Consider the following 113,720-nt stretch of genomic DNA (forward strand, 5'->3'; position numbering starts at 1 on the left):
GTAACGCGGATCGGTCGGCGGCAGCCTGACCTCGCCGTAGTTGTTCGCGATCGGCTTCATCGCGGCGAACCAGGTGCGGGCGGGCTCGTTGCCGCCGAACAGGTCGCCGTACCCGCACTTGCGCAGCGGGAACGAGCACAACTCACCGGGTGCGGTGGAGTCGTCGTAGATGTAGTTGCCCGCCGCCAGGGTGTTGGTGAACCCGAGGAACGCCGAGGAGCGGTGTGCCTCGGTGGTACCGGTCTTGCCGGACATCGGCAGATCCCAGCCGACTGAACCGGCCGCGGCGGCCGCGGTGCCGGCGCCCTGGTCGTCCTTGCTCATGGCGTTGGCCAGCGTGTTGGCCAACCCCTCGGGCACGGCCTGTTCGCACGTCTCGGTGGTCACCGACACCTTCTCGCCGTGGCGGTCGATCACCTCGGCGATCGGCGTCGGCGGGCACCACATCCCGCCGGAGGCCAGCGTCGCTCCCACGTTGGAGAACTCCAGCGCATTGATCTCGAAGGGACCCAGCGTGAACGAGCCGATGTTCTGGCGCTTGATGAAGTCGGCCAGGCTCTCGTTGCTCTCCGGGTCGTAATCGCGCGCGGTGCCGGGCAGGGCGTAGGAGCGCAGGCCAAGGCGGACCGCCATGTCGACCGAACGCTGCACGCCGACCTGGGAGATGAGCTTGGCGAACGCCGTGTTCGGCGAGGTGGCCAATGCGTCGGTGATGTTCATCTGACCGCGGTAGCCGCCTGCGTTCTTCACGCACCAGGTCGCCGGCGGGCAGCCGGGGCTGTCACTGCTGCCGAGGCCCTTGGCCTGGAATTGGGCGGGCACGTCGAGTTGGGCGTTGATGCCCATGCCCATCTCCAGGGCCGCGGCGACGGTGAACAGCTTGAACGTCGACCCCGCGCCGTCACCCACCAGCGAGAACGGTTGCGGGTGCATGGTCTCCCCGGCCTCGAGGTTCAGGCCGTAGGTCCGGCTGCTGGCCATCGCCACCACCGGGTGTGACTCCTTGCCGGGCCGGATCACGCTCATCACGCTGGCGACACCGTCGGCGTCGGGGCTGGCGAACTGGTTGACCGCCGCCTTCACCGGGATCTGCACGTCGGGATCGAGCGTGGTCCTGATCAGGTAACCGCCCTTGGAGACCTGCTCCTTGCTGATGCCCGCGCGGGCCAGGTACTCGAGTGCGTAGTCACAGAAGAACGCGCGGTCCCCGGCGGCGATGCAACCGCGCGGCAGTTCCCTGGGCTGCGGCAGCACCCCGAGCGGCTTCTCCTTGGCCGCCCGCAACGCCTCGGCTTCCTCGGGGATGTTCTCGATCATGGTGTCGAGCACGACGTTCCGCCGGGCCAGCGCACCGTCGGGATTGGTATACGGGTTCAGGGTGCTGGTGGACTGCACCATGCCGGCCAGCAGCGCGGCCTGCTCCCAGCTCAGTTCCGAGGCGTTGATGCCGAAGTACGTCTGCGAGGCGTCCTGGACACCGAAGGCGCCGTTGCCGAACGACACCAGATTCAGATAACGGGTCAGGATCTCGGGTTTGGTGAACGTCTTGTCCAGGGTCAACGCCATGCGGATCTCGCGCAGCTTGCGCGCGGGCGTGGTCTCGATGGCCGCGCGCCGTTCGGCTTCGGTCTGCGCGCTCACCAGCAGTTGGTAGTTCTTGACGTACTGCTGCTCGATGGTCGAGCCGCCGCGGGTGTCGAGATTGCCCGACAGATATCCCGAAAGGCCGGTCAGCGTGCCCTGCCAGTCCACGCCGTTGTGCTCGGCGAAGCGCTTGTCCTCGATCGAGACGATCGCCAGCTTCATCGTGTTGGCGATCTCGTCGCTGGTCACCTCGAAGCGGCGCTGGCTGTACAGCCAGGCGATCACGTTGCCTTTGGCGTCGACCATCGTCGACACCTGTGGGATCTCACCCTCCACCAGTTGGGCCGAGCCGTTGGCGACGACGTCGGACGCCCGGTTGGACACCAGACCGAAGCCGCCGACGACGGGAAACATCAGGGCAGCGGTGATCACACTCGCCAGGAGAACGCACCACGCGAGCTTGATGACCGTCACCGCGGTGGGCGGCCGGATCGGGTCACTGTCGGGCATGCCCTACAGACTAACGACGGCGCAAAATGGCAGCCTCGGACGGTCGATTGCCAGAGTTGAATACCGTGCTGAACGGCATGGGCGTCGATTCCGGACGCTGACGGCACGGTCGTCCCAAAAAAGTGGGGTTCAACGTATTGCGCAGACCGCCCGTGACCATCTAATTTGGTCGAACAGTGCGATGTAGGTCACACTGACCCCTCGCAATGTGGCGTAGATCGCATCAGCGTTCTACACCGGAGGACTACGCCGTGCCGGTGTTGGCCGGAGGGCGGCTGGAACGAAGGGAACGCTGGTGTCAGCTACAAGGCCCGCGGCGCGCAGGACCGCAATGACGTCATCGGCTCAAAGCATCGTCCACGGCGCCGAAGCCGAGGCTCGCATCGCCTGGGTTTCGCAGGCCCGCTGCCGCCAGGCCGATCCCGACGAACTGTTCGTGCGCGGTGCGGCCCAGCGCAAGGCCGCCGTGATCTGCAGGCACTGCCCTGTCATCGCCGAGTGCGGCGCCGATGCCCTCGACAACCGGGTGGAGTTCGGCGTGTGGGGCGGCATGACCGAACGCCAGCGCCGCGCACTGCTCAAGCAGCATCCCGAGGTGGTCTCCTGGGCCGAGTTCTTCTCCGCCCAGCGCAAGCACCGCAGCGCCGGCTGAGCCAGAACCGCCCAGCCGCTAGGCGGCCGATACGTCGCCGGTGATCTGATCGGCGATCGTCCGCAGCGCGTCGAGGTCCGAGACGTCGAACGGCAGCGAGGGCACACCCACGATCGGCACATGGGGGTTGGCGCCGGTGAAACGCGACAGCAGCCGGATCTCCCGTCGAGACGTCATCGCGCGGTCGGCGTGCACCTTGAGCACCGCGCCCGTCAGCGAATCGGGGTCCCTCTCGGCGATGGCCTCGGCGGCCTCCACCGCCTTCTCGGCGTGCAGGTCCGAGAGCATCGGATGCGTGCGGTTGAGGATCAGCCCGGCCAGCGGCATGTTCTCCTCGGACAACCGGTCGACGAAGAACGAGGCCTCGCGCAGCGCGTCGGGTTCGGCCGCCGACACCACGACGAACTGGGTGCCGCGCCGCTTGAGCAGTTCGTAGGTGCGGTCCGCCTTCTCGCGGAATCCGCCGAACGTCGCGTCCAGTGACTGCACGAAACCCGCTGCATCGGACAGCATCTGGGATCCGAGGATGGTCGACATCGCTCGCATCGCCAGGCCCATCGCGCCGGTCACCAATCGGCCGATGCCGCGTCCGGGTGCCAACAGCATCCGCCAGAGCCGGCTGTCCATGAAGCTACCCAACCGTTTCGGGGCGTCCAGGAAGTCCAGCGCGTTGCGTGACGGCGGGGTGTCGACGACGACGAGATCCCACCTGTCCTCGGCGAGAAGCTGCCCCAGCTTCTCCATTGCCATGTACTCCTGCGTGCCGGCCAGCGACGTGGCGACGGTTTGATAGAACTGGTTGTCCAGGATTGCGTCGGCGCGCCCGGGCCCGGAGTACTGGACCACCATCTCGTCGAACGTGCGGCGCATGTCGAGCATCATCGCGTGCAACTCGCCCTTGACCTCCGGTGCGAGCGGGACCCGCTGTGGGGTGTTGCCGAGGTCCTTGATGCCAAGCGCCTGGGCGAGGCGTTTGGCCGGGTCGATGGTCAGCACCACCACGGTGCGGCCGTATTCGGCCGCCCGCAGCGCCATCGCCGCGGCGGTCGTGGTCTTGCCGACGCCGCCTGCGCCGCAGCACACCACGACCCGGTTCGCGGTGTCGGCCAGGATCGCGCCCATGTCCAGGGCAGGTGGAGTGACGCTCATCGGTGTTGTCTCCTCTTCGCGCGAGCGCTCATCGGTGCTGTCTCCTCTTCGCGCGAGCGCTCATCAGCGAACACCCTGACGTTCGAGTTCTTCGGCCAGTTCGTAGAGGCTGCCCAGGTCGACCCCGTCGGCGATCTGCGGTAGTTCCAGGCGCGCCACGTCCAGCGCGTCGAGTTGCTCGGCGCTCTCCGCGCGCGCCTTGATACGGGTGGCGTGCTGGATGGTCTCGGTGAGCAGGCCGGCGAAGTCACTGTCGGACAACGTGATTCCCGCTTCGACGAGTTGCTTGCGCACGGCGTCGGCGTCGATGCCACCTTCGGCGGCCTTGGCCAGGTCGTCGGCGGGCAGGCACGCGGGGATGTTTCGGTTGACGATCACGCTGCCGATCGGCAGGTCGAGTGCGCGCAGTTCGTCGATGGCTTCCAGCGTCTCCTGGATCGGCAGCGCCTCGAGGAGGGTGACGAGGTGGATGGCCGTCAGGTCGGAGTGCAGCACCTTTACCACGCTCTCGGCCTGCGCATGCACCGGGCCGCCCTTGGCCAGATCCGACACCGCCTTGGTGACGTCGAGGAAGCGGGCGATGCGACCGGTCGGCGGCGAGTCGACGACGACGGCGTCGTAGACCGGTTGCTTTCCCTTCTCGGCGCGGGTGACGATCTCGCGGATCTTGCCGGTCAGCAGCACGTCGCGAAGCCCGGGGGCGATGGTGGTCGCGAACTCGACGGCGCCGATGCGGCGCATCGCGCGGCCGGCCAGCCCGAGGTTGTAGAACATCTCAAGGTATTCCAGGAAGGCCGCCTCGGTGTCGATGGCGAGCGCGTTGACCTGCCCGCCCCCGTCGGCGGTGGCGATCTTGACTTCCTTGTACGGCAACGGCGGCACGTCGAACAGCTGTGCAATGCCTTGCCGCCCTTCGACTTCCACCAACAGCACTTTGCGGCCGCCGGCAGCAAGGGCGAGCGCCAGCGACGCGGCGATCGTCGACTTACCGGTACCGCCCTTGCCGGTGACGAAGTGCAGGCGCGCTTTGGTCAGCCGCGAGGGCCAGCCGACGGGTCTACCGCCATTGGTAGTGGAAGCCACGACTGCATGCTAGCCAACGCCGGTTCGGCGCTCCTCGCTTCTTCGGCCAGGGATCTGCTCCCGATAAGCTCGGCACATGAGCGAACCGACCCGCTGGGAGTACGCCACCGTCCCGCTGCTGACCCACGCCACCAAGCAGATCCTCGACCAGTGGGGCGAGGACGGCTGGGAATTGGTGTCGGTGCTGCCCGGCCCGACCGGTGAACAGCACGTCGCGTACCTCAAGCGACCGACGTGATCCGCGGACGCGAGGAGCACATATGACCCCGTCGGCGCGGTTGACCGAACTCGGTATCGAGCTCCCTGCGGTGGTGCCGCCGCTGGCGGCCTACGTGCCCGCGGTGCGCACCGGCAACCTCGTCTACACCGCGGGGCAGCTGCCGGTGCAGGCCGGCTCGCTGCTGCAGTCCGGCAAGGTCGGCGCCGCGGTCACACCGGAGGAGGGCAAGGCGCTGGCCCGGGTGTGCGCGCTCAATGCCCTGGCGGCGGTGAACTCGCTGGTGAGCATCGACTCGGTGACCCGCATCGTGAAGGTCGTCGGATTCGTCGCGTCGGCTCCCGGCTTCAACGGCCAGCCGGGGATCGTCAACGGCGCCTCGGAGTTGCTCGGTGACGTGTTCGGCGATGCCGGGGCGCATGCGCGCTCGGCGGTCGGGGTGTCGGAGTTGCCGTTGGACGCGCCGGTGGAGGTCGAACTGATTGTCGAGGTCGCGTGAGCGACGATCGGGCGGAGGTCGCGTGAGCGACGATCGGGCGGAGGTCGCGTGAGCGACGATCGGGCGGAGGTCGCGTGAGCGACGCGGTGACGCTGGAGCATCCGGCCTACGGCCGCCTGCGGCCGGTCACCGCGACGGCGTCGGTGCTGCTGTGCGAGAACCCGGGCAAGATGACGCTCGAGGGCACCAATACCTGGGTGCTGCGCGGGCCGGGCAGCGATGAGATGGTCGTCGTCGATCCCGGCCCCGACGACGACGGGCATCTCGCGCGCATCGCCGACCTCGGACCCGTCCCGTTGGTGCTGATCAGCCACAAGCACGAGGACCACACCGGCGGCATCGACAAGATCGTCGAGCGGACGGGTGCGGTGGTGCGCGCCGTCGGCAGCGGTTTTCTGCGGGGCCTTGGGGGGCCGCTGCACGACGGTGAGGTCATCGACGCGGCCGGACTGCGGATCACGGTGATGGCAACGCCCGGCCACACCGCCGACTCGGTGTCGTTCCTGCTCGACGATGCCGTGCTAACCGCCGACACCGTGCTCGGCCGCGGCACCACGGTGATCGACAAGGAGGACGGCAGCCTCGCCGCGTACCTGGACTCGCTGCAGCGGCTGCGCGGGCTGGGACACCGCGCGGTGCTGCCGGGCCACGGCCCCGACCTGGAGGACCTCGAGTCGGTCAGCGACATGTACCTGACCCACCGGCAGGAACGGCTCGAGCAGGTGCGTGAGGCGCTGCAGGTGCTCGGCGACGACGCGACCGCCCGCCGCATCGTCGAACACGTCTACACCGACGTCGACGAGAACCTGTGGGACGTCGCCGAATGGAGCGTGCAGGCGCAGCTGGACTACCTGCGTTCCTGAGTGATCTGCGCCGCGCTCAGCCCGGCCGGATCGGGGTGACGCTAGCGTGCGCGGCGGGCCAGGCGCTCGGAGTCGGAGATCAGAACGCTCTTGCCCTCCAACCGAATCCAGCCACGGTGCGCGAAATCGGCGAGCGCCTTGTTGACGGTTTCCCGGGATGCGCCGACGAGCTGGGCGATCTCCTCCTGCGTCAGGTCGTGCGTGACGCGCAGCGCGCCGCCCTCCTGCGTGCCGAACCGCTGGGCCAGTTGCAACAGCTGCTTGGCGACGCGGCCGGGCACGTCGGTGAAGATCAGATCGGCCAGATTGTTGTTGGTGCGGCGCAGCCGGCGAGCCAGCACACGCAGCAGCTGCTCGGCGATCTCCGGACGGTCGGCGATCCAGGCGCGCAACGCATCGCGGTCCATCGAGACAGCGCGAACCTCGGTGATGGTCGTCGCGCTCGAGGTGCGCGGGCCGGGGTCGAAGATCGACAGTTCGCCGAACATGTCCGACGGGCCCATGATCGTGAGCAGATTCTCGCGCCCGTCGGGCGATCGCCGACCGATTTTCACCTTGCCGGAGATGATGATGTAGAGCCGATCGCCGGGCTCACCCTCGGCGAACACGGTGTGTCCACGTGGGAAGTCGACGGGCTGCAGTTGTTTGGTCAGCGCGGAAACGGCGCTGGGTTCGACCCCCTGGAAGATTCCGGCCCTAGCCAGGATCTCGTCCACGTTGCCCCTCTTAAGCTGTTGGGTGAAGCCGACCTCTATCGGTTAGCGAGATCAGTCTAGAGTTACCCGAATTCGTGACCAGCTCACGCTACACACGATCGGCATGTCGGGTCGGCCGAAATTCGGTATTCGCCCCGTGATGGGCGTACACCAGAGTCGGCAAACCCGAACCGCGGGCCGCGGGAGGCGGGGCGGCGTCGCGGGCGTGCTGGCGCTGCCGCAGTCCGTCCAGCGCACGGCTCATCCCGTCGCGAGCCAGCGTGCTGACGTCCGACGGCTCGGCGTGCTCGAAGAACTTCGCCACGTCGCCGGCGGAGACGGTGTCGCGGTGGAGGCCGGCTTCCAGTCGCTGCAGCCCGATTGTCACCACCATCAACAACCCGGGAATCAGCGCCACCAGCAACCACGACACAAGGCAGAAGTAAACACGGCGAATGTCTCAGCGGGATCACGAAATGTCACCGGTCCGAACCTCGATTGTCCGGGCGCGTCAGTACGCTGGCCCTCGTGACCGTGGGTGAGAAGTCAGCGGGGAGGCCGGGCGTACGCGGCCGCGCCCGCAACTGGGACGAGGAGACCCGGACCGGGCTGGTCCGGCGGGCGCGGCGAATGAATCGCACACTGGCGCAGGCCTTTCCGCACGTGTATTGCGAACTCGATTTCACCGACCCGCTCGAGCTGACCGTGGCGACAATCCTGTCGGCGCAGAGCACCGACAAGCGGGTCAACCTGACCACCCCCGCCTTGTTCAAGAAGTACCGCACCGCGTTGGACTACGCGCAGGCAGACCGCACCGAGGTCGAGGAGCTCATCCGGCCCACCGGGTTCTACCGCAACAAGACGAACTCGCTGATCCGGCTCGGACAGGAGCTCGTCGAGCGCTTCGACGGGCAGGTTCCCGCCACCCTCGATGAGCTGGTCACCCTGCCCGGGGTCGGCCGCAAGACCGCCAACGTCATCCTGGGCAACGCCTTCGGCATCCCCGGGATCACCGTCGACACCCACTTCGGCCGGCTCGCGCGGCGCTGGCGGTGGACCGCCGAGGAGGATCCCGTCAAAGTCGAGTTCGCGGTGGCCGAGTTGATCGAGCGCAAGGAATGGACGGATCTGAGCCACCGCGTGATCTTCCACGGCAGACGGGTGTGTCACGCCCGCAAACCGGCCTGCGGAGTATGCGTGCTGGCCGCGGACTGCCCGTCCTACGGCGCGGGGCCGACCGACCCGATGGTCGCCGCACCGCTGGTCAAGGGCCCGGAGACCGAGCACCTGCTCGCGATGGCCGGGCTGTGACCACGTCCGACCGTTGACCATGCGCGCCTCGACTCGGTGGTCCGTCGCGGCATTGGTCGTCGTGGTGGCGCTCGTGGTGGCGATGGTGGCGCAGTTGCGACAGGACGTCCCGGCGCCGGGGCCGCAGGGCACCGATCTCGCACGTGATCGTCGGGACGCCGATACGGCCCAGGCGCTGGCGGGGCCGCGGGCGAAAGCGGACCTGCCGCCCTGTCCCGCGCCGGGTGTCGGTGCGGGGCCCGAAGAGTTGCGGGGCATCACGCTCGAGTGCGCGGGCGATGGGTCGACCGTCGACGTCGCCAGAGCCCTGGCGGGCCGCACGGTGGTGCTCAACCTGTGGGCCTACTGGTGCGGGCCGTGCGCGGAGGAACTGCCCGCGCTGGCCGAGTACCAGCGCCGGGTCGGGCCGCAGGTGACCGTGCTGACCGTGCACCAGGACGAGAACGAGACCGCCGCGTTGCTGCGACTGGCCGAACTCGGTGTGCGACTGCCCACGTTGCAGGACGGTCGACGCCTCGTCGCCGCAGCGCTGCGGGTGCCCAACGTCATGCCCGCCACCGTGGTGCTCCGCGCGGACGGTAGCGTTGCCGAGATTCTGCCGCGCGCATTCGCCACCGCCGATGAGATCGCCGCAGCGGTGAATCCACAGTTAGGAGCATTCGGGTGAGCTGGGCGAGCGAGGGCAGCGGGCTGGTTCCCGACGCCGCCCCGGCCTGGCTCGAGCCGCTGCTCGTCAATGCCCACGACGTCAAGCACGCCTACCGCCGACGGGTGCCGCCCGAGGTGTTCGCCATGGTCGCGGCCGCCAGCGAAGCCGCTGCGGCGGTCGTCGCAGGCCGTGATGCCGCTGTCCTGGTGCTGTTCTCGGGTCCGGCCGACTCGTCGTCCGAACTGCCCGACGACGTCGACCTGCTGGTGACGGTCCGGGCGTCGACGTTGCGCCACCATGCCGGCCAGGCCGCCTTCCCCGGCGGTGCCGTCGAGCACGGCGACCACAGTCCGGTGCAGACGGCACTGCGTGAGGCCAACGAGGAGACGGGGATCGACGTCGGCCGGCTGCATCCACTCGCCACGCTGGAGCGATTGTTCATCCCACCGTCGGGTTTCCACGTGGTGCCGGTATTGGCGTACTCGCCTGATCCCGGACCGGTGGACGTCGTCGACGCCGCCGAGACCGCGATCGTCGCGCGGGTGCCGCTTCGGGCGTTCATCAATCCCGAGAATCGAATCATGGTGTACCGCAACGCGGCCAACCGCCGCTTTGCGGGCCCGGCGTTCCTGCTCAACGAGATGCTGGTGTGGGGCTTCACCGGCCAGGTCATCTCGGCGATGCTCGACGTGGCCGGGTGGGCCCAGCCGTGGGACACCGACGACGTACGGGAGCTGGAGGAGGCGATGGCGCTCGTCCAGTGCCCGGACGGTTACGGTGGTGCTCAACCATGACATCGTCACAGTGGGTGGACCTGGTGGTCCTCGGTATCGCGTTCGTCGCGGGCATCTCGGGCTGGCGCTCGGGTGCGCTCGGCTCGATGCTGTCGTTCCTCGGCGTGGTGCTCGGCGCGGTGGCCGGGGTGCTGCTCGCCCCGCACATCGTCGCCAACATCGACGGCCCGCGCACCAAGCTCTTCGTGACGCTGTTCCTCATCCTGGCGCTGGTCGTGGTCGGCGAGATCGCCGGCGTGGTGCTCGGCCGCGCGGTGCGCAGTGCCATCCGCAACCGGTCCCTGCGCGCGGTCGACTCGCTGGTCGGCGTCGCGATCCAGATCGTCGCGGTGCTGGTCGCGGCCTGGATGTTGACCTACCCCCTGCAGACGTCGGACCAGCCCAACCTGGCCGCCGCCGTGCGTGGCTCGAAGGTGCTCAAGCAGGTCGACGATGCGGCGCCGAGTTGGCTGCGGTCGGTGCCGACGCGGCTGTCGGCCCTGCTGGACACCTCCGGCCTGCCGGATGTGCTGCAGCCCTTCGGTCGCACTCCGATCGTCGCGGTCGATGCCCCCGACGCCGCGTTGGCCGCCGATCCGATCGTGACTGCGACGCGGCCCAGCGTCGTCAAGATCCGCGGCGTGGCACCCGGCTGCCAGAAGGTGCTCGAGGGCACCGGCTTCGTCGCCGCGCCCGACCGGGTGATGTCGAACGCCCACGTGGTCGCCGGCTCGGAAAGCGTGACCGTCGAGATGGACGGCCAAACGTATGACGCGTACGTGGTGTCCTACGACCCGCAGGCCGACATCTCGATCCTCGACGTGCCGAATCTGCCCGCCGCGCCCCTGCAGTTCGCCGAGACACCCGCGGCCACCGGTACCGACGCCGTGGTGATGGGCTACCCGGGTGGCGGCAACTTCGTGGCCACCCCGGCGCGGGTGCGCGAGATCATCGAGCTGAGCGGACCCGACATCTACCGCACCTCAACTGTGGAGCGCGAGGTGTACACGGTCAGAGGCAGTGTGCGGCAGGGTAATTCGGGTGGACCGATGATCGACCGCGAAGGCCGGGTGCTGGGGGTGGTCTTCGGTGCCGCGGTCGACGACGCCGACACCGGCTTCGTGCTGACCGCCAGCGAGGTGTCCAATCAGATCGCCAAACTCAACAACAGCGAGCGAGTCGCGACGGGCGCCTGCATCACCTAGTACACCTGGCGCAGGAAGCGGGTGAGCTGCTCGGTCACCGCTTGGGGGGCCTCCTCGTGGCCGTAATGGCCTGCGCCGGCGACCGATACGTATCGGCCGTGCGGCGCGTACAGCTGCGTGCGGTACACGGGATCGGCCAGCACGTACGGGTCGGCATCGCCGCGTAGATGCAGCACCGGAACGGTGATCGGACGCTTCATCGACCGCATGAAACGGCGGCCCTCTCCGCGCAACTGGCTGCGCACCGCCCAGCGCTGGTACTCCAACGCCGAGTGCGCCGCGCCGGGAATCCGGATGGCACGTCGCATGTGGGCTATGGTCTCCGAGAAGTCAGCGGAGGCAAGCCATTTCGCGCTCGCACGGCTGCGGACCAGGCGCTCGAGTCCGTCGGCGTGGTTTCGCGTCAATGCGCGCTCCGGCCACATCGGCACCTGGTAGCGCAGCATCGATGGCAGCAGCGCGCCGCCCTGTGCGCGGCGGCGCATCACCGAGGCGCGCAGTGCGACCGGATGCGGAGAGCTCACCACAGCGATGGCCCGCACCGCCCGGGGATGGAGCACCGCGGTCCCCCAGCACACCAGTCCGCCGTCGGCGTGCCCGACCAGGGTCGCGTTCCTGTGCCCGAGCGCGCGCACAAGTCCGGCGGTGTCACCGGCCAGTGTCCACCCGTCGTAGCCGCGTGGCGGCTTGTCGCTGGCGCCGTAGCCGCGCAGGTCCACGGCAACCACGCGCGCACCGGTGAGCTCCCGAAGCTGATGGCGCCACGACCACCAGAACGATCCGAAGCCGTGCAGCAGGATGACCAGCGGGCGGTCGGTATCCGTCGTCGCGCCGCTGGATTCGGCTTCCACGACGTGGAAGCGAATGCCGTTGGCATGCACCTCGAGATGGCGCCAGGGTCCGTCGATGCGCACGACCGACGGAGCCGGCGGATGCCTGCCGTCGCCGCGGGGCGCGGACATTTACCAGCCTGAGGGATCGGCCGTCGCGCCCGGCTTGCCGTCGGCCGACGCGAGCCCCTTGGTCTTGTCGTGGCCCGGCGTGAGCGCTTCCGGGATCTCCTTGACCGATTCGATCGTCTTCTGCGGACCGCGGATGCGGCGCACCTTGAGATAGCCCAGCAGGGCGAACACCGCGGTGACCACCACCATGATCCCGAACACGATCAGGAACGCCGCCCAGCGCCAGATCCAGTTGTCGAGCAACTCTGCGACGAAGAAGAAGAAAAAGAAGGTCGAGTAGAACAGCACGACCAGCGCCAGGATGAAGAAGACGCTGCCGGTCAGCCCCTTCTTGACATCGCGGGTGATCTCCGCCTTGGCCAGTTCGACCTCGGCCCGCACCAGCGTGGAGACCTGCGCGGTGGCGTCCTTGACCAGGTCACCGATGGACGGGTCCGGTTTGGGAGCATGGGGGTCGACCAGCGGTATCGACGTCACGGTGGTCGGCACGCCATTCCTGCGATCGCTCACGGACAGTTCCTCCCGGGGTGTCGGTTGCGGTTCATGTTGCCATGTGGCGTGCCGTCGAATCGATCCCGCCCGCGGATAGACTGTCCGGGTTCGTGGCAGGCAACGTCGTGCGCGTCGATGGGAGACTTTCCGGTGAGGTCCAGCGGCCGCCTGCGTTGCGCCGCGGCGGTCGCCGCGCTGTCCGCGGCGCTGTTCGCGCCGGCGGCCCCGGCTTCCGCTCAAGGGCTCGTGACGCTCGGCGGCGGGTCGGGACTGGTCGTCGATGGCGAGACGCTCTGCACGCTCACCGCCATCGGTAACGACGACCGTGGCAACCTGATCGGCTTCACCTCCGCACACTGCGGGGGCCCGGGTGCCCAGGTCGCCGCCGAGGACGCGAAAGGCGCCGGGGTGCTGGGCACCATGGTGGCCGGAAACGATGCGCTCGACTACGCGGTGATCCAGTTCGACCCCGCCAAAGTGCGTCCGACCAACGACGTCAACGGTTTCCGGATCGACGGTCTCGGGCCGGATCCGATGGTCGGCGACGTCGCGTGCAAGCTGGGCCGCACCACCGGTTACTCGTGCGGCGTCACCTGGGGACCGGGTGAGCAGCCCGGCACGTTCGTCAACCAGGTCTGCGGTCAGCCCGGTGACTCCGGTGCGCCGGTAACCGTCAACAACCGCCTGGTCGGCATGATCCACGGCGCCTTCTCCGAGAAGCTGCCGACCTGCATCCTCAAGTACGTGCCGCTGCACACCCCCGCGGTGAACATGTCGTTCAACATGCAACTGGCGGACATCACCGCCAAGAACCGACCGGGAACCGGCTTCGTCCCGGTCGGCGCCGCCGCCTGACGCGGTCCTGCTGGGGTCTATGTCTCGGCTTTACTGGCCCGGATCGCCTCGAACACGTTGGGATCCACCAGCGTCGAGGTGTCGCCGAGTTCACGGCCCTCGGCGACGTCGCGCAGCAGCCGACGCATGATCTTTCCGCTGCGGGTCTTGGGCAGCTCGGGCACGACGTGAATCTCCCTGGGCCGGGCGATCTTGCCGATGTCCTTGGCGACCTGTTCGCGGAGTTCGGCGGCCATCTCGTCGCCGTCGCGGTGCTTGGCGTGCGATTCGAGGATGACGAACGCGCAGATGCCCTGGCCGGTGGTGTCGTCACTGGCGCCGACGACCGCGGCCTCGGCGACATGCGAGTGCCCGACCAGCGCGGACTCCACCTCGGTGGTCGAGATCCGGTGCCCGGACACGTTCATCACGTCGTCGATCCGCCCGAGCAGCCAGATCGAGCCGTCGGAGTCGACGCGCGCTCCGTCGCCGGCGAAGTACCAGCCCTTGTCGGCGTAGCGCGACCAGTAGGTCTCCTTGTAGCGCTCCGGGTCACCCCAGATGCCCCGCAACATCGCCGGCCAGGGCTGGTCGAGAACCAGGTAGCCGGTGACGTGCTCGGCCTCGTCGGCGCCGGGCACCAACTCGTTGCCCTCCTCGTCGACGATCTTGGCCGAGATACCCGGCAACGGCCGCATCGCCGAGCCGGGCTTGGCCGCGGTGATGCCGGGCAACGGCGAGATCATGATGGCGCCGGTCTCGGTCTGCCACCAGGTGTCGACGACCGGAGTCTTGTTGTTGCCGAAGGTGTCCCGATACCACCGCCAAGCTTCGGGGTTGATCGGTTCGCCGACCGAACCGAGCAGACGCAGGCTGGACAGGTCGTGTGCGTCGGGGAACTCACGGCCCCACTTCATGAACATCCGGACCAGCGTCGGTGCCGTGTAATAGACGGTGACGCCGTACTTTTCGATGACCTCGAAGTGTCGGTGCTCGTTGGGCGAATTCGGTGTGCCCTCGTACACCACCTGTGTGCAGCCGTTCGACAGCGGACCGTAGACGATGTAGGTGTGCCCGGTCACCCAGCCGATATCGGCGGTGCACCAGTACACGTCGGTCTCCGGCTTGATGTCGAAGACGTTGTAGTGGGTGTAGGAGGACTGGACCAGGTAGCCGCCGGACGTGTGGATGATTCCCTTGGGCTTGCCGGTGGTGCCGGAGGTGTACAGCAGGAACAACGGGTGCTCGGAGTCGAAGGCCTCAGGCGTGTGCTCGGGGGACGCCGCCTCGACGGTGTCGTGCCACCACAGGTCGCGGCCTTCGGTCCACGGAGTGTCGATCCCGGTGCGCCGCACGACGAGAACGTGTTCGATGGACTTCTGTCCGGCGCATGCCTCGTCGACCGATTCCTTGAGCGAGACGGCCTGCCCGCGGCGGTACTGCCCGTCGCTGGTGATGACCATCTTGGCCTCGGCGTCCTCGATGCGGGCCGCCAGGGCCGACGCCGAGAAACCGGCGAACACCACCGAGTGCAGCACGCCGAGGCGGGCGCAGGCGAGCATCGCGACGATCGCCTCCGGAATCATCGGCATGTAGATGTTGACCCGGTCGCCCGCGGACAGCCCGAGGTCGGTCAGCACGTTGGCGGCCTTGCACACGTCGCTCTGCAACTCGGCGTAGGTGATGTCGCGGCTGTCACCGGGTTCGCCTTCCCAGCGGATCGCCACCCGGTCTCCGTTGCCGGCCTCGACGTGGCGGTCCACACAGTTGTAGGCGACGTTAAGCTTGCCTCCGATGAACCACTTGGCGAACGGGGCCTCCGACCAGTCCAGCACCTCGGTGAACGGGGTGTCCCAGGCCAGCCTGTCGGCCTGCTTCGCCCAGAACGCCAGACGGTCGGCCTCGGCCTCGCGGTACATGTCCTCATTGGCGTTGGCATGCTCGGCGAATTCCGCCGAAGGCGGGTAGACAGACGGTACTTCGGTGTGCGTCTCGCTCATGGCTGTGAGCCTAGTCACCGAAACCGCGCCGGACGGCGGCATGTCACACGTCCCTCTGCGGGTGGGCCCTCCCGCGCGCCGAGCGGTCGGCTAGCGTCGGCTGGCGTGACCGACCCGCTCGCTCCGCTGGCCGACCTGCCCGGTGTCCCGGACGCAGGCGAGCAGGCGCGCGAGGCGCTGGGCCGCGCGCACCGCCACCGCGCGAACCTGCGCGGCTGGCCGGCGACCGCAGCCGAGGCGGCGCTGCGGGCTGCCCGCGCGTCGTCGGTGTTGGACGGGGGTGCGCTGCAGTTCTCCGCGGACAGCGCGCCCGATCCGGTGCTCGCAGGCGCACTGCGGGTATCGGAAGCACTCGAAGGCGGCGAGACGTCGCTGGTCGGGGTCTGGCGACGGGCGCCGCTTCAGGCGATCGCGCGGTTGCACGCGCTGGCGGCCGTCGACATCACCGACGACGAGAGCCTCGGCCGTCCGCGCGGTGATACCGCCGTCGGGCCGCGGTTGACGCTGCTGGCCGATGTCGTCACCGGCAGCCGGACGCCCGCGCCGGTGTTGGCCGCCGTCGTGCACGGTGAACTGCTGGCCTTGGCGCCGTTCGGCACCGCCGATGGTGTAGTGGCGCGCGCGGCGGCGCGGTTGGTGACGATGACCACCGGTCTGGACCCGCACGGTCTCGGCGTGCCGGAGGTGTACTGGATGCGCCGCTCGGGCGACTACCGCGCCGCGCTGCGCGGGTTCTCCTCGGGAACGCCCGACGGGCTGACGGCCTGGATCCTGATGAGCTGCCGCGGTCTGGCGGAGGGCGCCAGGGAGGCGTTGGCCATCGCCGAGGCCGCCTCGTCGTAATCGCCGCCAGCAACGCAAAGCGGGCGACGTTCCGAACTGATTTCGGCTCGTCGCCCGCTAGCACGGACACCGGTTACCAAGCGTGCTCTGGTGGGTTGCGTGGGTGGCCTCGGCGTCTTGTCGATGCGCTACGAACCCGACCCCACCCAAAGGGTCGTCATGGTTGTCCGCTCTTCGCAAATACGCAAGCCCGCAACACTTTTGCCTATTCCGCGGCATGTGCTCCGCGTGGGTGCCGGGGACCGTGCTGGGGAGCCTGGGTCGGGAGATCCGAGCCTTCTCTTCCGGCTCGGCCTTGGCCTCACCAAGCTTCCGTGGTTCCTTTGTACCCCGTGACCAGCGTCACATCAAGGCCCAAACCGGGCGTGAATTCAGATCGTTACGCCGGCGCCGGCTACCTCACGAAGAGTCGGTCAAAAAGCGAAGCGCCGCAACAGCGAATAGGTCAGCGCCCCGGCCGCGAGCGCACTGACGCCGACCGCCGCCGTGGTTGCCACGGCAGCACTGGACGGCGCCGGGATGCGGTCGCGCAACGACACCGGTTTGGAGAAACTCAGTACCGGCCATCCGCGGGCCGCCGCCTCTTTGCGCAACGCGCGATCGGGGTTTACCACGGCCGGGTGGCCGACCGCTTCGAGCATCGGCACATCGGTGCTCGAATCGGAGTAGGCGTAGCAGTGCTCGAGCGCGTAACCCTCGCGGGCGGCCAGTTCGCGGATGGCCGCGACCTTGCCCGCGCCGTAGCAGTGGAACGCGATCTCGCCGGTGTACCTGCCGTCCTCGACGACCATCCGACTGGCCATGGCGTGGGTTGCGCCCAGCGCCCGGGCGATCGGCGCGACGATCTCCTCGCCGGAGGCCGAGACCACGACCACGTCACGACCGCACAGCTTGTGATCGGCGATCAACTCCGCCGCCTCGGCGAACACCAGCGGATTTACGATGTCGTGCAGGGTCTCGCCCACGATCGACTTCACCTGTTCGACGTCCCAGCCGGCACACATGTTGGTCACATAGGACCGCATCCGATCCATCTGGTCGTGGTCGGCGCCGGACATGAGGAACAGGAACTGTGCGTAGGTCGACTTCAGCACGGCACGCCGATTCATTAGCCCCTGCTCGAAAAAGGGTTTGCTGAACGCCAATGTGCTGGATTTCGCAATCACGGTCTTATCGAGATCGAAGAAGGCCGCGGTGCGCACCGGTCGATCCGTCGGGGCAGTCGTTTGCGGAGTGGTCGACCTCTCGGCCGCCGACTCGGATGCGGTCACAGCGCCAGCATAGGGTCGGCCGAGTGACAGTTGGCGACAGAGTGTACAAACTGGCAGGTTACGACACCTGCGGGTAAGTGCCGACTTCTCGGATTTCGTGCTGATTTCGTTAGCAACGAGCACTTGCGCCGTGACGGACTGGCGTGTGTATAGTGAGCGTTACCCGGCTTATGCTGGGTGTGCATCAGCCCGACCCCCCGGGGCTGATTCACGACGACCTCCGCCTCCTCCCCCCCTGGCGGGGGTCGTCCCCTTTTCGGGGTTCTTCGCAATCCGGATACATCCGCCATTGTCGCGGGGTTGCGGAACGCGATTTTCGCCTATCCCGGCATCGGGCTTATCCCCAGTACCTGGTCCATCCACAGAGCGGTCAGCGGTCGTCGCGCATCGTCGGTCGGGCACCGCAGGGTGGACGCCATGGCTTCGTCGAGTGGATATCTCGCGCTGATCGCCGATCCTGCGTTGCGCGACGACGTCGACCGGGTGTGCGCAGCGGCGGGCGTCAGCGTGGTGTACGCGGGCGAGCCGTCCAGTCGCAAGGTGTGGACCGGCGCGGCGGCGGTCCTGCTCGACACCGCGGCGGCGCAACGGTGTGTGCGCAGCGCGCTGCCGCGCCGCCCGCGGGTGATCGTGGTCGGGCGGGCCGAGCCGTGCGCCTCCGACTGGCAGACCGCGATCGCGGTGGGCGCTCAACGGGTGGTCACCCTGCCTGCGCAGGACGACGTGTTGATGGCCGAGCTCGCCGCGGCCGCGGACGAGGCCGACGAGACCGGACGGCGAGGTGCGGTGGCCGCGGTCATCGCAGGCCGCGGCGGCGCCGGAGCGTCGGTGTTCGCAACGGCCCTGGCGCAGTCGACGTCTCAGGCGCTGCTGATCGATGCCGACCCGTGGAGTGGCGGCATCGACCTGGTGGCGGGCAGCGAGGCCGAGTCGGGACTGCGCTGGCCGGATCTGCAGCTGCGCGGTGGCCGGCTCAGCTACGGGGCCCTGCGCGAGGCACTGCCCCGGTGTCACGGGGTCAGCGTGTTGTCGGGCGGTCGCGCCGGCGGCGAGGTGGAGGCCGCGCCGTTGGGCGCGGTGATCGACGCGGGCAGCCGCGGCGGCGCGACCGTGGTCTGCGACGTGCCCCGACGCTCGACCGCGGCCGCCGAGACGGCGCTGATCGCAGCGGATCTCGTCGTCGTCATGACCCCCGCCGACATCCGGTCCTGCGCGGCGACCACTGCGGTCGGGCGCTGGGTCTGCTCGCTCAACGCGAATGCGGGCGTGGTGGTGCGGGGGCCTGCGCCGGGCGGGCTGCGCTCGGTCGACGTCGCCGCGATCGTCGGTTTGCCCCTGCTGGCCGGGATGCGGCCACAACCGGGCGTTGCTCAAAGCCTGGAACGCGGAGGTCTGCGGGTCGGCACCCGCTCACCGCTGGCGGTCGCGGCGCGCAAGGTGCTGACCACTCTGCACCGGCATCCGGGTGCGGACCGATGAATTCGCCGCTGATCGACCGCGTCCGCGAACGCCTCGCCGCGGAGTCGGCACCGCTGCGGCCCACCGTCGTCGCCGACGCGATCCGGGCCGAGTCGGGTGGTCTGCTCGGCGACACCGAGGTGCTCAGCGGTCTGCGGGCACTGCAGACCGAGCTGACCGGCGCCGGCGTGCTCGAGCCGCTGCTGTCCGCCGAGGGCACCACCGACGTGCTCGTCACCGCGCCGGACGAGGTCTGGGTCGACGACGGGACCGGTTTGCGCCGCAGCGCGGTGCGGTTCGCGGACGAGGAGGCGGTGCGACGGCTCGTTCAGCGGCTGGCGCTGGCGGCCGGTCGCCGGTTGGACGAGGCGCAGCCGTGGGTGGACGGACAGCTGACCGGCGTCGGCGGCGGTCAGTACACCGTGCGCCTGCATGCGGTGCTGGCGCCGATCGCCGCGACAGGAACCTGCCTGTCGCTGCGGGTGTTGCGGCCCGCCACCCAGGATCTGGACGCGCTGACGCGGGCGGGCGCCATCGACCCGAGCGCGGCCGGGCTGCTCGCCGACGTCGTCGGGGCGCGGCTGGCGTTCCTCGTGACCGGCGGAACGGGCGCGGGCAACACGACAACCCACCTATGGCACCGCAACTAGTGCGACAAGGGGCGCGCCGGTCGGCTTACGCTCAGGCAATGCGGGACCGCAACACGATCGACTCCGAACTGAGGTTGGTCGCGGCGGTGCGGCGCACCTGCTCCGAACTGGGTGCCCCGAATCCGTCGACTACCGTCCTGGACGAACTGCTCGACGAGCGCAACGCCGGCAGCCGCAATGCCTCGCTTTGAGCGCGGGCCGGTCGCCGGCAACGGCTAGATTTCGCTCCACGAAAGTTCGTTGCCGGGTTCGTCGAGAAACCAGCAATACGTCCCGCTCGCAATGTCTTTCAGCCGCCGGCGGATGGTTGGAGCGTTGCGAGATGCGAACGCGGACAGGAATTGCAACTGCTCCGGTGCGATGTACTGCTCGACCGCCCACTCGGTCAGGTTCTCTTTGCGCGTCTCGTTGATCTCGCCGTCCGTCGCGACTGCTTCGACGATCCAGAACGTCGCCGGCGTGACGCCGACATCGACGACGATCGCGTCGGGCAGCACGGACGAGACGTTGATCGAAATGCCGATCTGAGCCAGCACGGCCTGATCCGCGACGTACAGCTTGTCGCCGGACTGGCTGATGGCGAGCACTACCGGCGTGGCAAGCCGTGCGGGTGCCCACTGTTCGATCACGCCCTTGAGGATCATCGACGACACGCCGGGGTCGAGCACCCGTTGTCCGTATCCCGGAAGCTGGACGGTGACTTCGTGCTCCGCTTTCGCCAGGGCGCTCGCGTAGTGCAGTTTCAATTTCGCGCCGGGGTTCAGGTGCGCGTCCTGCCAGTCGGCGATCGCCGCGTCGAGCGCGTCGCCGTCGAGCGCGGGATCGAACAGGCCGGCGAACGAAGCGGTCAGCGCCCAGCGGGGCAGCGAACTGCTCGTCGCGATGCCCGCACGCAGCCGCGCCGCGCCGTTCTCGCGCCACTTCGGCCAGATTTCGTCGCGCAGCGTCTCGCGGGTGGTGTCTGCGTACCAAGGGTGGTGACTGTCGCCCCACTCCTGGACCAGCGTCTCTATCCGCCGTCGGCCGACTGCCGCGGCGGCAGCGTAGGCCAGGCGCTCGTCGTCGCTGGTGTGAGCGTGGATCGTGTCGGACATCCACAGCACTGTTGACGGCCTGCTCCACACGTTCTCCGGTTCGGGGGCGCCCTCGTCGTCGACCACTGCGCCGACGTAGATCATCGCGGCGACGCCGGCCGCGGCTAGCGGGTTGGACAGCACCGCGTCGAACGCTTCGGGCGGGAAGATTCTCACCAGTCGTTCGCGAACGTGATCGCGGTCGACGACGGGCCGCAGCGTCATGCGCTCACCGGCCGATACGCGCGAGCGACGGCCGCGTCGAAGTCGGCCGCGCCGAGGTCCGCCCATCCGGCTATGACGTCTGGCTCAGGCAGCGGCAGGGCCTCAAGTTCGTAGGCGCTCACCGCGACGCTGCCAGACAGGCAGCGCAGAACCCGATCGGTCGTGACGGTGGCGAGTAGGCGTGCGAGCAGGTCGGCCGGCACCGCTTGCGACTGGCCGCGGGCGGCGCGGATGACGTTCACATGGTTCTCGACGACGACGCGACCGCCCCATTCGGCGAGGACGTCGGCCGTCAGGTGAGCGGCGACCAGCCGGCGCGTCTGCTCGGGCGCCGTGGTGCGCTGCACCAGGACGGCCGGTTCGGTCAGCACCATGACGTGTTCGTCGTTGCCGCGCAGTTTCAGGTAGCGCGTCGAGTCCCGCGCTGCGTCGCGATGGACCTTGCCGCCGTCGATGTCAGCTGCCCACAGCACCGGCACCCGGCCGGCGCCCGGTCGCGACACAAGGTCCGCCTTGCGCCGATTCCACACCAGCGGACCCGTCGACACGCGCCAGCCGACCGACCGGAGATTTGTCCGCATGCCGATCGCCGCCGCTGCGGTCGGTGCGTCGTCGGAGTGACGGGGCAGCAGCCACGGCAGGACACCGCGCGGCGATCGCACGGTGGCGACCTCGCTGGTCTGCGGCCCGATCGTCGAGATAGTGACCCGCCGGACCCGCTTGCTACTGAACGTCGCCAGGCACGTCTCTTGCAGGACGCCGCCGAACGATCCGCTCCGGTCGGCGACGAACGCAATCTCGCGAAGCGGCGCCTGGTCGGCGAGCACCCGCCGCAGGTTCTCGAAGTACCGGCCGGCCAGGAACGACGTCGGGACGAGCGCGGACAGAACGCCGTCGCCGGCGATCGCGTCGAGGCCGGTCGCCATGAACAGGCCGTACAGGTTCGCGTGGCCGTAGAGCGACTCGGCGAAGCGCTCGCGCTCGGCCGATCCGAGTCGGACGCGGCCATACGGCGGGTTCATCACGGTTGCCAGCGTCGGCACGTCAGCCGGTGCGAGCCCGTCGCCGACCGCGGCCAAGGCGGGCAGCGGGCGCCGGCGTGCTCGCGGCGTGCGCGCCAGAATTGGCAGCATCTCCGACGCGAGCAGGACGTTCGCGAGCCAGACGGCGTTCTCGTCGGTGTCGGTGCCGGCGATGACGTTCGGCAGGCCGGCGAGCGCGAGTTGCGCGTCAACGCGCGCGGCGGCGCCCAGGTGCTCGCGCAGGATAGGCAGCAGCAGGGCGCCGGCGCCGCACGCCGGGTCACGCACCAGCCCGCTCAGAGCTTGCGGGCGCTTCCACCCGAGAGCCCGCTTGGTCATCGCCCACAGGGTGTCGGCGAGCACCTTGGACGTGTAGTGCCGGCCGTGCTGCGCGCGGTCCTTCGGGTCAAGCTGGGAGACGTAGAGCATGCCCAGTTCCTCGGCCGTCGTGCCGGCCAAGTCGACGGCGGCAGCGTCACCGGCCCAAGCTGGCATCGGAGTGTCGGCGATCGCCCAGTCGACTTCGAGCCACTGCCCGGACAGGCCGGCCGCGCGAGCGCGCGTTGCCCACCACGCCGGCACGCCGGCCAGGACCGACGCCGCGGCCGGGGTGATGGCGTTAGAAGTGACAGGAGTCGACGAGGTTCGATTCGTTCGGGCCGACCGCGCCGGCATGGGTTCCGGCAACGCTGTCACCTGTCACCCCCGCGCGTCACATGTCGTATCTTCGCAAACGGGTCCGTCAGCCGAGCGTGCTACGCGCCGTCGCGGTCCTAGTTTCTGCTCACGGCTTCGCGGTATCGCGCCATCGCCGGCCCGGTCTCGACGCGGACGCGCAGCATCCGCATGTACCCGCGCATCCACAGCTGCGGCAGCACCAGCGACTCGCCGCCGGCGTAGGGGTTGCGGTCGCCAGGCTCGGCGAGCGAGCCCGAGTAGAGCGCGAACATGTACTCAGCGCGCCTGCTCACCCGATCAGGATGCAGGCTTGTGCGCCCGGAACGTCGGACCCACGCCGACGACGAGGGCCAGGACCACGACGGCGACCAGGCCGGCCGGTCCGCCGGCGCTCACGTCAGCGACTCGTCGGGCGTCGCGGCGACCGCTTCCCGCACCTTCCGGCCGTACCGCGAGCGCAACCCGGTCCCAGTGCGCCTGCGGTACTCAGCGCGATACACCCGAGCCCCCGCCGCGGCCCACGCGCGGCACTCGTCGCAGCGGCAGCCCTCCCGCCGGTATCCCGTCCGCGTGCCGTGCTCCCACGGCGCCGCGTCGGCCGTCACGCAGCGCCCGCACCGGCGCCGGCCGGCCGGCGCGCTATCGGGGTACGTCGGCACCAGCCGGCCGCACCTGATGCACGGCACGTCAGCACGGCGGGGCATCCTGCGTCCTTCCAGCGGTTTGTTTTTTTGGGGAAAGCCAGGGGGGGCGACGCCTAAGCCACGAGGGGCGGCGTGGGGCGGGGGTGGGGGTTACCCGCCCTGGGTGGTCATGGTTGGTCGTCGCCGTCGGCCGCGGCCAGGTCGAGCAGTTGGCCGGCCTCGGCTACCAGCCGCGTGATGTTGGCCGGCTGCGATCCGGCGCGTGGGTAGACCTCGACGTGGCCCAAGCGGTCGCCGGCGTTGTCGACGGCCTGGACGCCGACGATGAGCACGGCGTCCACTGGCACGGTGTTCTGGTCGGTGTCGTCGTCGTGTGCGATCGCGAACGCTGCGTCGATCGCTTCGTCGAGCAGCGCGAACGCCTCGCGATCTTCGTGGACTGTGCTCACGTCCTGGTCCTCGTCGTCGTGGTGGTTGGCCGTGCGGCCGGCGCGCCCCTCGGCGTCCCCATTGGGCGGCGCCATGGCGCTCCCGATGCGCCAGCCGCACGGCTGCTTGTGACCGGCTAACTAGGTCTGAGCGACCCGCTGCTTGCGTTGCTCGGCCTGCTCGGCTTGGGCGGCTTCGCGTTGCCGCTCGTAGTTGGCGACACGTTCGGCGAACCCGGTAATCGTGGCCAACTCGACTGGGATGCCGTGCTGCGCAAGCAACCACGGCGTCACTTCGGTTCGCTCGCGGAGGGCCTCGTCGCGGATCGACGCGAACTCGAGAAGGCCGATGTCGGGCGTGATGGCCAGCACCCGAGTGTGGCTTGAGAACCTCTGCCCTGCTGTCTGCACCAGGGCAATGAAACCTCGCTCGGCAGCAGCCCAGAGTTTCACGGCGATCTGAGCGTTACTCAGGTGCTTCATGCCCTCGACGGTGAGCGTCGCGACCTGATCGGTGTTGGCCAGATTGTGACCAGGTAGGGCTTCGGCGGCGTCGGCCAGGGCCTCGGCGTGCGGCGTCAGAAACTCTGCCCACGAGGCCAGGATGTCGTCGGCGTAGTCCAGGAGCGCGGCGTGGCTGATTTCCTTTCTGCGCTGGTCGGCGTCCATTTCGATGCCGCCGGCGGTGAGGTTCCGGTCGAACATCATCCGCTGCACGGTTGTGTCGGTGTGGACGTCGCGGCCGGCTTCGATCGCGTCGAGGACGGCGGCGTTGAGTTGGCTCGCGGAGGTTTCGCGGAATCGGTCGGCGCCGGCGACGATGGCGCGGGCTCTGTCGAGTTCGGCGATGTATGCGGCGGGTAGTGAAACCCCAAGTGTTTCAGCGGTTTTGGTGACGACAGTCAGGGTCGATCGGAGGGTGATGTCCATGGTTGTGGGCTGCCTTTCGGGTCAGGTTGTTTGGTCGGTGTTCGGGGGGGCGGGTGGCCCGCCGTGCGCGTTGCTCAGCAGTTGGCGAATGAATGCGCGTCCGTCCTCGTCGCCGTCGCCGGCCGACTGCGCGGCGCCTAGCCGGTCGAGCGTTTCGGCCAGCCAGCTATTCGGCTTCGACGACAGGCGACGCAGGAATTGCCGCTCGTCGTCCGTGTCGCCGGCCTGGTCGTCGCCGTCCTGGCCCTCGGCGTCGTCGGAGGGGGCGCCGGCGCGGGCGCGCAGGGCGCTCAGTTCGTCGTCGGTCAAACTCGCGATGAGTCGGGCCTGCTCTCTCTGGTCCATCAGGTCCTTTCCAGGTGCTCTCGTAGTGCCGTCTCGTCGACGAACCAACGTCCGCCGGCCTTGCGGCCGGCCAGCTTCGGTGCGATCCGGCGCGCGTGCCTGGTCGAGATACCGAGACGTTCGGCAGCGTCTTCGAGCGGCACTGTCGGCGCGGTCGGGTGCATGTCCGCAGTGTCGCGGATCGCGGTTTCGGACCTGACCGTTTGGCCGCCGGCGGACATGGCTGTGGACATGGCGGCGTGTAACTCCGCAGCTAGACCCTCAAATTGGCCGGTTGGTAGCCCGGACATGCGGCGGTGCTTGACCGCGATCAGGGCCGCTTGAAGCGTGGTCCGCAGGGCTGGCCCGGTGAGCACAACGGCGCCGGCGCGGACTAATCCCTCGGGGGGGGCGGACGGCGGTTCGCCACTCGCCGTCTTCACGCGCCGCGGTCATCTTGTCGCCTTCTGGGTGTCGTGCCGGTGCCGGCGGCTACGGCCGGCGGGGTGGCCGGCCGGCGTCCTGGTGCTCGACGACGGCCGGCCGTCGCTGGGCTTCGTCGTGGGGTCGACGGGCACGACGCTGTGAACGCCGATACACAGCGTGCCGCACGGCGTGAGTTCGGCCTGGGCTTGTCGCGCTTCCTCGACGTCGACCCAGTAGGTCCATTCCGCGGCGAAGTCGCCGCTCTGGGTGCGGTAGCAGATCAGCACGGCGGCGCCGCCCACCTTGGGGCTGGTGGCGTCGACCTGCTCAGTGGCTCTGTGAGCGTTCGAGGACGCCTTTCGGACTCCTGAATCCCACGGATGTGATTCGGTGCATCCTGGGCGCGGCTGGGCGGCGCGTTTGGCGTCGTCCTGGTCCTCGACGACTGGGCGGCGACCCTCATCGTCGCGACGATGCGTCCGCGTCGGCGGCGCGCTGGTTGGCGTCGCGGTCTTCAAAGGCAGCCCGAGCGACCCGACCACCTGGCCGGCTATGACCCCGCGCGGACGCTGCGCGGCCGGCAGGCCTTGAAGGTACGCGCGGCATTGGTGCAGGGCCGGACACCCGTTGTTGCAGAGTCGCAGGGCCTCGCGGCGGGCGTTGTTGAGTTCTTCGGTCGTGGTTCGGCCGGCGGCGCGGTGCTCGCCGATGGTCGATTCGTAGAGGTCGGCCCTGCCCTTGCACCGCGCGCCGTGCAGGGCGGGGATGCCGGCGAGCAGCGCGCGCGCGCTGTCCCAGGTGCTCACAGCACTACGACCGTCGCCCGGAGTTGCTGCGTCGCCGGATCCGTGCTGATGTCGAACAGACCGGTGGAGCGGCCTTCGCTGTCGTTGGGTAGGGCACCGCCGCACGACAACGGCTTCTCTGAGGCGGGATCCGGTAGCCACACATGGCTGGCGTCGTGTAGGCCGGTGCCGGCCGGCTTGAAGTCGGCGCTGGACCGGACCCGCCGGCCGTCGGCGTAGTGCTCGGGATCGTCGCCGACGTCGGTTTGTTCGAGCACTTCGAGGACGATGCCCAGCTGGCCGGCGGGCTCGGCGTCGCAGAGCAACAGTCGCAGCTTCGCGGCCGCGAACTTGACCGCATCGTCGGGGCGGATCGGGGCGGTTGGCATCTGGGTCTACTCCTGGGTGTCGTCGGGCTGGTGAATTGGCTCGGTGATGTCTCGAACCGGGGGTGGTGCCGGTGGCGGTCCGTGCGTGCAGCGGACGGCGGGCTCTATCGGGGTCCGATCGGCCGCGAGCTTCCAACCGCAGGGGTCACAGCGGCGGCACTGGCGAATCGCGGATGCGCGTTCCTCGCGCGCGGCCCGCTCGACGGCGCGACGGCTGCTCACGCTCGACCACCCCACGGCTGCGGTCGCCCGCGTGCCGCGCTCGCGCGCGCGTTAGTACCGTTCCCGATCAACGCGACGACAGGCTGCCGCCCTCGCTCCGCTCGGTTGCCACGTAGCTGCTCCTGGTCACTCCATGTGGGTGGTCGCTTGCGGCTGGTCGCGTCGCGGCCGAAGGGTTGGCTTCCTGAGTTGGTCGGCGCGTGCGGGCGGCGGCAGACATCGGAGAGCGACCAGGAATCGGATACGTGGCAAGGGGGCGGAGCCCCCGCGGCAGCCTGTTTTCGGGACTGGACTGTCGCGTCGTGAACGCGGCAGGGGTTACGTCTGCAAACTGAGCGCTGACACAAGCCCGCGTCGGTTCGAGACGTACCCATAGTGTCCCGGTGGGACATCGACCAATCTGCGCAGGTCACAGACGGTCCACCTGTAGCAAGGTCTGAAATGACCGATACCTTGTCCCAACAGGTGTCCCGCTGGGACATGCTCTGTCCAGCAAACACATTCACCACCCCCCGTCGGGGGTATCGGACGGCCGGGGCGCGCGCTGCCCACGCTTGCGGCTGGTGTCTTTCAGCCGGTTCTCGTAGAACGCTTTCGGCTTGTTCTGATCGCGCAGATACAGGTATCGGTAGCCGCCTTGGACGGCTATCCAGATGCGGGCCTCAGCCAGTTGCTTGGCCTCGCGGGTCGCCTTCCAGTACCTGATTTGGCCGTCGGGGATGAACCACGAATCCAGGTCGCCCAGCACCGTCTTGGAAGTGAGGAAGTCTCGGCCGCGGGTCTGGTCTTTGGCCCAAGACAGCGCGGTCCAGTACAAGCCGCGCGCGGCCATTCCGACGTTGTTGAGCCAGTCGTTGTCCCAATCGTCGTCACTCATCAGAATCCACATTTCGGGTCCGCACGGCGACTGTTCGTTGGCTGGCCCGCTACCGGCTGTCAGATCCGCGTAGGTCGTGAGGATGTCGAGGGCGCGTTGCAGGACTGCGCGGCGCGATGGTCTGCCCCGCCGAGGGGACCGCACCGGCGGACCCCACAGTGCGAGTTGTCCGCTCATGAGGACGTCGCGCCCATCAGCCCTTCGCGATAGTCGCGGAGCGTCCGCAGCGCTTCGGCGTCGAGCGGATCGGTTTCGGCCGCTGGCGCGGCCAGCCATTCGCAAGCCTCGCGCCGGCCCGCTTCGTGAAGCGCTTCGCGGTCGCTCGACGAACAGACCTCGCGGAAGTTGTCGACGTAGCGCCGGCCGGCGCCGCCAACGAACAGGCTGGCGCCGACGTACATGCCCGCGGCTTCGTCGAAGTTCGTTCCGAGCCACGGCGATAGCGACGGTGCGAGCACTTCGAGAACCGCGCTGGCGAAGTCGCTCATCTGCCGGTTTTCGCCGGCGGATTGTTGGCTCACTCGCAGTTGCTCGCGCAGTTCGGCGAGTTCAGCTTCGAGGCGGTACGCCTTCGCCCATCCGGCCCGCCTGCTCGCCTCCAGAGCGCCGATCGCGACGTCGACAGACCCGCTACTGATTGCCGCGGTCACGCCGCACCGCCTCGGAGGATCGCGACTATGCGGTCGCGCTGCTCGTCAGAGAGAGGACCGGCTTCGGCTACGGCCTTCTGGATGTGCGCTTCGAGCTTGGCTGCACGCAGGTTTCGTCGGGCTTCGGCCAGGTCGGGATCGTCGGGTGTGCGTTCGCCGGCCTGTACGCGCCGGGATAGGGCGGCAACTCGCGCTCGTTCTTGTGTCCATGTGGCCACGCGGGACTCCGGGGGTCAGTTCAACCGCCCTGCTTCTGGGAGGGATTGACCCCCGGCCGTATATTCCGCGGCCGGTCGCCCACCGAAGTGGGTACTAGTGGATAGTAGCACTCCGCAGCTTCGCCAGAGTTGCACTCGACTCGCCTTGTGCTGCAAGCCTATTCAGCACGGCGTCCGCTGGCCGCGGGACCGATTGGCCGCACAGCTTGCACCGGAGGTCGTCGGCAAACCCGGATCCGGGTGTGCCTCGCTTTCGCAGGGTTCCGCGGGAATGCCAGCGGCCGTCGATCCGGATGAACTGGTCGATCTTGGCGACTTTGCCGCGAGCGTGCTTCCGGCTGTCACACACCACGACGACGACGGTCGGACCGCCACCCGTTTCGCCGATGTCGGGCACGCTCACGCCTTCCATTCGATCTGGACGTATTCGGGATCGAACCCGCCGCGGGTGCGCGGCGCCGGCAGGACCGTGACGGTCATCAGCACGTCCAGGATCGCGCGCCGCTGGCCGAGCGTCAGACCGTCGGAACGGTCCTCGACCGTGCCGAACCACAGCGCGCGAAGATCCTTCGCGCCGGCGAGCATCTGCATCGGGTTGCGCCGGCCGGCCGAAGCGAGCGCCTTCGCGAGTTGGTCCTCTTTCGCGGCAAGCTGCTCGGTGCCGACCGCAAGTTGACGCGCGGTGATCTCGCCGGCGGCGAACATGCCGGCTAGTTGGTCCTGGCGCTCGCGCACGGCCAGCAGTTCGACGCGCGTCGCAGTGGTGTCCTGGTCAGGGTCGGCCGCGAGGAACCGGTCGAGCAATCCTGGTTCGGACAGCCGCCGCACGATCACTTCTTCGATGTAGGCGTCGAGGCTGCCTGCCTCGCGGGTGACGTGCCCGCCGCCGTCGCGGATGTTGCGGTTCCCGCAGCGGTAGGTGTTCCGCTTGACGCTGCCGCCGGTGCCGACGCGCAGCTGCGCTTCGCCGCAGACGCCGCACACGTACAGGCCTGAACCGAGCCAGCGCACGGTTCCGCCGCGACCGCCGTTGGTTCGGCGGGCCGGATCGGACAGGATCGAACAGGCAGCGCGCCAGGTGTCCTCGGGCACGATCGGAGGCCAGACCGCCGGCCCGACAATCTCGCCGCGGTACGACGACAGGCCAGCCGTGCGCGGTCGCATGATCGTGTCTTTGAGCGCGACCGACGTCCACGGCCCGCGGGCAGTCGCCGTCGGGATGCCGCGCTCGTTGAGGTCGCGCACCAGCGAGCGCAGCGACACCCCGGACACGATCGCTTCGGTCGCCTTCGCAATCTCGGCGGCTTCCGACGGCCGGATCGTCACGCCGTCCTTCTCGAAGCCGTAGGGGCGGATCCCGCCGTGCCAGCCGCCGGCCTTCGCCTGCTGCTGGCGCGCGCGCCGGATCCGCTCGCCCTTGTGCTCGGACTCGTACCGCGCCCAGGCGCCGAGCGTGCGGGCGACGGCGCGACCCGAGGGGGTCGACAGATCCCACGCGCCGGCCTGGACGGTGTGCGTCTGGATGCCGAACCGCTCCGACAGGTCGATGTACGTCTCTAGTTCGAGCGGGGAACGGTGCAGCCGGTCGGGGTGCCACGCGAGAACGACGTCGAGCGCGCCTGCCTCGACGTCGGCGAGCAGCGCGTCGTACTGCGGTCGGCGCTTGCCGCTGTAGGCCGATATGTCGTTGTCGACGAGCACACTGCGGACGTCGAGCCCGAGACTGCTCGCGAGCTTCCGACAGTCCTGCTCTTGGCGCTCGACGCCGAGACGGGTGCCGTCCCGGTCCTGGCTGATTCGCACGTAGATCGCTGCCCGAACTCCCATGCCTGTAAGTGTGCCACAGGTTGAGAGTCGGGAAGACGACGCTACTGGCCGCCGTCCTGGCTGCCGTGGCCCCCGACGAGCGCATCGTGTGCATCGAGGACGCCCCGGAGCTCGCGCCGAACCACCCGCACCTGGTCAAGCTCGTCGCGCGGCGCCCCAACGTCGAGGGAATCGGTGAGGTGACGGTGCGGGACCTGGTCAGACAGGCCCTCCGGATGAGACCCGACCGGATCGTGGTCGGTGAAGTCCGCGGCGTGGAAGTGGTCGATCTGCTTGCGGCGCTGAACACCGGCCATGACGGCGGAGCCGGCACCGTGCACGCGAACAGCCCGGCGGAGGTGCCGGCCCGCCTCGAGGCGCTGGCCGCTGTCGGCGGTCTCGACCGTGCCGCGTTGCACAGCCAGCTGGCCGCGGCCGTGCAGGTGATCGTCCACGTCACCCGCAACCGCGCGGGCCAACGCAGTCTCGACGAGATCGCGGTGTTGCGGCCAGGACCGGATGGCCGGGTACACACCGCGACCGCCTGGCACATCGACCGCGGCTTCGGTGAGGGCGCAGAGCACCTGCGGAAGCTTGTTACGCGGCGGGACCGCTGGTGAGCGGCGCCGCCATCACGCTGGCGCTGGCGTTGCTGGTGGCGCCGGGACCGCAGCGACACCGGGCACATCGGCAGGCGGCGAGCGCGCGATCGCGGCCGCGGATACCTGTCGTGGCAAGCCTGCTGCCTGCGGTGCTGGTCGTCGCGGCCTTGGTGCCGACGGGCGTGGCGGTGGCCGTGGGCATCGTCGCCGTGACCGGTGCGCTGCGTCGCGGTCGACGGCTCGGGCAGCGCCGTCGCACCGCCGAGGCGACCCTGCTGCAGGGCGCGCTCGACGTGCTGGTGGGGGAGTTGCGGATCGGCGCGCACCCGGTGGCGGCGTTCGACGCGGCGGCCAGGGAAGTCGACGGATTCGTCGCCGAGTCGTTGCGGACCGTGGCGGCGCGGGCCCGCATGGGCGCCGACGTCGCGGCGGGCCTGCACAGCGTCGCCCGGCGGTCGTCGCTGCCCGCCCACTGGGAGCGCCTCGCGGTGTGCTGGCAGTTGGCCCACGCGCACGGTCTGGCCGTCGCGACGCTGATGCAGACCGCGCAGCGCGACATCGCCGCGCGCGAACGGTTCTGCGCCCAGGTGGCGGCGGGCATGGCGGGCGCGAGAACCACCGCAACGGTTCTCGCGGGGCTGCCGGTGCTCGGCATCGGACTCGGCCAGCTGATCGGCGCCGAGCCGGTGCGCTTCCTGCTGTGGGGCGGTGCGGGGCAGTGGCTGCTCGCCGTCGGCGTGGCGCTGTCGTGCGCGGGCCTGACGTGGTCGGATCGCATCACCGGCCGGGTGATGCGATGACGCTGGCCGCACTGCTACTGGCGGTTGCGCTTCTTATTCGTGTCCATTCGTCACGGTCGCGGCTGCGCACCGTCGCGGCGTCCGGGGGTGCCTCAACCGCCGCAGCGCGCACCGGCGACCCGCTGGCGCTGGCGTCCACGCTCGATGTGCTCGCGGCCTGCCTGCGCTCGGGCATGCCGGTCTCGACGGCCGCCTCGGCGGCCGTGTCGTCGGCGCCGCCCCAGCTGGCAGGACCGCTGGACCGGGCCGCACACCTCCTCGCCCTGGGCGCCCACCCGTCAACGGTCTGGTCGAGTCCGGCCGAGACCGCCGACCGCCACATCGAGGCGTTCATGCGGCTGGCGCGGCGATCGGCCGCCTCGGGCATGGCGCTGGCGCAGGGGATCGAAGAGTTGGCCGCGCGCTCGCGTGACGACGCCGCGGACGACGCCCGGGCCGCCGCCGAGCGGGCTTCGGTGTTGATAGCGGGCCCACTGGGCGGGTGCTACCTGCCTGCCTTCGTATGCCTGGGGATCGTGCCCGTGGTCGCCGGGCTGGCCGGCGACGTGCTGCAGTCGGGACTGCTGTGAGCGGCAGTCGGGAAGGAAAGATGGAATATGTTGCCGAACAGGCAGATTCGCGCTCTTCAAGCTCGGCTGACGATGTTGATGATGGAGGAGGACGGGATGTCGACGGTCGAGTATGCGATCGGCACGATCGCCGCGGCGGCCTTCGGTGCGATCCTCTACACGGTCGTGACCGGCGACTCGATCGTCAACGCGCTGACCAACATCATCAGCCGGGCGCTGAAGACCAATGTCTAGCCGGAGACACCGGTGCGGCCACGGTCGAGGCGGCGTTCGCAGTGGCGGCGCTGGTTGCGGTGCTCATCTGTTGCGTGGCCGGGCTCACCGCGGTGTCGATGCAGCTCCGGTGTGTCGACGCGGCGCGTGAAGCGGCGCGACTGGCTGCCAGGGGCGGCGACGGAATCGGTGCGGCCCGCACCATCGCTCCGGACGGGGCGAACGTGCGCGTCGACGCCGACGCCACTTCGGTCGTCGCCACTGTCACGGCGCGGTCCCCGCTGCTGCCAGGCCTGGCCATCGCGGCGCGGGCGGTGGCGATGGTGGAGCCTGGCCTGCCGTGACGAGGGGTCGGCCGCCGTGGTGGCCGTTGCGATGATCGGGGTGCTGATGGCGACCACCGTCGGCGCCGGTTATGTCGGCGCCGCGGTAGTCGCCCGGCATCGTGCGCAGTCCGCCGCCGATCTGGCCGCGCTGGCCGCAGCGGGTCGTCTGGCCGGCGGTGCCGGGGTGGCCTGTGGGCAGGCCGCCGTGGTGGCTACGGCGATGCGGGCGACCGTCGTGCGATGCGACACCGACGGCCTCGATGTGGTTGTCGCAGTAGCGGTTCCGGTGGAGCTGGGGCGCTTCGGTAGCGGGCCGGCGCATGCGGTGGCACGCGCCGGACCTGCCGCGGCGGACGGCTAGCGCCTTGGCGTGTCACTCAGCTCGGGAGATGGTCCGGTACTGTCGATCGCCGCGGCGGCGAGCTCGTCGGCGCTGGGCCTGCGCAGTGTGGCCAGTCCGGCGTAGACGTCGTCGTCGATCTCGACCCGGTTGAGGGTGACATGCACCGGCGTCCACTCGCCGTCATGCCCGCTCGGCATCCGCAGCACGCCCGACGCCGTGCCGGTCGCGAAATCGTCGACCATGCGGGCCATCTCGGGGCGGTCCGCGGAATGCACCACATGTTCACCTGCCAGGCCGGCGCGCCAGTCGAAGAACGGCGCCGGATCGTCGAGCCACTTCAGCAGCGTCCAGTTCGACAGGTCCACCAACGCGCGGTGCACCCCTGGTTGCGCCAGCCCGTTGAGTATTCGTTGCGCGAGCTGATCCGGCGAGGACGCCGACTCTTCGGGCTCGCCGCGCCAGTTCATCGCCCGGCAGAGCAGCCGTTCGGCGCCGTCATCGGTGGCCTCGAGCACCGTGCGGGCGACGAACCCGACCGTGATCGGCTCGCCTCGGTAGTCGACCACGTCCCATGAACCGCACAGCGTCGTACCCGGTTCGCGCCTGATCGCCATGGCGAGCACCTTGGCTTCGCTCGGGTTCAGTTCGCGCTTGGGCAGGTCGTCGGCGAAGGTGCGGTTGCGGGTCGGCGCGTGTGTGGGGTCCCAGCCGCTGTTCTGCAGGGCCTCGGCCGTATCGGTGGCGATCCCGGTGTCCAGATCCCACACCAGCGGACCGGGCACCGGCCGGTCGGGTGGTTCCATGTCCGGCAGCCCGATCCACAGGTGAACGCCGTGGATGCGCCCGTCGGTCATCGGCACCACTTCCGTGCGGATCACGCGGTCGTTCTTCGGCGTGATGCTGCTGAGCCCCTGACCGGCGCGCACAGTCTCCCCGATGGCGGTCTGAATGGCCATCAGGTGGGGATTGCGCCTCAGAAACACCGTGATCGGGATCAGATTCTTGGTCCGCCGACCCTGGGCGACCAAGGTGGGCTCAGTGCCCAGCGTTTCCACGAGCAGCCAGTCGTGGTTCATGACCGGCATTTTACGGTGGACCGATTTTCGCCGCGGCGTCTACGAGAGGCTGCGGATTCCGTCGATTCCATACCAATGCCCGGTTTGTCGCGGGTGGCGGACAAGCGCCGAGACTGTTGCGATCAGCCCGTTGACGCGGTACTTTTCGCCTGCACCCGGCTTTTCGGGATTGGGAACGGATCGCGTTGTCCGGCCGTTCGCCGCGACGATCTGTGTGCTCGGCGCCTTGCGCGCCCCAAGCCGCGGGTACGCGTGGGGGCGACCGTCGAGGGGTCGGTCGCCCCTATTCGCGTGCTCACCGCGATTCCCTTGCCAGCTCATCGATCACCAGTCGCAGCACCCTCACCGCGCCTGCCTTGTCCAACGGGTCGTTGGCGTTGCCGCACTTGGGCGACTGCACGCACGACGGGCAGCCTGCCGGGCAATCGCACGCCTCGATGGCATCGGCCGTCGCGGTCCACCACGTGTCGATGCTGCGGAATCCGCGGTCGGCGAAACCGGCCCCGCCCGGGTAGCCGTCGTAGACGAATATCGTCGGGAGCCCGTCGACGGGGCCGACGGCGGTGGAGACCCCGCCGATGTCCCCGCGGTCGCAACTGGCCACCAGCGGCAGCAGTCCGATGGCGGCGTGTTCCGCGGCGTGCAACGCGCCGGGAACGCGGAGCATCTCGATGCCGTTGCGGTGCAAGGCCTCCGGCGCGATAGTGCACATCACCGCTGTGGTGTCCAGGGTGCGGGTGGGCATGTCGAGTTCCACGAAGTCGATCACCTCGCCCGTCAGACGCCGCCGCAGGTATCCGATCACCGTGTTGGTCACCGAAACCGGGACCAGCCCAACTGTCACCGGCCCGAACGTCTTTCGCTCGCCTTGTCCGGTGACCGCGATGTCGGTCAGTTCGCGGGCCGAGGTCGTGTAGCCGGGGTCACCCTCATGGACGAACGCGACGCCGTCCTCGAAGTCGAGCTCGTCGACCACGTAGCTCTCGCCCTGATGCAGGTACACCGCGCCGGGATGCACCGACGCCGGCGCCTGGCCGGCCCCAGTACTGCCCAGCATCCGTCCCGTGCCGGCCTCCAGGATCGCGATCTGTCCACCCGAGGAGCCGCGGATGTCGACGGCCGGATGGGGATCAACGCCCGGCGCGGGGAAGTAGCCGTTCGCGCGCCGACGCAGCAGACCGTTGTCGACGAGTGCCTCGGCCACCGCCTCGGCATCCCACAGCCGCACCTCGGCGTCGGTCAGCGCAAGCTCGGTCGCCGCGCACAGCAGTTGCGGGCCGAGCACGTAAGGGTTGGTCGGATCGATCACCACGCGTTCGATCGGCTTGTCCAGCAACGCCGCTGGATGGTGCACCAGGTACGTGTCGAGCGGGTCGTCGCGGGCGATGAGCACGATCAGCGCCCCCTGGCCACGCCGGCCGGAGCGGCCGGCCTGCTGCCAGAACGACGTCACCGAGCCGGGGAAGCCGGCCAGCACCACGGCGTCCAGTCCCGCGATGTCGACGCCGAGTTCGAGCGCGTTCGTCGTCGCCAGCCCGCGCAATTCGCCGTCGGACAACGCCCGTTCCAGCGCCCGGCGGTCCTCGGCGAGGTAGCCGGCACGGTAGGACGCCACCCGGTCGGCGAGGTCGGGGGCGAGTTGCTCGAGTCGCGCGCGGGCACCCAGCGCGGTCAATTCGGCACCGCGACGCGATCTGACGAACGTCAGCATGCGGGCGCCTTCGGCGACGAGGTCGGCCATCACGCTCGCTGCCTCCGCACCCGCCGAACGGCGTACCGGGGCACCGTTTTCACCGACCAGATCGGCGAGCAGCGGTGGCTCCCACAACGCCACCGTGCGGGCGCCGTGCGGCGACCCGTCGTCGGTCACCTCGGTGACGGTCTGTCCGATCAACTCAGAGGCGGTCGCGGCGGGCGCCGCCGTCGTCGCGCTGGCGAAGATCACCGCAGGCGACGATCCGTAGCGGGTGCACAACCGCAGCAGCCGGCGCAGCACCATAGCCACGTTCGACCCGAAAATGCCCCGGTAGTAGTGGCATTCGTCGACGACGACGTAGCGCAGGTGACGCAGGAACACCGCCCAGCGGGCGTGGTTGCGCAGCAGCGAGAGGTGGATCATGTCGGGGTTGGAGAAGATCCACCGTGACCGCTCGCGGGCGAACCTTCGCACGTCGGTGGGACTGTCCCCGTCGTAGGAACTCGGCGCGACATCGGCCAGTGGCACGGCCTCGGTCAGCGCGACCGCGGACCGAAGTTGGTCGTGGCCCAGCGCCTTGGTGGGCGACAGGTAGAGCACGCGGGCGCGCGAATCCGTCTTCAGGGCGGTCAGTATCGGCAGCTGGTAGGCCAGCGACTTGCCCGACGCGGTACCGGTGGACAACACCACGTGGCGTCCGGCGTGGGCCAGGTCGGCCGCGGCGCGCTGATGCGACCACGGACCCGCGATACCCCGATCATGGAACGCTCGCACTACATCTGGATGGGCCCACGGTGGCCATGCCTGGGGGCGGCCCTGACGGGCCGGCAGATCGGCCACGTGGCGCAACGGATTCTGCCCCCCGCTCGCCGTGCCTTCGACCGCGCAGGCGAGCAACTCGCGGCCGAAATCAGCCATCGGATGCCTCCCACAGACCGGTTGTAGGGGAATTGTTCCCCACTTGCGTGCCTCCAGACTGTCGCCGCAGCCCGGAACATGATTGACTAAGCGCGGTCGCAGCTTCTGTGTTCGTGTATAAGCACTCGCAGGAACGACGTTGCGATCGCGGTTCCTGCGAGGGTTGTAGGTCGGGTCGAGTTCCGAACACTCCACGAAGGTATGGCGGTCGGAACCGGCCCGGTGCACCGATACGCGGTGGACCGCACCCGGTGAATAAGAGAAGGAAAAAACAGGAAATGCCACAGGGAACTGTGAAGTGGTTCAACGCGGAGAAGGGCTTCGGCTTCATCGCCCCGGAGGACGGCTCCGCTGATGTGTTTGTCCACTACACGGAGATCCAGGGGAACGGTTTCCGCACCCTGGAAGAGAACCAGAAGGTCGAGTTCGAGGTTGGCCAGAGCCCCAAGGGGCCGCAGGCCACGGGCGTCCGGACCATCTAGCTAGACCCCGATCCAAGGCAACACCCCGCGTACTTCCGATTCGGAACGGCGCGGGGTGTTCGCATTTGTCGGCGCACTGCGGCCCGCCGGGGACGCAGTTGCGCCCGACTGGCCTACTGTCGATCTGTGAGCCAGCTGTCGTTCTTCTCGGCTGAATCGGTGCCGCCCGCGGTCGCCGATCTCACCGGGCTGCTCGCCGCGCCGGGGCAGGTTGTGCTGGTCGGCGGGCCTGAAGAGCAGGGTGCCCGGCTGTCGGTGGTCGTCGATGCGGTGTGGCGCGCCGAGGGACTGGCCGAGATGATCATCGACGCCGGTCTGGAGCCCGAGGTCTCCCGGACCGACGAGAACACGCCGCTGGTGCGCACCACGGTGGACGCACGGTTGGTGCCGATCGCCCGCGACTGGACGCGCGGCGCCGTCAAGACCGTGCCGCCGCAGTGGCTGCCCGGTCCGCGCGAACTGCGGGCCTGGACGCTGGCCGCCGGCACCCCAGAGGCCGACCGGTATCTCCTGGGGCTGGACCCGCACGCACCCGATACGTACTCGCCGCTGGCGTCGGCGATGATGCGGGTGGGAATCGCACCGACGCTGATCGGCACTCGCGGCTCGCATCCGGCGCTGCGAATCAGTGGCCGGCGACGGCTATCGCGCCTGGTAGAGAACGTGGGGGAACCGCCGGGTCACGTGGAGGCGTTCCACCGGTGGCCGCGTATCTGAGGGTCGTGAACAGGGGGGTCAGTTTGCGTCGGCCCGCGGGGGATGCGAAATTGTCTGTTGCCGTCCACGTCGGCGGGCCGCCTCGGTGCGGTTCCCGGCCTGGTGGGCGGATGAAGAAGTGGAGTGTACTGACAGGTGGCTGACGGGGACGGCAGCAAGAGCGGTCGCAGCGGCAACGTCCGGCGGCTGGTGATTGTCGAGTCGCCGACCAAGGCGCGCAAGATCGCCGGCTACCTGGGCTCCAACTACATCGTCGAGTCGTCTCGCGGGCACATCCGCGACCTGCCGCGCGCCGCGGCCGACGTGCCCGCGAAGTACAAGTCAGAGCCATGGGCACGTCTCGGGGTGAACGTCGACGCCGACTTCGAACCGCTCTACATCATCAGCCCGGACAAGAAGAGCACCGTCGCAGAGCTCAAGGACAAGCTCAAGAACGTCGACGAGCTGTATCTGGCCACCGACGGTGACCGGGAGGGCGAGGCCATCGCCTGGCATCTACTGGAGACGCTCAAGCCGCGCATCCCCGTCAAGCGGATGGTGTTCCACGAGATCACCGAGCCCGCCATCCGCGCCGCCGCCGAGGATCCGCGCGAACTGGACAACGACCTCGTCGACGCCCAGGAGACCAGGCGCATCCTGGACCGCCTGTACGGCTACGAGGTCAGCCCCGTGCTGTGGAAGAAGGTCGCGCCGAAGTTGTCGGCAGGCCGGGTGCAGTCGGTCGCCACGCGCATCATCGTGCAGCGCGAGCGCGAGCGGATGGCGTTCCGCAGCGCGGGCTACTGGGACGTCACCGCTGAACTCGACGCCAGCGTCTCCGACCCGCAGGCCACCCCGCCGACGTTCACGGCGAAGCTGAACTCCGTCGACGGGCGCCGGGTGGCCACCGGCCGCGACTTCGACTCCCTCGGGGAACTCAAGAAGCCCGACGAGGTGCGGGTGCTCGACGAGGCCGCCGCCAACGCGCTGGCGGCCGGGCTGCGCGGCGCACAGCTCGCGGTGTCGTCGGTCGAACAGAAGCCCTACACCCGGCGGCCGTACGCGCCGTTCATGACGTCGACGCTGCAGCAGGAGGCCGGCCGCAAGCTGCGGTTCTCCTCCGAGCGCACGATGAGCATCGCGCAGCGGCTCTACGAGAACGGCTACATCACCTACATGCGCACCGACTCGACCACTCTGTCGGCCAGCGCTGTCGATGCCGCGCGCAACCAGGCGCGTCAGCTCTACGGCGAGGAGTATCTGCATCCCTCGCCGCGGCAGTACACCCGGAAGGTGAAGAACGCGCAGGAGGCCCACGAGGCCATCCGGCCCGCCGGTGATGTGTTCCAGACACCGGGCCAGCTGCACTCGGCGCTCGACACCGACGAGTTCCGGCTCTACGAGCTGATCTGGCAACGCACGGTCGCCTCGCAGATGGCCGATGCGCGCGGCACCACGCTGAGCCTGCGCATCGCCGGGACCTCCCGTTCGGGCGAGGAGGTCGTGTTCAACGCCAGCGGGCGCACCATCACCTTCGCCGGCTTCCTGAAGGCCTACGTCGAGAGCATCGACGACCTTGCAGGTGGTGAGGCCGACGACGCCGAGAGCCGGCTGCCGAACCTGACACAGGGCCAGCGGGTGGACGCCAAGGAGTTGACCGCCGACGGGCACGCCACCTCGCCGCCCGCTCGCTACACCGAGGCGTCGCTGATCAAGGCCCTGGAAGACCTGGGCATCGGCCGGCCGTCGACCTACAGCTCGATCATCAAGACCATCCAGGACCGCGGCTACGTCCACAAGAAGGGCAGCGCGCTGGTTCCGTCCTGGGTGGCGTTCGCCGTGATCGGTCTGCTGGAGCAGCATTTCGCCCGGCTCGTCGACTACGACTTCACCGCGGCGATGGAAGACGAACTCGACGAAATCGCGGCGGGTCATGAGCGACGGACCAACTGGCTGTCGAACTTCTACTTCGGCGGCGAGCACGGCGTCGACGGTTCGATTGCGCGCGCCGGCGGCCTGAAGAAGTTGGTGGGCGGCAATCTCGAAGAGATCGACGCGCGAGAAGTCAACTCCATCAAGCTCTTCGACGACGCCGAGGGGCGCGCGGTCAATGTCCGCGTCGGCCGCAACGGCGCCTATCTGGAGCGCATGGTCACAGACTCGAACGCTTCCGACGGTGAGACCACCCCGCAGCGCGCCAACCTCAAGGACGAACTCACCCCCGACGAGTTGACGCTCGAGCTCGCCGAAAAGCTCTTCGCGACACCGCAAGAGGGCCGCTCGCTCGGTGTCGATCCGCAGACCGGTCACGAGATCGTGGCCAAGGACGGTCGCTACGGACCGTATGTCACCGAGGTGCTGCCCGAACCCGACCCCGATGATGACGGCGGCGCCGGGTCCGGCGCGAAGAAGAAGAGGCCGACCGGCCCCAAGCCGCGGACCGGCTCGCTGCTGCGGTCGATGGATCTGGAGACCGTGACCCTCGAGGATGCGCTCAAGCTGTTGTCGCTGCCGCGGGTGGTCGGTGTGGATCCCGAGAGCGGGGAGGAGATCACCGCGCAGAACGGCCGCTACGGCCCGTATCTCAAGCGCGGCACCGACTCCCGGTCGCTGGCCACCGAGGATCAGATTTTCGAGATCACCCTCGACGAGGCGCTGAAAATCTACGCCGAGCCGAAACGCCGTGCCGGGCAACGCGCCTCGGCGCCGCCGCTGCGCGAACTGGGCAACGACCCGGCCTCCGGCAAACCGATGGTGATCAAGGACGGCCGCTTCGGTCCGTATGTCACCGACGGCGAGACGAACGCCAGCCTGCGCAAGGGCGACGACGTGCTGTCGATCACCGACGAGCGCGCCGCCGAACTGCTTGCCGACCGCCGGGCGCGCGGTCCGGTGAAGCGCACCAGGAAAGCAGCGAAGAAGTCGCCTGCGAAGAAGGCCGCGAAGAAGGCCGCCAAGAAGAGCTAGCTACCGGGTGGCCTCGCTGGACATCTGGTCGCTTCGGCCCTGGTTGTCGGGCGTCAGCAGGTTCAAGGGCCGGGCCAGTTGGGTCGGTGCGGTGCGTCCGCGCAGGTTGACGATCTCGCCGACGTCCCAGCACAGCGCCTCGGAGTCGAGCGCACCGCTGACCGCGATGGCCGACGCGAGCACGTGGCCCTCCTCGAGCTTGGCCAGCTCCGTCAGCCGCGCCGCCTCGTTGACCGGATCGCCGATCACCGTGTACTCGAAGCGGGCCTGCGCGCCGATGTGTCCGGCGATCGCGCGGCCGGCCGACACCCCGATGCCGAACTCGGTCTGGCCCAGCACCTCGATGAGCTCGTCGTGCAGTTCGCGGGACGCGGCCAGCGCCCCGCCGCAGGCGTCGGGATGCTCGATCGGGGCGCCGAAGATGGCCAGCGCCGCGTCGCCCTGGAATTTGTTGACGAAGCCGCCGTGGCGATTCACCGTGTCGACGACCACGCGGAAGAAGTCGTTGAGCAGGTTCACCACCTCGCTGGCCGGGATGGTGGCGGCCAGCTGCGTCGACCCGACGAGGTCGACGAACAGCACCGCGACGTCACGTTCCTGTCCGCCGAGTTCGGTGCCGCGCTCCAGCGCGCGGCGGGCGACGTCCTCGCCGACGTATCGGCCGAAGAGGTCGCGCAGCCGCTGACGCTCGGCCAAGTCGCGGACCATGTCGTTGAAGCCGGCCTGCAAGAGGCCCAGCTCACTGGCGTCGTAGATCTGCATGTGTGCGTTGTAGTTGCCGCGCTGCACCTCGCCCAGTGCCCAGCGCAGCTGGCGCAGCGGGTCGGCGATCGACATCGCCACCAGCACGGTGCCCGCGAGCCCGACCAGCAAGGCGATGATCGCGAGCAGCAGGATCGGGGTGGTGAGCCGGTCGGCAGGCGCTGTGAGCACCTCGAACTTGCTGGCAACCAGCGCGAGCACGATCGTCAGGATCGGGACACCGGTGGACAACACCCACGTCATGACCTGCCGGAGGATCACGCCCGGGGCATGGAAGTTCTCCGGCACACCGCCGCGCAGCGCGGCCACCGCCACGGGACGCAGCACGCGCTCGGACTGCAGGTAGCCGATGATGGCCGTCGCCGTGGCGCCCAGTCCGGTCGCAACGGCCACCACGGGCGCCGACTTGCTGGCGACCGGCCAGCTGGCGACGATGAACACCACCGAGCCGAGCAACCAGTTCCCGACGCTGATCAGGGAGCGGAAGTACGGCATCTTCAGCGCCCGGGTGCGTGCCACCTCCGTTTCGGTGGGATCGCGATCGCCGAGCAGCATGTCGCGGCGCTGCCAGCGCATCACCGGGATCAGCAGCCGCAAGCTCACATACGACGCGACCGTGAAGGAGATGAACAGAAAGCCGAGGAACACCGCCAGGTTGAAGGTGGGCAGATCCTGCAGTTGGATGCGGTCCTCCGGCGGCAGGCCGAAGCGTAGGAAACCCAGCACGATCAGCGCGCCGATGATGTCCGCCTGCAGGATGCCCAGCATGAACACCGGCCACGGGGTACGCGCCACCCAGCGGACGAATGCACCGATTCGCCCGAAGGGCATCGCCTCCGTGGTCATCGCTCAACCGTATCGGGCCGGGGGGACGGAAACGGCTGCAGTGGGACGGACGTGTCGGTTCGCAGCACTACTGTTATCTGCGATGAGCGGTGTTTTCTCGCGTCTGGTGGGCCAGCAGGCTGTGGAGAACGAGTTGGTGGCCGCGGCCCGCGCCGCCCGCGGTGAGGCTGCTCACAACGACCAGATCCTGGGCACCATGACACACGCCTGGCTCATCACGGGCCCGCCGGGCTCCGGTCGCTCGGTGGCCGCGCTGTGCTTCGCCGCGGCGCTGCAGTGCACCTCCGATGGCGTGCCGGGCTGTGGTGAGTGCCGGGCGTGCACGACCACAATGGCAGGTACGCACGCCGACGTGCGACGCATCATTCCCGAGGGGCTGTCGATCGGTGTCGACGACATGCGCGCCATCGTCCAGATCGCTTCGCGGCGGCCAGGCACCGGCCGCTGGCAGATCGTGCTGATCGAGGACGCGGACCGGCTGACCGAGGGCGCGGCGAACGCCCTGCTGAAGGTCGTCGAGGAGCCGCCGCCGTCCACAGTGTTCCTGTTGTGCGCGCCGTCGGTGGATCCCGAGGACATCGCGATCACGCTGCGCTCGCGGTGCCGGCATGTCGCGCTGGTGACGCCTCCGGTGGAGGCGATCGCGCAGGTGCTCATGGACGGCGACGGGTTGTCCGAGGACGAGGCCCGATGGGCGGCGTCGGTCAGCGGCGGCCACGTCGGCCGTGCCCGTCGGCTGGCCACCGATGAGGAAGCCCGCGAGCGTCGCACGCGGGCGTTGATGCTGGCCCGCGACGCCGCGACGCCGTCGCGGGCCTACGCCGCGGCCGAGGAGTTGGTGGCCACGGCGGAGGCCGAGGCGCTGGCGCTGACGGTCGACCGCAACGAGGCCGAGGCGGAGGAGTTGCGCACCGCGCTCGGCGCGGGCGGCACGGGCAAGGGCACGGCGGGCACGCTGCGCGGAGCCGCGGGCGCGCTCAACGCCCTTGAGCGACGGCAGAAGTCGCGCAGGACCAGGGCGTCCCGGGATGCGCTTGACCGAGCGCTGATCGACCTGGCCATGTACTTCCGCGATGCGTTGCTGGTGTCGTCCGGCGCCACGGATGTGCAGGCCAACCACCCAGACATGGCCGACCGGATCGCCGCGATGGCCGCCCACGCCGCACCGGACAAGCTGCTGCGCTGCATAGAGGCGGTGCTGGAGTGCCGCGAAGCGCTGGCCGTCAACGTCAAGCCCAAGTTCGCGGTCGACGCGATGGTGGCGACGGTCGGTCAGGCGTTGCGCGACTGAGTTGGGTCCTCGCTAGGCCCTGCCGTAGACTCGTCCCGCCCGCTACGGCACTTGCCACCTCACGCGAGTGCTCACTCGGGCACCGGCCACCTTAGCTCAGTCGGCAGAGCGATTCACTCGTAATGAATAGGTCGGGGGTTCGATTCCCCCAGGTGGCTCCACATTTGCGATTGCCGTGGGAGTCACTTCGGCGCCACGAAACCGACGGGTCCCGACGCCATGCACACCGACAGTGCCGCGGTGTTGGCGCGCACGTCGATCGCATCCCCGGCGCCCGGTAGCCGCACGAACACCCGGTTCAACCCCGGCCGCACCGGAACCTTGACCTCGTCGCCCTCCGACAGCGACATCGTCACCGATCCGACGCTGTTGGCCAGGTAGTTGATCTCCGCGGTCCAGTCGGCCGGCAGCAGCGGCCCGTCCAACGGCATCCGCGCCGGGGCCTCCGGCTGCACCAGGTAACCGCACTGCGGGGCGGGCCCGGGCACGATGCTGCGAACCCACGTCACCTTGGCGTCCACCACCCGTCCGGAACTGTCGAGCATCCGCAGGTCGGTGGTCGCCGCGGCGAACTCGGGCCGGTCTGGCAGCAGCGCGAACAGGTGGCTGGCCCGGTTCTCCGGTCCGACCACGCGCTGCAGCACCATCGGGTCGACCTCCTGGTCGAGCATCGGCGCGTCCGACGTCCGCGCCGCCTCGGCCAGCCCGGACCTGGCGTTCTGCAGATACGGCTGGGCGGGGTTGTCACGCCAGCTGTGCAGGAAGGTCGCCGACGAGTACAGGCTGCTGACCACCACCGCCGCGAGCGCGCCGGACACCGCGACGGTCCGGACCCGTGACGAGTCCAACCACCGGGTGCCTTCGCGGTTCGGTGCGCACAGTCCGACGGCCGCCAGCAGCGCGAGCACCACGACGAGGTCGGGTAGATACCGCAACGTCTGCGCCAGTTCCAGCGCCGTGAACTGAGACGACCGCATCAGGTAGATCGGGATCTGGCACGCCACCGCGTATCCCACGGCCACCAACCACACGGGGCCGATGCGTTTCTTGCGCAGCAGTGTCACGGCCACCACGGCGGCCAGCGCGATCCAGCCTGCCACCATCACCGTCACCGGCGGTGTGCCCCACGGCGAGGCCGGCGCCCAGCGTTGCCAGTCCCACGGTCCGCCAACGAGACCGGGCACGACCCCGTGTGTGACCGACCTCCCCAGCAGCTCGGCGGTCATCGCCAGATCCAGGCTCCAGCGTTTCTGGTCGACGACGACGAGGTACACCGCCACCCACGTCGCGGTGACCGCCAGCGACGGACCCCAGAGCCGGACACCCCGGCGCCACACCTGCTTCACCGAACCCGTGCCGGTGACATGGGCCAGTAGCGCGACGACCGCGAACGCGACGAAGGGGATCACCGCCGCCTTCTCGAAGAACAGCAACCCGCCGCCGTACACGAGCAGCCCGGTGACCGCATACCGTCGATTACCGGTGCGCTGCAACAGAACAGCGTCGCCGCACACCCAGGCCATCGCCGCCAGCATCGGCAGCGAGTTCAGCGCGGCCGCCCACCAGGCAAACCCGGGCACCGCCAAGGGCGTGAAGAGCGCGAACGTCAACGGCACCAGCAGCACCGGCCGCCACCCGAGGATCACGTGCAGCGTACGCAGCAGTGCCAGCGACGTAATCAATTGCAGCACCAGCAGACTGAGCGCGGGCCACACCCAGTCCAGCGGTGCCAACCGCGTGACGGCACCCGCAAGGAGGAACGCCGCGGGCATCACGTGGCCGTCGTGATCGTCGAACAGGTATTCCGGCGACCACAGGCTGTGCGTGCCGGCGCGGCCGATCAGGATGAGATCGTCCCAGTAGAAGTAGCCACCGAACGCCAGCACCGCCCGGACGGCCGACTGCACGACGATCAGCGCGGCTGCGGTGCGGGCGACCCGGTTGCCCAGCAGTGACTTACCGCGGATAGGCGTCTCCCGCTTGTCGGCGCGCGATCCATGCCGACCGCACCATGTCCTGCAGGGAGTGGCGCATCCGCCAGCCGAGGTCGCGTGCCGCGGTCTCGCCGGACGCGACGATGCGGGCGGGATCGCCGGGCCGGCGCGGGCCGAGGGTGGGCTCGAAATCCACACCGGTGACCTCGCGGATGGCGGTCATGATCTCGCGCACCGACGTCCCGCCGCCGCTACCCAGGTTGTAGACGGGCTCGATCGGCTCACCGGCGTCCAGTCGCGCCGCGGCGGCGACGTGCGCGAGCGCGAGATCGGAGACGTGTACGTAGTCGCGCACGCAGGTGCCGTCGGGAGTGGGGTAGTCGTCGCCGTTGATCCTCGGTGTCTCACCGCGATACAGCATGTCGAACACCAACGGGAACAGGTTGTGTGGGCTGACGTCGAACAGCTCCGGTGAACCCGACCCGACGACGTTGAAGTAGCGCAGGCTGGTGTGCCGCAGACCCGAAGCGCGTCCCACGTCGCGCAGGATCCACTCGCCGATCAGTTTGCTTGCGCCATAGGGTGACTCGGGCGTGGTGGCCGTCTGCTCGGTGACGATGTCGACATCGGGGGTGCCGTAGGTGGCCGCGCTCGAGGAGAACACCAGCTTGTCGGCTCCGGTGCTGTCCATCGCTTGCAGCAGGGTGATCATCGCCGAGACGTTCTGTGTGTAGGTGTGCAGCGGCCGCTGCACCGAGACTCCGGCGTACTTGAACCCCGCGATGTGGATGACCCCCGAAACCCGGTGGTCGGCGAGCGCGCGGGTGACGAGCTCACCGTCGAGCAGGTTGCCGCGCACCAGCGGGACCGTCGCAGGCACGAACTGCTCGAGGCCGGTCGAGAGGTCGTCGATGACCACCACGGGCATGTCCGCATCCACCAGCGCACGGACCACGTGCGAACCGATGTAGCCGGCGCCGCCGGTCACCAGCCAAGTCATCTGATCGCTCTCCTTCCCGTCACCGCGGGCTCCCGGCACAGTATTCGGCCGTCGGCTCGTGCTGTCGACCAGACCCGCCTACGCGGGCCTGCGGGCGAGGGCCAGCAGGTGCACGACGATGCCCACCACCGGTCCGCACATCAGCGCGACGACGGTACGGGTCTGCAGGTCCAGCGGCAACAGCAACAACAGCGCCGAGGCCACCGTCGCCGACACCCAGCCCAGCGAGTAGGCGCGGTGCAACGCCGCGGCCACCGCCGCCGCGCCCGTCAACGTCAGCAACGCGATCGCGGTCGCCGCGCCGGTCAGCCAGGCCAGCAGCGCACCGTCGGCCCGGTACTCGGTCCCGAAGCCGCTGCGCAGCAGCCACGGCCCGACCGCCCAGGCGGCCAGCACGCCCACCAGGCCCACGGCGGTGACCAAAGCGGCGGGTGCGACGAGCGCCCGCAACCGGTCGGTGCGCTGGTCGACGAAGTGCACGATCAGGTTGCCCTGCATCGCCGTCAGCGGCACCAACAGTGGCGCGCGCGTCAGCGTCACGGCCAGGATCACCACACCGCCCTGGGCGCCCAGATCCCCCGAGGTCGCCTTCAGCAGCACCGGAAACCCCATCACCAGGACGGCGCTGGCGCCCGCGGCGGCGATCGAGTGCGACGCGCCGCGCAGGAACGTCGTCGTGCCACCGGGGGTCAGCAGTCTGGCCGCGGCGCGTGCGCCAGGGGAGGCGATCAGCATGGCGAGCCAGGCCACCGCACCGGCCACCGTCGCCCACAGATAGCCGACCAGGCCCCAGCCGATCACAAAGGTCGCCACCGCCACCACCACCCGGAGCACCGCGTCGGTCACCATCAGCGCGCCGTAGGACGTCCATCGGTTCAACCCCGCCAACACGCCCAGCAGCGTGGCGTGCAGGCAGAACCCGGCCAGACCGACCGCCAGCAGGGCCACCGACAGCCACCGCGACTCGACGAACACGCGCTCCGACCACAGCGGCGCCGACAGTGCTATCGCCGCGGCGGCCCCCACGCCGATCGTGGCGCCCACCCGCATCGGATGGGTGCGCGGTTCCTCCGCCACCTCGACGTAGCGGATCGACCGCACCTCCCTTGCCGATTCCTGCAGCAGCCCGAACGCTGCTCCGGTCGCCAACCCGAAGGCCCCCCAGAACACGCCGAACACCGCGAAGCCCGCCGGCTCCAGATCGCGCGCGGCCAGATACAGCACCGTGTACCCGCACAGCGCGGTCAGGGCGGTCGCCACGCCGACCCGTGCCACACTGCTGCGGGTGACCGGACCGGTGGGCGTGCCCGCGTCGGTCACGACGGCGGGTCCAGGGCGGGCAACTCGGTCGCATACAGCCAGGAGTTCCAGAGCGGACGCAACGACTGCGGCGCGTAATGCGATGCGAGCCCGGTGAAGTCGTCGGTCACAACGGAGCCGTGCCGATGACGCGTCGTCCAATCCCTAAGCAGCGCGAAGAAACTGTCGTCGCCCAGGCGCAGGCGCAGCGCGTGCAGTGTCAGCGCACCGCGCTTGTAGACCCGGTCGTCGAACATGTCCTCGGGCCCGGGGTCGGCCAGCAGCAGATCCTGCGGACACCCGGCGAGCCTGCGGTGGTAGTGCTGCGCCCAGTCGTCTGCGCTGCGCCCGCCGGAGTGCTCGGACCACAGCCATTCGGCGTAGCACGCGAAGCCTTCGTGCAACCAGATGTGCCGCCAGCGTTTGGCGGTGACCGAATTGCCGAACCACTGATGGGCCAGTTCGTGGGCGATCAACCGCTCGGCGCCGCCGTCACCGTCGCAGTGGTTGGCGCCGAAGATCGAGATGCCCTGCGCCTCCAGCGGGATCTCCAGGTCGTCGTCGGTGACGACGACCGTGTAGCCCTCGGCCAGCGGGTACGGGCCGAACAGCCGGACGAACAGCTTCAACATCTGCGGTTGGTCGGCGAAATCGCGGTCGAAGTTCTTGCGCAACCGTTCGGGCAGCACCGCGTGGATCGGCACGCCGGTCTTGGTCAGGCGATGCCGCTGGTACCTGCCGATCTGCAGGGTGACGAGGTAGGTCGAGGTGGGTTCGGGCAGCTCGTAGGTCCACGTCGTCATCCCCGCGCGTGCGCGGCGAGACACCAACTCGCCGTTGGCGGTCGCGTGGTAGGGGCTCTCGGTGGCGATCCGGATGCGGTAGCTGGCTTTGGCGCTCGGGTGGTCGTCGCAGGGAAACCACGACTTGGCCCCGTTCGGTTGCCCCGCCACCAGAGCCCCGTCGGTCAGCTCCTCGAAGCCGACGTCGCCCCACGTCGAGCGGATGGGCCGTGGTGCGCCGCCGTAGCGGACCACGATCGTCATCGCCGCCCCGGGCGGGAGCGCATCGCGCAGCCCGATGTGCAGCTTGGCTCCCGAGGTCCGGAAGGTCTGCGGGCGGGCGTTGTTCACGCTCACCCGGGTCACCGACAACGCATCGGAGAGGTCCAGCGTGAAGGTCTTCAGAGCGGCCAGTGTGACGGCGGTGATGGTCGCGCTGCCCGCGAGTCGGTTGATCGCGACCTTGTACTCCAGATCGAGCTCATAGCGCGACACGCGGTAGCCGAAGTTGCCCTCGGCGGGCAGATAGGGGTCGATGACCGGTGCGCCTGTTGCACGGCTCCTCGTGTTTACAGGCTTTTTCTTGCCTCGCGTCACGCGGCGGTGTCTTCGGGTGTCGACGGTGAGCGCGCCTCGCCACGCCTCTTGCGCGGGGCGAGCCACGGTGCGATCGGATTGCCCTGCCAGCGCGTCGACTTCGGGACCTCGTCGCCGCGCATCACCAGCGACGCGGGGCCGACGGTCGCACCTGCACCGATGCGGGCCGCAGGCAGCGCCACGCAGTGCGTGCCGAGCGTCGAACCCTCCTCCAGCACAACGGTGTCCATTCGCATGATGCGGTCGTGGAAGAGGTGGGTCTGCACCACGCAACCGCGGTTGACCGTGGCACCGCGCTCGAGCGTGACGAGGTCGGCTTCCGGGAGCCAGTAGGTCTCGCACCAGACGCCGCGGCCGATCTTGGCGCCCAGGGCCCGAAGCCACAGGTTCATCACCGGGGTCCCTGCCGCGGCGCGGGCGAACCACGGCGCGGCGACGGTCTCGACGAACGTGTCGGACACCTCGTTACGCCAGACGAACGGCGACCACAACGGGTGTTCGACGGCCTCGATGCGCCCCACGACGACCCATTTCGCCAGGACTGCGATGGCGCCGGCGAACGCGCCCGCGGCCAGCAGCACCACCCCGCCTGCCGCCGCTGCGAGCGTCCAGCCGAACGAGGAAGCCAGCCATTGCAGCGTCAGCAGGACCGCGACACCGATCGCGAAGGTCACGATCAGCGGCACGATCCGGCATGTCTCCACCAGCCCGCGCAGCGCCTTCAAGCGCGCCGACGGGTGGAAGGTGCGGAGCACATCGGCTGCTGTGGGCTTGCGCCGCAACCGTACCGGCGGGCTGCCCAGCCACGACGAGCCGGCCTTCGCCTTGTGCGGGGCTGCCGAGAGCACGGCGACCAGTCCGTCGTCGGGCACCTTACGGCCGGGTTGGGTGATGCCGGAGTTACCGAGGAACGCCCGCTTGCCGATCGTCGCCTTGGCGACGTGGATCCACCCGCCGCCGAGTTCGTAGGAGGCGACCATGGTGTCGTCGGCCAGGAACGCGCCGTCCTGCACCACGGTGAACTTCGGCGTCAGCAGTGCTGTCGAGATCTCCGTTCCGCGAGCCACTTTCGCGCCCAGCAGGCGCAGCCACCACGGCGTGAGCAGGCTCGCATAAATCGGGAACAGGTAGTTGCGGGCGGCGTCCATCAGCCGTTCGGTGGCCCATATCTGCCACCCGATGCGGCTGCGCACCGGGTGGTAACCCTCGCGCAGCCGCAAAGACAGCAGGCGTACCCCCACCGCCGTCAAGGTGGCGTAGCACGCGGCCGCCGCCAGCGTCGCCACCGGTGTCCACAGCAGCGCAGGCCCGACCGCCGCGCCCACCGAACCGGCATCGCCCGCCGCCCAACAGATCACGGCCAGACCGACGCCGAGGGCCAACAGCGGCAGACCGCCGAGCAGCACCGACGTGGCGCCGTACACGGCCACCCAGACCGGCGCCTGCGGTGGTCGGTGATCCGGCCACGGATGGCGTGCCTTGCCGGACTTGACCGCCGGTGAACCCTTCCAGTACTGCCCGTTCTTCACCTTGCCGACCACCCCGGAACCCGGTGCCACGTCGGCGTTCTTGCCGACGACAGCCCCCGGCAGCAGGGTGGTTCGCGCGCCGATGGTGGCGTCGTTGCCGATGGTGACGGGGCCGACGTGGAAGCGATCGCCGTCGACCCAGTGCCCGGACAGGTCGACCTCGGGCTCGACCGAGCTGCGGTGACCCAGTTTGAGCATGCCGGTCACCGGTGGTGTGGAGTGCAGGTCGACGCCCTTGCCGACCTTGTTGCCCAGCGCACGGGCGTAATACACCAACCACGGTGCACCCGCGAGGTTTTCGGCGCCGCTGGCCTCGGCGAGCCGCTCGGCCAGCCACACCCGCAGGTGCACCGACCCGCCGCGCCGGTAGGTACCCGGCTTCAGGTCGCCGAGCAGCAGCCGGGCGCTCAACGCCGCGATGCTCATGCGTCCGAGCGGCGTGACGAACAGGACGAAGCCCACGGCGACCAGCCACCAGTCCACCCGGACCGCCCAGGGCACCGACCCGCCCCAGTGGCTGAGGACGTTGTTGACCACCGCCAGCCAGACCACCCACTGCAGGCCGGTCAGCGTGGCCAGCGGCAGCGACAGGGCCAGCTGCACCGCCTGGGCCCGCCGGGGTGTCGGCCTGACGCTGCGCGGCGGCACCTGCGTCGGGGGGTCGAGTTCGTCGAGGAAGCCGGCCAGCGACCCGAGCCGGGGATGGTCGTAGAGGTCGGCGACGGTCACCTGCGGATAGCGCCTGCGCAGGGCGGCGACGAGTTGGGCGGCGGCCAGCGAGCCGCCCCCGAGGGCGAAGAAATCCGCCTCCGGACCCTCGACCTCAGCGGCGAGGGTGTCCCGCCACAGTCCGGCAAGCCACCCCATGGTGCCTGCGAGTTCCTCGGCCCCGGAAGCGTCGGTATCGGCCACCGGCCACGGCAGGGCGTCGCGGTCGACCTTGCCCGAGGTGCGGGTCGGCAGCTCGTCGACCAGGACGACCCGCGGCACCAGCGCCGGCGGCAGGGTCTCGGTCAGCAGCGCGCGCGCCTTGGCCAGGTCGAACGACGGGTCGGTGCTCGCGACATAGCCGACCAGCAGCGGTGTCCCGCTGTCGGTCCTGCGTACCGCTGCCGCGCCCCCGCTGACGCCGGGCAGGTTGACCAGCGCGGCGTCGACCTCGCCCAGTTCGACGCGCCGTCCGCCGACCTTGACCTGGTCGTCGGCCCGCCCGACGAAGAACAGCCCGTCGGACTCCAGGCGCACCAGATCGCCGCTGCGGTAGGCGCGCGCCCAGCCGAGGCCGGGCATCGGCGCATACTTCTGCGCGTCCTTCTCCGGGTCGAGGTAGCGGGCCAGGCCCACGCCACCGATGACGAGCTCACCGACGCCGCCGGGGGACACCGGTGTGCCGCTGTGGTCGACGACCGCCAGGTCCCAGCCGGCCAGCGGCAGGCCGATGCTGACCGGGCCGATTCCGTCGAGTCGCGCCGCACTGGCCACCACGGTCGCCTCCGTCGGGCCGTAGGTGTTCCACACCTCGCGGCCCTCGACCGCGAGGCGCTCGGCCAGTTCCGGGGGGCAGGCCTCGCCGCCGAAGATCAGCAGCCGCACCGCCTCCAGCGCCTCGGCCGGCCACAGCGCGGCCAGGGTCGGCACCGTGGACACCACCGTGATGTCGCGCGCCACCAGCCACGGGCCCAGATCCATTCCGCTGCGCACCAACGACCGTGGTGCGGGCACCAGGCAGGCGCCGTGCCGCCAGGCCAGCCACATCTCCTCGCAGGAGGCGTCGAATGCCACCGACAGCCCGGCGAGCACTCGGTCGCCCGGACCGATCGGGTTGTCCTGCAGGAACATCCGGGCTTCGGCATCGACGAACGCGGCGGCGTTGCGGTGGGTGACGGCCACCCCTTTGGGGGTACCGGTCGAGCCGGAGGTGAAGATGACCCACGCGTCGTCGCGACCCAGCGGCGCCGCGGCCCGCCACCCGCGCGACGACCCCGGTCCCCGCGCCAGGCCGGCCTCGGTGATGATCCCCACGACGTTGGCTTCCCCGAATACCAGGTCCGCGCGCTCCTGCGGGTCGTCCGCGTCGACCGGCACGTAGGCGGCACCGGTGGCCAGGGTCGCGAGGATCGCCACATACAGGGCGTAGCTGCCCGACGGCATCCGGATGCCGATGCGGTCACCGCGGCCGATACCCCGCGCGGCCAGCCAGTCGACGCTGTCCTCGATGTCGGTGATCAGCTCGGCGTAGGTGAGCTGAACGTCGCCGTCGTCGATCGCGGGCGCGTCGGCGTGGCGGCGCGCGGTGTCGTAGAGGATGTCGATGAGCGTGCGCGGTTCGGGCGCGTACGGCGACAGCAAGTATTGAGCCGGCACGTCGGCCGGAAGGCTTTCGGGCTGTTCACGCACGCCGGTCACGGGTCTCAAACTACTCAGCCGGACGCGCACATCGTCTGCGCCGCACGCGACGGGCCGTCACATTTTCGGCGGTGCCGACCGCCGCGATCGCCCGCACCGGGAGTTTGTCCGCCCTCGATTTCGGTCATCCCCTCCTAGCTGGCAGAATCAGCCGGCGGAGGGGAGTATTCCTTCGCCGCGGTGTCGTCATCACGTCGGCCGTCGTCGGACGACCGGTGCTGCGGGCCGACACGACGCGTCGTGTGGTGGAAGAGACCTCCGGCGCGTTTGACGACCGGAGGTTCAATGAACGTTTCGCAACTCGAATGGATCATCACGCTGTCCGTGACGATCGCCATTCTGCTGTTCGACGTCGTCATCATCGGGCGGCGGCCACACGAGCCGTCGCGACGCGAGACGGGGACGGCGTTGGCCATCTACATCGGTCTTGCCGTGGCCTTCGGGGTGTGGATCTGGTTCTTCCACGGCAGCCAGTACGGAGTGGAGTTCTTCGCCGGCTGGCTCACCGAGTACAGCTTGTCGGTCGACAACCTGTTCGTGTTCCTGATCATCATGGCCAGCTTCAACGTGCCCAGGAAGTACCAGCAGCAGGCACTGCTGGTGGGCATCATCCTCGCGCTGATCTTCCGCGGCATCTTCATCGCGCTCGGCGCCGTGGCCATCAACCAGTTCTCGTGGGTCTTCTACCTGTTCGGCGCCTTCCTGCTCTACACCGCGATCAGCCTGGCCCGTGACACCGACCACGAGGACGACGGCGACAACATCGTCGTCCGGTTCGCCGCCAACCACCTGAGCATGACCGACAAGTGGGACGGTCTGAAGCTGTGGGTGCGGGAGAACGGTAAGCGGCTGATGACGCCGATGTTCCTGGTCATCCTCGCGCTGGGCACGACGGACCTCATCTTCGCGCTGGACTCGATCCCGGCGATCTACGGCCTGACGCAGGAGCCCTACCTGGTGTTCACGGCCAACGTGTTCGCGCTGATGGGCCTGCGCCAGCTGTACTTCCTCCTGGGCGACCTGCTCAAGCGCCTGGTGTACCTGTCGCAGGGGCTGGCGGTCGTGCTGGCGTTCATCGGCGTGAAGCTGCTGCTGCATGCCTTGCACACCAACGAACTGCCGTTCATCAACGGCGGCGAACACGTGCCGGTGCCCGAGATCCCGACCCTGCTGTCGTTGGGCGTGATCATCCTGACGCTGACCATCACCACGGTCGCGAGCCTGTACAAGACCCGCGTCCACGACGTGAAGAAGGCCGCCGACTCACCCTCGTCGCTCGATTCGCACTGACCCGCCGGATCACCTCGAAGACGCATTCGCCGTCGATGACGTCGTGCATCGCGTCATCGTGCCCATGACACGATCCCGGAACCGGGGAAATGACCGTGTCAGAGCCACGTGCCCGGTACTTTGAGCGACGCCAACGTCGATATCGGAGGGGGAACGCGATGCGCAGACTCGCAACGGCGGTCGCCGTCGGCGCACTGATCCTGGGTCCACTGGTGAGTGCGCCTGCGGCAGGCGCCGCCGCGGTGGGCACAGACACCGTCGATCATGTCGCGCCGGCACCGGCAGAGCCGACGGTCAAGGCGTTCGACTGCCAGGGCACCACCGGAGCGATGGGCTGTGGCCCGGGTTGGTTCTGGCGGGACGGCTGGCGCGGATGGGCGTGCTACCCGTGCTGACGTGGATCGCCGCCAGAGGCACCTGTGGGGTCGTGGCGGTGGCGGCCGCGGCGACGGTCGGAATGGCTTCCGCGGCGGCGCAATCCGCCGACTACAGCACGCTGCCGGTCGATCCGAACACCATCACCGACTCCCTGGCGTACACGGCCGAGCCGCTGGACATGAACCCGAACGGCCAGCCCGGCGTGATGGCCGAGTACATCCACCGCGAGGGTGGGACACGCCAGATCACCACGACCATCCTGGTGCTGCCCGACGCCCAGGCCGCGACGGCCGCACTTCAGGGCGCGGCGGCACAGGTCGCCAGCCAGCAATCGCAGCCCGCCCCGGTCGGTACCGGTGGAACCATCGTCACCGGCACGTCGCCCGACGGCACGGAGTCGCTGGCCGTGCTGACGTTCACCGAGGGCAACACCGCCACCACCATCGAGTTCGACGGACCACCGAACGATCCGGTGCCCGCCGAGATGGTGATCGAGCTAGGTCAGAAGCAGGCGGCGGCGATCAACGACTGGCAGACCCGGTAGCGCACCCGCCGCAGGCCGGTCACCAGTTGTCGTAGCCACCTTCGGGTCCCAGCATGCGCTCGATCCGGGTCCGGTTGATGTGCGCCAACTCGCCGCGCACCACCTTGCGTTCGGTTTCGTAGTCGTTGAGCAACCGGTCGGTCATCGTCGCAAGGGCGTCCTGAGCGGAGTAGCCGTTGACGTACATGACGAAGCCGAAGCCGAAGTGGTCGAGGTATCTCTTCGCCACCGCCGAGAGCTGATCCATCACCGCGGGCTCGTCGCACCAGATCGCGCACTGTTCGGCCGCCGACTTCTCGCTGCCCGGACGCCTGCCGATGTTCGGGTAGGCCTGCAGGATCGAGTCGATCGAATCCTCCGACAACCCGAACAGCAACTCGTCGGCGTAGCGGAACAGCGAGTCGTGATCCGGGTACGGGCGGCCGCGCGCCAGATCCGCGGCCAACGGGACGCTGTAGCAGCACTCGAAAAGGGCGTGCACCGCCCTGCGCAACGGCATCGCGTTGAACGCCTCGAGACCGATCCCCTGGTGCAGCAACACATGGCCATGATCGGAGGCGCAGAGCACGCGCACGTTACGCCGTGTTACGTCGACGAAAATTAGTGGCCGCTCAGTGGCCCTGTTCCTGGTATCGCTTCACCGACGCCTGCACCTCGGCCTCGGCCTTGTCGCGGCCGACCCAGTCTGCGGCCTTGACGTACTTGCCGGGCTCGAGGTCCTTGTAGTGGACGAAGAAGTGCTTGATCGCCTCGAGTTCGAACGACGGCACGTCGGCGAGGTCCTGAATGTGGTCCCACCGCTGGTCGTCGGCGGGCACGCAGAGCACCTTGTCGTCGCCTCCGGCCTCGTCGGTCATCTGGAACATCGCGACCGGACGTGCTTCGACGATGCAGCCGGGAAACACCGACTCCGGTAGCAGCAGCAGCGCGTCCAGCGGGTCACCGTCCTCGCCCAGGGTGTTCTCGAAGAAGCCGTAGTCGGTCGGATAGGCCATCGACGTGTACAGATAGCGATCCAGCTTGACCCGGCCGGTGTCGTGATCCACCTCGTACTTGTTCCGCGAACCCTTCGGGATCTCGATCACTACTTCAAGCTGCACCGCCACGGCTCCTTGCCTGCGCTCCGGTCAGGGGACGCGCATCACCTTAGTGGACCCCCGCGGAGCCGATACGCTGCTCTACGGGGGCGGACTAGGCGATCGGGAGAGTGATGCGGCCCATCAGGTGGCGGCGGTCCACGCATATGGCGGTCGGGGCGGCCGTGTTGCTGCTGGTTGCGGTGGTGGTGGCGGTCGCCGCAGTCCTCACGTCGGGTTCGTCGACCGACGCGGCGGCCGTCAAACCCGCCCCGGCTCCCGTCACGGCCGACCCCGGCGTCGTCCCCCTTCCCGACTCCGCGCCCAAGCCGACGCCTCGCGGGCTGGCCGCCGTGTTGGCGCCTGCGCTGGCGGATCCGAACCTCGGTGACCTGACCGGGCGGGTCAGCGACGCGATCACCGGCGCCGAGCTCTGGTCGCAGGGCGGCGACATCCCGATGCAGCCGGCGTCGACGGTGAAGACGCTCACCGCTGCGGCGGCACTGCAGGTACTGGACCGCGACGCCACGTTGACCACCCGTGTGCTGACCGGCAGCAGGCCCGGCGTTGTGGTGCTGCGGGGCGGCGGCGATCCCACGCTGTCTGCGGCGCCACCCGGCCAGGACACCTGGTACCGCGACGCGGCGCGAATCAGCGATTTGGCCGAACAGGTGCAGCGCAGCGGTATGGAGGTGACCGCGGTGCAGGTCGACGTCAGCGCCTACAGCGGACCGACCATGGCGCGAGGATGGGATCCCATCGACATCGACTACGGCGACATCGCGCCGATCGAGTCGGTGATGCTCGACGCCGGTCGCACCCAGCCGGTGAGCGTCGACTCCGTGCGGTCGCACACACCGGCGCTCGACGCCGGCCGCGCGTTGGCCGCGGCGCTCGAGGTCGACCCCGCCACGGTGACGGTGCTTACCGGCAGCGCGAGTGCCGGCAACGAGATCGCCGCCGTGCAGTCGCCGCCCCTGATCTCACGGCTGCGCGACATGATGAGCGCTTCGGACAACGTGATGGCCGAGGCGATCGGCCGCGAGGTGGCGGCCGAGGCCGGCCGCCCGCAGAGCTTCGACGGTGCGGTCCGTGCGACGCTCGGTGCCCTGCAGACGGCCGGCGTCGACACCGACGGCGCCGCACTGTTCGACTCCAGCGGCCTGTCGGTCGACGATCGGCTCACCGCCGAGACGCTCGACGAGGTCGTGCAGGCCGCAGCCGGCGAGGCGCCCAAGATGCGACCGCTCGTCGACATGCTGCCGGTCGCCGGGGGCAGCGGCACGCTGTCGTACCGCTACCTCGACACTCCGATCGTCAAACCCGCAGCCGGTTTCCTGCGCGCCAAGACGGGCTCGTTGACGGGGACGAACACATTGACCGGCTTCGTCACCGACATCAGCGGCCGGGTGCTGACCTTCGCGTTCCTGTCCAACAACGCGGGGCCCACGGGCCGTATCGCGCTCGACAACCTGGCCGCGCCGCTGCGTTCCTGCGGATGCAGCACGTGAGCCCGCCCGCCAAGTCGGCACTGTCGGTCGGCCGCACCGTCGACTGGAACTTCGCTTCCACCGTCGGTGAGAAGCTGGCGCGCCCCGGACCGGCAGCCACCGACTACACCCGGCGCCAGGTGATCGATCAACTCGCCGAGGCGTCGCGCACCGCCGAACTTCCGGTGCGCGAGGTGACGGGGCTCATCGAGGGCGGGGAGATCCCCGAGGCCCGCATCGTGGACCGGCCGCAGTGGATCCGCGCCGCGACACGGTCGATGTGCGTCATGACCGGAGGCGAGCAGACCGACGGGCAACGGCCGAAGATCACCGGACGCATCACCGGCGCGCAGACCGGCGCGGTGCTGGCCTTCGTTTCCTCGGGCATCCTCGGCCAGTACGACCCGTTCGGTCCCGGCGGCGGTGAACTGCTGCTGGTCTACCCGAACGTGATCGCGGTGGAGCGTCAGCTGCGGGTCGATCCCCACGACTTCCGGCTGTGGGTCTGCCTGCACGAGGTCACCCACCGGGTGCAGTTCCGTGCCAACCCTTGGTTGACCGAGCACATGGCCGGCGCGCTCGCCGTGCTCACCGAAGAGAGCGGCGAGGACGTCACCCAGGTCGTCGGCAGGCTGGCCGAATTCGCGCGCAGCCGTCGCGAGAGCGCCGACGGCGCCGAGCAGAACACGGGCGGAATGATCGGCCTGTTGCGGGCGGTGCAGTCCGAGCCGCAGCGTGCGGCGCTGGACCGGCTGCTGGTGCTTGGCACGCTGCTCGAGGGCCACGCCGACCATGTGATGGACGCCGTCGGTCCGGCGGTCGTCCCTTCGGTGACCACGATCCGGCGCCGGTTCGACGAACGACGTCAACGCAGACAACCGCCGCTGCAACGGCTGGTGCGGGCCCTGTTGGGTTTCGACGCCAAGCTCAGCCAGTACACGCGCGGCAAGGCGTTCGTCGACGAGGTGGTGTCCACCGTCGGCATGAAGCGGTTCAACACCGTCTGGTCGGGACCCGAAACCCTGCCCCTGCCAAGCGAGATCGACGAGCCACGGCGATGGATCGACCGGGTGCTGTAGCCACGGTGCGGGCCGCCGTCGCGGCGTTCGCCCGGCAGCACGGCCTCGACGACGAGCGCTGGTGTGTGGCACTGTCCGGCGGGGCCGATTCGCTTGCGCTGACGGCGGTCGCCGCGGGCATCCGGCCGACCACGGCGCTGATCGTCGACCACCAACTGCAGCCCGAGTCGGCAGCGATCGCGCAGGCCGCCGCCGAGCAGGCCCGGTCCCTGGGATGCGTTGGGGCCGAGGTGATCCGGGTGGAGGTCGGCGCAACGGGCGGACCGGAGGCGGCGGCGCGCGCCGCCCGTTACCAGGCTCTCGAGGCGGCCCGCGGCGGCGCGCCCGTGGTGCTCGCTCACACACTGGACGACCAGGCAGAGACCGTACTGCTGGGTCTGGGCCGCGGCTCGGGTGCGCGCTCGCTGGCCGGCATGCGCGCCTTGGATCCGCCGTGGTGCCGGCCGCTACTCGATGTCCGCCGCGATGTGACGCACTCCGCGTGTGCCGAGCTGGGGCTGCTGCCGTGGCAGGATCCACACAACACCGACCGCCGGTTCACCCGCGTGCGGCTGCGCACCGAGGTGCTGCCACTGTTGGAGGACGTGCTCGGCGGCGGGGTCGCCGAGGCGCTGGCCCGCACGGCGACCCTACTGCGCGCCGACAGCGACCTGCTCGACGAACTGGCGGGCCGGGCACTGCCCGACATGACGGGGACCGACGGGTTGTCCGTCGAGCGGCTCGTGAATCTGCCGGATGCCCTGCGGCTGAGGGTGATTCGCGGGTGGTTGCTCGCCGGCGGCGCCTGCGGGCTGACCGAAAGGCACATCCGCGGTGTGGACTCGTTGGTGAGGGACTGGCGCGGACAGGGCGGGGTGGCGGTGGGGTCGACGCTGCGCGAGCAGCGGCTGGTCGCCGGACGCCGGGGCGGCATGCTGACCCTGCACACCGAAGCCGTGTGAAACATGGAAAGCTGTGCACGTGCCTGAGCAACCCGCCGAGCTGTATCCCGGCGACATCAAGTCGGTGCTGCTCTCGTCCGAGGAGATCCAGGCCAAGATCGCCGAACTCGGTACGCGGATCGGCGAGGAGTACCGCGACGCGATCGAGTCCAGCGGTGAGGATCTGCTCCTGGTCACGGTGCTCAAGGGCGCGGTGTTCTTCGTCACCGATCTCGCGCGGGCGATCCCGCTGCCGACGCAGATGGAGTTCATGGCCGTCAGCTCGTACGGGTCGTCGACGTCGTCGTCGGGGGTGGTGCGCATCCTCAAGGACCTCGACCGCGACATCAACGGCCGCGACGTGCTGATCGTCGAGGACATCGTCGACTCCGGCCTGACGCTGTCGTGGCTGCTGCGCAACCTCGCAACGCGCCACCCGCGCTCCCTGAAGGTGTGTGCTCTGCTGCGCAAGCCCGACGCGGTGCGCGCCGACGTCGACATCGCCCACGTCGGCTTCGACATTCCCAACGAGTTCGTCGTCGGTTACGGGCTGGACTACGCCGAGCGGTACCGCGACCTCAACTACATCGGCACGCTCGACCCGAAGGTGTACGAGCAGGCTTGAACGGCGCAAGATGGACGCCATGATCACCACAGCCCTGCGGATCTGCCCACTGTGCGAGGCCACCTGCGGCCTGACGCTGACCCTGGACGACGGCCGGGTGACGGGCGCCCGCGGCGACAAGGACGACGTGTTCAGCCACGGCTTCATCTGCCCCAAGGGCGCCAGCTTCGCCGAACTCGACAACGACCCGGACCGGTTGACCCGACCGCTGGTCCGGCGCGACGGCGAGCTCACCGAGGCGACATGGGAGGAGGCGTTCGCCGCCGTGGCCGACGGGCTCGGCGGCGTGATCGCCGAACACGGCGGGGCGTCGGTGGGGGTCTACCTCGGCAACCCGAACGCACACACCGTCGCGGGTGGGCTGTACACGCCCGTCGTGGTGAAGGCGCTCGGCACCCGGCAGGTCTACTCGGCGAGCACGCTGGACCAGATGCCCAAGCACGTCGCGCTGGGCTTCCTGTTCGGCAACCCGGTGGCGTTCACAGTGCCGGACCTCGACCGCACCGACTACCTCGTCGTCATCGGCGCGAACCCGCTGGTGTCCAACGGCAGCGTGACCACCGCCGCCGACTTCCCGGGCAAGTTGCGCGCACTGCGCAAGCGCGGCGGGCGCCTCGTCGTCATCGACCCCGCCCGCACCCGCACCGCCGAGGTCGCCGACCGTCACCTCACGCCGCGCCCGGGCACCGATGCCGCTCTGCTGCTGGGCGTCGTGCATGTCCTCTTCGACGAGGACCTCGTCGACCTGGGTGCGGTGGCCGGCCTCGTCGACGGTGTCGAGGCGGTCCGCGCGCTGGCGGCCGACTTCACACCCGACGCCGTCGCTACCCACTGCGACGTGCCCGCCGACGACATCCGCACCTTGGCTCGCGAGATCGCGGCAGCGCCGTCGGCGGCCGTCTATGGCCGAATCGGCACCTCGACAGTCGAATTCGGCACGCTGGGCAGTTGGCTCGTCGACGTGGTGAACATACTGACCGGCAACCTCGACCGTCCCGGCGGCGCGATGTTCCCGTGTTCGCCGATCGCGGCGGCGCCACGGCCGCCGAAACCGGGTCGCGGCTTTCTGACCGGCCGCTGGCACAGTCGCGTGTCGGGATATCCCGAAGCGCTGTCGGAGTTTCCGGCCGCGGCGCTGGCCGAGGAGATCGAGACCCCCGGCGACGGGCAGATCAAGGCGATTCTGACCATCGCCGGCAATCCGGTGCTGTCCGCGCCGGACGGCGACCGCCTCGACCGGGCCCTGGCGGGCGGATTCATCGACTTCATGCTTTCCATCGATCCGTACCTCAACGAGACCACCCGCCACGCCGACGTCATCCTGCCGCCGCCACCGCCGTCGCGTAGCGCGCACTTCGACGTCGCGCTCAACAGCCTGGCGGTGCGCAACAACGCGCGTTACTCGCCGCCGGTGTTGCCGCTTTCCGGCCGCCCCGACGAGACCGAGATCCTGTCGCGAATCGCGTTGCTGCTCTACGGAATCGGCGTGGACGGCGACCCGGCTCTGGTCGACGAGCAGGTCATCGCGACCACGCTGGCCAAGGAGACCGCCGATCCGGGCTCACCCGTAGCCGGGCGCTCCGTCGACGAACTGACCGCGATGCTGCCCGACGGCCCGGGCTACGAACGGCGCCTTGACATGATGCTGCGCCTCGGTGCCTATGGCGATGCGTTCGGTGCGAAGCCCGGCGGCTTGACCCTGGACGCACTCAAGGCCGCGCCGCACGGCATCGACCTCGGGCCGCTGCAGCCGCGTCTCGCCGAGGTGCTGCGAACCCCAACGGGCCGAGTGGAACTGGCGCCCGCGCCGCTACTCGCCGACGCCGCGCGGCTACGCGACTCCCTGGGGACTCGCACCGACGGCTTCATGCTGATCGGGCGGCGCCACCTTCGGTCCAACAACAGCTGGATGCACAACGTACCCGCGCTGGCCGGCGGCTCGAACCGGTGCACGTTGCGGATCCACCCGGATGACGCCGCCGACCTCGGCCTCACCGACACCGCGGTGGTCAAGGGGCCGGGCGGTGAACTGTTGGCGCCGATCGAACTCGCACCGGGAATGCGCCGGGGCGTGGTCTCGCTGCCGCACGGCTGGGGGCACGACCGTGACGGCACGGGTCAGCGGCTTGCGGCCGGTCAACCCGGGGTGAACGTCAATCAGCTCAACGACGGCAACAGCCTGGATCCGTTGTCGGGCACCGCGGTGCTCAACGGGATTCCGGTCGACATCGCCCCTGCGGGCTGAGCAGGCCGGTCAGGCCAGCTCCCACACGACGGTCACCGTGAATTCGACGGTCTGCTGGCCGGGTTCGAGCGGCACCGCCGACATCTCGGCACCGCGGGGGCTGGGCAGCGGAGTCGGCGGCGTCGGACCTTGCGCCTCGGAGATCGAGACGACCTTGCCGAGCTCCAAACCGGACAGCTCCGCGTACTGGTCGGCACGTTCCTTCGCGTCGTTGTAGGCGCGGCTGCGCGCATCGCGCAACAGTTGAGAGTTGTCGTCGATCGAGTAGTTGACCGAGTTGATCCGGGTCGCGTCGCCGCCGCTGCTGACGATCAGCGCCAGCGCCTGCGACGCCGCGTCGATCTGACGGATCTTGACGTCGATCGAGTTAATCGCGCGGTATCCGATGATCTGCTGCGGATTGTCGGCGGCCCCGGAGAACTGCGGCTGCAGGCTGACCTCGGTGGTGCTGATGTCCTGGCGGTCGACGCCCGCGTCGACCAGGGTGTCGATCACCGCCTGCTGGCGCTCGCTGGTCTGGTTCATCGCGCCGGTGACGTCCTGGGCGGTGAACTCGATCGACGCGGTGACGTTGAGGGTGTCCGGCACGCCCTGCACCTCGCCGGACCCCAGCACGGTCACCTGGCGCACCTCGGTGTCGGCCGCCGGCGCCGGACCGGACGCCGCGTCGCAGCCCGCTAGCGCGAGCGTCGTCCCCGCCGCGGCGAGAACGAGGAGATGGGTCGGTGTCTTCGACCGGGCTGGAATCGGCATGCCTGGCACCATACTTCAGGGCCTCAGCCGTCCGAGGTTCACGCGGGGGCGGCGGTACCGACGAACTCGACGTCGGCAAGGAACTTCAGCAGTTCGGCGTTCACTTCGGCGGGCCGCTCCTCGGGCAGCCAGTGCCCGGCGCCGTCGATCATGACCTCGCGGTACTCGCCGGTGACCACCTCGTGGACCCGGTGCCGCGGCGTGTAGGCCAGCGTCGGGTCGTTGGCGCCGCCGATGAACAGTGACGGCACATCGATCGTGGCGGCGGGCCGACCCGACGGGCTCGGCGCCGTCAGTTCCCAGTTGCGGTCGAAGCAGCGGTACCAGTTCAGCGGCGCGGTGAACCCGTTGCGGGCGAACTCCGCGACGTAGCGGTCGAATTCGTCGCCGCTGATCCAGTCCGGCAACACGCCCGGATCCGGCAGGCGCTCCAGGAAGCCCTCCGGACCCGGGTGCGTCATCCGCACCGCCGCGGCCTGGTCAGCCGGAGTCAGCGAGCCGAACAGCTTGCGCATCGTGACGGCCGGGTCCCGGTTCAGCTCCGCGTCGGCGGGCCCCGGCTCCTGGAAGTAGAGGATGTAGAAGAAGTTGTCGCCGAATATGCGGCGGAACGCCTCTGTCGTCGGCACCCGCGGGCGCGGCACCGGCGGCACGCTCAACCCCGCCACCGCGGCGAACCGGTCCGGATACAGCAGCGGCGCCGTCCACGCCACCACGCCGCCGAAGTCGTGACCGACGACCGCCGCACGGGCGGCGCCGGCCTCGTCGAGCAGGCCGACGATGTCGGCGCTCAACTCGACCATGGTGTAGGCGTCGACGGCGTGCGGCTTGGACGAGGCGCCATAGCCGCGCTGGTCGGGCGCCAGCACGTGGAAGCCCGCCTCGGCCAGCGCCGGGATCTGATGCCGCCAGGTGTACGCGAGTTCGGGGAAGCCGTGCGCCAGCACCACCAGCGGCGCGCCCCGGTCACCGGCTTCCAGAACCCGCAACCGGATGCCGTTCGTCTCGACGAACCGTTCCGTCGGTGTGCGCACGTCGACCATCTTTCCCGGCGACAGTGCGGTTGTGAACGCCAACCGGCTGAACAGACGGCCAACCGGGCGCCGGTCGGGAGAACCGTCGGGAACCTCGGTTCGTTGGTCTAGCGGTAGCCTTGAGGTTTCTGCGCTGCGCTACTCGAAAAGACGGCGGCCCATTCGGGCCGAACTACGACGGATAGTTGATGAACCGGAAAAACGTTATCCGCACGCTCACCGTGATCGCGGTTGTGCTGCTGCTGGGCTGGTCGTTCTATTACTTCAGTGACGACACCCGCGGGTACAAGCCCGTCGACACCACGGTGGCGATCGCCCAGATCGACCGGGCCAACGTCGACGAGGCGCAGATCGACGACCGGGAACAGCAGCTGCGGCTCGACCTGAAGAACGAGGCCGAGGGCAGCGACAAGATCATCACCAAGTACCCGACGGGGTACGGGGCGACGCTGTTCGAGGCGCTGCAGGCCAAGAACGTTCCGACCAACACCGTGGTCAACCAGGGCAGCATGTTCGGCTCGCTGTTGATCTACATGCTGCCGCTACTGTTGCTGGTCGGCTTGTTCGTGATGTTCTCGCGGATGCAGTCCGGTGGCCGGATGGGCTTCGGCTTCGGCAAGTCGAAGGCCAAGCAGCTGTCCAAGGACATGCCCAAGACCACCTTCGCCGACGTCGCGGGGGTCGACGAGGCGGTCGAGGAACTCTACGAGATCAAGGACTTCCTGCAGAACCCGACGCGGTATCAGGCGCTGGGCGCCAAGATCCCCAAGGGCGTGCTGCTCTACGGCCCGCCCGGCACCGGCAAGACGCTGCTGGCCCGTGCCGTCGCGGGCGAGGCCGGTGTCCCGTTCTTCACGATCTCCGGCTCGGATTTCGTCGAGATGTTCGTCGGTGTCGGCGCCTCGCGCGTGCGCGACATGTTCGAGCAGGCCAAACAGAACAGTCCCTGCATCATCTTCGTCGACGAGATCGACGCGGTGGGCCGCCAGCGCGGTGCAGGCATGGGCGGTGGCCACGACGAGCGCGAACAGACGCTGAACCAGCTGTTGGTCGAGATGGACGGGTTCGGCGACCGGCAGGGCGTCATCTTGATCGCCGCCACCAACCGGCCCGACATATTGGACCCGGCCCTGCTGCGTCCCGGCCGCTTCGACCGCCAGATCCCGGTCACCAGCCCCGACATGGCCGGTCGCCGCGCGGTGCTCAGGGTGCACTCGCAGGGCAAGCCCATGGCGCCCGACGCCGACCTCGACGGGCTGGCCAAGCGCACCGTGGGCATGTCGGGAGCCGACCTGGCCAACGTCGTCAACGAGGCCGCACTGCTGACCGCGCGGGAGAACGGCACGGTCATCACCGGGCCTGCGCTGGAGGAGGCCGTCGACCGCGTCGTCGGGGGGCCCCGCCGCAAGAGCCGCATCATCAGCGAGCAGGAAAAGAAGATCACCGCCTACCACGAGGGCGGTCACACCCTGGCGGCGTGGGCGATGCCCGACATCGAGCCGATCTACAAGGTGACGATCCTGGCCCGCGGACGCACCGGCGGCCATGCCGTCGCCGTCCCCGAGGACGACAAGGGCCTCATGACCCGCTCCGAGATGATCGCCCGGCTGGTGTTCGCGATGGGCGGGCGCGCGGCAGAGGAGTTGGTGTTCCGCGAGCCGACCACCGGCGCGGTGTCCGACATCGAGCAGGCCACCAAGATCGCCAGGGCGATGGTGACCGAGTACGGCATGAGCTCCAAGCTCGGCGCGGTGCGCTACGGCACCGAGCACGGCGACCCGTTCCTCGGTCGCACCATGGGTACTCAGCCCGACTACAGCCACGAGGTCGCGCAGATCATCGACGACGAGATCCGCAAGCTCATCGAGGCGGCCCACACCGAGGCGTGGGAGATCCTCACCGAGTACCGCGACGTGCTCGACACGCTGGCCGGCGAGCTGTTGGAGAAGGAGACGCTGCACCGGGTCGAACTCGAGGCGATCTTCGGTGACGTCAAGAAGCGGCCGCGGCTGACCATGTTCGACGACTTCGGTGGCCGCGTGCCGTCGGACAAGCCGCCGATCAAGACGCCCGGCGAGCTGGCCATCGAGCGCGGCGAGGAATGGCCGAGGCCGGTGCCCGAGCCGGCATTCAAGGCCGCGATCGCCGCGGCCGCCAAGGAGGCCGAGGACAACCAGGTGGCCGACGGGCACAAGAACGGCGCCAACGGTTCGAACGGTTCGGGCGCCAACGGGGCGCCCGGCCCCACCCAGCCCGACTACGGCGCGCCCGCCGGCTGGCACGCCCCCGGCTGGCCGCCGCAGCACCAGCAGCAGCCACCGCAGCCACAGCACCAGCCCCGGCATCAGCAGCCACCGGGCTACTGGTATCCGCCGTCTGATGTCGCCGCCGGGGCGGCTCCGCCGCACCCGGGGTGGCACAACCCGAGCGTCCCGGGCGCCTCCCCGTACCAGCCCTACCAGCCCTACCCGCATCCTGGGCGTCCGCAGGAGGGCGGGCAGAATCCCAGCGAGGACCGGGGTCAGGACAACACCCGGCAGAACGGCTGAACCCCAACGGAGGCTCAATGGCGCAGTCCCAGCACAACTCTGCCGTTTTCAATCCGGCCAAGTTCGACCAGCCGCGTGCCGAGGCCGCGGTGCGCGAACTGCTGATCGCCGTCGGTGAGGATCCGGACCGGCACGGGCTCGAGGCCACCCCGGCCCGGGTCGCGCGGGCGTACAAAGAGGTGTTCGCCGGGCTCTACACCGATCCCGACTCGGTGCTCGACACCACGTTCGACGAACAGCACGACGAGCTGGTGCTGGTCAAGCAGATCCCGATGTACTCGACCTGTGAGCACCACCTGGTGTCGTTTCACGGCGTCGCCCACGTCGGCTACATCCCCGGTCAGGACGGCCGGGTGACCGGGCTGTCGAAGATCGCGCGCCTCGTCGACCTCTATGCCAAGCGCCCGCAGGTACAGGAACGGCTGACCGCGCAGGTCGCCGACGCACTGATGCGCAAGCTCAATCCGCGCGGGGTGATCGTCGTGGTAGAAGCCGAGCATCTGTGCATGGCGATGCGGGGGATCCGCAAGCCGGGAGCGGTGACCACGACCTCGGCCGTCCGCGGTCAGTTCAAGACCGACAAGGCATCGAGGGCCGAGGCACTGGATCTCATCCTGCGCTAGTGACGGACACACGGGTGCGGGTCATGGGGGTCGTCAACGTCACCGACGACTCCTTCTCCGACGGCGGACAGTTCCTCGACCGCGACCGCGCCGTCGAACACGGTCTGCGGCTGGTGTCCGACGGCGCGGCGATCGTCGATGTCGGCGGGGAGTCCACCCGTCCCGGCGCCACCCGCATCGAGTCCAAGGTCGAGATGTCGCGCGTACTGCCGGTCATCGAAATGCTCGCCCAACAAGGGGTGACGGTCAGCGTCGACACCATGCATGCCGATGTGGCGCGGGCGGCCCTGGATCACGGTGCCCACATCGTCAACGACGTGTCCGGCGGCCGCGCCGATCCCGCGATGGCCCCGTTGCTCGCCGAGGCGAACGTGCCATGGGTGCTCATGCACTGGCGCTCGGTCGGTGCCGACCGCCCGCATGAGGTGCCCGACTACGGCGATGTGGTGACCGACGTGCGCACCGAACTGCTCGCGGCCGTCGACGCCGCGGTGGCCGCCGGTGTCGACCCGGCCAACCTGGTCATCGACCCCGGGCTGGGTTTCGCCAAGACCGACCGACACAACTGGGCGCTGCTGCGGGCGCTGCCCGAGTTCGTGGCGACCGGGATCCCCGTGCTCGTCGGAGCGTCGCGCAAGCGCTTCCTCGGAACGCTGTTGGCCGACGCCGACGGCCGGCCCCGGTCGCCGGACGGCCGTGAGACCGCGACGGCGGTGATCTCGGCGCTGGCAGCACTCCACGGCGTCTGGGGAGTGCGGGTGCATGATGTGCGCGCGTCGGTCGACGCGCTGAAGGTGCAGCAGGCGTGGGCCGCAGGCGGACCAGAGCCACGGGACCGGGGGACAGCCGGTGACTGACCGAATCGAGTTGCGCGGCTTGACTGTTCGAGGTCACCACGGGGTGTTCGAGCATGAGCGTCGCGATGGCCAGGACTTCGTGGTCGACATCACCGTCTGGATCGACCTCGCAGCCGCGGCGACCAGCGACGACCTCGCCGACACGATGGACTACGGCGCGCTGGCGAAGCGGGCCGCCGACATCGTCGCCGGACCGCCCCGCGACCTGATCGAGACGGTGGCCGCCGAGATCGCCGAAGGCGTCATGACCGACGAGCGGGTGCACGCCGTCGAGGTCGTGCTGCACAAGCCGTCGGCGCCCATCCCGCTGACGTTCACCGATGTCGCGGTGGTGGCGCGACGGTCGCGTCGGGGCGGAGGTGGTCGATGAGGGCCAGCGAGAAGCCGAAGGCGGATCGCGCATGAGGGTCGTGCTGTCCATCGGGTCGAACCTCGGTGACCGACTCTCGCTGCTGCGGTCGGTGGTCGACGGACTCGCGGCCGACCTGCGCGCTGTGTCGCCGGTCTACGAGACCGCGCCGTGGGGCGGCGTCGAGCAGGACGCGTTCCTCAACGCGGTGGTGATCGCCGAGGACCCGGTGCTCGACGGCTACGGCTGGTTGCGGCGGGCCCAGGGCTTCGAGCAGGCCGCCGAGCGGGTGCGCGCCGAACGTTGGGGGCCGCGCACGCTCGACGTCGACATCGTGAGCTGCCGCGACGGCGATCGCGAGGTGTCGTCGGCGGACCCCGAGCTGACGTTGCCGCATCCGCGGGCGCACGAGCGCGCGTTCGTGCTGGTGCCCTGGCTCGCGGTGGAGCCCGACGCGGCGCTGACCGTCGCCGGCGAGCAGCGCCGCGTGGAGGACCTGCTCGCCGCGCTCGACCCGGCCGAGCGCGACGGTGTCCGGCGCACCGACCTGGCGCTGCACTGATGGGCCCGACACGCAAGCGCGACCTGGCCGTCGCGGTGGTGCTCACCGCGGTGGTCAGCTACCTGCTCGTGCAGCTGCTGTACCGGTGGTTCCCGCCGATCACCGCGTGGACCGGGTTGTCGCTGCTCGCGGTGGCCATCGCCGAGGCGGTGTGGGCGTTCTACGTCCGCGCGAAGATCAACGACGGTGAGATCGGTGCCGGGCCGGGATGGCTGCATCCGCTCGCGGTGGCGAGATCGGTTCTGATCGCGAAGGCGTCGGCGTGGGTCGGGGCCCTGGTGCTGGGTTGGTGGTCGGCGGTCCTGGTCTACCTGGTGCCGCGCCGTTCGACTTTGCGCGTGGCCGCCGAGGACACCGCCGGTGCCGCCGTGGCGGCAGGGTGCGCGCTGGCTCTCCTGGTTGCCGCGCTCTGGTTGCAGCATTGCTGCAAGTCTCCAGGCGACACGCACAACCACACTGACGATCCCGCTGAATAGCGAAATCCGCACGCTACCTGCTCGAATCGCCGAAGTGGTCGACACGCGCAGTGACCAGTGGCGGGTACAGTCGCCCCCATGACCGAACCGACCCGCAGCGCCCGGCCCCGCCGCGGCGGCCGTCGGCCGGGTTGGGTCCTGCTGACCGCGTTGCTGGTGCTCGCCATCGCGGCCAGCTCCGCGCTCGTGTTCACCAACCGGGTGGAGCTGCTCAAGCTCGCCGTCATCCTCGCGTTGTGGGCCGCCGTCGTCGCGGCCTTCGTGTCGGTCATCTACCGCAGGCAGAGCGACGTCGATCAGGCCAAGGTGCGCGACCTCAAGCTGGTCTACGACCTTCAGCTGGACCGGGAGATCTCGGCGCGCAGGGAGTACGAGCTGTCCCTGGAGGCGCAGTTGCGACGCGAGCTGGCTTCGGAGATACGGGCTCAGGCCGCCGACGAGGTGGCCGGTCTGCGGGCCGAACTGGCCGCGCTACGCGCCAACCTGGAGATGCTGTTCGATGCCGACCTGGGGCACCGCCCCGCGATAGAGAACGAGCGCAGGACCGTGCGGGCCTACAGCGACTGGGCGCGCGACCCCGAGACCACCGGCCGGGTGAGCAGCACCCGGATCGACGCCGAGTACCGCGGCGACGCCGATGTCCGGACCGAGGAGAGTCCGATCATCGACGTGCCTGCCGAACCGCATCGACCCGAGTACGAGTGGACGCCGCCACCCCCACCGCCACCACCGGCCGAACCGCATGGCGGCGCTCACCGCCGCCCGTCGGACGTGGAGCGCGAAACCCGGCGACACGACGCCGACGAGCCATCGCCGTGGTCACCCCCACCGGTCCAGCCGCCGCCGCCTCAACAACAGCCACTACCCCCGCCACCTCCGCGGCCCGAGCCTGCGCCGGAGCCGGCGCCCGTCGCGCAGGGCGATTGGCAGCCCGCGCCCGCTGAGGGGCAGTGGATTCCGGCGGGAACTCCCGGCAGCAACTGGACGGCGCCGGCGGGGAACGGCTCAGCCGACGAGTACGTCGGACGGCGGCGCGCTCCCGAAGCGGACGCTCGCCCGCCGGAGGCGCCGCCCACCGCGGCGGCACCGCCGCCGGAACCTCGTCGCGGCCGCCATTCGGCAGCCGCCGACACCGCCGACGGTGCCGACGCGCGACCCGGGACGCCGCCGACGCCGGCCGCCGAGCCGACGCGACCGTCGCCGCGTCCGGAGGGACAACCGACCGAGACCGAGGGTCGTCGGCACCGCAGCGCCGACGACACCGACACCGCCGGTCAGTCCGTCGCCGACCTGCTGGCGAGGCTGCAGGCCACCCCGAGCCCGGGTGGGCGTCGCCGCCGCCGCGAGGAGTGAGCTAACCTTTAGGCGACCGTCCGGTACCCGCCTGGCAGGACCGGAACGACACACTTTGAGACATTCAGCGAGGTCGGCTTCGTGGTTCTCATGGGGACCCCCCCTGACGGTTTGCGTCCGGCGCGGCTCACGATCGGCATAGTTTCCGCTGGTCGCGTCGGGTCCGCGCTCGGTGTTGCGCTCGAGCGCGCCGAGCACGTCGTGGTGGCCTGCAGCGCCGTGTCCGCGGCGTCGCGCGAACGCGCGCAGCGCAGGCTGCCCGACACCGCGGTGCTGCCCGTCGACGAGGTGGCCGCTCGCGCCGAGTTGTTGCTGCTCGCGGTGCCCGACGCCGTGCTTCCGGAGCTGGTCTCGGGGCTGGCCGCCACCGCAGCCGTGCGCAGGGGCACGATCGTCGCGCACACCTCCGGTGCCAACGGGATCGGGGTGCTGGCGCCGCTGTCCGAGCAGGGCTGCATCCCGCTGGCGATCCACCCCGCGATGACGTTCACCGGCTCCGAGGAGGACATCGATCGGTTGCCCGACACCTGTTTCGGCGTCACGGCGGCCGACGAAATCGGTTATGCGATCGCGCAGTCGTTGGTGCTCGAAATCGGCGGCGAGCCGTTCCGGGTCCGCGAGGACGCGCGCACGCTGTACCACGCAGCGCTGGCACACGCGAGCAACCATGTCGTGACCGTGCTCCTCGACGCGGTCGAGGCGCTGCGCTCCGCGCTGTGGGGCCAGGAGCTACTGGGTCAGGAACTGGTGGGTGACGCGCCCGGCGGCATCGCCGAGCGCGTCGTCGGCCCGCTGGCGCGCGCCTCGCTGGAGAACGCGCTGATGCGCGGGCAGGCCGCGTTGACCGGACCGGTCGCGCGCGGGGACGCCCCGGCGGTGGCGAGTCACCTGCACGCGCTCGAAGAGGTCGACCCGCAATTGGCCGAGGCCTACCGGGCCAACTCGCTGCGCACCGCCCAGCGCGCGCACGCGCCCAAGGAGGTCTTCGCGGTGTTCTCCGACTCAGCGGGCCCGTCATGATCGGGCGCTCACCGAAGTTCGCGTCCGCCGAGCTCAACGTCTACGCCAAGCCGAGCGACGTCTCGGCGGTCACCGGGGCGCTGCGCACCACCGGCCGCAGGGTGATGCTGGTGCCGACGATGGGTGCACTGCACGAGGGACACCTGTCGCTGATCCGGGCGGCCAAGCGGGTCCAGGGCGCCGTCGTGGTCGTGTCGATCTTCGTCAACCCGCTGCAGTTCGGCGCGCACGAGGACATCGACGCCTACCCACGCACACTCGACGACGACCTCGCGGCGCTGCGGGGCGAGGGGGTGGAGATCGCTTTCGTCCCGACCGCCGCCGACGTGTACCCCGACGGGACCCGCACCTCGGTGCAGCCCGGCCCACTGGGCGCCGAACTCGAAGGGGCTTCCCGCCCAGGCCATTTCGCCGGCGTGCTGACCGTGGTGCTCAAGCTGCTGAACATCGTTCGTCCCGACCGCGCGTTCTTCGGTGAAAAGGACTATCAACAGCTGGTGTTGATCCGCCAGATGGTGGCCGACCTGAACACCGACGTCCGGATCGTCGGGGTGCCGATCGTCCGGGAGGCCGACGGACTGGCGCTGTCCTCTCGCAACCGCTACCTCGACGAGGTGCAGCGCGAGAACGCAGGCGCGCTGTCGGCGGCGCTGCTGGCCGGGATGTACGCCGCACCGGGCGGTGCGGCGTCGGCGCTGGACGCGGCACGCGCGGTCCTCGACGAGGTGCCCGCCATCGAGCTCGACTACCTGGAGATACGCGATCCCATGCTGCAGCCGGCGCCGGCAGAGGGCGCGGCCCGCATGCTGATCGCGGGCCGGCTGGGCCGCACCCGCCTACTGGACAACATCCCCATCGACATCGGAGCAACCGCAGCCACCGACGGACATCCGCGAGTCGGGGCTGACAATCATCACCAATTGCCCTGGAGGAACTGATGTTACGGACCATGCTCAAGTCGAAGATCCACCGCGCCACGGTGACGCAGGCAGACCTGCACTACGTCGGCTCGGTGACCATCGACGCGGACCTGATGGACGCTGCCGACCTGCTCGAGGGTGAACAGGTCACCATCGTCGACGTCGACAACGGTGCGCGGCTGGTGACCTATGCCATCACCGGCGAGCGCGGCACCGGAGTGATCGGAATCAACGGTGCAGCAGCGCATCTCGTGCATCCCGGCGACCTTGTAATCCTGATCGCCTACGGCACCATGGAGGATGCCGAGGCCCGCGCCTACCGGCCGAGGATCGTCTTCGTCGACGCCGACAACAAGCAGATCGACCTCGGCATCCATTCTTCGGACCCCGCCTTCGTTCCGGCCGACGCCGCCGAGCTGATGTCGCCCCGGTAGAACCGTGCTGCTCGCGATCGACGTCCGCAACACCCACACCGTCGTCGGGCTGGTGTCGGGCTCCGGTGACAAGGCCGAAGTGGTGCAGCACTGGCGGATTCGCACCGAGCCGGAAGTGACCGCCGACGAACTCGCGCTGACCATCGACGGACTGATCGGTGACGACTCCGAGCGGCTGACCGGCGCGGCCGGGCTGTCGACCGTCCCCTCGGTGATGCACGAACTGCGCGAGATGCTCGACCAGTACTGGCCCTCGGTGCCGCACGTGCTGATCGAGCCGGGGGTGCGCACCGGCATCCCGCTGCTGGTCGACAACCCCAAGGAGGTCGGCGCCGACCGCATCGTCAACTGCCTTGCGGCCTACCACCGCTTCGGCGCCGCCGCGATCGTCGTCGACTTCGGTTCGTCGATCTGCGTCGACGTAGTGTCGGCCAAGGGAGAGTTCCTCGGCGGGGCGATCGCCCCTGGCGTGGAGGTGTCCACCGACGCGTCGGCGGCCAGGGGCGCGGCGCTGCGCCGGGTCGAGCTGACCAGGCCGCGGTCGGTGATCGGCAAGAACACCGTGGAATGCATGCAGGCCGGCGCGGTCTTCGGGTTCGCCGGCCTGGTCGACGGTCTGGTGCAGCGGGTCCGCGATGACGTCGACGGCTTCGCGGGCACCGACGTCGCGGTGGTGGCGACCGGCTACATCGCGCCGCTGCTGTTGCCCGACATGCGCACCGTCGAGCACTACGACCAGCACCTCACCCTCAACGGGCTGCGGCTGGTGTTCGAGCGCAACCGCGACAGCCAGCGCGGCCGGCTCAAGCAGGCCCGCTGACTAGAAGAAGGTGCGGATGAGGTCGACGACGCGACCGTTGTCGTCGAGCACCGGGATCATCGGCCACTTGTCGAACACCGTGCAGGGATGCGAGACGCCGAATCGCACCCAGTCGCCGACGTCCACGCTGTCCCCGTCGCCCAGACGCAGATAGGCGTGCTGGTCGTTGAGCTTGGTGACGCGGCTGGCCGGTAGCCCGTAGGGCGTCGGCAGATCCTGGTCGAACGCGACATCGCGACGGCCCATGGTCAGCAGCGCCAGGCCGGGCTGCGGCTGCGACATCACCTGCGCCCACACGTGCAGGGCCGGCCGCAGCCGGTCCCGCAGGGCTGAGGTACGCCCGTATAAGCCGTCGTCGTGGGTGAGGTAGCACCCGCTGCGCAGAATCGGGATCACCGACAGCCCGGCGGGCCAGGCCGCGGACAGCGCACCGGCGACCAGGTCGAAGTAGGTGCTGCCGCCCGCGGTCGCCACCACCTCACCGGTCTCGAACAGCGGCGCCAGGCGCAGCACCGCCCCGCGTACCTGGGCGAGATGTGCCTCGACATGCGCAAGGGCGGCCGGAGTCCGGTCGTGACCGAGCGCCGCTTCATATCCGGCCACCCCGACGAGGCGCAGTCGCGGCGACGCGGCGGCCGCCCGCGCGACCTCGTCGACCGTCGCGGCGTCCCGGCACCCGGTGCGCGCATCGGGCATGCCCACCTCGACGCAGACGTCCACCCGCCGACCGGCCCCGGCGACGGTCAGCGCCGACGTCATCAGCTCCACCCCGCGCACCGAGTCCACCCAGCAGGTCAGCCCGAAATCCTCGTCGGCGTCGAGTTCGGCGGCCAGCCAGCGCAATGCCGCCGCATCGACGATCTCGTTGGCCAGCATCACGTCGCGCACGCCGAAGGCACGGAACACACGCACCTGGCTGACGGTGGCCGCGGTGACGGCGCACGCGCCTGCGGCGAGCTGGCGAGCCAGCAGTGCGGGCGCCATGTGCGTCTTGCCGTGCGGGGCCAGTCGCACCCCGTGGTCGGCACACCACCTCGTCATCGTCTCGAGGTTGTCGGTCAGCGCCTCGGCGTGCAGCACGGCGACCGGGCCGACGGCCCCGTCGGCGAACAGGTCGGGCGTGTCGGCACACACCTCTGCAACGGAGCGACCCCACCATGCGGCGGGCAGGCCCTTGAACCGCCAGTCCAGTGTTTCGCCGGCCAGCGCGGCCACGGCCGTCGCGTTGATGGGGGCCGTCATGGGTTCATTTAAGCTGGCACGACGTGACCGAACCTGACTCGCCCGCCACCGGAGCCGACAGCGCCCGCCCGGACGACATCCCGGAGCAGTATCGGATCCGGCAGGCCAAGCGTGAGCGACTGCTCGCCGAGGGCCGCGAGCCGTATCCGGTCGAGGTGGCGCGCACCCACACGCTGGCCGAGATCCGGCTGGCCTACCCCGAGCTGGCACCCGATACGGCCACCGGTGAGACCGTCGGCGTGGCAGGGCGGGTGATGTTCGCCCGCAACTCGGGCAAGCTGTGCTTCGCCACCCTGCAGGAGGGCGACGGCACCCAACTGCAGGCCATGGTCAGCCTCGACCGAGTCGGGCAGGATTCGCTGGACGCCTGGAAGGCCGACGTCGATCTCGGTGACATCGTCTTCATCCGTGGCGAGGTGATCAGCTCGCGACGCGGGGAATTGTCTGTGCTTGCCGATTCCTGGCAAATCGTGTCCAAGGCGTTGCGACCGCTCCCCGTCGCCCACAAGGAGATGAGCGAGGAATCGCGGGTACGCCAGCGGTACGTCGACCTGATCGTGCGCCCCGAGGCCCGCACCATCGCCCGCCAGCGCGTCGCGGTGGTGCGTGCGGTGCGTGCCGCGCTGGAGCGGCGCGGATTCCTCGAAGTCGAGACACCGATGTTGCAGACGCTCGCCGGCGGCGCGGCGGCCCGTCCGTTTGTGACGCACTCCAATGCGCTCGACGCCGACCTGTATCTGCGTATCGCGCCGGAACTGTTCCTCAAGCGCGCGTTGGTCGGTGGATTCGAGCGGGTCTTCGAGTTGAATCGGGTGTTCCGAAACGAAGGAACCGATTCCACGCATTCCCCGGAATTTGCGATGCTCGAGACTTATCAGGCGTACGGCACCTATGACGATTCCGCGGTCATGGTCCGCGAACTTATACAAGAAGTTGCGGATGAGGCTATCGGGACCAACGAGGTGCCATTGCCGGATGGCAGTGTCTACCATCTGGGCGGGGAATGGCAATCGCTGGAAATGTATCCCTCCCTATCCCAAGCGCTCGGAGAAGAGATCACGCCCGAAACAACAGCCGAGCGGTTATGGGCGATCGCCGACCGCCTCGGCGTCGAGATTCCGCGTGACCGCGGTTACGGGCACGGGAAATTGGTCGAGGAACTTTGGGAGCACGCTGTCGGGAACACGCTGTGGGCGCCGACGTTCGTCCGGGACTTTCCCGTCGAAACCACGCCCCTGACCCGCTCGCATCGGAGTGTCGCCGGAGTCACCGAAAAGTGGGATCTCTACATGCGTCACATCGAGTTGGCGACCGGTTACTCCGAACTCGTCGATCCGGTAATTCAGCGGGAGAGATTCGCGGCCCAAGCCCTTGCCGCCGCCGCGGGCGACGACGAGGCAATGCTGCTCGACGAGGATTTTCTGGCCTCATTGGAGTATGCGATGCCGCCGTCAACCGGCACCGGAATGGGCATAGATAGGTTGCTGATGGCCCTGACGGGTCTGTCGATTAGAGAGACGGTTTTGTTCCCTATAGTTCGCCGTCATGGCGGCTGAACTGCTGCTCGTGTGATCTTGTTGAATGGCGCGCACTTATATGGCACATTGGTGCGGGGTTCGAGGCTTAACTACTGAACTAAGCTCGTTGAGAAGGGCAGTGTGGAGTAATGGCAAAGAAAGTGACCGTTACGCTGGTCGATGATTTTGACGGCGAAGGCGCAGCTGACGAGACGGTTGAATTCGGCCTCGACGGTGTGAGTTACGAGATCGACCTTTCTTCGAAGAACGCGACGAAGCTTCGAAATGACCTCAAACAGTGGGTCGAGGCGGGCCGTCGAGTGGGCGGTCGCCGTCGTGGGCGGTCGGCCGGTTCGGGTCGTGGCCGCGCGGCCATCGATCGGGAGCAGAGCGCCGCCATCCGCGAGTGGGCGCGTCGCAACGGACACAATGTGTCGACCCGCGGCCGGATTCCGGCCGACGTAATCGACGCCTTCCACGCGGCTACTTGATCGGCCGTTGCCAGCGCCCGACCATGCCCGGCATCGCCCGGTGTGGGTGGCTCGGCGCCGACCTCGTTCGCTAGGCGCGAACCTGCCGCTGCCGGGACAGGGAAACGAAAGTCCCTCCCGATGCGTTGCTCATCCACGACGCCGGTTATGCCTCCGGCGCGCAATCGGGTGTCCGTTGTCCGCTAAGAGCAGACCGGCAGGCGGGGCACCGGGGAGCGCCGCCCATTACAGTGGACGGCAGGTGCGGTGCGATTCGAAGACCCTTCGGGGCGCGCGGCACCGACCTATTGATGGAGAGCAGGTAACCACCGATGTTCGAGAGATTCACCGACCGTGCCCGCAGGGTCGTCGTCCTGGCTCAGGAAGAAGCCCGGATGCTCAACCACAACTACATCGGCACCGAGCACATCCTGTTGGGACTCATTCACGAGGGTGAAGGCGTCGCCGCCAAGTCGCTGGAGTCGCTGGGCATCTCGCTCGAGGGCGTGCGCAGCCAGGTCGAGGAGATCATCGGCCAGGGCCAGCAGGCGCCGTCGGGCCACATTCCGTTCACCCCGCGCGCCAAGAAGGTTCTGGAGCTGAGCCTGCGTGAGGCGCTGCAGCTCGGCCACAACTACATCGGCACCGAGCACATCCTGCTCGGCCTCATCCGTGAGGGCGAGGGTGTCGCCGCCCAGGTGCTGGTCAAGCTCGGCGCCGAACTGACCCGGGTGCGCCAGCAGGTGATCCAGCTGCTGAGCGGTTACCAGGGCAAGGAGACCGCGGAGGCCGGCACCGGCGGCCGCGGCGGCGAGGCGGGCAACCCGTCGACCTCGCTGGTGCTCGACCAGTTCGGCCGCAACCTGACCGCCGCCGCGATGGAGGGCAAGCTCGACCCGGTCATCGGCCGCGAGAAGGAAATCGAGCGGGTCATGCAGGTGCTGAGCCGGCGCACCAAGAACAATCCCGTGCTGATCGGTGAGCCCGGCGTCGGCAAGACGGCGGTCGTCGAGGGTCTGGCGCAGGCCATCGTGCACGGCGAGGTGCCCGAGACGCTCAAGGACAAGCAGCTCTACACGCTGGACCTCGGCTCGCTGGTGGCGGGTAGCCGCTACCGCGGTGACTTCGAGGAGCGCCTGAAGAAGGTGCTCAAGGAGATCAACACCCGGGGCGACATCATCCTGTTCATCGACGAGCTGCACACCCTCGTCGGTGCCGGTGCCGCCGAGGGCGCGATCGACGCGGCCAGCATCCTGAAGCCGAAGCTGGCCCGCGGCGAGCTGCAGACCATCGGCGCCACCACACTCGACGAGTACCGCAAGTACATCGAGAAAGACGCCGCGCTCGAGCGCCGGTTCCAGCCGGTGCAGGTCGGCGAGCCGACAGTCGAGCACACCATCGAGATCCTCAAGGGTCTGCGCGACCGCTACGAGGCGCACCACCGCGTCTCGATCACCGATTCGGCGATGGTGGCGGCGGCCACTCTGGCCGACCGCTACATCAACGACCGGTTCCTGCCGGACAAGGCGATCGACCTGATCGACGAGGCCGGCGCCCGGATGCGCATCCGCCGGATGACGGCTCCGCCAGACCTGCGTGAGTTCGACGAGAAGATCGCCGACGCCCGCCGGGAGAAGGAGTCCGCGATCGACGCGCAGGATTTCGAGAAGGCGGCGAGCCTGCGGGATCGCGAGAAGCAACTGGTCGCTCAGCGCGCTGAGCGTGAGAAGCAATGGCGCTCAGGTGATCTCGACGTGGTCGCCGAGGTCGACGACGAGCAGATCGCCGAGGTGCTGGGCAACTGGACCGGCATCCCGGTGTTCAAGTTGACCGAGGAGGAGACCACTCGGCTGCTGCGCATGGAGGACGAGATCCACAAGCGGATCATCGGCCAGGAGGACGCGGTCAAGGCGGTCTCCAAGGCGATCCGCCGCACCCGTGCCGGGCTGAAGGACCCCAAGCGCCCGTCCGGTTCGTTCATCTTCGCCGGCCCGTCAGGTGTCGGTAAGACCGAGCTGTCCAAGGCGCTGGCCAACTTCCTGTTCGGCGACGACGACGCGCTCATCCAGATCGACATGGGCGAGTTCCACGACCGTTTCACCGCCTCGCGGCTGTTCGGTGCCCCTCCGGGCTACGTCGGCTACGAGGAGGGCGGCCAACTCACCGAGAAGGTCAGAAGGAAGCCGTTCTCCGTTGTTCTCTTCGATGAGATCGAGAAGGCGCACCAGGAGATCTACAACAGCCTGTTGCAGGTCCTCGAGGACGGCCGGCTCACAGACGGTCAGGGCCGCACGGTGGACTTCAAGAACACCGTGCTGATCTTCACCTCGAACCTCGGAACCAGTGACATCAGCAAGGCGGTCGGACTGGGCTTCACCCAGGGTGGCGGCGAGAACAACTACGAGCGGATGAAGCAGAAGGTCAACGACGAGCTGAAGAAGCACTTCCGCCCGGAGTTCCTCAACCGCATCGACGACATCATCGTCTTCCACCAGCTGACACAGGACGAGATCATCAAGATGGTCGACCTGATGATCGGCCGGGTCGGCAAGCAGCTCAAGGCCAAGGACATGGCGATGGAGCTGACCGACAAGGCCAAGTCCCTGCTGGCCAAGCGCGGCTTCGACCCCGTGCTCGGTGCGCGGCCGCTGCGGCGCACCATCCAGCGCGAGATCGAGGACCAGCTCTCCGAGAAGATCCTCTTCGAGGAGGTCGGACCGGGTCAGCTCGTGATCGTCGACGTCGAGAACTGGGACGGCGAAGGTGCGGGTGAGGACGCGGTATTCACGTTCAAGGGCACCAAGAAGCCTGCCCCCGAGGCGGAGCCGGATCTCGCTCAGGCCGGCGCCGCGGGCGCAGCCAGCGCGGCCGAGTAGCGGACACGACGACAACGGGCGGTTACCCCACAGCGGGTAGCCGCCCGTTTCGGCTCCACCGCCCACTGGCGGGTCCGATCCGTTTAGGATGCTCAGGTGTAATCGGCGGGGGAAGGAATCTGGTGAGAATCCAGAACGGTCGCGCCACTGTGTCAAGTCAGACCCGACGTCCGCCCCGAGCCCTTCGACCTGGGACGCGTAATCCCGGAAAGGACCCCCTCAATGACCTCTCCCGAGGCCCGCAGAAGCATCGCGCCCGCCATCGACTTCACAGCGACCAAGGCGGTGCTGTGGTTGACGCTCACCGCCTTCTTCGCCCTTCTGGTGCTCTACTTCGTCGGCATGGACCAAGGCGCGACATCGGTGTTCGGCAACAGCACCGTGGTCCATGAATTCGTGCACGACGCCCGCCACCTGCTCGGCTTCCCCTGCCACTGACAGCGCAGGCAGGAGGACAACCGAAAATGGAGAGACAGATCATCTGGCGCGGCCTGCTCGCGGGCGCCGTCGCCGGCGTACTGGCGTTCGTGTTCGCGAGAATCTTCGTCGAGCCGCGGATCGAGCGTGCCATCGGTTACGAGGACGGCGTGGGGGCGGCGCACGAGGCGCTCGAGGCGCACGCGGGTCACAGCCACAGCCACGGTGACGGCGGCGGGTTCGATCGCGCCGTGCAGATGAACATCGGCATGGGGCTCGGCGTCCTGCTGTTCAGCATCGCCATCGCCGCCATCTTCGCGGTGGTGTTCGCGGTGGCATACGGCCGGGTCGGCGACATCTCGGCGCGGCTGCTGTCGGTGTACATCGCCGGCGGAATGCTGCTCAGCCTGTACGTCGTGCCGTCGCTGAAGTACCCGGCGAGCCCACCGGCGCTGAGCCTGGACGAGACCATCCGGCAGCGGACGCTGCTGTACCTGCTGATGGTGGTGTTGTCCGCGGCGTTACTGGTCGGCGCCGTGTACCTCGGCCGGCAGTTGGTGCAGCGGCTGGGCGCGTGGAACGCCACTCTGGTGGCCGCAGGCGCTTACGTCGTGGCGGTCGGGGTGCTGATGCTCGTCCTGCCGGGAATCGGCGAAACCCCCGAACCACTGCGCGACGACGCGGGCGCCATCGTCTACGGGGGCTTCCCGGCCGATGTGCTCTACGAGTTCCGGCTCTACTCGCTGGGCACCCAGGTGGTCATCTACACGACCATCGCGCTGGTGTTCGGCGCGATGGTCTCCAGGCTGCTGGGTGACAAGGCGCGGGAGCGTATCGGAACGTGAGCGAGGTCGTCCGGCTGACACTCGTGTCGCACGCCATGACCGACGCCGTGTCGGCCGGACGATTCCCCACCGATGAGCCGCTCAACACGGTCGGGCACCGGCAGGCGGACGCGTCGATCGATCTCGGCGTCGCGGACGAGGTCTACTGCGGACCCGAGAAGCGCACGCGCCAGACCGCCGAACTGCTCGGCCTGCAGGCAGAGGTCGACACCCGGTTGGCCGACCTCGACTGCGGGCGGTGGCGCGGCGACGTTCTCGGTGGTGTGGAGCCGGCGGAGCTGGCGATCTGGCTCACCGAACCGGCGCAGGCGCCCCACGGTGGCGAGTCCGTCGCCGACCTCGTCGACCGCGTGCACAGCTGGCTGGACTCGCTTTCCGCGCATCGGGGCAACATCATCGCCGTCACCCACCCTGCGGTGGTACGGGCGGCCATTCTGGTCACGCTCGACGCGCCCGCGAAGTCGTTCTGGCGCATCGACATCGGGCCCGTGAGCCGTACGGTGCTGCACTTCCGCGGCCACGCCTGGACCCTCCGGTCCAGCCACTGATCAGACCGGGATCAGCGCGAACGTCTGACGCGCGATCGACAGCAGCCAGCCGGCCGCGGTGGGGCTGCGGTAGCGCGGCCAGTTCAGCTGGAAGCTGACCACCCAGGGCTGCCCGGTGTGGTCGACGGCATACCAGCTGAAGGTCAGGTCGCCCGGCAGGTTGCCGCCCTTGGCGCCGACGTAGTGCCACTTCGACCCGTCGAGATCGATGCCGGGGATGGCGGACAGGATGTCCTTGACCGGGGCGGCCTCCCCGAAGGCGGCCTTCTGCAGCGCCATGTGCACCCGGCAGATGTCGGCGGCGCTGCCGTACCACTCGGCGCCGAAATTCGATGCCGGTGTATGCGTCCGTTCCGGATCCGGTTCGTAGGGGCGCGAATTGGTCTGGCTGAGCAGCTGCGCGCGAACCGCCGATCCACCCTTCTCGACTGCGCGGCGCCACTGCTCGCGCAGATCGGGACGGCCCCAGCCGACCGAGAACAGCTCGTGCATGGTGGGAAACGGCGTCATGCTCGCCGGGTCGTGATGGCCGCCGGTGACCAGGGCCCGCTCGACGGCGCCCGGCCCCAGCCGCCCGATCAGCAGGTCGGTGGCCATGTTGTCACTGGCCGAGATCATCTGCTGGGCGGCCTTTCTCACCGACACCTGGGCCCCGGGCGGCAGGTGCTCCATGCCCGCCGAGCCGACCGCCTTGGCTTGCCTGGTGACGGTCAGCGGGTCGGTCCACTCGAGTGTTCCGGCCTTCACCGCGTCGGCGACCGCAAGCAGCACATACAGTTTGAAGATCGAGGCCAGCGGCAGCGACAGGTCGGTGTTGGTCCCGGCCACCACGTCGCAGCCGCCGGTTTCTGCGCCCACCTTCGACACCTGGTACGAGTAGCGCGCACCGGACTTCGTCAGTTCCGCGTCGATGTCGGACCATTCCTCGATGTCCGGCGCGCGCAACGACACGTCGAACCGATCGACTCGGCCTTCGTCGTCGGTGCGCAGCGCGATCTCCTGCGCAACGCCGTAGGAGGTCAGGACGCCGACTTCGGCCTCACCGGCGCCGATCTCGACATCGGTGACCGTGAACGGCCGGTCCCACCACATCGAGTCGAGCTTGGCCGTGACCGCTTCGACCCTCTCCGGCTGGGCGAGGGTGCGCACCCCGACGGGCCCGATCGGCCAGTTGGAGTTGAGCATGTCCAGCGTCTGCTTCGCGCGTAGACCCTGCGGGGTGTTGATGGTGATCGGCACGCCGTAGTCGGCCTCGGTCGGCGCGGAGCCGCTCGTCGCGCAGCCTCCCACGCCGATGGACAGCGCCGCGGCGACCGTCACCGTGACCGCCCGTTTCGCCCTGATCGCGGTGCTATTCAGAGGAGCCGGCAACGTCCAGGACAACCTCGAACTCCAGCAGCGACGCTCCGGTGGCCACCGGGTTGGCCGCCTGACCCTTGTGCGCTTCGATGGCCGGTCCCGTCGCCCAGGCCTGAAACGCCTCCTCGGACTCCCACTGCGTCACCACGAAGTAGCGGTTCTCGCCCTTGACGGGCCGCAACAGCTGGAAGCCGAGGAAGCCGGGCTGGTTGTCGACGGCGTGGGCGCGGTGCGCGAACCGCTTCTCCAGTTCCGGGCCTGCGTCGGGCGGAACCTCGATTGCGTTGATCTTCACCACGGGGTTCTGGCTGGACATGCGAATCAGGCTACCGAATGCCGTGTGCGCCTCAGGAGGCGTGATGATGTCGGGATGCGATGGCTGACCCCGCGAGGTGGCACAGGTCGGCCCCTGGTGCTGGTGCACGGCTTGATGGGGCGGGGCAGCACATGGACGCGCCAGCTTCCGTGGCTGGCCGCGCTGGGCGAGGTGTTCACCTATGACGCGCCCTGGCATCGCGGTCGCGACGTGGACGACGCGCAGCCCATCAGCACCGAACGCTTCGTCGAGGACCTCGGCGAAGCGGTCCAGCAGCTCGGCGAGCCGGCGGTGCTGATCGGGCACTCGATGGGGGGTCTGCACTCCTGGTGTCTGGCAGCCGGGCGCCCCGAACTGGTGCGGGCGTTGGTCGTCGAGGACATGGCGCCGGACTTCAGGGGCCGCACCACCGGGCCGTGGGAACCCTGGCTGCATGCCTTACCCGTCGAATTCGATACCGCGCAACGGATCTACGACGAGTTCGGCCCCGTCGCGGGACAGTACTTCCTGGAGGCGTTCGACCGTACCGCGGCCGGTTGGCGTCTGCACGGCCACCCGCGGATCTGGATCGAGATCGCCGCGGAGTGGGGCACGCGCGACTACTGGTCACAGTGGACGGCCGTGCGGGCACCCGCGCTGCTCATCGAGGCGGGCAACTCTGTCACCCCGCCCGGGCAGATGCGCCGGATGCAGGAGACCGGACGGCGCGCAACGTACCTGCAGGTGCCCAGCGCCGGTCATCTCGTCCACGACGACGCGCCGCGGGCCTACCGCGAAGCGGTCGAGACCTTCCTAACGGCGCTCGCCGAGCGCACCTGAGGACGGCCAGATCGGGTGGTGCTCGAAGCGGGTGCGGATCGCCTCGAGATCGTGCTCCATGCGCAGCACGTCACGGTCGTCGGTGAAGAGACGGCCGGCCATCGGGGCTGCCATCCGGAACTGGTCGAGGCGAAAGCGCAGCACCCCGGAGCGACGTGCAGCCCAGCCGAACGCTACGGCCGCCGCCGGCGGGGCGATCAGGATGAGGATTGTCAGTGCAGTGGACATGGCAGTAATCTTTCGCTCGGACATATCCCGCCAACAGTGGCAGGAATGACACGTTGGGATAAAATGCTGCCATGGCGATGAAAAGCGTATCGGCGCTGGTACTCGACGGTCTAGCGATTTTCGAGTTCGGCGTGATCTGCGAGGTCTTCGGGATCGACCGCTCCGCCGACGGCGTGCCGAACTTCGACTTCAAGGTCTGTGGACCGCAGCCGGGCAAGCCGGTCCGGACGTCGGTGGGCGCGACGATCATCCCCGATCACGGGCTCGACGACCTGGTGGGGGCGGACATGGTCGCCATCCCGGCGATCGGCGGGTCCGACTACCTCCCCGAGGCGCTGACCGCGGTCAAGGCCGCCGCCGCATCCGGGTCGATCATCTTGACGGTCTGCTCGGGCGCATTCGTCGCGGGCGCGGCGGGGTTGCTCGACGGCAGGCCCTGCACCACGCACTGGATGCACGCCGAAGACCTGGCCCGGATGTACCCGACGGCGAAGGTGGATCGCAACGTGCTTTTCGTCGACGACGGCAACCTCATCACCAGCGCGGGCACCGCTGCGGGCATCGACGCCTGCCTGCACCTGGTGCGTCGCGAGTTGGGCAGCGAGGTGACCAACAAGATCGCGCGCCGGATGGTGGTGCCGCCGCAGCGCGACGGCGGGCAGCGCCAGTACATCGACCAGCCGATCCCGGTCCGCTGTTCGGAACGCTTTGCGCCGCACCTGGATTGGCTACTCGGCAATCTCGACAAGCCGCATACCGTCGCCTCGCTGGCGGCCCGCGCCCACATGTCGGCGCGCACATTCGCGCGGCGGTTCGTCGAGGAGACCGGTCGCACGCCGATGCAGTGGGTGACCGATCAGCGGGTGCTCTACGCGCGCACGCTGCTCGAGGAGACCGACCTCGATGTCGACCGGATCGCCGAGCGCAGTGGATTCGGCACCGCGACGCTGCTGCGCCACCACTTCCGCCGCGTCATCGGGGTGACACCGTCGGACTACCGGCGCCGGTTCTGCTGCACCAACGACGGCGCCGAGCCTGCCGAAGCCACCGCCTGATCACTCACCTTCGCCCGCGAGTGCGAACCGGCCGTCGGCGGTCTGTTCGACGAGGCCGTCGACCAGAAGCGAGCCCAGCGCCCGGTCCCGCTGCGCCGTGTCGGTCAGCCACGCCACGTCTAGCTCGGCCCTGGTGACGGGAGACGTGTTGTTGCGCAGCACATCCAGCAGGCGGCCGCGGACCTGCCGGTCGGTGCCCGCGTAGCGCTGCACACGGCGAGCCGGGGTGTCCGAGGCGGGAAACCCACGCGACCGCCAGGCGCACCCGCTCAACGGGCACAGCCCGCACCGCGGCGCCCTGGCGGTGCACACCGTGGCGCCAAGTTCCATGAGGGCGACCGAGAACTCAGGCGCTGCAGCGTCATCCGGCAGAAGCGCCTCGACGTCTGCGAGGTCCCGCGCCGACGACGCAGCCGCAGCGTCGCCGCGGCCGTGTACCACCCTGGTGACCACGCGTCGCACGTTGGTATCGACCACCGGCACCCGCTGTCGATAGGCGAAGCACGCGATCGCCCGCGCGGTGTACGCGCCGACCCCGGGCAGCGTCAGCAGGGTATCGACGTCGGACGGCACCTCGTCGTCGTAGTCGGCGGCGATCACGCCGGCGCACTCGTGCAGGCGTTTGGCCCGTCGCGGGTACCCGAGCTTGCCCCATGCGCGCAGCACGTCGGCGGCGCTGGCGGCCGCCGTTGCGCTCGGGGTGGGCCAGCGCTCGACCCACGCCACCCACACCGGTTCTACGCGGGCGACGGGCGTCTGCTGCAGCATGAACTCGCTGACCAGGATCTGCCAGGGCGTGACATGTGGTCGCCGCCACGGCAGATCGCGCCGCTCGGTGTCATACCAGTCGAGCAGTTGGTGCACAATGTCCGTCATGCCGAACACCAGTCCGATGACCGCGTGGAAAGCACTCAAGGAGGGTAACCAGCGGTTCGTCGAGGGTAAGCCGGAGCATCCGAGCCAGAGCGTCGAGCACCGGGCCAGCCTCGCCGGGGCGCAGAAGCCGACCGCCGTGGTGTTCGGCTGCGCCGACAGCCGGGTCGCCGCCGAGATCATCTTCGACCAGGGCCTCGGCGACATGTTCGTCGTCCGCACCGCCGGCCACGTCATCGACTCCGCCGTACTCGGCTCGATCGAGTACGCGGTCACGGTGCTCGACGTTCCGCTCATCGTGGTGTTGGGCCACGACAGCTGCGGCGCCGTCAAGGCCACGCTGTCGGCCATCGACGACGGCACGGTGCCCGCCGGTTACGTCCGCGACGTGGTGGAGCGGGTCACGCCGTCGATCCTGCTGGGCCGCCGCGACGGGTTGACGCGGGTCGACGAGTTCGAGGAACGGCACGTCAACGAGACGGTCGCACAGCTGGCGGCCCGCTCGACCGCCGTGGCCGAACGGCTCCAGGCGGGCCGGCTCGCCATCGCCGGGGTCACCTACCACCTGGCCGACGGCCGGATGGTGGTGCGGGACCATCTGGGCGACCTGGGCTGATCCCACATCGGCGACACGCCGGGCTACCTCGGGCGATAAGGCGTGACCTGGGCTTACCGTGAGCTTGTGCTGGATCTGGAACCGCAGGGCCCACTACCGACGCAGATCTATTGGCGTCGCCGGGCACTCGCGCTGGGCATAGCGGTCCTGGTGGTCGGGGTGATCGCGGCCATCGTGGTCGTCGTCGCCAAGAACACCGGGGGCACCGACAACACGAGCGCCGAGCAGCAGGCGTCCAACGCGGCCGCCGGGCCGACACCGCTACCCGGGGAGAACCCGGAGGTCAAGTCTCCGGTGATGGCGCCCGCACAGCGGGCGCCGCAGACCCCCACCGCGACGGCGGCCGTCATCCCGCCGCCGGTACTCCAGGAGGGTGACGACTGCCCGGATTCGACCCTCGCGGTCAAGGGCATCACCAACCAGCCGCAGTATGTGGTCGGTGACCAGCCCAAGTTCACCATGGTGGTCACCAACGTCGGCCTGGTCGCCTGCCAGCGCGACGTAGGTGCCGCGGTGCTGGCCGCCTACGTCTACGGGCTGGACAACAAACGGTTGTGGTCGAACCTGGACTGCGCGCCGTCGAACGAGACGCTGGTCAAGACTTTCCAGCCAGGGGAGCAGGTGACCACCGAGGTGACGTGGACGGGCATGGGTTCGGCGCCCGGCTGCCCGTTGCCGCGCCAACCCATCGGGCCGGGCACATACAACCTGGTCGTCCAACTCGGCAACCTGCGCTCGGCGACGGTGCCGTTCATCCTGGCCGACCCGGGTCAGATGCCGCCGCCCGCCGCGCATGGAGGCGCGCCACCGGGACCGGTGCCCGCACCCGTCGGCTGACGGAGCGGGTCGGCTCAGGCCAGCCGGTCGGCGATCGTCGACTCGGCCAGGTGGGACAGGCCCTCACGGATGTGGCGGGCCCACATCGAGCCGATGCCGTCGACGTTCTGCAGGTCAGTGGCGCTGGCGGCGAGCAGGCCCTGCAACGATCCGAACGAACGCACCAGCAGGTCGACGTGGGCGAACTGCAGTCGCGGGATTCCTGCCATCGCGCGGTAACCACGCGAGCTCATCGCCGAGTCCTGCGCCTCGATCGTCGATGGATAGCCGAAAACCCTTGCCAGCGTGGTGAAGTCGAGCAGTTCATTGTCCGACAACGCGTCCAGTTCCTCGAGCGTGGCGCTGACCTGCGCCGCCGACGGCGGGTCCGGGTTGGCGTGGTAGTCGCGCACGATCAGCTCGCGGGCGGTGTCGTTGTCGCCGACGAGCTCCTCGAGCTGCAGTTTGAGCTGTCGGCCGTCGGTGCCGAGTTCGACGACGTCGGAGTCGATTTCGAGGCTGATCCGGCGCACCATCTCCAACCGCTGCACCACGGTCATCACGTCGCGCAGGGTGACGAAATCCTCGATCTCGGCCGTGGACAGCTGCCTGCTGACCTCGTTGAGACGGGTCTTGTAGCGCTCCAGCGTGTCGATGGTCTGGTTGGCACGCGACAGGATCGTCGCCGAGTCGGGAATGACGTGCCGCTCGCCGGCGACGTACACCGTCACGATGCTCATCGAGTGGCTCACCGAGATCACGGGATAGCCCGTCTGGATGGCCGCACGCTCGGCGGACCGGTGCCGGGTTCCGGACTCCTCGGTCGGGATCGAGGGATCCGGCACCAGCTGCACGTTGGCCCGCAAGATGTGGCCGCCGTCGCTGGAGAGCACCACGGCACCGTCCATCTTCGACAGCTCCCGCAACCGCGTCGGTGCGTACCGCACGTCGAGCGAGAACCCGCCGTCACAGATGGCCTCGACGCTGTCGTCGTAGCCGATGACGATCAGGGCGCCGGTCCGGCCCCGCAGAATGCGTTCCAGGCCGTCGCGTAAGGGTGTTCCCGGGGCCAGCCGCGTGAGGGTCTCGCGCAGCGTGGGCCGGGCCAACGGCACGACTGTGCGGCTTGATCTGCCGCCGGCCTTCACGGCCATCGCCGCCTCCTAGGATCGGCCGCCATGGGGGTCATCTTTGCTGATGTCCCGCAAAACCCGCAACGCAGATCCGATGTTGTCGACCGGTACCACGCGCAGTCCCGTCGGAACCGAGGTCACGCCCGTCGGCACCACCGCGCGGGTGAACCCCAGGCGCGCGGCCTCCGCCAGGCGGCGGTCCATCCCGGCCACGCGGCGCAGATCACCCGCCAGCCCGACCTCGCCGATGGCCACCACCGCCGGCGGCAGCGGCAGGTTCATCTTCGACGAGGCGATTGCCACGGCCACCGCGAGATCGGCCGACGGATCGGTCAGACGCATGCCACCGACCGTCGACAGGTAGATGTCCCGCCCGCCGATGCTCAGTCCGGCGTGTCTGTCGAGCACAGCGGTGATCATCGCCGCCCGCGAGGAGTCGATGCCGCTGACCGCGCGCCTTGGTGTACCGCTCGCCTCCGCCCCGATCAGTGCCTGCACCTCGCCGATCAACGGGCGCTTCCCGTCGAGTGTCACCGTGATCGCGGTGCCGGGCACAGGCTTGGGTCGCTGGTCCCGGAACAGTCCCGACGGATCGGCCACCCCTTCGATGCCGTTGTCGTGCAACAGGAAACAGCCGACCTCGTCGGCGGCGCCGAAACGGTTCTTGACGCCGCGGACCATGCGCAGCGACGACGTGCGGTCACCTTCGAAGTGCAGCACGACATCGACGAGGTGTTCCAGCGAGCGCGGCCCCGCGATGGCGCCGTCCTTGGTGACGTGGCCGACCAGGATCATCGCTACGCCCGACATCTTGGCGGCCATGGTCAGAGCGGTGGTGACCGCGCGTACCTGGGTCACGCCTCCGGTGACACCGTCGGCCTCGGTGCTGGACATGGTCTGCACCGAGTCGACGACCACCAACCCGGGTTGCACCTGCTCGATGTGGCCCAGCGCGGTCGACAGGTCCGATTCGGCCGCCAGATACACCTCGTCATGAGTGCAGCCGGTGCGCTCGGCGCGCATCCGGATCTGTCCGGCGGACTCCTCGCCGGACAGGTAGAGCGAACGGTTGCCCGCCTGGGCCCAGCGATGCGCGACCTCCAACAGAAGCGTCGACTTGCCCACCCCGGGATCACCGGCCAACAGCGTCACCGAGCCGGGAACCAGCCCGCCGCCGAGCACGCGGTCGAGTTCGGAGACGCCGGTGTCGAAGTGGCGGGTGCGGCCGGGGTCGATCGACGTGATCGGCACGGCCGGTGAGCTGGGGGCGACGGCGCGTCGGGTCGGGGAGCCTGCCACCGCGGCGAGCGCCGCGACTTCGTCGACCGTGCCCCAGGTGCCGCAGTCCGGGCAGCGACCGAACCATTTGGCGGTGACGTGCTGGCACTCCGAACAGCGGTACTGCGACCGCTGTTTGACACCGCCTCTGGCCACGGTGTGACGGTAGCTGGCTCGACCGACAGAACCCGACCGGTCAGCGATCGTGTCGTGGACCGGTGTGGTCAGTGGCCGCCCGAATGGCCGCCCGCCCCGCCGCCTGCCTTCTCCGCCGAATCACGGCGCGGCGCCTCGCCCGCCGAGAGGGGGACGGGCACGGTCGTCTGGCCTGCCTTCTCGAAGGTGAAGGTGAAGTCGTAGGTCAGGCCGTTGGTGATCGGCTTGTTCAGCTCCACCTTGGCCTCGGCGGCCTCCACGGTCTCGACGCTTTCGAGCGGAGTGATCTCGCCGTCGGCTGCACCGACGATCAATGCGCCGCTCGCGGGCAGTTCAGTGTCGCCGGTCAAGGACACCGAACCGATGTCGGAGGTGATCGAGACCAGCTTGTCGGCGGTGTCGGGCGAGTTGTTCGAGGCCCGCAACACCAGATCGACTTCGGTGCCGGGCTGGATGTAGTCGGACTTGAGGTCGGCGCGCAGATGGATGTTGCGCAGCGCGACCTGGCCGACGTTTGCGCTGATGCCGTTGACCGCCGGCTCCTGCATGGCGGTCTGGGAGACCTGTCCGGAGCTGCATCCGGCGAGCGCCCCGCCGACCAGCGCGGTGGCGGCGAGTCCGAAGGCGGCCAGTCTCAAGCGGTCCACACGTGCCTCCTGCTCGACCGTCGGGGCGACCGGTCACACCGGTCGCGGGTTTCGACTATGCACAGTAGTAGGTGCGGGTCGGGCACGGTAGCGGAGGGCCGACAGCAACCGCGATGTGGCCCCGCGCACACGATGCACAGACGATGAGGCGTCGCCGACAGCTACCTCCAAAGCTGTTCGGCCTTGCACGGATTCGTCGCCGTGTCAACCCCTAGTCTTCACCTGCGATGCCCCTGACCTGCACCGTTGATCCCCACCCCGTTGAGGCCCGTGTTAGCATTGTCATGTGAAAGGGGCTCTAATCTGATGATTTTCAAGGTCGGAGACACCGTTGTTTATCCCCACCACGGTGCTGCGTTAATCGAGGCGATCGAAACCCGGACCATCAAAGGCGAACAGAAGGAATACCTCGTTCTGAAGGTCGCCCAGGGAGACCTCACGGTCCGAGTGCCCGCCGAGAACGCAGAGTATGTCGGGGTGCGCGACGTGGTCGGTCAGGAAGGCCTCGACAAGGTCTTCCAGGTGCTCCGGGCCCCGCATACGGAGGAGCCGACCAACTGGTCACGTCGGTACAAGGCCAACCTCGAGAAGTTGGCCTCCGGTGACGTGAACAAGGTTGCCGAGGTCGTCCGCGATCTGTGGCGTCGGGACCAGGAGCGTGGCCTGTCCGCGGGCGAGAAGCGCATGCTCGCGAAGGCCCGGCAGATCCTGGTCGGTGAGCTGGCGCTGGCCGAGAACACCGACGACGCCAAGGCCGCGATCATCCTCGACGAGGTTCTGGCCGCCGCCTCCTGAAGGCCCGTGACGGGGTCGATGAGCCGCTTGCGCGAAGAGTAATGATCCTGCCAAGGATCGGGCTCGGCACCGACGTTCATCCCATCGAGGCCGGTCGGCCGTGCTGGCTGCTGTGCCTGTTGTTCGAGGCGGCCGACGGCTGCGCCGGTCACTCCGATGGCGATGTGGCCGCTCATGCCCTCTGTGATGCGCTGTTGTCGGCGGCGGGGCTGGGCGACCTCGGAGAGGTGTTCGGCACCGCACGCGAGCAGTGGCGCGACGCGCGCGGCGCGGACATGCTCCGCCACGTCCGGTCGATGCTGGCGGATCAGGGGCTGCGGGTCGGCAACGCCGCTGTGCAGGTGATCGGGAACCGCCCGAGAATCAGTCCACGGCGCGCCGAGGCCCAGGAATTGCTCTCGGGTCTGCTCGACGCTCCGGTGTCCGTCTCCGCCACCACCACCGACGGCCTCGGGCTCACCGGACGCGGCGAGGGGCTGGCCGCCATCGCGACCGCGCTGGTGGTGGAGGTGGGTGAATAGGCCGGTAGGCTGGGCCGTCGTGAGCGGAGCGAACAGTGGGCCGGGGTGAGCGGAGCGAATGGTCGGCCGGGGTGAGTGAGTCGCTCCGCCTGCACGACACCATGACCGGTGCCGTGCGGGACTTCGCGCCGGTGCGGGCGGGCCACGCCTCGATCTATCTCTGTGGCGCCACGGTCCAGGGGCTGCCGCACATCGGCCATGTCCGCAGCGGTGTGGCGTTCGACGTGTTGCGTCGCTGGTTGATCGCCAAGGGCTACGACGTGGCGTTCATCCGCAACGTCACCGACATCGACGACAAGATCCTCACCAAGGCCGCCGATGCCGGCAGGCCATGGTGGGAGTGGGCGGCAACCTTCGAGCGCGCCTTCTCGGCCGCCTACGACGCGCTCGGCGTGCTGCCGCCGTCGGCCGAACCGCGGGCCACCGGGCACATCACCCAGATGGTCGAGTTGATCGAGCGCCTGATCGAGCGCGGTCACGCGTATGCAGGCGGCGGCCCGGGAGATCAGGACGTCTACTTCGACGTGCTCAGTCTCTCGGACTACGGCAAGCTGTCCGGCCACAGGATCGACGACGTCCACCAGGGTGAGGGTGCGGCCACCGGGAAGCGCGACGAGCGCGACTTCACGCTGTGGAAGGGCGCCAAACCCGGCGAACCGTCATGGCCGACGCCGTGGGGGCGCGGGCGTCCCGGGTGGCACACCGAATGCGTGGCGATGTGCGAGGCCTATCTGGGCGCCGAATTCGACATCCACGCCGGCGGAATGGACCTGGTGTTCCCGCATCACGAGAACGAGATCGCCCAGGCCGAGGCGGCCGGTGACGCGTTCGCCCGGTTCTGGTTGCACAACGGCTGGGTGACCATGGGCGGCGAGAAGATGAGCAAGTCGCTGGGTAACGTGCTCGCGATTCCCGCTGTGCTGCAACGGGTCCGAGCGGCCGAACTGCGGTATTACCTGGGCAGTGCGCATTACCGGTCGATGCTGGAGTTCTCCGAGACGGCGCTGCAGGACGCGGCCAAGGCGTACTGCGGTATCGAGGACTTCCTGCAGCGCGTGCGCACCCGCGTCGGTGCGGTGGTGCCCGGGGGGTGGACGCCCAAGTTCGCCGCCGCACTCGACGACGACCTTTCGGTGCCGATCGCGCTCGCCGAGGTGCATGCCGCACGTGCCGAAGGCAACCGAGCCCTGGACGCCGGCGACCACGAGACCGCACTGTCACAGGCCATGTCGATCCGCGCGATGATGGGCATCCTCGGCGCGGACCCGCTCGATGAGCACTGGGAGTCCAAGGACGAGACGACCGCGGCGCTGGCGGCGGTCGATGTGCTGGTGCAGGCTGAAGTAAAGCGACGCGAAGAGGCTCGCGCACAACGGGACTGGGCGGAGGCAGACGCCATCCGCGACCGCTTGAAGGAGGCCGGAATCGAGGTCACTGACACCGCCGACGGTCCGCAGTGGACGTTGCTCGACGGCGGGAGCAAGTAGTGGCCGGAAACTCCCGACGCCGGGGTGCGGTGCGCAAACCCGGCACAAAGAAGGGGCCGACGGTCGGATCGGGCGGCGTGCGCAGACGGGGACTGGAGGGTCGCGGTGCGACGCCGCCTGCCCACATGCGCCCGAACCATCCGGCCGCCAAGCGCGCGGCCAAGACGCAGGGACGCCGCCAGCCAAGGAAGACCGACGAGACCGAAGTTGTGCTCGGCCGCAACCCGGTGCTCGAATGCCTGCGCGCCGGGGTGCCTGCGACCGCCTTGTACGTCGCGCTCGGCGCCGACAACGACGAGCGGTTGACCGAGGCCGTCCGGATCGCCGCGGACAGCGGCATCTCGATCCTCGAGGTGCCCCGCCACGACCTGGACCGAATCGCCACCAACGGCCTGCATCAGGGTGTGGCCCTTCAGGTTCCGCCGTATTCGTACGCGCACCCCGACGACCTCCTCGCCGCGTTGACCGCCGACGGCGCACCGGCCCTGCTGGTGGCGCTGGACAACATCTCCGACCCCCGCAACCTCGGCGCGATCGTGCGTTCGGTGGCGGCGTTCGGCGGCCACGGGGTGCTGATTCCGCAGCGACGGTCCGCGTCGGTGACGGCGGTGGCATGGCGCACGAGCGCGGGCGCCGCTGCACGGCTGCCGGTGGGGCGGGCGACGAATTTGACCCGCACGCTGAAGAGTTGGGCCGACGCGGGTTTGCAGATCGTCGGCTTGGACGCCGGGGGTGACACCACCGTCGACGAGATCGACGGGTCGGGTCCGACCGTCGTCGTGGTGGGCTCGGAGGGCAAGGGGCTCTCGCGCCTGGTTCGCGAAACGTGTGACGTGGTGGTGTCCATCCCGATGGCGGGACCGACGGAATCGCTGAACGCGTCGGTGGCCGCCGGCGTGGTCCTCGCGGAGATCGCCCGGCAGCGCCGGGCCCGTTGAGTCCGCTACAAGACCCTGGCCAGCGTCGTCGACTTGGGTTCGACACCCGCACCCGGAGTCACGCGTCGTAGGCGCCGCGCCACCCACGGTGCGGCGAACGCGGCCGTCCACCTCAGGTTCGCCCGGAAGTCGAACTCCGGCGGGGTCGACGTCAGAAGCGCGGCCGAGGCGCTGGTGAGCCGGTGCGAGATCGCGATGGAGTCAAGCACTTTGGCGGCCATCCGTTCGTGCCCCAGCGGGGACAGGTGGACGCGGTCGCTGTCCCACAGGCACGGGTCACGGAACTCCGCGAACCGCCAGAAGTCGACCAGTCGGATTCCGAGATCGTCGGCGATGGCGCGCAGCAGCTCGTTGTAGACCGCGGCGCGGCCGCGAAGCCGGCGAAACAGCGGTACGGTCCCGAGGTCGGCGGCGGTGAAGGTGAGAACGAGAGCACCCGTCTGCTGCAGGCTTTTCAGCGCGTCGGCGTAGCGCGCCATCATCGCGTCGATGTCCTTGCGGACCGCCAGCAGATCGTTCATGCCCGCGTAGATGGTGACCAGATCCGGCTCCAGCATGGCCGCGGGCTGTATCTGCTCGGCGACGATCTCGTCCATGGTGCGGCCCCGCACCGCCAGGTTCGCGTACCGCATCTCTGGGTTGCGCTGAGCGAGCACCTCCGCGACGCGGTCGGCCCACCCGCGCAGCCCGTTCGGGCTGGCCGCGTGCGGGTCGCCGATTCCCTCGGTGAACGAATCGCCCAGCGCCACGTACCTGCTGAACACCGCAGGGGCAGCCGATGACGCGGACACAGCCACGACACCAATGTGGCCGAAGGCTCGGCGGTGCGCACGCCGCAGCGCGGGTTGAGAACGAATCGACGTCCGTCGTCCGACCGGCGTTCGCGCCGCCGTAACCGGTGTGACACGCCCGTGCCGCCCGGGTACGTCGCCTCAGCTGAGCCACGGGTCGGCACGCTGCCACAGTGTCGGCAGGTGCAGCGCCACCCCGTCCTGCTCGGCCAGACGCCTCAGCACCCGCATCGAGACGTCGAGATCGTCGACCGCGTACGGCAGCGCCCGCAGCGGCTTGTGCAGCGGGCGGAAGAAGTCGTCCCAATGGATGAGGACCACGCGGCGGGCACCGACCGTGCGGACCGTCTCGGCCCAGTAGTCGAGGAGGTAACGCTCGGGTTGCACGCCGAGTTGCCCGACACCGAGATATACGACGTCGGCCCGGCTTCCGCTCAACGCACCCGCGACGAAACCTGCGCTGCCGACGATCAGCAGCGCTTGTTTCGACGGCCGATGGTGCACCAGCGTCGACCATGCTTCACCGCACCGGTGGCCGACACCTTGACCGGCGGTACGACCGGTGTGGTGATGACGCCGGGAAAGCGGTCGGGCGGGCAGTGTGCTCCCTCGATCAGCGTGACGTCGTAGGCGCCAAGGCGGAGCGGCGCGCCGGAGACCGCCGTCACCACACGGTCGTCGGCCAGGCCGTGGCCGCGCCCGACCTGGGCCGCCGAAGTGCCGCCGACGAGCTTGGCTCCGGTGCGCTCGGCCACCGCCGCGCTGTCCATCGCATGGTCGTAGTGGGTGTGCACCGGCAGCACCGCTTCAAGTCGGTCGACCTGCAGTCGGGCCAGGCACCCGTCGATGCGGGGGTTCGACGGCGCCAGCCGCCGCAGCCCCACTGCGGCGAGGCTCGGTCGCGAGAAGAACCCGTCGGTCATCAGCGCCGACTCGCCGTCGTCGATCAGCAGGGTGGTGACACCGGCCCACGTCACGGTCAGCGGTGCGCCGGGTCCGGCGGCCGGGACGTCGTGACAGCGGGAGTACTCCGCCAGGTCCGGTCTGCCCGTCTTGAGGCGCATGACGCCAACATTAGGCGCGGCCGCCGTATCGCCGCCTGAACTTCTCGACCTGCCCGGCGGTGGCGACGTCGCCCACGTGCTCGGTTCGGTCGTCACAGGGCTCCTCGTGCCAATGAGCGTGAGAGGCTCGGTGAACCCGGCTGTGGCAGGATCAACGCGGCGTAGCCGGTTGCGACGGAGAGTGAATACACCTGAGCGTGAGGATTGATACCGCACTCGCCGACACCGCCCGGTACGGCGGATTCTTCGCGATCCGGACCGGCGCAGCCGGCGACAATTGGCGGCCCATCACCGACTGTTACGCCGACGGATTCACCGACCTGATCACGATGACAGCGCAGCGCAACGGCAGTACCGAGCCGCGGGTGGCCGCGTCGCTGGTGCAGTTCAGTCTCGCCTCCCGGCTGTGGTCACCGGTGTTGGCGTGCGCGCTCATCCACGGCGTCGTGCCCGATCTAATAGATTTGCACCGGGCTGAGGACTCCGCAGAGTTGCTGGTGGGCCAGCCTACCGGCGCCCTGGTCGACGACGAAAGCAAGCTAGCCGCAGCGCTTTTCACCACGGTTGTGATCGGCCACCTGGAGCCGTTCGCGGCCGGTCTTCGGGTCAAGCTGGCGCCCGGGCTGCTGTACGGGAACGCCGCGTCCGCGATGGTGGCGGCCACGAGGGCGTTATACGGCATCCGGCCGGACCTTCGCGACAGCGCCACCCGTCTGGCCCGCTCGCTGCTCGAGATCCCGGTGTTGGCTGGAACCGGCACCGTGAAGTACAACCTGGCTTTTCGCCGCCATAGCTGCTGCCTCTACTACCGCATCGCCGACGGCGCGAAATGCAGTGACTGTGGCTTGGTCAAGAGGTGACGGTCCGTGGCGCGGTCAGTACGCGTACGGGTTGGGGGGCGCCTCGGTCTTCGATTGGTTGAGCACGTCGATGACAGGGATGGTGCGACCGCTCGGATCAGCCTGATTCGGCCGAACTTTGGCTTCGACACTGACCCAGGTGTTGTCCGGGTACGCCACGAGTTGCGACGCGGCGGGCCCCGCCAACCGGACACGCGCGAGCCTGGCGTCGGCGGCGCAGCACATGATGACCACTCGGCCGAGGTCGGTGCGGCCGTCCTGCTTCATGGTGAAACCCGTGACCGTAACCACCCGATTGTCGAGGGTGTTCGCCGAGTCCTGTGCGATGCGAACCAACAAGTCCGGCAGCGAGAGCAGTGGGGCCCGCTCGTCGGGAAGCGGTGGGAAGGGCCGGCGAAGCGCTTCGGGCGACACCTCGGTGACCGACGACTCGGTCGCCTGCGGCATGATCGCCGGCGGAACGACGAACGCCAACAAGGCGATCGGCAGGAGCAGCAGCCATGCGGCGCCGGGCCGGTGCGGGTGGTCATGCTCATGGTCGCCGGGGTCGTGGTCATGCTCGGCCGCAGAGCGGCGCCGGATGTCGCGGACTATCGCGATGACGGCGAGCGAGATGAGCAGTACTGCGGAGGCGGCCAGCCACGGCAGCAGTGACGGCTTGACGTATCGGGTGTAGGCACCGGTGATGGTGATCATCCCGACACTGATGCCGACCAACAACAGCACGGCGTTCTCGGTCTCGCGGCTCATGGCGTACCCAACAACATTAAGCCGACCCCCGTCGCCGCCAACGTCGCCACCACGAAGGTCGTGGGCGCGAAGCGAAGTGCGAAGGTGCGACCGAACATGCCGGCCTGCATGGCGAAGAGTTTGAGATCCACCGCCGGGCCCACCACGAGGAACACCAGTCGGGGCAGAAGCGGAAGCATGGTCATGCTGGCGGCGACGAACGCATCGGCCTCCGAGCACAGCGAGAGCACCACCGCCAGCAGCGCCATGGTCAGAATTCCGAGCGCGATCTGCCCGGCCAACTGCTCGTACACCCAGGGCGGGACGACGACGTGCAGGGCCGCCGCCGCGGCTGCGCCGAGCACCAGATACGAGGCCGCCTGCAGGAAGTCGTGGCGGGCCGCTTCGGTGAACACCGTCCATCGAGAACCCTCGCCGTCGTGCAGTCGAGGCAGCCGACGGGTGATCCACTCGCCCCGACCGAATCTCGCCCAGGCGGCGCCCATGATCAACGCCGTCACCAGCGAAGCGATACACCGGGCGGCCACCATCTGCGGTCGACCGGGGAATGCCACCGCCGTGGCCACCAGCACCACCGGGTTGATCGCCGGAGCCGCGAGCATGAACGTCAGCGCCGCCGCGCCGACGGCACCCTCGCCGAAGAGGCGGCGCGCCACCGGCACCGCACCGCACTCGCACCCGGGTAGTGCGGCGCCGCCGACACCGGCGGTCAGGATGGCCGCCGCAGGCTTGCGCGGCAGCCACCGTGCAAGCCGATCGGCCGAGACGAAGGCCGCCACCAAGCCGCTGATCACTACGCCGAGGGCGAGGAACGGCATGGCCTGAACGAAGATCCCGCAGAACACGGTCGCAGCTGTCGCGATGTCCGCGCTGCCCACGACGAATTCGCGCAGCGCGCTGCCGAACACCGCAAGCGCGATCATGCCGACGACGAGGATCTGCATCGACTTGATCCGCCGAGGTGCTTCGGTGAGGGTGGTGGTCACAGTCAGACGAACGCCCTCAGCTCGACGCCTTCGGCCAGCAGCCGTTCACGCACCGCAGTGGCAACCTCCACGGCACCTGGTGAATCCCCGTGCACGCAAACGGACTTCACCTCGACCGAAATCGTCGATCCGTCGACCGCATCGACCCGTCCGGCTGTCACCATGGACGCGACCCGGTCGGATATCGCCGCCACGTCATTGAGCACGGCGTTGCGTTCGCGCCTCGAAACCAGCCGGCCGTCCGGCCGATAGGCGCGATCCGCGAAGGCCTCGGGAACGGTGCGCAAACCGAGGTCCCGGGCAGCGCCGAAGAAGGCCGAGTCCGCCAATCCGAGCACCGGTAGACCGGGATCGACGGCATGTACCGCGGCCGCGACTGCTTGAGCCTGGTCTCGGTGCGTGACAATCGAATTGTACAGCGCACCATGGGGTTTGACGTAGCTGACGGCTGAACCGGCGGCAATCGCCAGCGCTTGCAGCGCCCCGATCTGATAGATGACGTCGGCGGTCAGGTCGTCAGGTTCGACGTCGATGAACCGACGGCCGAACCCGGCCAGGTCTCGGTAGCTGACCTGCGCGCCGATCCGGACTCCCCGCTCGGCTGCCGCACGACACGTTCTCGCCAAGGTCGCCGCATCGCCGGCGTGGAAGCCGCAGGCCACGTTGGCGCTGGTGACGATGTCGAGCATGGCCTCGTCGTCGCCGAGGCGCCAGACTCCGAAGCTCTCGCCGAGGTCGGCGTTGAGGTCGATCCTCATTCACACGAGCTTAAGCTCGTGCGCGCTCGGGACTGCGGCGCACCGTCCCAGGCGTTCTCAAATACGAACTCGGCAAGTGGCCGCCCATACGTCCACTTGTCGATCTCGAGGGCGGGCCGCTCGGGAAACGCGGGTACCGGCCCGAGGCAGATGACGGCGACTGGTTCGGCGTCGCCGGGGATGTCGAGCAACGCTGCGAGGTCATGCGGTTCGAAGATCGAGACCCAGCCCATGCCGAGGCCCTCCGCTCGGGCGGCGAGCCACAGATTCTGCAGAGCGCAGGACACGGATGCGAGATCCATGTGGGGAAGCGTGCGCCGGCCGAACAGATGGGCTGCTCTGCCATCGGCGAGAGCGACGACGAACAGCTCGGCGCAGTCGAGGATGCCTTCCACCTTGAGCTCCAGGAATTCGTCGCTGCGGGCGCCGAGTGCTTCCGCCGTCCGCAACCGCTCCTCGTCGACCAGGCGGTGAATGCTGCGACGCAGTGCTGTGTCGGTGATTCGGATGAACCGCCACGGTTGCATCAACCCGACGCTGGGTGCCGCATGGGCCGCCTGCAGCAATCTGGCCAGCACCGTCTCGGCAACCTCTGCATCGGGGACGAAGCGGCGCATGTCGCGCCGTTCGGCGATCGCCCGGTACACCGCCCGCCGCTCATCGGGGCTGAAGGCGTGCTCGGTCACGCGCTCAGCCTAGGTGGCGGCCGCATCAACGGGAGCCGAGGGCGGCCAGGATGTCGCAGGCGCCGAGTAGGCGATCAGCATGAAAACGGTTATCGTTGTCGACGTGATCTCCGCCAAAGTTTTCGCTGTCCCCGCTTGCATCGCCGGCCTCGTGCTCGCCGCGCCGTTCGCCCTTGTCGCGTGCGGGGGTGGCGGTGAATCGGGTGGGTCCGCACCGGACACCAGCGCCGCGCAGTGTCCGACCGACCCGGTCGACGTGGTGGTCAGCGTCGACCAGTGGGGAGACATCGTCGAGGAACTGGGGGGCGACTGCGCGAGCGTGACCACCGTGCTGGCCAGTTCGGCGGTCGATCCACACGATTACGAGCCCGCACCATCGGATGCCGCCAAGTTCGACGGCGCGCGATTGGTGGTCGTCAACGGCGGCCACTACGACGAGTGGGCCAGCAAGCTCGCCGCCTCGTCAGCGCCGGATGCGCCGGTGGTGAATGCGCTGCAGGCCGGTGGCGCCGACGACTTCCATGAGGGCCACGACCAGGGCCCCGAGGAACACAGTGACGAGGGGGAACCGAACCCGCACGTCTGGTACAAGCCCGCGGCGGTGACCGGTGTCGCTGATGCGGTGATCGCCGAATTGAGCAAGATCGCGCCCGATGCCGCGGACTACTTCGACGGGCGTCGCGCGGCGTTCGCCGAGAAGATGAAGCCGTACGATGAAGCAATCCAATCCATCCAGGCCAATGCGGCAGGCAAGACGTATGCAGCGACCGAGAGCGTGTTCGACGAGATGGCCGCTGCGCTGGGCCTCGTCAACCAGACCCCGCCGGGGTACCAGGCCGCGTCGGCCAACGAGGCTGAGCCCTCGCCGGCCGACCTCGACGCCTTTCTGCGGCTGCTCGGCGACCGCGGCGTCGACGTGCTGATCTACAACGTGCAGACCGAAGGCTCGGTGCCGCAGCAGATCCGGGCCGCAGCCGAACAGGCCGGTGTGCCGGTTGTCGAGGTCAGCGAAACGGTACCCCCCGAAACGGATTCGTTCGAGACCTGGCAAGTCGACCAACTGCACGCGCTCGCCGCGGCGCTGGGTGTGCCTGCGTGACGCGATGGTAGGGCAGCAGGCACTGTCCTTCACGGACGTCAGCGCGGTGCGCGGCGGTCACACGATCTGGACCGACGGCACCTTCGACGTTCCGGCCGGCGGAGTCACCGCGGTCATCGGTTCCAACGGGTCGGGCAAGACCACACTGCTTCAGATCGTGCTCGGTCTCATCCGGCCGGCGACCGGGCAGGTGCGGGTATTCGGCCGGCCGCCGGGCGAGGGTAACGACGACATCGGCTACGTCCCACAGAATTACGGGTTGACGCTCGGTGAGGCTATCCGGGTCCGCGACGCAGTGATGTTGGGGCTCAGCGGAAGCCGATGGGGTTTCCGCACGGCGACGCGGTCGGACTCTGAGAAGGTCGACGCAGCACTGGCAGCGGTGGAGGCGAGTTCGTTGGCCGACAAGCGGTTGTCACAACTGTCCGGTGGGCAGCGGCAGCGGGTGGCGCTTGCGGAGGCGCTCGTCGGATCGCCGTCGCTGCTGATTCTCGATGAACCCTTGGCTTCGCTCGACCTTCGGACCCAGAGCGAGATGGTCGCTCTGCTGCGCCGAATCAACGCCGACTTCGGGATGACGGTCCTTGTCGTCGCCCATGACCTCAATCCGTTGCTCGGCGTCATCACCAGTGCCATCTACCTGGTCGACGGGCACGCGCACTTCGACACACTCGACGGCGTCGTGGACGAAGAACTGTTGAGCCACCTGTACGGCACCCGGATGGCGGTCGTGCGCACGCCGCAGGGTGACCTCTTCATGCGGAGACCCTGATGACCACGACCCTCGTCGCGATCGGCTATCAGGACAATTGGCCGCAGATCATCTCGTCAAGCTTCATGCGCAACGCGCTGATCGGCGGGACCATCGTCGCGCTGGCCGCAGGGGTCATCGGCTATTTCGTCGTGGTGCGCAGCACGGCATTCGCCGCCCACGCGCTCGCCCACATCGGACTGCCCGGCGCAACCGGTGCGGTGCTGGTCGGACTGCCGGTCGCGCTGGGCCTCGGGGTCTTCTGCGTCGGCGGCGCTTTGATCATCGGGGCGTTGGGGCGGCGTGCGGCCGACCGGGAGGTGGCCACCGGAACGGTGCTTGCGATGGCCACCGGACTCGGGCTGTTCTTCAACTCCCTGGCCACCAGGAGCAGCAGCACGATGACCAATGTGCTGTTCGGCAACCTGTTGGCGATCACCCATCGACAGCTGCTGACCTTCGGGCTGCTGCTGGTGCTCCTGACGATGAGCATCGGCTTCATCTATCGCCCGCTGTTGTTCAGTTCGGTCAATCCCCAGGTGGCCGAAGCCAAGGGTGTCCCTGTGCGGTTGCTGTCCGTCATCTTCATGACCCTGCTGGGGCTGTCGGTGACGATGGCCGTCCAGGCCGTGGGCACCCTGCTGCTGTTCGCGTTGATCGTGACTCCTGCCGCGACGGCGATCATGCTGACACCTCGGCCGATTGCGGCCATGGTCGTCGCGACCACGATCAGCGTGCTCTCGGTGTGGTTGGGTCTTGTGGTCTCAGCGATGTTCAACCTGCCGCCCAGCTTCGTGATCGTCACGGTTGCGTGCTCGGTATGGGCCGCGGTGTGGGCGGTGGAGCGCGGTCTGCGGCCCTCGGGTGATCGCGTGCTGGTCACGTAGACGGGGCGTCTTCGGCTACCCTCACAGAGCATGTCGAGGAGTTCCGCGCCCATGCGGCGTGCGACTCTGGCTTCGCTCGCCGCGGAACTGAAGGTTTCCCGCACCACCATCTCGAACGCCTACAACCGGCCGGACCAACTGTCGGCAGACCTGCGCGAGCGCGTACTGGCCACGGCCAAGCGGCTGGGCTACCCGGGTCCTGACCCGGTCGCCCGCTCGCTGCGCACCCGCAAGGCGGGTGCGGTCGGGTTGATGATCACCGAACCGCTCAACTACTCGTTCAGCGATCCAGCGGCACTGGATTTCGTCGCGGGTCTGGCGGAGTCGTGTGAAGCGGCCGGCCAGGGCCTGCTGTTGGTGGCGGTTGGTCCGAGTCGCACTGTGGCCGAAGGCACTTCAGCGATCCTGGCCGCGGGTGTCGACGGGTTCGTGGTGTACTCCGCCTCCGACGACGACCCCTATCTGTCCGTGTTGGCGCAGCGCCACCTACCCACCGTCGTCGTCGATCAGCCCAAGGACATCCCGGGCGTCTCCAGGATCTGCATCGACGACCGCGATGCCATGCGCCGAATGGCTGAATATGTTGTGGCGCTGGGGCATCGGGAGATCGGCCTGTTGACGATGCGGCTCGGACGCGACTGGCCGCACAGCGGTTCCCAACCCCGTATCGCCTCTCCGGACCGGCTCGACACCCCGCACTTCCACGTGCAGCGCGAACGCATCGCCGGTGTTTGGGATGCGATGAGCGTCGCCGGCCTCGACCCCGATTCGCTGACGGTGGTGGAAAGCTACGACCACCTGCCGACCTCGGGCGGGGCCGCCGCGGAGGTGGCGCTCGACGCCAATTCCCGGCTGACCGCGCTGATGTGCACCGCCGATATGCTCGCGCTCTCGGCGATGGACTTCCTGAGAGCCCGCGGCATCTACGTGCCCGGCCAGATGACGGTCACCGGATTCGACGGCGTGCCCGAGGCGTTGCGACGAGGTTTGACCACCGTGATCCAACCAAGCATCGAAAAGGGCCGCCGCGCAGGAGATCTGCTGCACCAGCCGCCGCGCTCAGGTCTTCCGGTGGTCGAGGTGCTCGACACGGAAGTCGTCCGCGGCCGCACCGCCGGCCCGCCAGCATAAGTCCGGTCACACGTCAGCGGGCGCGACGCCGGCCGAGCAGATACCCCAGGGCCGCCGCAGCGTCTTCCGGCGATTCGACGCGGTAGCCGGCCAGGGTGTCGCCCGGTCCGACCTTCACGCCGACATCCCCGGCCCGCAGCCGACGGAATGCCTTCTCGTCGGTGACGTCGTCGCCGAGGAACACCACCACGTCGGCGTCCTCCTGGGCGCGCAGGATGTCGACGGCCTCGCCCTTGTCGGTCTGGATGACCGCGAACTCGAGCACCGCCTTGCCCGCGGTGGTGTGCGCATCCCATGCCTCCGAGGCCGCCCGGGCCGAAGCCAACGCCCGCTGGCTGTCCTCGGGCGAGGCGTTGCGCACGTGCAGGGCGACGCTGGCCGGCTTGGTCTCCACCGTGACGCCGGGTCTACCCTCGGCGATCTCGCGAAGTTCGCCGGTGATCCGATCGAGCAGCGCGCGATCGATGTCGTGCGAGAAGCCGGAGGTGAACTCGGCGCCGTGGCTGCCGACCAGGTGCACCGTCGGCGGCATCCCCGACAGCGACCGCAACACTTCGAGTGCACGTCCGGAGATCAACGCCGTGGCGGTATGCGGCAGCTCGGCCAGTGCGACGAGCGCGTCGGCGGCTTGGTCGAGTGGCCGCGCGTCCGCCGGGTTGTTGACGATCGGGGCCAGCGTCCCGTCGAAGTCGGAGGTGACCAACAGGCGGGGTGCCGCGGCGGCCGCGTCCAGCGCGCGGGACAACTCGTCCGGTAAGCCCACCGGCTAGATCTTAGGGTGTTCCCCGTCACCGATCAGCAGGCGCACGGCCAGGTCGAGCCGTTTGCTGACATCGGTGGCCGAGGCTCGCCGGGTGAGCCAGGCGAGCAGGTTCGACAGCCAGACGTCGGAGATGACGCGCGCGATGTGGTACTGGTCCTCGGTGGGTTCGCCGTCGCTCATGGCACGCGCGAACATGGAGTCCATCAGCTTGCCGACGTGATCGACCTCACCGGCCGCCGACGCGTCGGCGAACACGAACGCCCGCGTCATCGCCTCGGTCAGCAGCGGATTGCGCTGCATGGCGCGGTTGAGCTTGCCGACCATGATGTTGAGCCGCTGGTAGGGCGTACCGCCGGACAGCGCGGCGCGATCGGTCTTGGCGTCGATGCGCTCGAACTCCCGGCCCAGCGCCGAGACGAGCAGGTGCACCTTGGACGGAAAGTAGCGGTACAGCGTGCCGACCGCGACGTCGGCGCGTTCGGCGACGGCCCGCATCTGAACGGCCTCATAGCCGCCCTTGGAGGCGATGGCCAGCGTGGCGTCCAGAATGCGCTTGCGCCGCTCTCGCTGAGCCTCGGAACCCAGTTCCGACTCGGACAGCACCGCCACGTTCATCACCTGCCGCGGCCGCGAATCCGACGTCGGGCTCGAGTCGGTGGCTGCTGGCTGAGACGGGCCGGACATGCGGCGAGTAACTCCTTCATCGTGCGTTCGCGCGGAAAACGATACGCATGCCGATCCTCTATTTCCCAACCCGGCACCCGCTGTCGCACCGAGGTGTCCTGCTGTGATGGCGGTCGACTTGACGGTCGAACGCTGGCACTATTAGAACACGTTCTAGTGGGGAGCACGGCCTTCTCACCCAAACGCTAGGAGAAGACGGTGCCGCTCGCATCCCCGGGGACCATTTCCGACGAGCAGTTGGCCGTGCGCGAACTCGTTCGGGACTGGGCCGCCGCGTCGAGTCCCGTCGCGGCCGCCCGGGAGGTGGAGCAGGGCCGGCAGGACGCCTGGCGGACCGCATTCGACGGTCTGGCGCAATTGGGCATCTTCGGTGTCGCGCTGCCCGAGGAGCACGGCGGCGCCGACGGCACGGTCGAGGACCTGTGCGCCATGGTCGACGAGGCCGCGGCCGCGCTGGTGCCGGGGCCTGTCACCACGACCGCGTTGGCGACGCTCGTGATCGATCGGCCCGAGGTGCTTGCGGCGCTGGCGTCCGGTGAGCGGGTCGCCGGTATGGCTCTGTCGTCACAGGTGCGATTCGTCGACGGTCGCGCGTCGGGCACCGCGGACTTCGTGCTGGGCGCCGACGCGGCCGGGGTGCTGCTGTTGCCGGCCGTCGACACCTTCGTGCTCGTCGACGCGACGGCCGGCGGTGTCACGATCGAACCGCTGCAGCCCACCGACTTCTCCCGGCCGTTAGCCCGCGTCGTCCTCGACGACGCACCGGCACAGGAGGTAGGCGTCTCGGCGCAAACCGTCTCCGACATCGCGGCCGCGGTGACGGCCGCCGAAGCCGCCGGCCTGGCGCGCTGGACGCTGCAGACCGCCACCGAGTACGCCAAGGTGCGCGAACAGTTCGGCAAGCCGATCGGCAGTTTCCAGGCGATCAAGCACATGTGCGCCGAGATGCTGTTGCGCTCGGAGCAGGCATCGGTGGCAGCCGGTGACGCCGCGCGGGCCGCGGCCTCCGCGTTGACCGGCGGCGACGAGCACCAACTGTCGATCGCGGCGGCGGTCGCCGCCGCGGTCGGTGTCGATGCGGCGAAGGCCAACGCGAAGGACTGCATCCAGGTGCTGGGCGGCATCGGCATCACCTGGGAGCACGACGCGCACCTGTACCTGCGACGGGCCTATGGCGTCGCGCACTTCCTCGGTGGCGCGCAGCGCTGGCTGCGCCGGGTGGCTGCCCTGACGCAGCAGGGCACGCGCCGCGAACTCGGCATCGACCTCGGCTCGGTCGCTGAGATGCGGCCCGAAATCGCTTCGGCCGCAGCCGAAATCGCGGCGCTGCCGGTCGAGAAGCGGCAGGCGGCACTGGCCGACGCGGGTCTGCAGGCACCGCACTGGCCCAAGCCCTACGGCCGTGCTGCCGGCCCTGCCGAGCAGCTGATGATCGACCAAGAGCTGGCCAAGGCGGGTGTCTCACGTCCCGACCTCGTCATCGGATGGTGGGCCGCGCCGACGATTCTCGAGCACGGCAGCGCTGAGCAGATCGAGCGGTTCGTGCCCCCGACGCTGCGCGGCGAACTGCTCTGGTGCCAGCTGTTCTCCGAGCCGGGCGCGGGTTCGGACCTCGCGTCGTTGCGCACCAAGGCCGTCCGTGCGGACGGGGGCTGGAAGCTCACCGGCCAGAAGGTGTGGACCTCGGCGGCGCACAAGGCGCAGTGGGGCATCTGCCTTGCCCGTACCGATGCCGACGCACCGAAGCACAAGGGCATCACCTACTTCCTGGTCGACATGAAGTCGGCGGGCCTCGACATCCGGCCGTTGCGTGAGATCACCGGCGACAATCTGTTCAACGAGGTCTTCTTCGACGACGTCTTCGTGCCCGACGAGTTGGTCGTCGGGCAGGTCAATGACGGATGGCGGTTGGCCAGAACGACGCTGGCCAACGAACGCGTCGCGATGTCGCACGGCACCGCGCTGGGCAATCCGATGGAGGAACTGCTCGAGCAGGTGGCCACCCTGGACTTCGACGTGGCCGGCCAGGACCGGCTGGGCGAGCTGATCGTGGCGGCCCAGGTCGGGTCGCTACTGGATCAGAAGATCGCGGAATTGGCCGTCGGGGGCCAGGATCCCGGGCCGCAGGCCAGCGCCCGCAAGCTCATCGGGGTGCGCTATCGGCAGGCACTGGCCGAGATCAGGATGGAACTCGCCGAGGGGGCGGGTGTCGTCGACAATCAGCAGGTCTTCGACTTCCTCAACACCCGTTGCCTGACCATCGCCGGCGGCACCGAGCAGATCCTGCTCACCCTCGCCGGCGAACGCCTGCTCGGCCTGCCCCGCTAGCTGAACGCGGCTTGCGCGCAGGCGTCCGGCGAAGTGAGGTTCACCCCGGCGTAGACGACCTGGATGTGCGAGCAGGCGATCAGCGGGACATCGGTCCTGGGCGCGCCGGTGCTCTGGTCGACGGGCCATACGTCGGCCCGGAACTGGAATTTCTCCGGAGGCCCGCCGCCGAAGTAGATCGTGGTGAACTCGACGTCGGTGAGCGACTTGAACGACCGGGTGTTGGGCACATCGAAGGTGAAGTGCACATAGACGCCCCGGTCCATCGTCCGCAGCGTGGTGGTCTGGCGCGCCCACAGATCGCCGGGAAAGCCGAGGACACCCTCGGGTGCGCGCAGATTGGCCTGCGTGTTGACGAGACACTTCGCCTCGGCCGCGATGCAGTTGGCCGTCACGTGCATCTCGAGGGTCTGCGCCGCGTTCACGGGAATCGACGAGTCGGCGGTGTCCACCGCTGCGGCCGCCTGTGGCATCGGACCGGCCAGTGCGACGGTCAACCCCGTCGCCGCAGCGAAAACGTCGAGCCACCGCTTCACTGTCTGCTCCCTTTCGGTCGTGCGGCGATGCTAGCCCGCGCGTTATTCGTCGTACGTGACTTCGACCGAATCCGATCGCGGCCTGGCCTGACAACCCAGGATCAGACCCTCGTCGAGATCGGACTGCTCGAGGACGTCGTTGACCTCCATGTCGACCTCGCCGCTCTTCTTGAGCACCGCACACGCGCCGCAGTGGCCCTCACGACAGGAGAACGGGGCGTCAAGTCCCTTGTCCAGCAGCACATCGAGCAGCTTGGCGTTGCGCGGCCAAACCACCTCATGGGTCTGACCGTCCAGCGTGACCACCGCGGTCGCCGGACCCTCGTCGCTGTCGTCCTCCTCGATCACCACCGCGGCGAACGGGTCGGACTCCAGCGACTTGAACACCTCGATGTGCACGTGGTCGGCGGGCGCGCCGACGTTCTTGAGGGCCTCTTCGGCGGCGGCCATGAACGGTCCGGGACCGCAGATGTAGGCGTCGTGGCCGGCGTACGGGGCGGCCAACGCCGCCAGCGCCGCGGCACTCGGCAGCCCCTGCACGGCCTCGAGCCAGTGCACGACCACGAATCGGTCGGGGTACTTGGCGGCCAGATCCTGCAGCGCGGTCCCGAAGATCACCGAGTTCTCGTCGCGGTTGGCGTAGATCAACACCACCTTGCCGCTCCCCTCGGCGAGCGCCGACTTGCAGATCGACATCATCGGCGTGATGCCGCTGCCCGCGGCCAGCAACAGGAAGTCGGTGTCGAGCGTCTTGGGCACGAAGGTGCCCGACGGCGCAAGCACGTGGATCTTCATGCCGGTGTGCGCGTGATCGCACAGCCAGTTCGACGCATACCCGTCGGCCGTCCGCTTGACCGTCACGGTCATGGGGTCGCCGGTGAACGGCGAACTGCACAGCGAGTAGCAACGGGCCACCGACCCGGTCCGGTCGCTGGGGACCCGCAGCGTCAGGAACTGACCGGGCGCGTAGCGCAGCCGTTCGGCAGGCACTTCCGGGTCGTCGGGGCCGTCGGGGACCCGGAATACCAGCGACCGGGCTTCGGGGGTCTCCTCGACGACGTCGGCCAGCTCAAGCTCGAGCACATGGCTACCGAGCGGCTCGTCGGTCACTTGCCTGTCCCACCCTTTCTGTCCGGCGTTGACGCCGATAACTAGAACAGGTTACAGAAATACATGTGTGCAGGTCGAGCCCCTGAAGGATCGCGCTGCTCGACACAAATCGTAACGTGTTCTAATCTCTGTCTAAGTCCTTAGCACCGGGAGGCACACCAGTGACGTCCATTGAACAGCGTGACGTGCAGTCGGTCCTAGCCGGCATCGACGACCTGCTGCCGCTCATCGCCAAGCGCGCCCAGGCGACCGAGGAACTGCGCCGCCTCCCCGACGAGACGGTCAACGAACTCGACGAGGTCGGCTTCTTCAAGCTGCTGCAGCCCGAGCAGTGGGGTGGTCTGCAGTGCGATCCCACCGTTTTCTACGAAGCCGTGCGCCGTCTCGCCAGCGCATGCGGGTCCACCGGTTGGGTCAGCTCGATCATCGGTGTGCACAACTGGCACCTGGCGCTGTTCGATCAGAAGGCGCAGAAAGAGGTCTGGGGTGCCGATCCCACCGTGCGGATCTCGTCGTCCTACGCGCCGATGGGCGCGGGCACCGTCGTCGACGGCGGCTACCTCGTCAACGGCACCTGGCAGTGGTCGTCGGGTTGCGACCACGCGACCTGGACCTTCGTCGGCGGCCCGGTCATCAAGGACGGCCGACCCGTCGACTTCGGGAGCTTCCTCATGCCGCTCGGCGACTACACCATCGACGACGTCTGGAATGTGGTGGGCCTGAAGGGCACCGGCAGCAACAACCTGGTGGTCAAGGACGTCTTCGTGCCGCGGCACCGGTTCCTGTCGTACAAGGCGATGAACGACCACACCGCCGGTGGCCTGCAGACCAACACCGCTCCCGTCTACAGGATGCCGTGGGGCACCGTGCATCCGACCACGATCTCGGCGCCGATCGTCGGCATGGCCTACGGCGCCTACGACGCCCACGTCGAGCACCAGGGCAAGCGGGTGCGTGCCGCGTTCGCCGGGGAGAAGTCCAAGGACGACCCGTTCGCCAAGGTACGCATCGCCGAGGCGGCCAGCGACATCGACGCCGCGTGGCGCCAGCTCATCGGCAACGTCGGGGACGAGTACGCGCTGTTGGAGGCGGGCCAGGAGATCCCGTTCGATCTGCGCGCTCGTGCCCGTCGCGACCAGGTCCGCGCGACCGGCCGCGCCATCGCGTCCATCGACCGCCTCTTCGAGGCATCCGGCGCCACCGCGCTGAACAACGACGCTCCGGTGCAACGCTTCTGGCGCGACGCGCACGCCGGCCGGGTGCACGCGGCCAACGACCCCGAGCGCGCCTACCTGATCTTCGGCAACAACGAGTTCGGACTGCCGCCGCAGGACACGATGGTTTAACGGAAAGCCTGATGACCTCCTACATCCAGGAAACCGAACAACAGGTCGAGATCACTTTCGAGTCGACGTCCCGCTACGCGCAGGTCCGGGACGACATGCGGCTGCACTATCACGAGGCCGGCGTCGGCCACGAGCAGACGATCGTGCTGTTGCACGGCGGCGGACCGGGGGCGTCGAGCTGGTCGAACTTCTCGAAGAACATCGAAGTGCTGGCCCGTCACTTTCATGTGCTGGCCGTCGACCAGCCGGGTTACGGCCATTCCGACAAGCACACCGAGCACGAGCAGTACAACCGCTACAGCGCCACCGCCCTGCTGAATCTGTTCGACCATCTCGGCATCGAACGCGCTGCGCTGGTAGGTAATTCGCTCGGTGGCGGCACCGCGGTGCGATTTGCGCTCGACAATCCGAAGCGGGCCGGGCGGTTGGTGTTGATGGGCCCCGGCGGGTTGTCGGTCAACCTGTTCGCTCCCGACCCGACCGAGGGCGTTAAGCTGCTCGGCAGGTTCGCCGCCGACCCGACGCGCGAGAACATCGAGAAGTTCCTGCGCATCATGGTCTTCGACCAGAGCCTGATCACCGACGAGCTGATCGACGAGCGGTTCGCGATCGCCAGCCAGCCCGAGTCGCTGGCGGCCACGAAGGCTATGGGCAAGTCGTTCGCCGGCGCGGACTTCGAACTCGGCATGATGTGGCGTGAGGTGTACAAGCTGCGCCAACCGGTGTTGCTGATCTGGGGCCGTGAGGACCGGGTCAATCCGCTCGACGGGGCGCTGGTCGCGCTCAAGCAGATCCCGCGCGTGCAGTTGCACGTGTTCGGGCAGTGCGGCCACTGGGCGCAGGTCGAGAAGTTCGACGAGTTCAACAAGCTGACAGTCGATTTCCTGGGAGGCTAGGTCATGAGCATCAAATCGCTTGGCTACCTTCGCATCGAGGCCACCGACGTCGCGGCGTGGCGCGAGTACGGCCTCAAGGTGCTCGGCATGGTCGAGGGCAAGGGCACGCTCGACGGTGCGCTGTATCTGCGCATGGACGAGTTCCCGGCCCGGTTGGTGATCATTCCCGGCGAGCATGACCGCCTGCTGCAGTCCGGCTGGGAGACCGCCAATGCAGCTGCGCTGCAGGAGATCCGCAAGCGGCTCGACGTCGAGGGCGTGCCGTACAAGGAGGCTTCGGCGGCCGAACTCGCCGAGCGCCGGGTCGACGAGATGATCCGGTTCGACGACCCGTCGGGCAACACGCTCGAGGTCTTCCACGGTGCCGCCCTCGAACACCGCCGCGTGGTCAGCCCCTACGGTCATAAGTTCGTC

Annotated in this window: 114 protein-coding genes, 1 tRNA gene and 3 pseudogenes (2 of these 118 cut by a window edge); 66 read left to right on the forward strand and 52 right to left on the reverse strand. The window is 69.0% G+C overall.

The annotated features are described in order from the left end of the window. Positions 1–2,094: the 5' portion of a transglycosylase/D,D-transpeptidase PonA2 gene (gene ponA2, locus K3G64_RS10980; protein ID WP_238949820.1), read on the reverse strand. 366 nt of this gene lie to the left of the window's left edge; 2,094 of the gene's 2,460 nt are visible here — the first part of the coding sequence; its start codon is at positions 2,092–2,094; its stop codon lies off the left edge, out of view. 295 nt (positions 2,095–2,389) lie between these two features. Between ponA2 and K3G64_RS10985 the strand changes: the two genes are divergently transcribed. Beyond that, complete coding sequence (locus K3G64_RS10985; RefSeq protein ID WP_238949821.1) at positions 2,390–2,746, forward strand: WhiB family transcriptional regulator; 357 nt, start codon at positions 2,390–2,392, stop codon at positions 2,744–2,746. 18 nt (positions 2,747–2,764) lie between these two features. Here K3G64_RS10985 and K3G64_RS10990 read toward each other — a convergent pair whose 3' ends face one another. Together K3G64_RS10990 and K3G64_RS10995 are read right to left on the reverse strand one after the other, a co-directional pair. Next, the gene (locus K3G64_RS10990) at positions 2,765–3,895 is read right to left on the reverse strand and encodes an ArsA family ATPase (protein ID WP_238949824.1); all 1,131 of its coding nucleotides are present in this window, start codon (positions 3,893–3,895) and stop codon (positions 2,765–2,767) included. Positions 3,896–3,958: 63 nt separating this feature from the next. Then, positions 3,959–4,978, reverse strand: coding sequence for an ArsA family ATPase (locus tag K3G64_RS10995; protein WP_238949825.1), 1,020 nt, complete (start codon positions 4,976–4,978; stop codon positions 3,959–3,961). A gap of 76 nt (positions 4,979–5,054) precedes the next feature. On the opposite strand from K3G64_RS10995, the gene K3G64_RS11000 reads away from it, so the two are divergent. The 3 genes from K3G64_RS11000 (at position 5,055) to K3G64_RS11010 (ending at position 6,557) form a co-directional block, all read left to right on the forward strand. Beyond that, positions 5,055–5,216, forward strand: a complete 162-nt coding sequence (locus tag K3G64_RS11000; protein ID WP_238949827.1) for a DUF4177 domain-containing protein — start codon at positions 5,055–5,057, stop codon at positions 5,214–5,216. 22 nt (positions 5,217–5,238) lie between these two features. After that, positions 5,239–5,694 (forward strand): RidA family protein, encoded by a 456-nt coding sequence (locus tag K3G64_RS11005; RefSeq protein WP_238949829.1) that lies wholly within the window; start codon positions 5,239–5,241, stop codon positions 5,692–5,694. Between the two features lie 86 nt (positions 5,695–5,780). Continuing rightward, on the forward strand, positions 5,781–6,557 hold the full coding sequence (locus tag K3G64_RS11010) for an MBL fold metallo-hydrolase (RefSeq protein ID WP_370647183.1): 777 nt from the start codon (positions 5,781–5,783) through the stop codon (positions 6,555–6,557). Positions 6,558–6,598: 41 nt separating this feature from the next. On the opposite strand, the gene crp is transcribed toward K3G64_RS11010, so the two are convergent. Together crp and K3G64_RS11020 are read right to left on the reverse strand one after the other, a co-directional pair. Next, the gene (crp, locus tag K3G64_RS11015) at positions 6,599–7,273 is read right to left on the reverse strand and encodes a cAMP-activated global transcriptional regulator CRP (RefSeq protein ID WP_005138643.1); all 675 of its coding nucleotides are present in this window, start codon (positions 7,271–7,273) and stop codon (positions 6,599–6,601) included. 88 nt (positions 7,274–7,361) lie between these two features. Next, positions 7,362–7,646: a hypothetical protein gene (locus tag K3G64_RS11020; RefSeq protein ID WP_238950599.1), complete on the reverse strand. Its 285-nt coding sequence runs from the start codon at positions 7,644–7,646 to the stop codon at positions 7,362–7,364. Between the two features lie 236 nt (positions 7,647–7,882). On the opposite strand from K3G64_RS11020, the gene nth reads away from it, so the two are divergent. From nth to marP, 4 genes are read left to right on the forward strand one after another with little or no spacing between them, the layout of a single operon-like run. Next, positions 7,883–8,563, forward strand: a complete 681-nt coding sequence (gene nth, locus K3G64_RS11025; RefSeq protein ID WP_238950600.1) for an endonuclease III — start codon at positions 7,883–7,885, stop codon at positions 8,561–8,563. A gap of 19 nt (positions 8,564–8,582) precedes the next feature. Further along, positions 8,583–9,230 (forward strand): TlpA family protein disulfide reductase, encoded by a 648-nt coding sequence (locus K3G64_RS11030; RefSeq protein WP_238949831.1) that lies wholly within the window; start codon positions 8,583–8,585, stop codon positions 9,228–9,230. Then, positions 9,227–10,006, forward strand: a complete 780-nt coding sequence (locus K3G64_RS11035) for an NUDIX hydrolase (RefSeq protein ID WP_238949832.1) — start codon at positions 9,227–9,229, stop codon at positions 10,004–10,006. The genes K3G64_RS11030 and K3G64_RS11035 overlap by 4 nt, the downstream gene beginning before the upstream one ends. Beyond that, positions 10,003–11,190: an acid resistance serine protease MarP gene (marP, locus tag K3G64_RS11040; RefSeq protein WP_238949838.1), complete on the forward strand. Its 1,188-nt coding sequence runs from the start codon at positions 10,003–10,005 to the stop codon at positions 11,188–11,190. The genes K3G64_RS11035 and marP overlap by 4 nt, the downstream gene beginning before the upstream one ends. Here the strand turns inward: marP and K3G64_RS11045 are convergent. Both K3G64_RS11045 and K3G64_RS11050 read right to left on the reverse strand, forming a co-directional pair. Then, complete coding sequence (locus tag K3G64_RS11045) at positions 11,187–12,152, reverse strand: alpha/beta fold hydrolase (RefSeq protein WP_238949840.1); 966 nt, start codon at positions 12,150–12,152, stop codon at positions 11,187–11,189. The two genes, marP and K3G64_RS11045, sit on opposite strands and share 4 nt — an antisense overlap. Further along, positions 12,153–12,668, reverse strand: coding sequence for a phage holin family protein (locus K3G64_RS11050; RefSeq protein WP_238950601.1), 516 nt, complete (start codon positions 12,666–12,668; stop codon positions 12,153–12,155). It lies immediately after the preceding gene. Positions 12,669–12,794: 126 nt separating this feature from the next. On the opposite strand from K3G64_RS11050, the gene K3G64_RS11055 reads away from it, so the two are divergent. Beyond that, on the forward strand, positions 12,795–13,499 hold the full coding sequence (locus K3G64_RS11055) for a S1 family peptidase (protein ID WP_370647139.1): 705 nt from the start codon (positions 12,795–12,797) through the stop codon (positions 13,497–13,499). A gap of 17 nt (positions 13,500–13,516) precedes the next feature. Here the strand turns inward: K3G64_RS11055 and acs are convergent, their stop codons facing one another. Continuing rightward, positions 13,517–15,478: an acetate--CoA ligase gene (acs, locus tag K3G64_RS11060; protein ID WP_238949845.1), complete on the reverse strand. Its 1,962-nt coding sequence runs from the start codon at positions 15,476–15,478 to the stop codon at positions 13,517–13,519. A gap of 105 nt (positions 15,479–15,583) precedes the next feature. Between acs and K3G64_RS11065 the strand changes: the two genes are divergently transcribed. After that, positions 15,584–16,321: an oxidoreductase gene (locus K3G64_RS11065; protein ID WP_238949846.1), complete on the forward strand. Its 738-nt coding sequence runs from the start codon at positions 15,584–15,586 to the stop codon at positions 16,319–16,321. 413 nt (positions 16,322–16,734) lie between these two features. On the opposite strand, the gene K3G64_RS11070 is transcribed toward K3G64_RS11065, so the two are convergent. Beyond that, a complete protein-coding gene (locus tag K3G64_RS11070) occupies positions 16,735–17,592 on the reverse strand; it encodes an HAD-IB family hydrolase (protein WP_238949857.1) in 858 nt (285 codons plus the stop codon). A 417-nt stretch (positions 17,593–18,009) separates the two neighbouring features. Here K3G64_RS11070 and ssd point away from each other — a divergent pair, with 417 nt between their 5' ends. The 3 genes and pseudogenes from ssd to K3G64_RS11085 all read left to right on the forward strand — a co-directional run bounded on the left by ssd (position 18,010) and on the right by K3G64_RS11085 (position 19,891). Further along, complete coding sequence (gene ssd / locus K3G64_RS11075; RefSeq protein ID WP_305071284.1) at positions 18,010–19,071, forward strand: septum site-determining protein Ssd; 1,062 nt, start codon at positions 18,010–18,012, stop codon at positions 19,069–19,071. Beyond that, a pseudogene (locus tag K3G64_RS11080) lies at positions 19,068–19,676 on the forward strand (ATPase, T2SS/T4P/T4SS family); the annotation flags it as partial. The gene ssd and the pseudogene K3G64_RS11080, both read left to right, overlap by 4 nt. Positions 19,677–19,738: 62 nt before the next feature. Next, positions 19,739–19,891: a hypothetical protein gene (locus K3G64_RS11085; RefSeq protein WP_238949858.1), complete on the forward strand. Its 153-nt coding sequence runs from the start codon at positions 19,739–19,741 to the stop codon at positions 19,889–19,891. A 24-nt stretch (positions 19,892–19,915) separates the two neighbouring features. Here K3G64_RS11085 and K3G64_RS11090 read toward each other — a convergent pair whose 3' ends face one another. From K3G64_RS11090 to K3G64_RS11150, 13 genes are all read right to left on the reverse strand, one after another. Continuing rightward, on the reverse strand, positions 19,916–20,794 hold the full coding sequence (locus K3G64_RS11090) for a BsuBI/PstI family type II restriction endonuclease (RefSeq protein ID WP_238949859.1): 879 nt from the start codon (positions 20,792–20,794) through the stop codon (positions 19,916–19,918). 200 nt (positions 20,795–20,994) lie between these two features. Further along, on the reverse strand, positions 20,995–22,707 hold the full coding sequence (locus K3G64_RS11095) for an Eco57I restriction-modification methylase domain-containing protein (protein ID WP_238949860.1): 1,713 nt from the start codon (positions 22,705–22,707) through the stop codon (positions 20,995–20,997). Positions 22,708–22,793: 86 nt separating this feature from the next. After that, complete coding sequence (locus K3G64_RS11100; RefSeq protein ID WP_238949861.1) at positions 22,794–22,991, reverse strand: ribosome modulation factor; 198 nt, start codon at positions 22,989–22,991, stop codon at positions 22,794–22,796. 99 nt (positions 22,992–23,090) lie between these two features. Next, on the reverse strand, positions 23,091–23,303 hold the full coding sequence (locus K3G64_RS11105) for a hypothetical protein (protein WP_238949862.1): 213 nt from the start codon (positions 23,301–23,303) through the stop codon (positions 23,091–23,093). Positions 23,304–23,509: 206 nt separating this feature from the next. Then, positions 23,510–23,866, reverse strand: a complete 357-nt coding sequence (locus K3G64_RS11110; RefSeq protein ID WP_238949863.1) for a DUF7213 family protein — start codon at positions 23,864–23,866, stop codon at positions 23,510–23,512. 45 nt (positions 23,867–23,911) lie between these two features. After that, a complete protein-coding gene (locus K3G64_RS11115) occupies positions 23,912–24,700 on the reverse strand; it encodes a hypothetical protein (RefSeq protein WP_238949864.1) in 789 nt (262 codons plus the stop codon). Between the two features lie 21 nt (positions 24,701–24,721). Next, positions 24,722–25,045, reverse strand: coding sequence for a hypothetical protein (locus K3G64_RS11120; protein WP_238949865.1), 324 nt, complete (start codon positions 25,043–25,045; stop codon positions 24,722–24,724). After that, entirely contained in the window at positions 25,045–25,209 is a 165-nt protein-coding gene (locus K3G64_RS11125) for a helix-turn-helix domain-containing protein (protein ID WP_238949866.1), read from the reverse strand. Before K3G64_RS11125 ends, K3G64_RS11120 begins: the two co-directional genes overlap by 1 nt. A 267-nt stretch (positions 25,210–25,476) precedes the next feature. Then, positions 25,477–26,256 carry a hypothetical protein gene (locus K3G64_RS11130; RefSeq protein ID WP_238949867.1) on the reverse strand — a complete coding sequence of 260 codons (780 nt, stop codon included), beginning with the start codon at positions 26,254–26,256 and terminating at the stop codon, positions 25,477–25,479. Beyond that, positions 26,253–26,624, reverse strand: a complete 372-nt coding sequence (locus tag K3G64_RS11135; RefSeq protein ID WP_238949868.1) for a hypothetical protein — start codon at positions 26,622–26,624, stop codon at positions 26,253–26,255. The genes K3G64_RS11130 and K3G64_RS11135 overlap by 4 nt, the downstream gene beginning before the upstream one ends. Before the next feature lie 724 nt (positions 26,625–27,348). After that, positions 27,349–27,723 carry a hypothetical protein gene (locus tag K3G64_RS11140; protein ID WP_238949869.1) on the reverse strand — a complete coding sequence of 125 codons (375 nt, stop codon included), beginning with the start codon at positions 27,721–27,723 and terminating at the stop codon, positions 27,349–27,351. 173 nt (positions 27,724–27,896) lie between these two features. After that, a complete protein-coding gene (locus K3G64_RS11145; protein WP_238949870.1) occupies positions 27,897–28,373 on the reverse strand; it encodes a hypothetical protein in 477 nt (158 codons plus the stop codon). A 617-nt stretch (positions 28,374–28,990) separates the two neighbouring features. Then, positions 28,991–30,418, reverse strand: a complete 1,428-nt coding sequence (locus K3G64_RS11150; RefSeq protein WP_238949871.1) for a recombinase family protein — start codon at positions 30,416–30,418, stop codon at positions 28,991–28,993. Positions 30,419–30,444: 26 nt separating this feature from the next. Between K3G64_RS11150 and K3G64_RS11155 the strand changes: the two are divergent. The 6 genes and pseudogenes from K3G64_RS11155 to K3G64_RS11180 all read left to right on the forward strand — a co-directional run. Beyond that, positions 30,445–31,017, forward strand: a pseudogene (locus K3G64_RS11155) (ATPase, T2SS/T4P/T4SS family); the annotation flags it as partial. Next, entirely contained in the window at positions 31,014–31,799 is a 786-nt protein-coding gene (locus tag K3G64_RS11160) for a type II secretion system F family protein (RefSeq protein WP_238949872.1), read from the forward strand. The pseudogene K3G64_RS11155 and the gene K3G64_RS11160, both read left to right, overlap by 4 nt. After that, positions 31,796–32,368, forward strand: a complete 573-nt coding sequence (locus K3G64_RS11165) for a type II secretion system F family protein (protein WP_238949873.1) — start codon at positions 31,796–31,798, stop codon at positions 32,366–32,368. The genes K3G64_RS11160 and K3G64_RS11165 overlap by 4 nt, the downstream gene beginning before the upstream one ends. Positions 32,369–32,395: 27 nt before the next feature. Beyond that, positions 32,396–32,602 carry a DUF4244 domain-containing protein gene (locus K3G64_RS11170; RefSeq protein ID WP_238949874.1) on the forward strand — a complete coding sequence of 69 codons (207 nt, stop codon included), beginning with the start codon at positions 32,396–32,398 and terminating at the stop codon, positions 32,600–32,602. A 41-nt stretch (positions 32,603–32,643) separates the two neighbouring features. Continuing rightward, on the forward strand, positions 32,644–32,925 hold the full coding sequence (locus K3G64_RS11175; RefSeq protein ID WP_238949875.1) for a TadE family type IV pilus minor pilin: 282 nt from the start codon (positions 32,644–32,646) through the stop codon (positions 32,923–32,925). 19 nt (positions 32,926–32,944) lie between these two features. Further along, on the forward strand, positions 32,945–33,268 hold the full coding sequence (locus K3G64_RS11180) for an Rv3654c family TadE-like protein (RefSeq protein ID WP_370647140.1): 324 nt from the start codon (positions 32,945–32,947) through the stop codon (positions 33,266–33,268). Here K3G64_RS11180 and K3G64_RS11185 read toward each other — a convergent pair. Next, positions 33,265–34,326, reverse strand: coding sequence for a PAS domain-containing protein (locus K3G64_RS11185; protein ID WP_238949877.1), 1,062 nt, complete (start codon positions 34,324–34,326; stop codon positions 33,265–33,267). The genes K3G64_RS11180 and K3G64_RS11185 overlap by 4 nt on opposite strands. Positions 34,327–34,621: 295 nt before the next feature. Then, positions 34,622–36,940: a DEAD/DEAH box helicase gene (locus K3G64_RS11190; protein ID WP_238949878.1), complete on the reverse strand. Its 2,319-nt coding sequence runs from the start codon at positions 36,938–36,940 to the stop codon at positions 34,622–34,624. Between the two features lie 278 nt (positions 36,941–37,218). Between K3G64_RS11190 and K3G64_RS11195 the strand changes: the two genes are divergently transcribed. The 3 genes from K3G64_RS11195 (at position 37,219) to topA (ending at position 41,085) form a co-directional block, all read left to right on the forward strand. Then, complete coding sequence (locus tag K3G64_RS11195) at positions 37,219–37,422, forward strand: cold-shock protein (RefSeq protein WP_238949879.1); 204 nt, start codon at positions 37,219–37,221, stop codon at positions 37,420–37,422. A 126-nt stretch (positions 37,423–37,548) separates the two neighbouring features. Beyond that, positions 37,549–38,139, forward strand: a complete 591-nt coding sequence (locus K3G64_RS11200) for a hypothetical protein (protein ID WP_238949880.1) — start codon at positions 37,549–37,551, stop codon at positions 38,137–38,139. A 135-nt stretch (positions 38,140–38,274) separates the two neighbouring features. Further along, complete coding sequence (topA, locus tag K3G64_RS11205; RefSeq protein ID WP_238949881.1) at positions 38,275–41,085, forward strand: type I DNA topoisomerase; 2,811 nt, start codon at positions 38,275–38,277, stop codon at positions 41,083–41,085. Here topA and K3G64_RS11210 read toward each other — a convergent pair whose 3' ends face one another. Next, entirely contained in the window at positions 41,086–42,693 is a 1,608-nt protein-coding gene (locus K3G64_RS11210; protein ID WP_238949882.1) for an adenylate/guanylate cyclase domain-containing protein, read from the reverse strand. A gap of 82 nt (positions 42,694–42,775) precedes the next feature. Between K3G64_RS11210 and K3G64_RS11215 the strand changes: the two genes are divergently transcribed. Together K3G64_RS11215 and K3G64_RS11220 are read left to right on the forward strand one after the other, a co-directional pair. Further along, positions 42,776–43,984 carry a DNA polymerase III subunit delta' gene (locus K3G64_RS11215; protein ID WP_238949883.1) on the forward strand — a complete coding sequence of 403 codons (1,209 nt, stop codon included), beginning with the start codon at positions 42,776–42,778 and terminating at the stop codon, positions 43,982–43,984. A gap of 85 nt (positions 43,985–44,069) precedes the next feature. Next, a tRNA-Thr gene (locus K3G64_RS11220) sits at positions 44,070–44,145 on the forward strand. A gap of 21 nt (positions 44,146–44,166) precedes the next feature. Here the strand turns inward: K3G64_RS11220 and K3G64_RS11225 are convergent. The 5 genes from K3G64_RS11225 to K3G64_RS11245 all read right to left on the reverse strand — a co-directional run bounded on the left by K3G64_RS11225 (position 44,167) and on the right by K3G64_RS11245 (position 53,522). Then, positions 44,167–45,951, reverse strand: a complete 1,785-nt coding sequence (locus K3G64_RS11225) for a hypothetical protein (RefSeq protein WP_370647185.1) — start codon at positions 45,949–45,951, stop codon at positions 44,167–44,169. After that, the gene (gene galE, locus K3G64_RS11230) at positions 45,941–46,918 is read right to left on the reverse strand and encodes a UDP-glucose 4-epimerase GalE (protein ID WP_238949884.1); all 978 of its coding nucleotides are present in this window, start codon (positions 46,916–46,918) and stop codon (positions 45,941–45,943) included. The genes K3G64_RS11225 and galE overlap by 11 nt, the downstream gene beginning before the upstream one ends. Before the next feature lie 78 nt (positions 46,919–46,996). After that, the gene (locus K3G64_RS11235) at positions 46,997–48,238 is read right to left on the reverse strand and encodes a hypothetical protein (RefSeq protein WP_238949885.1); all 1,242 of its coding nucleotides are present in this window, start codon (positions 48,236–48,238) and stop codon (positions 46,997–46,999) included. Continuing rightward, complete coding sequence (locus tag K3G64_RS11240; RefSeq protein ID WP_238949886.1) at positions 48,235–49,596, reverse strand: M1 family metallopeptidase; 1,362 nt, start codon at positions 49,594–49,596, stop codon at positions 48,235–48,237. Before K3G64_RS11240 ends, K3G64_RS11235 begins: the two co-directional genes overlap by 4 nt. Beyond that, on the reverse strand, positions 49,593–53,522 hold the full coding sequence (locus K3G64_RS11245) for a Pls/PosA family non-ribosomal peptide synthetase (protein WP_238950606.1): 3,930 nt from the start codon (positions 53,520–53,522) through the stop codon (positions 49,593–49,595). The genes K3G64_RS11240 and K3G64_RS11245 overlap by 4 nt, the downstream gene beginning before the upstream one ends. A 294-nt stretch (positions 53,523–53,816) precedes the next feature. On the opposite strand from K3G64_RS11245, the gene K3G64_RS11250 reads away from it, so the two are divergent. The 3 genes from K3G64_RS11250 (at position 53,817) to K3G64_RS11260 (ending at position 55,743) form a co-directional block, all read left to right on the forward strand. Beyond that, positions 53,817–54,821: a TerC family protein gene (locus K3G64_RS11250; protein ID WP_238949887.1), complete on the forward strand. Its 1,005-nt coding sequence runs from the start codon at positions 53,817–53,819 to the stop codon at positions 54,819–54,821. 158 nt (positions 54,822–54,979) lie between these two features. Beyond that, entirely contained in the window at positions 54,980–55,216 is a 237-nt protein-coding gene (locus K3G64_RS11255) for a hypothetical protein (RefSeq protein ID WP_238949888.1), read from the forward strand. Beyond that, positions 55,195–55,743 (forward strand): hypothetical protein, encoded by a 549-nt coding sequence (locus K3G64_RS11260; protein ID WP_238949889.1) that lies wholly within the window; start codon positions 55,195–55,197, stop codon positions 55,741–55,743. Before K3G64_RS11255 ends, K3G64_RS11260 begins: the two co-directional genes overlap by 22 nt. 19 nt (positions 55,744–55,762) lie before the next feature. Here K3G64_RS11260 and K3G64_RS11265 read toward each other — a convergent pair whose 3' ends face one another. Together K3G64_RS11265 and K3G64_RS11270 are read right to left on the reverse strand one after the other, a co-directional pair. Then, positions 55,763–56,284: a 2-oxo-4-hydroxy-4-carboxy-5-ureidoimidazoline decarboxylase gene (locus K3G64_RS11265; protein ID WP_238949890.1), complete on the reverse strand. Its 522-nt coding sequence runs from the start codon at positions 56,282–56,284 to the stop codon at positions 55,763–55,765. A 70-nt stretch (positions 56,285–56,354) separates the two neighbouring features. Continuing rightward, a complete protein-coding gene (locus K3G64_RS11270; RefSeq protein WP_238949891.1) occupies positions 56,355–56,843 on the reverse strand; it encodes an inorganic diphosphatase in 489 nt (162 codons plus the stop codon). A 110-nt stretch (positions 56,844–56,953) separates the two neighbouring features. On the opposite strand from K3G64_RS11270, the gene dacB reads away from it, so the two are divergent. Genes dacB through K3G64_RS11295 form a run of 5 tightly spaced genes read left to right on the forward strand, consistent with a single transcriptional unit; the run spans position 56,954 to position 63,178 of the window. Further along, positions 56,954–58,330 carry a D-alanyl-D-alanine carboxypeptidase/D-alanyl-D-alanine endopeptidase gene (gene dacB, locus K3G64_RS11275; protein WP_238949892.1) on the forward strand — a complete coding sequence of 459 codons (1,377 nt, stop codon included), beginning with the start codon at positions 56,954–56,956 and terminating at the stop codon, positions 58,328–58,330. Further along, the gene (locus K3G64_RS11280; protein ID WP_238949893.1) at positions 58,318–59,388 is read left to right on the forward strand and encodes a zinc-dependent metalloprotease; all 1,071 of its coding nucleotides are present in this window, start codon (positions 58,318–58,320) and stop codon (positions 59,386–59,388) included. Before dacB ends, K3G64_RS11280 begins: the two co-directional genes overlap by 13 nt. Beyond that, on the forward strand, positions 59,367–60,329 hold the full coding sequence (gene tilS / locus K3G64_RS11285; RefSeq protein ID WP_238949894.1) for a tRNA lysidine(34) synthetase TilS: 963 nt from the start codon (positions 59,367–59,369) through the stop codon (positions 60,327–60,329). Before K3G64_RS11280 ends, tilS begins: the two co-directional genes overlap by 22 nt. 13 nt (positions 60,330–60,342) lie before the next feature. Beyond that, positions 60,343–60,933 carry a hypoxanthine phosphoribosyltransferase gene (gene hpt, locus K3G64_RS11290; RefSeq protein ID WP_238949895.1) on the forward strand — a complete coding sequence of 197 codons (591 nt, stop codon included), beginning with the start codon at positions 60,343–60,345 and terminating at the stop codon, positions 60,931–60,933. A gap of 19 nt (positions 60,934–60,952) precedes the next feature. Further along, complete coding sequence (locus tag K3G64_RS11295; RefSeq protein WP_238949896.1) at positions 60,953–63,178, forward strand: molybdopterin-dependent oxidoreductase; 2,226 nt, start codon at positions 60,953–60,955, stop codon at positions 63,176–63,178. Between the two features lie 9 nt (positions 63,179–63,187). On the opposite strand, the gene K3G64_RS11300 is transcribed toward K3G64_RS11295, so the two are convergent. Together K3G64_RS11300 and K3G64_RS11305 are read right to left on the reverse strand one after the other, a co-directional pair. Then, the gene (locus K3G64_RS11300; protein ID WP_238949898.1) at positions 63,188–63,931 is read right to left on the reverse strand and encodes an SIMPL domain-containing protein; all 744 of its coding nucleotides are present in this window, start codon (positions 63,929–63,931) and stop codon (positions 63,188–63,190) included. A gap of 38 nt (positions 63,932–63,969) precedes the next feature. Further along, positions 63,970–64,965, reverse strand: coding sequence for an alpha/beta fold hydrolase (locus tag K3G64_RS11305; protein WP_238949900.1), 996 nt, complete (start codon positions 64,963–64,965; stop codon positions 63,970–63,972). 188 nt (positions 64,966–65,153) lie between these two features. Here K3G64_RS11305 and ftsH point away from each other — a divergent pair, with 188 nt between their 5' ends. From ftsH to K3G64_RS11360, 11 genes are all read left to right on the forward strand, one after another. Then, positions 65,154–67,514, forward strand: a complete 2,361-nt coding sequence (gene ftsH, locus K3G64_RS11310) for an ATP-dependent zinc metalloprotease FtsH (RefSeq protein ID WP_238949901.1) — start codon at positions 65,154–65,156, stop codon at positions 67,512–67,514. A gap of 17 nt (positions 67,515–67,531) precedes the next feature. After that, the gene (gene folE, locus K3G64_RS11315; protein WP_238949902.1) at positions 67,532–68,137 is read left to right on the forward strand and encodes a GTP cyclohydrolase I FolE; all 606 of its coding nucleotides are present in this window, start codon (positions 67,532–67,534) and stop codon (positions 68,135–68,137) included. Positions 68,138–68,160: 23 nt separating this feature from the next. Then, the gene (folP, locus tag K3G64_RS11320) at positions 68,161–68,994 is read left to right on the forward strand and encodes a dihydropteroate synthase (protein ID WP_238950607.1); all 834 of its coding nucleotides are present in this window, start codon (positions 68,161–68,163) and stop codon (positions 68,992–68,994) included. Next, complete coding sequence (folB, locus tag K3G64_RS11325) at positions 68,987–69,364, forward strand: dihydroneopterin aldolase (protein WP_238949903.1); 378 nt, start codon at positions 68,987–68,989, stop codon at positions 69,362–69,364. The genes folP and folB overlap by 8 nt, the downstream gene beginning before the upstream one ends. Before the next feature lie 31 nt (positions 69,365–69,395). Continuing rightward, positions 69,396–69,905: a 2-amino-4-hydroxy-6-hydroxymethyldihydropteridine diphosphokinase gene (gene folK / locus K3G64_RS11330; RefSeq protein WP_238949904.1), complete on the forward strand. Its 510-nt coding sequence runs from the start codon at positions 69,396–69,398 to the stop codon at positions 69,903–69,905. Beyond that, positions 69,905–70,381 (forward strand): DUF3180 domain-containing protein, encoded by a 477-nt coding sequence (locus tag K3G64_RS11335; protein WP_238949905.1) that lies wholly within the window; start codon positions 69,905–69,907, stop codon positions 70,379–70,381. Before folK ends, K3G64_RS11335 begins: the two co-directional genes overlap by 1 nt. 78 nt (positions 70,382–70,459) lie before the next feature. Further along, entirely contained in the window at positions 70,460–71,734 is a 1,275-nt protein-coding gene (locus K3G64_RS11340; RefSeq protein ID WP_238949906.1) for a DUF6779 domain-containing protein, read from the forward strand. A gap of 90 nt (positions 71,735–71,824) precedes the next feature. Then, the gene (locus tag K3G64_RS11345; RefSeq protein ID WP_238949907.1) at positions 71,825–72,754 is read left to right on the forward strand and encodes a Rossmann-like and DUF2520 domain-containing protein; all 930 of its coding nucleotides are present in this window, start codon (positions 71,825–71,827) and stop codon (positions 72,752–72,754) included. Beyond that, the gene (gene panC, locus K3G64_RS11350; RefSeq protein ID WP_238949908.1) at positions 72,751–73,692 is read left to right on the forward strand and encodes a pantoate--beta-alanine ligase; all 942 of its coding nucleotides are present in this window, start codon (positions 72,751–72,753) and stop codon (positions 73,690–73,692) included. The genes K3G64_RS11345 and panC overlap by 4 nt, the downstream gene beginning before the upstream one ends. Continuing rightward, complete coding sequence (panD, locus tag K3G64_RS11355; RefSeq protein ID WP_238949909.1) at positions 73,692–74,108, forward strand: aspartate 1-decarboxylase; 417 nt, start codon at positions 73,692–73,694, stop codon at positions 74,106–74,108. The genes panC and panD overlap by 1 nt, the downstream gene beginning before the upstream one ends. Before the next feature lie 4 nt (positions 74,109–74,112). Continuing rightward, on the forward strand, positions 74,113–74,928 hold the full coding sequence (locus K3G64_RS11360) for a type III pantothenate kinase (RefSeq protein WP_238949911.1): 816 nt from the start codon (positions 74,113–74,115) through the stop codon (positions 74,926–74,928). On the opposite strand, the gene K3G64_RS11365 is transcribed toward K3G64_RS11360, so the two are convergent. After that, positions 74,929–76,170: an alanine racemase gene (locus K3G64_RS11365; protein ID WP_238949913.1), complete on the reverse strand. Its 1,242-nt coding sequence runs from the start codon at positions 76,168–76,170 to the stop codon at positions 74,929–74,931. Between the two features lie 23 nt (positions 76,171–76,193). Between K3G64_RS11365 and lysS the strand changes: the two genes are divergently transcribed. The 6 genes from lysS (at position 76,194) to K3G64_RS11395 (ending at position 82,843) form a co-directional block, all read left to right on the forward strand. Next, positions 76,194–77,726 (forward strand): lysine--tRNA ligase, encoded by a 1,533-nt coding sequence (lysS, locus tag K3G64_RS11370; RefSeq protein WP_238949915.1) that lies wholly within the window; start codon positions 76,194–76,196, stop codon positions 77,724–77,726. Between the two features lie 110 nt (positions 77,727–77,836). Then, positions 77,837–78,178 (forward strand): histone-like nucleoid-structuring protein Lsr2, encoded by a 342-nt coding sequence (gene lsr2 / locus K3G64_RS11375; protein WP_238949917.1) that lies wholly within the window; start codon positions 77,837–77,839, stop codon positions 78,176–78,178. Between the two features lie 311 nt (positions 78,179–78,489). Beyond that, the gene (gene clpC1 / locus K3G64_RS11380; protein WP_238949918.1) at positions 78,490–81,033 is read left to right on the forward strand and encodes an ATP-dependent protease ATP-binding subunit ClpC; all 2,544 of its coding nucleotides are present in this window, start codon (positions 78,490–78,492) and stop codon (positions 81,031–81,033) included. Between the two features lie 222 nt (positions 81,034–81,255). Next, positions 81,256–81,471: a CbtB domain-containing protein gene (locus K3G64_RS11385; protein ID WP_238949921.1), complete on the forward strand. Its 216-nt coding sequence runs from the start codon at positions 81,256–81,258 to the stop codon at positions 81,469–81,471. A gap of 26 nt (positions 81,472–81,497) precedes the next feature. Next, positions 81,498–82,295 (forward strand): CbtA family protein, encoded by a 798-nt coding sequence (locus tag K3G64_RS11390; protein WP_238949923.1) that lies wholly within the window; start codon positions 81,498–81,500, stop codon positions 82,293–82,295. After that, entirely contained in the window at positions 82,292–82,843 is a 552-nt protein-coding gene (locus K3G64_RS11395) for a histidine phosphatase family protein (RefSeq protein WP_238949925.1), read from the forward strand. Before K3G64_RS11390 ends, K3G64_RS11395 begins: the two co-directional genes overlap by 4 nt. On the opposite strand, the gene K3G64_RS11400 is transcribed toward K3G64_RS11395, so the two are convergent. Beyond that, on the reverse strand, positions 82,844–84,202 hold the full coding sequence (locus tag K3G64_RS11400) for a serine hydrolase (protein WP_370647186.1): 1,359 nt from the start codon (positions 84,200–84,202) through the stop codon (positions 82,844–82,846). Next, positions 84,195–84,518, reverse strand: coding sequence for a mycobilin-forming heme oxygenase MhuD (gene mhuD / locus K3G64_RS11405; RefSeq protein ID WP_238949927.1), 324 nt, complete (start codon positions 84,516–84,518; stop codon positions 84,195–84,197). The genes K3G64_RS11400 and mhuD overlap by 8 nt, the downstream gene beginning before the upstream one ends. Before the next feature lie 54 nt (positions 84,519–84,572). Between mhuD and K3G64_RS11410 the strand changes: the two genes are divergently transcribed. Then, entirely contained in the window at positions 84,573–85,337 is a 765-nt protein-coding gene (locus K3G64_RS11410) for an alpha/beta fold hydrolase (protein ID WP_238949929.1), read from the forward strand. Here K3G64_RS11410 and K3G64_RS11415 read toward each other — a convergent pair. After that, positions 85,311–85,565: a hypothetical protein gene (locus K3G64_RS11415; RefSeq protein WP_238949931.1), complete on the reverse strand. Its 255-nt coding sequence runs from the start codon at positions 85,563–85,565 to the stop codon at positions 85,311–85,313. The genes K3G64_RS11410 and K3G64_RS11415 overlap by 27 nt on opposite strands. 71 nt (positions 85,566–85,636) lie before the next feature. Here K3G64_RS11415 and K3G64_RS11420 point away from each other — a divergent pair, with 71 nt between their 5' ends. Next, positions 85,637–86,620 carry a helix-turn-helix domain-containing protein gene (locus tag K3G64_RS11420; RefSeq protein WP_238949932.1) on the forward strand — a complete coding sequence of 328 codons (984 nt, stop codon included), beginning with the start codon at positions 85,637–85,639 and terminating at the stop codon, positions 86,618–86,620. Here K3G64_RS11420 and K3G64_RS11425 read toward each other — a convergent pair whose 3' ends face one another. After that, entirely contained in the window at positions 86,621–87,496 is an 876-nt protein-coding gene (locus K3G64_RS11425; RefSeq protein WP_238949933.1) for an A/G-specific adenine glycosylase, read from the reverse strand. Here K3G64_RS11425 and K3G64_RS11430 point away from each other — a divergent pair. Together K3G64_RS11430 and K3G64_RS11435 are read left to right on the forward strand one after the other, a co-directional pair. Then, complete coding sequence (locus tag K3G64_RS11430) at positions 87,495–88,109, forward strand: carbonic anhydrase (RefSeq protein WP_238949934.1); 615 nt, start codon at positions 87,495–87,497, stop codon at positions 88,107–88,109. The two genes, K3G64_RS11425 and K3G64_RS11430, sit on opposite strands and share 2 nt — an antisense overlap. A 66-nt stretch (positions 88,110–88,175) precedes the next feature. Beyond that, the gene (locus K3G64_RS11435) at positions 88,176–88,946 is read left to right on the forward strand and encodes a hypothetical protein (RefSeq protein WP_238949935.1); all 771 of its coding nucleotides are present in this window, start codon (positions 88,176–88,178) and stop codon (positions 88,944–88,946) included. A gap of 14 nt (positions 88,947–88,960) precedes the next feature. On the opposite strand, the gene disA is transcribed toward K3G64_RS11435, so the two are convergent. From disA to K3G64_RS11450, 3 genes are all read right to left on the reverse strand, one after another. Continuing rightward, complete coding sequence (disA, locus tag K3G64_RS11440; RefSeq protein ID WP_238949936.1) at positions 88,961–90,079, reverse strand: DNA integrity scanning diadenylate cyclase DisA; 1,119 nt, start codon at positions 90,077–90,079, stop codon at positions 88,961–88,963. A gap of 9 nt (positions 90,080–90,088) precedes the next feature. Further along, the gene (gene radA, locus K3G64_RS11445) at positions 90,089–91,492 is read right to left on the reverse strand and encodes a DNA repair protein RadA (protein WP_238949937.1); all 1,404 of its coding nucleotides are present in this window, start codon (positions 91,490–91,492) and stop codon (positions 90,089–90,091) included. Positions 91,493–91,560: 68 nt separating this feature from the next. Then, the gene (locus K3G64_RS11450; protein ID WP_238949938.1) at positions 91,561–92,139 is read right to left on the reverse strand and encodes a hypothetical protein; all 579 of its coding nucleotides are present in this window, start codon (positions 92,137–92,139) and stop codon (positions 91,561–91,563) included. A 306-nt stretch (positions 92,140–92,445) separates the two neighbouring features. Between K3G64_RS11450 and carD the strand changes: the two genes are divergently transcribed. From carD to rlmB, 4 genes are all read left to right on the forward strand, one after another. Further along, a complete protein-coding gene (gene carD / locus K3G64_RS11455) occupies positions 92,446–92,934 on the forward strand; it encodes an RNA polymerase-binding transcription factor CarD (RefSeq protein WP_015309632.1) in 489 nt (162 codons plus the stop codon). Positions 92,935–92,975: 41 nt separating this feature from the next. Continuing rightward, positions 92,976–93,455, forward strand: a complete 480-nt coding sequence (ispF, locus tag K3G64_RS11460) for a 2-C-methyl-D-erythritol 2,4-cyclodiphosphate synthase (protein WP_238949939.1) — start codon at positions 92,976–92,978, stop codon at positions 93,453–93,455. Positions 93,456–93,526: 71 nt separating this feature from the next. Then, on the forward strand, positions 93,527–94,942 hold the full coding sequence (cysS, locus tag K3G64_RS11465) for a cysteine--tRNA ligase (RefSeq protein ID WP_255728003.1): 1,416 nt from the start codon (positions 93,527–93,529) through the stop codon (positions 94,940–94,942). Then, positions 94,942–95,880: a 23S rRNA (guanosine(2251)-2'-O)-methyltransferase RlmB gene (rlmB, locus tag K3G64_RS11470; protein WP_238949940.1), complete on the forward strand. Its 939-nt coding sequence runs from the start codon at positions 94,942–94,944 to the stop codon at positions 95,878–95,880. Before cysS ends, rlmB begins: the two co-directional genes overlap by 1 nt. Before the next feature lie 5 nt (positions 95,881–95,885). Here rlmB and K3G64_RS11475 read toward each other — a convergent pair whose 3' ends face one another. Both K3G64_RS11475 and K3G64_RS11480 read right to left on the reverse strand, forming a co-directional pair. Beyond that, positions 95,886–96,686, reverse strand: coding sequence for an SGNH/GDSL hydrolase family protein (locus tag K3G64_RS11475; RefSeq protein WP_370647187.1), 801 nt, complete (start codon positions 96,684–96,686; stop codon positions 95,886–95,888). A gap of 126 nt (positions 96,687–96,812) precedes the next feature. Beyond that, positions 96,813–97,735: pseudogene (locus K3G64_RS11480) on the reverse strand (MBL fold metallo-hydrolase). Between the two features lie 197 nt (positions 97,736–97,932). On the opposite strand from K3G64_RS11480, the gene K3G64_RS11485 reads away from it, so the two are divergent. Continuing rightward, entirely contained in the window at positions 97,933–98,595 is a 663-nt protein-coding gene (locus K3G64_RS11485) for a (2Fe-2S)-binding protein (RefSeq protein WP_238949945.1), read from the forward strand. 15 nt (positions 98,596–98,610) lie between these two features. Here the strand turns inward: K3G64_RS11485 and K3G64_RS11490 are convergent, their stop codons facing one another. From K3G64_RS11490 to bluB, 4 genes are read right to left on the reverse strand one after another with little or no spacing between them, the layout of a single operon-like run. Beyond that, complete coding sequence (locus tag K3G64_RS11490) at positions 98,611–99,345, reverse strand: TIGR03943 family putative permease subunit (RefSeq protein WP_238949946.1); 735 nt, start codon at positions 99,343–99,345, stop codon at positions 98,611–98,613. Then, positions 99,342–100,289: a permease gene (locus tag K3G64_RS11495; RefSeq protein WP_238950609.1), complete on the reverse strand. Its 948-nt coding sequence runs from the start codon at positions 100,287–100,289 to the stop codon at positions 99,342–99,344. The genes K3G64_RS11490 and K3G64_RS11495 overlap by 4 nt, the downstream gene beginning before the upstream one ends. Positions 100,290–100,333: 44 nt before the next feature. Then, the gene (locus K3G64_RS11500) at positions 100,334–101,089 is read right to left on the reverse strand and encodes a LamB/YcsF family protein (protein WP_238949947.1); all 756 of its coding nucleotides are present in this window, start codon (positions 101,087–101,089) and stop codon (positions 100,334–100,336) included. Further along, positions 101,086–101,706: a 5,6-dimethylbenzimidazole synthase gene (gene bluB, locus K3G64_RS11505; protein ID WP_238950610.1), complete on the reverse strand. Its 621-nt coding sequence runs from the start codon at positions 101,704–101,706 to the stop codon at positions 101,086–101,088. Before bluB ends, K3G64_RS11500 begins: the two co-directional genes overlap by 4 nt. A gap of 148 nt (positions 101,707–101,854) precedes the next feature. On the opposite strand from bluB, the gene K3G64_RS11510 reads away from it, so the two are divergent. Genes K3G64_RS11510 through K3G64_RS11525 form a run of 4 tightly spaced genes read left to right on the forward strand, consistent with a single transcriptional unit; the run spans position 101,855 to position 105,643 of the window. Continuing rightward, a complete protein-coding gene (locus tag K3G64_RS11510) occupies positions 101,855–102,874 on the forward strand; it encodes a metal ABC transporter solute-binding protein, Zn/Mn family (protein WP_238949948.1) in 1,020 nt (339 codons plus the stop codon). Positions 102,875–102,878: 4 nt separating this feature from the next. Further along, on the forward strand, positions 102,879–103,646 hold the full coding sequence (locus tag K3G64_RS11515; protein ID WP_238949949.1) for a metal ABC transporter ATP-binding protein: 768 nt from the start codon (positions 102,879–102,881) through the stop codon (positions 103,644–103,646). After that, positions 103,646–104,512, forward strand: a complete 867-nt coding sequence (locus K3G64_RS11520; RefSeq protein ID WP_238949950.1) for a metal ABC transporter permease — start codon at positions 103,646–103,648, stop codon at positions 104,510–104,512. The genes K3G64_RS11515 and K3G64_RS11520 overlap by 1 nt, the downstream gene beginning before the upstream one ends. Before the next feature lie 30 nt (positions 104,513–104,542). Further along, positions 104,543–105,643, forward strand: coding sequence for a LacI family DNA-binding transcriptional regulator (locus K3G64_RS11525; protein WP_238949951.1), 1,101 nt, complete (start codon positions 104,543–104,545; stop codon positions 105,641–105,643). Positions 105,644–105,656: 13 nt separating this feature from the next. Here K3G64_RS11525 and otsB read toward each other — a convergent pair whose 3' ends face one another. Together otsB and kstR are read right to left on the reverse strand one after the other, a co-directional pair. Further along, entirely contained in the window at positions 105,657–106,406 is a 750-nt protein-coding gene (gene otsB, locus K3G64_RS11530; RefSeq protein ID WP_238949952.1) for a trehalose-phosphatase, read from the reverse strand. 3 nt (positions 106,407–106,409) lie between these two features. Continuing rightward, positions 106,410–107,015, reverse strand: coding sequence for a cholesterol catabolism transcriptional regulator KstR (gene kstR, locus K3G64_RS11535; protein WP_197503301.1), 606 nt, complete (start codon positions 107,013–107,015; stop codon positions 106,410–106,412). Positions 107,016–107,288: 273 nt separating this feature from the next. Here kstR and K3G64_RS11540 point away from each other — a divergent pair, with 273 nt between their 5' ends. Beyond that, entirely contained in the window at positions 107,289–109,418 is a 2,130-nt protein-coding gene (locus K3G64_RS11540; protein WP_238949953.1) for an acyl-CoA dehydrogenase, read from the forward strand. On the opposite strand, the gene K3G64_RS11545 is transcribed toward K3G64_RS11540, so the two are convergent. Further along, complete coding sequence (locus K3G64_RS11545; protein ID WP_370647188.1) at positions 109,415–109,891, reverse strand: hypothetical protein; 477 nt, start codon at positions 109,889–109,891, stop codon at positions 109,415–109,417. The two genes, K3G64_RS11540 and K3G64_RS11545, sit on opposite strands and share 4 nt — an antisense overlap. A gap of 105 nt (positions 109,892–109,996) precedes the next feature. After that, complete coding sequence (locus tag K3G64_RS11550) at positions 109,997–111,064, reverse strand: ferredoxin--NADP reductase (protein WP_238949955.1); 1,068 nt, start codon at positions 111,062–111,064, stop codon at positions 109,997–109,999. Positions 111,065–111,225: 161 nt separating this feature from the next. Between K3G64_RS11550 and hsaA the strand changes: the two genes are divergently transcribed. The 3 genes in view from hsaA to hsaC are tightly spaced (at most 11 nt apart) and all read left to right on the forward strand, a layout consistent with a single transcriptional unit that may run on beyond the window. After that, positions 111,226–112,410 (forward strand): 3-hydroxy-9,10-secoandrosta-1,3,5(10)-triene-9,17-dione monooxygenase oxygenase subunit, encoded by a 1,185-nt coding sequence (gene hsaA, locus K3G64_RS11555; RefSeq protein WP_238949957.1) that lies wholly within the window; start codon positions 111,226–111,228, stop codon positions 112,408–112,410. 11 nt (positions 112,411–112,421) lie between these two features. Further along, positions 112,422–113,306 carry a 4,5:9,10-diseco-3-hydroxy-5,9,17-trioxoandrosta-1(10),2-diene-4-oate hydrolase gene (hsaD, locus tag K3G64_RS11560; protein ID WP_238949959.1) on the forward strand — a complete coding sequence of 295 codons (885 nt, stop codon included), beginning with the start codon at positions 112,422–112,424 and terminating at the stop codon, positions 113,304–113,306. A 3-nt stretch (positions 113,307–113,309) separates the two neighbouring features. Then, positions 113,310–113,720: the 5' end (the start) of an iron-dependent extradiol dioxygenase HsaC gene (hsaC, locus tag K3G64_RS11565; protein WP_238949960.1), read on the forward strand. The gene runs 495 nt beyond the window's last position; the window shows 411 of its 906 coding nt (coding positions 1–411); its start codon is at positions 113,310–113,312; its stop codon lies off the right edge, out of view.

This window comes from Mycobacterium sp. IDR2000157661, from assembly GCF_022317005.1.
In the GTDB taxonomy this organism is placed as follows: Bacteria; Actinomycetota; Actinomycetes; order Mycobacteriales; family Mycobacteriaceae; genus Mycobacterium.

Coding starts and splice junctions, on each gene's coding strand:
- K3G64_RS11495 (WP_238950609.1), bottom strand. CDS start 100,289: ATGCAGATCCTCGTCGTCGGCATGATCGCGCTTGCGGTGTTCGGCAGC.
- K3G64_RS11390 (WP_238949923.1), top strand. CDS start 81,498: ATGGAGAGACAGATCATCTGGCGCGGCCTGCTCGCGGGCGCCGTCGCC.
- K3G64_RS11250 (WP_238949887.1), top strand. CDS start 53,817: ATGAACGTTTCGCAACTCGAATGGATCATCACGCTGTCCGTGACGATC.
- K3G64_RS11005 (WP_238949829.1), top strand. CDS start 5,239: ATGACCCCGTCGGCGCGGTTGACCGAACTCGGTATCGAGCTCCCTGCG.
- K3G64_RS11090 (WP_238949859.1), bottom strand. CDS start 20,794: ATGTCCGACACGATCCACGCTCACACCAGCGACGACGAGCGCCTGGCC.
- folP (WP_238950607.1), top strand. CDS start 68,161: ATGGGGGTCGTCAACGTCACCGACGACTCCTTCTCCGACGGCGGACAG.
- K3G64_RS11125 (WP_238949866.1), bottom strand. CDS start 25,209: ATGCACCCGACCGCGCCGACAGTGCCGCTCGAAGACGCTGCCGAACGT.
- K3G64_RS11195 (WP_238949879.1), top strand. CDS start 37,219: ATGCCACAGGGAACTGTGAAGTGGTTCAACGCGGAGAAGGGCTTCGGC.
- K3G64_RS11260 (WP_238949889.1), top strand. CDS start 55,195: ATGGGCGTGCTACCCGTGCTGACGTGGATCGCCGCCAGAGGCACCTGT.
- K3G64_RS11020 (WP_238950599.1), bottom strand. CDS start 7,646: ATGGTGGTGACAATCGGGCTGCAGCGACTGGAAGCCGGCCTCCACCGC.
- K3G64_RS11110 (WP_238949863.1), bottom strand. CDS start 23,866: ATGGCGCCGCCCAATGGGGACGCCGAGGGGCGCGCCGGCCGCACGGCC.
- K3G64_RS11255 (WP_238949888.1), top strand. CDS start 54,980: ATGCGCAGACTCGCAACGGCGGTCGCCGTCGGCGCACTGATCCTGGGT.
- K3G64_RS11210 (WP_238949882.1), bottom strand. CDS start 42,693: ATGACCACGGAGGCGATGCCCTTCGGGCGAATCGGTGCATTCGTCCGC.
- carD (WP_015309632.1), top strand. CDS start 92,446: ATGATTTTCAAGGTCGGAGACACCGTTGTTTATCCCCACCACGGTGCT.
- panC (WP_238949908.1), top strand. CDS start 72,751: ATGATCGGGCGCTCACCGAAGTTCGCGTCCGCCGAGCTCAACGTCTAC.
- ftsH (WP_238949901.1), top strand. CDS start 65,154: ATGAACCGGAAAAACGTTATCCGCACGCTCACCGTGATCGCGGTTGTG.
- K3G64_RS11515 (WP_238949949.1), top strand. CDS start 102,879: ATGGTAGGGCAGCAGGCACTGTCCTTCACGGACGTCAGCGCGGTGCGC.
- K3G64_RS11215 (WP_238949883.1), top strand. CDS start 42,776: ATGAGCGGTGTTTTCTCGCGTCTGGTGGGCCAGCAGGCTGTGGAGAAC.
- K3G64_RS11135 (WP_238949868.1), bottom strand. CDS start 26,624: ATGCCAACCGCCCCGATCCGCCCCGACGATGCGGTCAAGTTCGCGGCC.
- marP (WP_238949838.1), top strand. CDS start 10,003: ATGACATCGTCACAGTGGGTGGACCTGGTGGTCCTCGGTATCGCGTTC.
- K3G64_RS11340 (WP_238949906.1), top strand. CDS start 70,460: ATGACCGAACCGACCCGCAGCGCCCGGCCCCGCCGCGGCGGCCGTCGG.
- disA (WP_238949936.1), bottom strand. CDS start 90,079: ATGGCCGTGAAGGCCGGCGGCAGATCAAGCCGCACAGTCGTGCCGTTG.
- nth (WP_238950600.1), top strand. CDS start 7,883: ATGAATCGCACACTGGCGCAGGCCTTTCCGCACGTGTATTGCGAACTC.
- K3G64_RS11280 (WP_238949893.1), top strand. CDS start 58,318: ATGCAGCACGTGAGCCCGCCCGCCAAGTCGGCACTGTCGGTCGGCCGC.
- mhuD (WP_238949927.1), bottom strand. CDS start 84,518: ATGTCCAGCCAGAACCCCGTGGTGAAGATCAACGCAATCGAGGTTCCG.
- panD (WP_238949909.1), top strand. CDS start 73,692: ATGTTACGGACCATGCTCAAGTCGAAGATCCACCGCGCCACGGTGACG.
- K3G64_RS11300 (WP_238949898.1), bottom strand. CDS start 63,931: ATGCCGATTCCAGCCCGGTCGAAGACACCGACCCATCTCCTCGTTCTC.
- K3G64_RS11115 (WP_238949864.1), bottom strand. CDS start 24,700: ATGGACATCACCCTCCGATCGACCCTGACTGTCGTCACCAAAACCGCT.
- K3G64_RS11140 (WP_238949869.1), bottom strand. CDS start 27,723: ATGAGTGACGACGATTGGGACAACGACTGGCTCAACAACGTCGGAATG.
- K3G64_RS11170 (WP_238949874.1), top strand. CDS start 32,396: ATGTTGCCGAACAGGCAGATTCGCGCTCTTCAAGCTCGGCTGACGATG.
- bluB (WP_238950610.1), bottom strand. CDS start 101,706: ATGCGCCGCTTCGTCCCCGATGCAGAGGTTGCCGAGACGGTGCTGGCC.
- K3G64_RS11045 (WP_238949840.1), bottom strand. CDS start 12,152: ATGTCCGCGCCCCGCGGCGACGGCAGGCATCCGCCGGCTCCGTCGGTC.
- lsr2 (WP_238949917.1), top strand. CDS start 77,837: ATGGCAAAGAAAGTGACCGTTACGCTGGTCGATGATTTTGACGGCGAA.
- K3G64_RS11410 (WP_238949929.1), top strand. CDS start 84,573: ATGCGATGGCTGACCCCGCGAGGTGGCACAGGTCGGCCCCTGGTGCTG.
- K3G64_RS11490 (WP_238949946.1), bottom strand. CDS start 99,345: ATGAGCCGCGAGACCGAGAACGCCGTGCTGTTGTTGGTCGGCATCAGT.
- ispF (WP_238949939.1), top strand. CDS start 92,976: ATGATCCTGCCAAGGATCGGGCTCGGCACCGACGTTCATCCCATCGAG.
- K3G64_RS11150 (WP_238949871.1), bottom strand. CDS start 30,418: ATGGGAGTTCGGGCAGCGATCTACGTGCGAATCAGCCAGGACCGGGAC.
- K3G64_RS11500 (WP_238949947.1), bottom strand. CDS start 101,089: ATGAGGATCGACCTCAACGCCGACCTCGGCGAGAGCTTCGGAGTCTGG.
- K3G64_RS11415 (WP_238949931.1), bottom strand. CDS start 85,565: ATGTCCACTGCACTGACAATCCTCATCCTGATCGCCCCGCCGGCGGCG.
- K3G64_RS11430 (WP_238949934.1), top strand. CDS start 87,495: ATGCCGAACACCAGTCCGATGACCGCGTGGAAAGCACTCAAGGAGGGT.
- dacB (WP_238949892.1), top strand. CDS start 56,954: ATGCGGCCCATCAGGTGGCGGCGGTCCACGCATATGGCGGTCGGGGCG.
- K3G64_RS11085 (WP_238949858.1), top strand. CDS start 19,739: ATGCGGGACCGCAACACGATCGACTCCGAACTGAGGTTGGTCGCGGCG.
- K3G64_RS10990 (WP_238949824.1), bottom strand. CDS start 3,895: ATGAGCGTCACTCCACCTGCCCTGGACATGGGCGCGATCCTGGCCGAC.
- acs (WP_238949845.1), bottom strand. CDS start 15,478: ATGAGCGAGACGCACACCGAAGTACCGTCTGTCTACCCGCCTTCGGCG.
- K3G64_RS11345 (WP_238949907.1), top strand. CDS start 71,825: ATGGGGACCCCCCCTGACGGTTTGCGTCCGGCGCGGCTCACGATCGGC.
- folK (WP_238949904.1), top strand. CDS start 69,396: ATGAGGGTCGTGCTGTCCATCGGGTCGAACCTCGGTGACCGACTCTCG.
- K3G64_RS11525 (WP_238949951.1), top strand. CDS start 104,543: ATGTCGAGGAGTTCCGCGCCCATGCGGCGTGCGACTCTGGCTTCGCTC.
- hsaD (WP_238949959.1), top strand. CDS start 112,422: ATGACCTCCTACATCCAGGAAACCGAACAACAGGTCGAGATCACTTTC.
- K3G64_RS11295 (WP_238949896.1), top strand. CDS start 60,953: ATGATCACCACAGCCCTGCGGATCTGCCCACTGTGCGAGGCCACCTGC.
- K3G64_RS11030 (WP_238949831.1), top strand. CDS start 8,583: ATGCGCGCCTCGACTCGGTGGTCCGTCGCGGCATTGGTCGTCGTGGTG.
- K3G64_RS11420 (WP_238949932.1), top strand. CDS start 85,637: ATGGCGATGAAAAGCGTATCGGCGCTGGTACTCGACGGTCTAGCGATT.
- K3G64_RS11000 (WP_238949827.1), top strand. CDS start 5,055: ATGAGCGAACCGACCCGCTGGGAGTACGCCACCGTCCCGCTGCTGACC.
- folE (WP_238949902.1), top strand. CDS start 67,532: ATGGCGCAGTCCCAGCACAACTCTGCCGTTTTCAATCCGGCCAAGTTC.
- K3G64_RS11165 (WP_238949873.1), top strand. CDS start 31,796: ATGACGCTGGCCGCACTGCTACTGGCGGTTGCGCTTCTTATTCGTGTC.
- K3G64_RS11335 (WP_238949905.1), top strand. CDS start 69,905: ATGGGCCCGACACGCAAGCGCGACCTGGCCGTCGCGGTGGTGCTCACC.
- clpC1 (WP_238949918.1), top strand. CDS start 78,490: ATGTTCGAGAGATTCACCGACCGTGCCCGCAGGGTCGTCGTCCTGGCT.
- K3G64_RS11365 (WP_238949913.1), bottom strand. CDS start 76,170: ATGACGGCCCCCATCAACGCGACGGCCGTGGCCGCGCTGGCCGGCGAA.
- K3G64_RS11120 (WP_238949865.1), bottom strand. CDS start 25,045: ATGGACCAGAGAGAGCAGGCCCGACTCATCGCGAGTTTGACCGACGAC.
- tilS (WP_238949894.1), top strand. CDS start 59,367: ATGGATCGACCGGGTGCTGTAGCCACGGTGCGGGCCGCCGTCGCGGCG.
- ssd (WP_305071284.1), top strand. CDS start 18,010: ATGGCTTCGTCGAGTGGATATCTCGCGCTGATCGCCGATCCTGCGTTG.
- K3G64_RS11385 (WP_238949921.1), top strand. CDS start 81,256: ATGACCTCTCCCGAGGCCCGCAGAAGCATCGCGCCCGCCATCGACTTC.
- K3G64_RS11185 (WP_238949877.1), bottom strand. CDS start 34,326: ATGAACCACGACTGGCTGCTCGTGGAAACGCTGGGCACTGAGCCCACC.
- K3G64_RS11425 (WP_238949933.1), bottom strand. CDS start 87,496: ATGACGGACATTGTGCACCAACTGCTCGACTGGTATGACACCGAGCGG.
- K3G64_RS11545 (WP_370647188.1), bottom strand. CDS start 109,891: ATGCCACAGGCGGCCGCAGCGGTGGACACCGCCGACTCGTCGATTCCC.
- galE (WP_238949884.1), bottom strand. CDS start 46,918: ATGACTTGGCTGGTGACCGGCGGCGCCGGCTACATCGGTTCGCACGTG.
- K3G64_RS11520 (WP_238949950.1), top strand. CDS start 103,646: ATGACCACGACCCTCGTCGCGATCGGCTATCAGGACAATTGGCCGCAG.
- K3G64_RS11190 (WP_238949878.1), bottom strand. CDS start 36,940: ATGGCTGATTTCGGCCGCGAGTTGCTCGCCTGCGCGGTCGAAGGCACG.
- K3G64_RS11510 (WP_238949948.1), top strand. CDS start 101,855: ATGAAAACGGTTATCGTTGTCGACGTGATCTCCGCCAAAGTTTTCGCT.